Origin of the sequence: Paenibacillus sp. FSL R7-0652, assembly GCF_038595045.1 — a bacterium.
Taxonomy (GTDB): domain Bacteria; phylum Bacillota; class Bacilli; order Paenibacillales; family Paenibacillaceae; genus Paenibacillus.
Genome location: NZ_CP152001.1, coordinates 806,372 through 921,714, shown reverse-complemented (window position 1 = coordinate 921,714; position 115,343 = coordinate 806,372). Strand labels below are relative to the sequence as shown.

Below are 115,343 nucleotides of genomic sequence, written 5' to 3'. Positions count from 1 at the left end.
AACAGGCTTTTGCTCCGGGTTTTGATTGAGCATCGGATCGTCCGTTATATCCAATCGTCCCAAAATATCATTCCGCCGTACAGGAGGATCAGACATGTGATTGCGATCACCTGCAGTTACGACGAAGTCATGTCCAAGGCTGATGATGCGATGAGCGAGAAAACCATTCATCTGGTCACGAACCAGCACAACATCGCCCACTTTGATTTCATCCAGTAAAGGATTCACAGCAATGCGCTGCCCCTGAACAAGAAGAGGATGCATGCAGTGGCCCTCAATCACGATGGGGATGGACTTGCCTTGCTGCAATGCACGAATCAGGAAATCCTGTCTGCGGGTACTTTGCATTCGTTCAGAACTCCTATTTTGGATAGTGCCGTTACAAAATCCCGAATATCGTCCTCAACATGGTCTCCATCCCCAATATTGAATTTCAGCTTGATCTGCTGAGACATCTCATCAAGAGATTGTGCAGAATCTGCGAGCATATTCCACACTGCTTTACTTACATCATCCTCTAATACGAATACCTCACCAGCATCCGAAAGAATGAATATCCCCTCTACATTTTCATCAAAAAATACATCATCGGCTATTTGAAACCACTGGCTCATTCGGTTTACCTCCTGCCATTTTGAAATAAGCAACCATTTTTCTACGAATACCACGCCGGATCCCCGAACAATCATGGGGGGTGGTTCCGTCAATGTCACCTGTAGCTCCCCAATGGAATGCACGGCACCCCCCACCGCAGGATTCCCTGAACGTACATTTCATGCACTCTGGCAGCGTGTGCACCGTCCTGTTCCGCGAGCGTTCAAATACCTCCGACGTCTCCCATATTTCCCGAAGTGACTTCTCTCGAATTGATCCAGCGTGAAACATCGGAGAATGCATCAGCTTGCAGGGGAAAACGTTGCCCTTCGCATCAATTGAAAACTCACTCGTACCATGGCCGCAATGCCGTCTGCGCTCATACTGCCTCACGTTCAGAGCCTGGCAGTCTTCATGGGCATCTCCCATCTCGATATCCAGCATCCGATCCGCAATGCGGCGGCGTTCGCCAAAGCTCAGTCCCTGCATGCGGTCATCCCCGCGGCCAAGCGTCGCTAGCGGTACAATATTCAAACGTACCGCGCGCTCCGTGGCAAACTGCAGCATCGGCTCAACCGAATCCCGATTATGCTTGGTCACCGTTTGGTTGATTTTCAATTTAATTCCGGCTTCCAGAAGAAGATCTATCGATTTACGTGCCCGTTCCCACGTATTTTTACCACGGTTGGCTTCATGCTCTTCTTTATCGAGTGAGTCAAAGCTGATCGTAAACAAATCCACCAGCTTGGCAATTTCATTAACCTTTTCACGGCTGTTAATCAACGTACCATTGCTGATTACGTTAACTTTTAATCCAATTTCTTTACTATAGGCCATGAGCTCCATGATATCCTTACGGATAAATGCTTCACCACCCGTAAACACGATGGTACTACTGCCAAGTTCCTTGATCTGTCTGATCATGTCTTTGGCTTCTTCTGTGTTCATATCCCCATTCATCGAGCGCTCCGGGCTGCTGTCCGCGTAACAATAAATACAGCTCAGATTACATTTGTAGGTCGTTACAAAATATACCGCAGCAGGCGGGACCTTACCCATTCCCTGCTTCTGCATGACATCCAGCATGTGGTACTCAGCGGGTCTTTCTCCTTGGTAGGCTACACGATACATCAGCATTTTTCGTGCAACCTGCTTCACCTGCTGCGGGTTTAAGCCTGAATCAATCAATTCAGCTGCCGATTTTCCGTCATATATCAATTCCGATGCAATTTCATACTCGCTTGGTGAGTACACAACCCAACAGTTGAGTTGAACGTTATGTACGACATACTGACCGTCCTCGTAGTACACCGCGACATCCGGAATATGCAATCGTTCCTCTATTTGCATGAACAAGCCTCCCGTAATCAAGATAAGAGGCCGATAAACAGGCCTCTTTGTGTGTTCATGAACAATAAATGATTAGCAAGATCCATAACCGGCGCCCACTGAAAATGCGCAGCCACAGCCGCAGCCTGCTGCAACAGCAATCGCTGCAGATTCCAATTTGCGGAAGGTTGGTTTTTTATAATTCGTCATGTTTTCTCACCTCCTCTCATATAACAACGTATAGTAAGCGCTTGCATTATGAATAATCATAATTCACTGAAAGAGGCAGCAGATATCGAAAACAAAAAGCTGAGAATCGAATCTTTGAAGGAATGAGGTGGAGGCTTGTCCCAGCACCCAAGTTATACATTCAAGTCTGGTTAATAAAGAAAGGAGGGTCTAAAAAGGCTGTTCTATGAAGTGAAGTGAATATGAAGTGTGGTTAAATCCAAAGTTGAAAATTCAGGATGGTTTCGGTCTAATTCGTCGAAGAGATTGCAGATGTACTTTCCACTAGTTATAATGCATTTTATTGCACTAAATTGAATTTTTTTCTAGAATACTTCCATTTATTTGCTGTGTCAACTGTTTTTTTGAATATTCTGTGAACGATTCAATCCTGCTGTACAGATCGAGACACTGCAATGTCCTGAAGCGCCTGTTCAAAACGTACTGCAATGCGTTGAACCGCATAACCTTTAACCGATTCTCTGCAGGTCTCAGGTGCAGGAAGCGTCAGATCACCCTGCATAACGCCGTTCAAAATAGACGTCAATTGCCCCAGATTCCCGGGTTCATACAGCCAACCATTGCTGTCATTCACAATCTCTCTTGGTCCGTAATTGCAGCTGCTGGAGATCACCGGAATGCCCCTTGAAAGAGCTTCAATCAGAACGAGCCCGAACGGTTCTGTATCGGAAGCCAGAATTAATGAAGCAGCGCTGTGCACAGCATCCCATGGATTTTGCTGCCAGCCATGCCATACAATATGATGCTGCAGCCCCAATTGACAGGACAGTTCTTGTAAAGGTTCATATTGTTCACCATCACCGATGATGTGTAATTCAAAATATTTCTGCTGTAAAGGAGACAGGGCCTTTAAGATATGATCCACATTTTTTACTTTGGCCAGCCTTCCCACAACCAAAAATACAGGGTGAGCCGATCTGCTCACATACGGAATATCATCAAACTTCACAGGATTATAGACCAGCTTGTTCTGTTTCTCAGGAAAAACACAGTGCAGGTCTCTCAGGTTACCTTGACTGATTGCCAGATGGCCGTCCGCCGCCCGTAAATCTTCGAAGAATTGATAGTAAAAGTCCAAGTTGAAATGAAGCCAGCTAACGACAGGCACCTGCATATTTAATCGTGCGACCGCCAGCGATGAAGCCTTAACGCCAATGGCCCCTGTGGAGACGATGATATCTGCTCTCGGAAGTTCTTTAATGACGTTCGCCAAGGCAGCAGAATACATATTGAACAGAATATGCTTTGGAATGAAATCGCTAATTTTCCTAGACAAAGCGATCGTGTTCATTCCCTTTTCCCAGGCTTGATCTTCGGATTCCCCTCTCAGAATCACCGTTATATCATGCTTAGGCTTAAGCTCATGATAAATTAATGACAGGGCTGTCTCCATTCCACCTCGGCCGCTGAGCACAATATCTACGACTAATAGGATGTTCAATACGGGATGCCTCCTTAAGTGCAGATCGTTTAGTAGAAATATTCATGTGTTTCCCCTACCATTTTCCACCAAATACTAACACTTCTCCGCTTTAAAGTAAATTCATTCTTTGCCCTCTAAAAATGATTTGTTTTACATGTTCGATTCAACATGAATCACATGGCAGATTATTCAAACCTCTGATAAACTATCCTATATACATATCCATTGGAGGGAAAAAATGAAAGAGATTATGTTTATGATATCATTCCTGATGTACACGTTTACGACTTTGATGTTCTACACTGGAGGGGAGAGTAACACGTCATCTCCTGCTGCTGTCTTGGAAACTTCTGCTTCTGCCTGGGAAGAGCAGATTAATGAAATTGCAAACAACCAGCAATCCCCTAAGGAAAAAGCTGCCGCTGTAGAAAAGCTGGCTGAGGGATATACCCCGACTGCTGAAGAACTTGAGGAATTCAAAGTACATATTCTCAATGAGTTTCTTAATCTGAAATATCTCGACGATTATTCAAATGACCAATAATGTTAAGCAGCATGTTTCAAGCCATGGCTCTGGAGCATCATGATAACAGCCTGCTCAGAGATTTTGCTGAAGCTTTCTACCACAATACCAAAAATGTATACACTGGAGCGGCCAAGCCGGGAAGTGAAAGTGTGCTGAAGTATGAAGAGCAGATGTTTGATTCTATCAATGCGGGGAACTAAACCATCACCGAACGTTTTTTCATAAAATGTCTTCATCCCAAAAAGCGGTACAGAATAATGTCTGTACCGCTTTCCTGTTATGTTATTCAAGAGTCGTCCAGCTGTCCAGCGCCCGCAGCCGAACCGCTTCATGCTTATGCTGCCTGTAATTTCTTAGACGATTACGGCAATCCTCATTCCATAATAAAACCTCTCCCGCAATTTTCAGCAGGGTCAGCTCCATATAGGAGGAAGGCATATCCGGCCGTACCTGCAGCAAATCTACAATGCGAAGAAGCTGTTCCGGTTTCCAGTCTCCTTTGCTGACCATCACAGTTTGCTGTACCTGGCGATCCACCGATTCCAGGACATGCCCATGGGCATTTACGATATCTATGACTCTTTGCAGTCGATCTACCGCCTGTTCCGGCTGGCCCCAGTCAACCGCAGCCAAATGCAGTCGAGTTAACGCCAGTTTCAAGGTTTCAAATGGCTGAAGGGCCTCAATTATCAATGCATATAATGGTACAAGCCTGCTTCTTACAGACGGAGTTAACGAAACAAGTCGATCAATCAACTCCAGCAAACGCTGGCGATGCGGCAAATCTCTCTCACTGCCTGCATTCCATTCGCTCTGAACCTGTGCATCTGCCAAATGGCGGATCACATGCACGACCTGATCATTGACTTTCCCGTCCACACAAACCGTGACAAGAGCATGCAGCGCTGCTTTCCAGTGTGTACCATGCTGCAGATCAATCAGTGCTTTTACGGCACAATCCGCTATAGTCTCTGCACTCACATGTCCCCACCGAGCCATAGCATGGAAAGCTTCCATCGATACCATCGGATCATAATGACTCGCTATTTCAGTAATCCATTGTAAGTATCGCAAACGCGCTTCCACCGGAAGTTCATCTGGATATTGATTCAGCAGGCTTCGGGCGATGTCCCTGTCAGAAGAGGATGCCATGACACTCATCATCGCCCAGCTTCGCTCATCATCCAGACACTGTCTGGCAGCGTGACCGATGGCAATAATGACGTCCTTATGCCTGTTCGGCTTCTCGTACTCCCGGACGAGTAGTGTCATGCTCTCACTGCTCTTATACGCTCCCAGCAGTCGAACCGCTTCCTTCCTTACCGTGATCTTCAGCTTCTCACGATCCAGAAGTTTCGAGAGCAGTGAAGTGAGCAGCGCAGGGCTTACCCTGCGTGCACACTTCGGAATGGAATACATCGCGACTCGTGCACGGTCCCCATCCAGATGATCTAAGAGCACCGGAAGCGCCTCTTCCGGTTCCTCCGCTAATGAAAAAGCATGCAGCGCTGCCTCAACAATATGTATTTCCGGCTCCTGCAGCATCTTTTCCAGCAGCGGATTCGAGCGGTAATCCGGCATGCCCGCCAAACTTCGCATCGCATTTGCACGTTCATGAAAACTTCGTTTGCCGTCCTGCGCAGCACGCTCAAGCAGCAAAGCCAGCGCCTGCTGCTGACGCGGAAGCCAGCGGTAAAATCCGTCATAGGCTGGCACGAGATAGATCGTTTTACCCGATAAATGCCTACCTTTAATCACTTTGCCGGAGATAAACGGGTCCAGCCACTCCTGACGTTTCAGGTGCAGATGTTTAAACACTTCATAGAACGAAATAAAGGTCGGATCAAGGTCCAGAAGTTTCCTCACACGTGCATCCCTTGTCTTGTATGGTGCTAACCAGTACCGGACCGCTTGAGCAGCCGACTTCTTACCTTGCACCAATTCCTCCAGCAGTTCATGGAGTTTAGGCAAACGATCAATCGCTTTGCCAAATGCATCTGCCATCCGCAGGACGACATAGTCACTCTCCCGTTTATTTGCTTCAATACCCAAGGCATAGATCTCATCAAACAGCGTCTCTAATGCGGTCTGAGGCAGGCTGTCCCAATCCCTGGCAAACAGCATAAATTGTCCGTCACGCATAGCCATTCTCTTAAGCGTTTGCAGTGCAAATTGGAACAGCCGACATTCCGGGTCCTGTGCATGCTCTCGCAGGATAGCAAAAGCAAGCTTCTCCGCTGCCGTTCTCGTTCCGTACGAAGTGTCTCTGGCGTCAATGACACTGTCCAACAGTATAGTCAGATGATCTATGTGCTCTTCCTGGAACATCGGAACAGGACAGTTCGACAATTCGGACATGACCGTAAAGCGTACCGGGTCCTGATCGTTCTTCACCCTTGTCAGGAAGTGTAATGTCTCCTCCATCCCGCGCCGGGATAGAGCCGTGCTCTGAATAAGACGGGAATATGCCAAAGCGCGCTCATCCGCATTGGATACCTGAACCGACTGCTCCAGCGTTTTTCTTGCTTCGGCAATTAGACGACGTGCTGTCATTTCCAGTGTTCTGCCCCGGTCTTCCCGAATTTCACGCAGCATTAGCATCCGGGCCGCTTCCTTGTCGCGCAGCTGATGCGGCAGCACATCGAGCAGAGCCGTGGGGAACATGCGCGTCTTACGTTCCTGTTCCGGGTATGCCGCATCAAACAGCGCTTCACGGATGGATGGCGCAAGGGTATCAAGTACCTTAGCCACTTGATAAGGTGCCTCTGCAAGCATCGTTACCAGTGCGGTCCACTGGGCTGAGGTGAAGTATCTTCTTTTTTTCAACACGCCCGCCGGAATTCCATGGTTCAGCAGATATGCCCTTGTCTTCTCCCGTGTCAGAAGTTCGAATACACGCTCAGGACTCGTCTGGATCAGAATGCCCAATTGATCTTTAATAACAGGGTGAATCAGCTCTTCCGGGCCATACTGCAGCGCAAAGTCCAATAGAGCGGATGGCCTGAACACACCCAGCTTCTCTACCGCTGTACTCATCATGTACCATACACTGGACTTTCCACTGTCCGCAGTCTTGTTCAGGGCATCCTTCAGATACGCGGAGACCAGATCCGGGTAACGGGTCGTGATGATTCGCCAGTTACGAATGGCATATCCCAGCTTCGGAAGCTGCGCACGGACCGTTTCTTCACCGCATATGTACAGCAGTAGAACCGCTTCTTTTGCACCCCAGCGTTCCAATACAATCGGCAGCAATCGTTCTGCCCAGTCCTGTCTGTTATATTTCACAATGCTTCGCAGCAGCAGATGACGGCAGTGATACGACATGGACACGATCTCGGATTCAATGGCATAACCCGGATCGGTGACCACATCCGCCAGCATCCCGGCTGCCCGGCCTCTAACGCCGGCTTTGGGATGCTTCAGTGCATGTATAACGACCTGCGCATTCTGTACCGCACCAGCGCCAGTCAACGCCAGATGTGCCTCGTAAGCAGTTCCGCCATCCAGCAGCTCGATCAGCAGCGCAGCATAATTTTCAGGAGCCGGATGATTCCGTCCCAGCCGGGCAATCTCTTTCATTCGGTTCGAATAACCAAGCGAGTCCAATTGCTGTAAAACCAGTTGTTTACTCAGCGGAGTATGATTGTTCTTCATGAAGTCTCTCCCCTCACATTGTGGTTCTTACTTGTACTTCCACTTTATTTTCGTTCTTATTTACACTTCTTACCTCTGCTGCTTCTCTCTTATATAACCCTTCCTAACACCTGGAAGTTTCATCGAACATGCGGGAATGTATTATTTCTGCCTAAATTCCTCGTTTCCCTGGTCCCAATACGACTTCCGATCTTCTTTATTGAAAATAACGGGCAGTTCGATCTGTAAGGTAAAGGTGTCCGCTTGCCGAGATACCTTCAATGTTCCGTTATGCTGGTCTATTATTTTCTGACAGCTGACCAGTCCAATCTCGCTGCTATCCTTCGTTTTATCGACAGGTCTAATCTGGTTCCGAGCTGTCATGATTAAGATTTGCTGTCTGATGCATAACTCGATATCAATTGGATGAGAACGATCCGCATATTTCTTTATATTGGAGAAAATATTATCAAACACCCGGCGAATAGCTACGAGATTCATCTCCAGCAAAAAAGGCTGCTCCGCATGTTTGGGTTGGATGTGAACATCGAACTCTTCCATTACGGCGAGCTGCTCATCCAAGAGTTGATCGATCAACTCCCGCCCATCATAGATCTCAAATTCTACTTCCTCCTCCTCTGACGCAGAGGATACGGTGAAGTACTCGAACAGCTTGTCCGATAAAATTTTGATCTGATAAGCCTTCTCCCGACTATTGTGAATATACTGGTGCAAATCCTCTTGTGTCTTGTATTTGCCCAGTTCAATAATGTCCATGTATCCAAGCAGAATCGTGAGCGGTGTGCGCAAATCATGAGATATTGCCGTAATCAACTCCCGATTCGCAGTTCTCACCCTTTCCTCACTGCCAAGTCGCTCCACAAAAGATTTCCGCATCTCATCAATACTCCATGCCAGCGATGACAACTCATCTTTGCCGGATACCGTGATTCGATAATCCAGATTGCCACCTTCCAGTATTTTAATCTCGCGTTCCAGCTTGCCAATATACGATACTTTCCGATTAACGATCAGCAGGAAAATAATAATAAACGCAATCAAAGCAGCGAACACAGTCAAGACCAGCAGCAGGTTATAGTATTGATATTCGTAGAAACCAACCAAATAAATCTGTACCGTCTTATCCGCAAACTGGACCGCCGTTATTGGTGTTCTGGACGGTAATAACTGAGCTAACAGCTCTTCATTAATGGCAGAATTCACCTCGGTGTTGGAAGCATAAATCAACTTATCCTGTTCAAACATAAACAGCTCCAAATACCGTTCCCCACGAATCCATTCCGTCAGCCTATCTTGATCCTGAGCGGACAAATGCTCGCTGCTTACCATCGTTTGAAATCGTTCGAGCGCATCCCGCTGCCTGTTTTCTATAAAAGTCGACTTGTTTAAATAACTGTCGAGCGCTGTCTCGCCAACCACCTGTAACACGATGAATATACCAACGGCAGCGATCAGGGAGAGAATAATCGCAAGCACCAGCTTGAGCTTCAGTTTCTTTCCGATGAGCAGTTTATTCAATTTTGTACCCCTTCCCCCAAACCGTCTTCACATATTTAGGCTGCTGCGGGTCATCCTCCAGCTTGTTTCTCAGATTACGAATGTGAACCATCACCGTGTTATTGCATGTATAAAAATAAGGCTGCTGCCACACGCTCTCATAGATATTTTCGGCTGAAAACACCTTTCTGCGTTTCGATGCCAGCAGCATCAAAATTTGATATTCAATGTCCGTCAGCGAGATTTCCTTATCGCCGATAAAGACAGATTTGGAATCCTGATGAATCGTCAGATCCTTCACCACAATATGCTCGGACTCTTCGACCTTCTCCTTACCCCGATACACATAATATCTGCGAAGCAGTGCTTTGACTCTTGCTACAAGCTCGGTATACGAGAAGGGTTTGGACAGAAAATCATCGCTCCCGGACGAGAATGCTAATTGTTTATCCGAATCCTGTGTTTTGGCAGTAAGGAACAGGATCGGTGCACTTGTTTTTTCGCGAATCTCCAGACACGCCTTGAGTCCCGACTTGTTAGGCATCATCATATCCAGAATGATAAGATCGGTCTCCTCCGTTACTTTATCAATCGCATCTTGGCCGTCTACAGCTTCAATGACCTCGTAATTCTCACTTTCGAGCAAAATCTTCACGATTTCACGAATTTCACTATTATCATCTGCGATCAAAATCTGCTTGTTGTTATTCATACCAAATCCCTCCGTTCATTTCAGTATAGTCTGCGCGTTTCACCAGAGCCAGCGGACCAGGATCGTCTTAAGAATTCTTCAGAACTTCAGTAGGTATCTCTTCATGATTTCGATTTATAATATTAATAGTCAAAGTCATTACACAAAGGAGTCTTCAGCTATGCCGCAAACTTCAAAACGTATCGTGATGAAAGTACTGCTTGGTCTGATCGCTGTCTTGTCCACGGGTCTACTGATCTATTACGCACCAGCTATTATTAAAATCATGTCGTCAATGGACAATTTCAGAGCCTATATTCATTCAACGGGACACTGGGGCCCGATCATGTTTATTTTATTTCAAATTCTACAGATTGTCGTTGCACCTATTCCCGGAGAGGTCGTACAGATTGCCGGGGGGTATATCTACGGTTCTATAATCGGTTCCTTTTATACAACGGTCGGTCTGATCATAGGATCAGCGATTGCCTTCTATTTCACCCGTTTTATCGGTCGTGATTTTATATCGCGCCTGCTGCAGAAGCAAAATGTGAAATGGATGTCGTTCATGCATGATGAGCGGAAATTTACCGCTTTTCTGTTTATCTTTTTCCTTATCCCTGGTCTGCCCAAAGACATGCTTGTATTTGTCGCTGCGCTAACATCGATCAGTTCGTTACGCTTCTTCACCATCCTGTTGGTTGGTCGTCTGCCCTGGATTATCGCATCAGCCGCGGTAGGTTCCAATTTGCATATGCAGCAGTACACGATCGCCATCGTCATTTCGGTTATCGCTGTAGTTGGATTTATATTCGGATATATCTATAAGGACAAATTAATGAATCTATTTTCCAAAGCAGATAAAACGAATAAGATAGATGAGATTATTGAAATTCATGAGACAATCGGGACAAAGGAAGTCAGCACGCCGATCAAAGCCAAAGCCGCACCGGCTATAGTTAAGCCGAGAGACTTGGCGCCCAAAAAAGGATAATGAATATCACGCGAATCTAATTGGAGGAATCATATATGCAAACGATCGAAACTAATCGATTGATTTTACGTAATTTTACCGCATCGGACGCTGCCGGATTGCTCGAGTATACTGCGAATCCACGAGTGAACTGCTTTATGGATCATCAGATGTCGACACTTGAGGAAGCAGCCGCAGAGGTAGAGAAACGAAGCAAGGATGACTCCCATATCGCCGTCTGCCTGAAAGACAGCAGCGAAATCATTGGAGAGCTGTTCGGTATGACAGAAGGCCATGATCCAGATTCGGATTCCGATTCGGATTCCAATTCGAATCCAGACTCAAAATCAGATTCAGATACGTATAGTATCGGCTGGAATTTTAACGGAAGGTTCGAGGGAAAAGGATATGCCAGTGAGAGTGCTCGTGCTTTCATGGAACACCTCTTTATGGAACAGGGAATTCGGCGAATATACGCTTATGTAGAAGACGATAACTTCCGGTCTCAGAAGCTGTGTGAGAAATTAGGCATGCGCCGGGAAGGACTATTTCTGGAATTTATTTCTTTCGTCAAAAATGAGGACGGCACGCCGAAATACGAGAACACGTATCAATATGCGATATTGAAAAAAGAATGGCTGGCGCAGCAGGCTCATGCGAAATAGCCTGATCAAAATCCATTGATTATGAGAATATAATCCTTGAGCAGATCATCTCGGCGTAAGGAAACTTAGTGCCCTGACAACAAAGAAGCGGCAGCTCTATCCGATGTTTCGGGACAGGCTGCCGCTTCTATATGTTTATCTGTCCAGCAACGCGGCAATCACTTTCTCCGCCATAACCCTGCCTTGTGAAATGCAGTCCGGAACACCGATTCCCCGGTAACCTCCGCCACCAACGTATACTCCCGGCATAACATCTTCCAGCAGCTTCTCAACTTCTCCGATTCGTTCCAGATGTCCGACTTGATACTGGGGCATGGAATGCGGTAAACGATTAATCTCTGTGAAGATGGGCTGTGCCGAAATGCCCATCGTTTCCTGTAATTCACGACGGACTTCAGCAATAATATCGTCATCGGCAAGCTGCTGGCTCATTGAATCACGACCATATTTACCTACATATGCCCGCATAAGAACATGACCTTCGGGGGCTGTATGTGCCCACTTGCTCGACGTCCAAGTGCAGGCAGTGATTTTACGTTCCTCCTTGCGCGGTACGACAAAGCCGGACGCTTGAAGGGAAACACCCACATCCTGTTCACGATAAGCGAGTACAACGTTTATTACAGAAGCATAAGGAATCGAACGCAGGTATTCTGCAATCGAATCATGCTCATGTGACAACATATCCGCTGCTGCATAGGCAGGTGCGGCGATCACAACTGCATCCGCTGCAAGTGAAGAGCCGCTGCTTAAATGGATCTTATATCGGCCTCTATGAGTGTTTGGGGTTGTATCCGTTTTGGTCACTTGAATGACTTCCGTCTTCCTGATCAGCCGCACTGTGGACGTTGAAGCCAGTGCCTGCTCAAGTTGGGTGACCACGCTCTCCAGTCCACCGCTTGCACTTAAAAACATGCTTCTCGAAGCCGTGCCCGCTGGTTGTGATACAGATTTCACAGCTGCGCCGGCTGCAGGCTTGGCTGCTTGCTTCGGTACTCGACTTTTTCTCACCCCAAGCATGCCTACAATCAGGCTGCGATGTTTCTGCTCCGTTTCCTGCAGCATCGGAAAGGTTGCCTGCACACTCAGTCCATCTGCATTACCCGCATAGATGCCTGCCAGAAGCGGCTCGGCAATCTGTTCCAATACTTCATCGCCGAGTCGTCTGCGCAGCAGCTGACCCAGTGATTCATCCTGTGGGCTTGACCGTCGCGGCAAAACAAGATCAGCCGCAGCGCGCACTTTACCCCGCAGTGATAACAGTCGGGTAGTTATAAACGGTTTCCATTTCGTGGGTACTCCGAGCATGAAACCATCCGGGATTGGATGCAGCTTGTTCCGATAGGCGATGTAACTGTGAGATACTCCCGGCCGCGTACCGACGATTTCTTCCCCCATGTCAAGCTCATGCATAAGCTCAATGATAGACGTTTTGCGTGCGAGAAAAGAATCGGGTCCCCGTTCGATCACAAATCCATCCCTTTTACCGGTGTGCACATGCCCGCCGAATCGATCTTTTTTTTCCACTATGACAATATCTGCTGTTACATCGTTTGCCCTGCAAAACTGCTCCACATAATAGGCTGCGCTTAATCCGGTAATACCGCCGCCAGCGATGACGACTTGTTTCCTGTGTTGATTCTCCATGTTACACTTCCCGCCATATAAACTTTATCGCAGCGCTGCCGGAATGTAGGCACATGCCGGATCACCAGCCATATAATCTCCTGTAACTGCATACGCTCTTGCTCTGGAGCCTCCGCACATCGTTTTGTACTCGCACACGCCGCATTTACCCTGCAGCTTCGACTTATCTCTAAGTGTCTGCATCACAGGTGAGTTTCTGTATACATCCATCAGTGATTCATCTTTCACATTACCGCACACCACAGGCAGGAAACCGCTGGGATAGACATCACCCGTATGACTGATAAACACAAATCCGTCCCCATCATTAACCCCTTGCGGTGCGCGTCCCAGCAAATCTTTGTGTTTGGAGAGGGCTGAACCTGCATTTTGATCTGCGTTGTCTTCTGAAAATCGCCCCGTATCTGGCCTTAATTCTACTTCCGAATGACGTCCCAAGTTGAATTCCGAGCTCTGCGCTAACCGCTGCTTTATTTGCTGCTCTGCCGCTGCCCGCTGCTGCATCATTACTCTTCTGTAGTGTGGTGCCTCCGTTGATTTCACGCCGTAAGGCATCTCATGAGCAAGCTGCACCATCCATTTCATAACCTGTTCATGCTCTTCCGGCGTGATCATATCCTTCTCCCGGGCTCTGCCTGTCGGAATGAGGAAAAAAAGACTCCACAGCACAACGCCCATCTCCTTCACCTTGCGGCTGATTGCATCCAGATCTTGAAGGTTATATCTGGATACCGTTGTGTTAATCTGAATTGGAATGTTTGCTTCCTGAAGAAACCGGATTCCCCTCATCGTCAGATCATACGAACCTCTCGTTCCGCGAAAATGATCGTGGATCTCGGCTGTTGACCCGTCCAGGCTGAACGCCCAGCGGGATAAACCCACTTTCTTGGCCTGCATAATTGCCGCTTGAGTGACCTTCGGGGTAGCGCTGGGCGTCATGGACACAGGCAGCCCCTTCTCCCGGATCGCATAGTCCGCCAGTTCAAACAGATCAGGCCGCATTAACGGATCTCCGCCGGTAAAGACAAACAGCGGCTGCTCCTCCAAAGCAGCGATGTCATCAATCAGCCGTTTCCCCTGTTCTGTAGTCAGCTGCCTCGGGTCCGCTCGATACTGGGCTTCGGCACGACAATGCAGACATTTCAGTGCACATGCCCGCGTCACCTCCCAGATCACAATGAAGGGATATCTGCTATAATCACGCGGCTTCATCTGCGGTCTTATCTGCTGCTTTTGGGCTTCGAGCTGCGGCATCATCATCCACTTTCCCCCTATCTACATGCCTAAGTGTAGAGCAGATGTCAGGTCAGGAAAGTGAGAAGAATCACAATGCCGACATAACGATCACAAGTTAACGAATGTGTATCGCTGCGGGAATCTACATCAGTTGAACTCATGATGTCCCCCAGCCCACTCCGATGACAGAATAACCTGGAGAGCAGCAGCATTCCTCCGATTTTTGGATTTCCTTTTTCACATTAAAAAAGCGACCTTTCCCAAATGCTGCTTGGAAAAGATCGCTGTATCAAAGGCTTCACGTATTTATTTAGGGTCTACCCGTTTGAGCGGCATTGTTCAATACCTATGGCAATGATGTTTAAGGTTTATGTCTACGCGTGGATGGGAATCAGCTACCCCAGTACTGCTTCGCAATCTGCTGACCCTGATGAATCTTCGCCCACTGCTGCGCTTCGCTCAGTTCGTTCCCCCCATCGCAAGAGGCAAATCCGCACTGATGAGACAGCAGCAATCTGTCCTTGTCGATGATTTTGGATGCTTCGTCCAGCAGGCGCACTACGCGTTCTTCATCGTCGAGTGTGCTCGTTTTGGAAGACAGCAGTCCCAGTACAATTTCCGTATCCGGTCTGTCCTTGAACACTTCCAGCGCTTCGATGGAACCTGCGCGGTCATCATCCCACTCCAGGAAGAAGCGGTCATACTTCAACTGCTTCAGGAACAGATTCGCAATCTTCGCATACGACCCGCCACCCATGTTGCGGGAATCATAGTTGCCGCGGCAGTTATGTGTCCACATTTTCAGACCCAGGCTGTGACCGAAGTCAATGACCGTATTGTTAATATCAATAAACTCCGTGGCGAGACCCTGGACTTCCTCTTGATTAATATGCTCCCCGGTAAACGGCGAGTTCGGATTGTCATCTGCAAACAGCTCCCACAAACAGTCGTCCATCTGCAAAATTGTCCCGCCTGCAGCGGCAAACTCCTGTACAAACTCCTTGTAGGCATTCACCAGACCCGCCTTCAGTTCCTGTGTATTCTGATACACCGCATCTTTACCTCCGATGTTGTCCGACCATGACAGCTCACCGAAAATATGGGACGGTGACGGGATGCAGAGTTTAGTCTGCTGGTCACCCGCTTGATCCTGCAGCTGTTTGAACAGTTGAATGAAATGATGATTCCTGCCGCTCAGTGTGCCCGTAATGCGCAGCCCGATGTCTTTGCGTGTTTCATATTTGGAAGTGCCGTCCACATCCCGGAAAAAGTACCCATGATCCGCGATATAACGCTCCACTCCGCCAAAGCCCCAGACAAAGTCGAGATGCCACATGGATTTGGAGAACTCACCGTCCGTGATGACGGACAGATCATTTTCGATTTCTTTTTGGATCACTTGTTCAATCGCCTTGGTCTCACACTGCTGGTATCCTTCAAAGTTCTCATAGAATGGGTACTGGATATCATCTCGGTGTTCAATCTGTGTCTTATATGTCAACAGCTCTTCCGGCCGCAATAAACTTCCCACGATCTGAAACTTGTCTGTCATGTAAATAACCCCCTCGTTGTATATGATTATCATATCACGCTGAGCAGGGTTAGAAGAGATACCAAAATAATATGACTGGTTATAGCTTCAGGCTATATCAAATATGACATTCAGGTTTGTTTTCAACCTACCTTTAAGAACAGTCCTTAACTCTCTATCAAAATGGTCTCACAGTGATTAAATATCGAAAACCGTTCGAAACATTCCCTCACTACGGTTACAAGTTCTTCGGTTAGCTTGATGTCTTTTTCGTACCAGACATGTTTAACAACCAGCCTTTCGAATTTACGTTCCACGGTAATCTCAGCTCTTCCGATAAACCGATCTCCATACAATAAAGGCAGCACATAATAACCGAATTTCCGTTTGAGAGCAGGCGTGTATATTTCCCATTTGTATTCGAAATCAAACAATTCATGAATTAACTTTCTATCCCACAATAAGTTATCGAGCGGGGCAATCAATTCGCAGCGCTTTTGTAACTCCGGATTTTGCAGTACGTGCTCGATAAGTGGTAAGTCTGCAGCCAGACAATATAATGGCTCCTTCATCTGTTCTACCTCGACAGCAGCGATACACTTCTCCAGCATCAGCTCATGAAAAGCTTTGCTGCGCTGCTCCGTTTTTAGTCCCCATATGTTAAGCCAGGCATCGGATGCACGGTTCCACAGTAAACCAACAGCACCGATTCGGCGCAATACTCTCCACTTGTGATGATCCAATTCGGTCAGCAGCGGCTCGGGTGCATGCAGCACATCAGCCCGTATGTGTTTCTCAGCTATATCATAATATTTACGTGTGCCTTTTTTATGATGGATCACGAGTTCACCTGTCGAATACATCTGTTCCAGCACCGAGCGTGCAGCATTGCTGCCACTACTCCAGTGAATGGCTGAACGCCAAGTGAAATCTCCTTCTAGCTGCAGTGCATTTAATTCATTTGAACTGACCGGACCAACCTCCTGTATGTGGGCTCTTACTTGTCTTGTCATTGTCTCCATTTGGGGATAGCTTTCCGCATGCTGCCTGGCGGCTTGTCTGTAACGTTCGAAATAAGGCCAGTCCTGAGCCGGAATTATAGCGAGATTCTTGTCGGGATAATCGATCAGCAATCGGTCCTGATACAGCAGCTCGCTCAGCATATTCTTGCTGAAGCCGCTGATGCGTGACTGCAGTACTAACTCGGCGTTCTTCCCACAGATATCGATCGGATCATATTGAATGCAGCCAACCTGTCTTATGAAATCCATAACTCCTGATTTACCAATGTATCGGTAACCACCTATTAGCCCATGCTTCAACAATATAAACTGTCTGGCTTGATGTTTGGTTAATCGTATCATCAACGTGTCCACCCTTCATAAGCTCAACCACTGCAATCCCCGAATATGTAAAAACACCAACGAAACAAAACGTACGTTCCTATTTCATTTTAACTTCGCTGCCGTATAAAAACAACAAATAGTACAGCATAACAACTGTATTTTGTTCCAATTCAATCTGCATTACTTTCTCAACTTTGGAGCTTTTGAGCACTACAACCTCTTAATAAAAAAACTCCAATTTTAGTTGGAGTTCCATCACAATGGTTAACATGCAAAATTCAAATTTCACACCGTTCTGCGGCGCAGTTCATAGAAATACTGTACGGCAGAATGCTTCATTTTAATCGACTCGGACATGTTCAGAATGCGTTTCTTGCCTACTCGTCTGTCGATGAGCGCCAAAATGTTGAGCAGGATGTCCTTGCTCTCTAGATTGTCCTCGATGGAAGTCGCTAAAAACGCAGTTGCTGTCGCAGTGAAATTGGATTTGCTTAACGCCGTCTGAGCCGCTAACAGCTCTTTGGCATGAGATGTGCTTTTTCGGCCGCGCACCATGATCTCAAGACGTTCCTCGGGGACAGCCCCTTTGGCTTCTTTGCGTATCGCTTCAATCTCTTCTACACTTACGGGAATGATGATATTGGCGTCATTCTTAATCTCCTGATCGGTCTGATACCACCGGATGGGTGTCGTCGTATCCGCCATATTGAGGATATTTTTCTGATCTACAGTCAGGTAACAGCTCCCTGATTTATCAGGAGAATAGCGATAGCTGGTCGCCCGAAAAGCCACTGTTCCTGCCAATGCGGGACTAAGGAAACTTTCCAGCTGCTGCTTTAATTTGCTCCAGGACATATATAACGACCTCCTTTTTCAATTAATTGTAAACAAGCCTTATCTTTATAAGAAAAACATAGCCTTAACGGCTATGTCCTCTATCTAAACGTATATCCCATTTAGCGCTCCTGCTCATCTGCCCCAACTGAACTGTTCTTGGCGAACTCATCAAGCAGTTCGCGTACTTTAGCGGTTGTTTTAGCGTTCATCAAGTTACCTCTCAGCTCACTTGCACCGCGGAATCCGCGAACATAGATTTTGAAAAAGCGGGCCAGCGGACTGAACGAACGAGGTTCCTGTTCCGCATATTGATCATGCAGATCCAGATGCAGCCGCAGCAGGTGAAGGAACTCCTCCGTGGTATGCTCCCGCGGCTCCTTCTCAAAGGCAAACGGATTCTGGAAAATGCCTCGCCCAATCATAATGCCATCTACACCGTACTGCGCTGCCAGCTTCAGACCCATCTCGCGGTCAAGGATATCCCCGTTGATGGTAAGCAGCGTATTCGGAGCGATCTCATCCCGCAGTTTTTTGATCTCGGGAATCAGCTCCCAGTGGGCATCCACCTTGCTCATTTCTTCTCTCGTGCGCAGGTGAATGGATAGATTCACAATGTCCTGCTGCAAAATATGGGTTAACCAGTCCCGCCATTCATCGATCTCGGTGAAACCAAGTCTTGTTTTGACGCTGACCGGCAGGCCCCCGGCTTTCGCTGCCTGAATGATCTCCGCCGCAAGAGCTGGACGGCAGATCAAGCCGCTTCCTTTGCCGTTCTCCGCCACATTGGCTACAGGACATCCCATATTAATGTCGATGCCGCTGAACCCTTCTTTCGCCATCCCCATGCTCATCTCGCGAAAGAACTCCGGCTTGTCTCCCCAAATATGTGCCACAATTGGCTGTTCATCTTCTGTAAAGGTCAATCGTCCGCGCACACTCTTGCTGCCCTCCGGGTGACAGTAACTTTCTGTATTCGCAAACTCGGTAAAGAACACATCCGGTCTGCCCGCCTCACTGACGACATGCCGGAATACAACATCCGTCACATCTTCCATCGGCGCGAGTATAAAAAATGGACGCGGTAATTCACGCCAAAAATTGGTTTGTGTCATTTCTAAAACCTCTCTATGCATACTAGGAAAATTCTTTATCCTGAAATAGTTCATGATCTGCAGAACGATTATATCACACCCTCGAGAGAAGCATCATATTCTTATAAAATCAAACTATAAAAAAGCGGAACAAGGAGTCATTATTCCTCGTTCCGCTATTCTAGTTTTCATACGTTACAGCTTATATTATCCACCCTAAATTCCAACGATCTCCACTTAGATTAGATCTGACTTCTGCAGTAATCTCTGCATGATCGCCGCAATCTCGGCGCGTGTAATCTTACCCTTAGGTACAAGTAATGACTGGCTGCGCCCCTGCACAAGACCGGACTTCACGCTATCTGCTGCACTGGTTCGTGCCCAGGAGGATACAGCAGTCTCATCTTGGAACATCTGAAGTGCTTCATCCACAGTGGATGAGTTCAAACTGTCTTTTAGCCCAGTAATCTTCATTGCTTTGGCCAAAATGACCATTGCCTGTTCTCTAGTAATGGTTTCGTTAGGGTGGAAGGTACCATCCTCAAAACCGTTAATTAGTCTGTATGCATATGCTGTACGAACAGCACCATTGTACCAATCCTCATTGTGCATATCCATAAATGGGGATGCCCCATTCTCCGGACGAAGTCCTAGACCACGGACAACTACTGCGGTGAACTCTGCACGGGTCACGGCTCGGTCAGGACTAAAGCTGCCATTCCCGACGCCTTCCACAATCATCCGAGATCCCATATCATTCACAGCGTCTTTACTCCAATGATTGGTTACGTCCTCAAATTGCATCGGATGCCATACCACTGCATAAGTACTGTTGGTGAGGCTGTTAATTTCAGCCTCATATCTTCCGTTATTTTGACGTACTTTGGTCGGAACATGACGAACTGATCCGTCTGGCTCCACCACAACACCAGTTGTAATTTTATTCGGATCTATGTCATCTGGAATGGCTATCGTTCTCTCAACATAGGCATCAAAACTTTTGATTTCAAGTGATTGGTCACCGTATACAGCTTTAACTGTAAAGTCGAGCGGCTGAGCAGCAAGTGTCAGCTCATTCTGGGCAGCAGCACGCAATACATTTTCCGATTGAACAGATGTTGGTGCTGCGATTTCGATCTGCACCTTGATTCCCTGCAGATCGTTTGAACCTCCAACTTGACCTGCAATCTCCCCGATACGGATCTGTCCGGCGGGAACGGTGTATGAAGCCTGTTCTGTTTGGAATTCCAGTACAGCTTGATATTCTTCCATTGTCCTGATCATTTCACCAGTAAGTTCACCAACAAAGACGTCAAACGCTTGGCGAATAGGAATCGTAACAACCGCGCGCTGCCCCTCAGCGGCCAATCTATCGTTCAGCTTCTGCTGATCCACCACAATCGTTAACGCGGTTTGTTGATTACGCCGGGATGTTATCGCTTGTCCGGCATTCTCCACCTTCCCATTAACCAGAATATCGACGCCAGTCGTCGCTACTGCTGGTGTTGTTGGCGTTGGTGTGACAGGCGTTACTGCTGTAGTCGATGGAGCTTGTGTGACAGGCGAACTGGTTGGCGGAGCAGAAGTTCCTGCAGGCGTAACCACATTAGAAATAGCCGACTCTTTGCTTTTGCCCACACTGTTAATGGCTTTCACCGTAAACGTGTAGCTTGTCCCGTTACTCAACCCTGTCACTGTAATCGGACTGGCACTGCCTTTAACGATCACATTGCCTGGCAGCACAGTCACCTCGTATCCCGTAATCGGACTTCCACCGTTATGTGCTGGTGCTGTAAATCTCACGGTAGCTTGTCCGCTGTCCGGAGTCGCAGTCACATCTGTTGGCACTTCCGGAACGCTGGAAGTAGGCAGATTCACCGCTTGGATGACTTTGAAAGTCACAGGTGTCATATGATCTGCTGCTAATGTGACCACAGCTGTATATGTTCCTGCTGGTAATCCATCTTTGGCATGCAGGGTGAAATGGGTCTGCTCTCCGGCAGCCAGCTCCGTATCTGGCTGTGTAATAACAAAGGCTTCCGAACCATTCCCGCTAAGGGAAACGGATAAATTGACCAGCTTCCCAGAACCTGTATGCTGAATGAAAACGGTGTTTGTTTCCTGAGTACCCGATGCATACCCGAGCATCATGGATTTCAGTGTGCGATCTTCAATCGGAGCAATGGTATACGTTGGAGCTGCTGTTACCGTAAGAACCATGGTCCCTTTTTTGCTGTTATCTACTGTGGAAGTTGCGAGAATGGTATATTCCCCTGGCTCAGCATCGGCCTCTACCGTAACATAACCTGTATCGCTGACCTTCACCTTATTTGCTGTATCGTTACTGCTCCACGTCACCGTTATATCGGCTCCGCCTACGGTGTCTACCGCTGCCGTCAGCTGTCTGCTCTCTCCCTGCATCAGGCTGTCCGCAGCCGGATTAACGATGACGCTGTTCACGGCGGGTGCATACGTCACCTTGATCATGGACACTGCAGCCTTAGTTGGATCGTACACTGAAGCTGCTGTAATCACATAGTCCCCCGGCACGGCATCGGAAGCGACGCTAACGTTTCCGGTGCTGCTCACCGTCACCTTGCTGCTGGAGTCGTTACTTACCCACATCACAGATGGATCGGCTCCGCCCACCGCATTGACAACAGCGGTAAGCTGTTCGCTACTTCCCTGCATGACGGTAGTACTTTCCGGATTAACAGTGATGCTGTGAATGGCGGGTGCATACGTGACTGTTATGGCTGCCCTGCCCGTTTTGCTGCCGTCTTGAATGGATGCAGCTGTCACCGTATAGTCACCCGGTACAGCATCTGCTGCAGCCGCTACCAAGCCTGTATTACTTACTGTAACTTTACCGGTTTGGTCGCTGCTGTTCCACGTTACATCAGTCGTAGCTCCTCCAACTGCCTCAACAACTGCCTCTAACTGCAGGCTATCTCCCTGCACGATGCTTGCTGGATCAGGCGTAACGTTGACACCGTTTACTGCTGGCGCATACGTCACCGTAATTACCGCTGTCCCCACTTTGCTGCTGTCTACCGTCGAAGCTGCCGTAATGGTGTAGTTTCCCGGTACAGCGTCCGCTGCAGCCGTTACGAAGCCTGTATCACTTACTGCAACTTTGTTATCCACGTCACTACTAGCCCACGTTACTGTTGATGCCGCCCCACCTACAGCGTTTACGGTTGAGACCAGTTGTCTGCTCTCTCCCTGCATCATCGTGTCGGTACCGGGACTAATACTGACACTATTAACGGCTGGTGCATACGTCACCGTAATAACCGCCGATTCTCTCTTGCCCGTATCATAAGAGGAAGATGCTGTAATGATATAGTCGCCCGGCCTGGCGTCAGGTGCCGCACTAACCTTCCCCGATGCATCTACCGTTACTTTATTACTGAGATCACCACTGTACCATCTTACCGTATCTGGTGCTCCACCTACTGCTGTTACCGCTGCTGTTAGCTGCGTACTTTCCCCCTGCATCAGGCTAGCAGTACCCGGACTAACGGTTATACTTTGAACCGCTGGTGCATAGGTCACCGTAACGGTTGCTGCAGCTGTTTTCGTGCTGTCATAAGTGGAAGCAGCCGTGATGATGTAATCGCCCGGTGTCGCATCCCGTGCCACGTTAACTAAGCCTGCAGCATTTACTGTAACTTTGTTCGTAGTGTCACTACTGCTCCAATGGACTGTTGTTGGCGCTTCTCCCACCGCGTTAACCACAGCAAATAGCTGTCTGCTTCCCCCTTGCATAGTACTTGTCCTAACCGGGCTCATCGTCACACTGGTAACACTTGGTGGAGGCGGCGGTGTGAATTGGGCCGCCCTTATATTTACGACTTTTCTGTCATTCTCGTCCCACACCGCATACAGTGCTCCATTCATTGCTGTGATAGCAGGGTTCATGGCGGTTTTAGTTCCAAACGCATTCAAACCACCATTTCTTCCATTCTCGGCTAGCACCCATCCATTTCCGTTATATTTTTTTACACGAATTTTGAAAACGGGAACCCCATTTACCCATTCTCCTGAATTTTCGGACCAAATGGCATATAACTCGTTTTTCATACCCGCTAACTGAACCTCGAAAGCACGCATACCGATATTTACATTAATACCATACTCACCATCTCCATCAATATTGGTCCAAGTCGTTCCGTCAAATTTTTTAACACGAATTTGATCATCAGTACTATATTGACCACCGCGGGCTTCCACCCATGCTGCGTACAAATGGTCATCGAAAACACTTAAAGCTGGAGTTATTGCATTATTCCAACTTACTTTATTCAAGCCAACTCCACCGTCAGCCACAGTCCAGTTGGTACCATCATACTTCTTCACCCGCACTATACTAAAACCATTGGCCGCTCTTTCAGACCACATTGCATATAAGTCGTCGCCAAACACAATCATAGCTGGCCCACCTGCTCCAGTGTCTGGGGTGATGTTTAACCCTTCCGTTCCGCCTCCGTCAAGGCTTGTCCAAGTAGTACCATTGTATTTCTTGGCGCGGATCTTGGCTGCCTCGCCCCATATGGCGTATAACTCGCCTTTATATGAAGTCAACTTGGAACTAATAGCATTGACTGAGGGATTTACATTAATTCCTTCCGCACCCTCTCCTTCGGCATTTTTCCAGCTCGTACCGTCATACTTTTTGACCCGAATTTGGCCAATAGAAGAGGTTTTCATCTCTGTCCAAGATAAATACAAAGCGTTATTAGACACAGCGAGAACCGGAGAAACTACATCTTTGTTGACATCAAAATTCAAACCATATATTGGGTGACCTCCGTCAACACTTACCCAGTTCGAGCCATTAAATTTTTTGACTCGGATTTGACCAATAGTAGGCGTACTTTGAATTGTTTCTCGCCATGCCGCATAAATTTCACCCTTCCATTCCACTATGGCAGGCTTTTCGCCTCTCATAGCTGGATTCACGTTAATCCCAGTTTCTCCATACCCATCAATGATCGACCAGCCCGATGCTGCCGATGTGATACTGCCCCCAACCATCAAGGATGGTATAAAAAGAATAATGGCCATGAACAGGTGTGCCATTCTTCGAAAATGTCTGTTGAGTCTCTTCATTAAGGTTTTTACAGGGTCCATTACGCATCTATCCCTCCGTCTTCTCGTTTACTATGTATGATTCATACACTTCTGCTCAGCATAACGGACTTCACCTTAAAAAAACCTTAAAATTCAACTAAATTCGACACACTTCGACCCATATAACCTCCATAACTCCTGATTGTGACGTGCGGCCCTTACACCTAATCCATTCCATCTCATGTTCACAACAAGCCATACCAACAAAAAAAAGGTTCCATCGCAAATGCGATGGAACCCTTGATATAAAATTCCCCCTTAAGACTGCATATCCGGAATACGAAAAGCAACACTCGTCCCACGACCCGGTTCGCTCATAAGTTCCAGTGAAGTACCATACTCAAATCTCAAACGTTTATTGATATTCCGCAAGCCTACACCTTGTTCTACATTCGATTCATTCGGATCCATGAACAGATGGATTCGCTCAGGTGAAATTCCAACTCCGTCGTCGGTTATAGTAAATAACCAGAAACCATCTGCTCTTGATGCTGTCAATTGTACTGTTCCGCCTTCGATCTGTGCTCCAATACCGTGACGAATTGCATTTTCAACTAACGGCTGCAGGAGCAGTGGGGGCATTTTCAGACGATAAGCCTCCTCAGGTATGTCATATTTGAAACATATTCGATCACCGAATCTTGTTTGCTCAATCTCCACATATGTTTGTATAAGTTGGAATTCTTCATCAAATTCGATGCGATCATCCGTATTGCTGAATCGAAAGCTCCCACGTAAGTAATCCGCCAGCGCGATAATCATGTTCCTTGCACGCTCCACATCCGTATAACTGGAAGAAACAATACTATTAAGAACATTATATAAAAAGTGCGGCTTGATCTGCGATTGAAGGAACGCCACCTCCATATGTATGGCTCTTCCCAACGATTCCTTCATGGCAAGCAAACTTCCAATTCGAGCCTTCAGTTCTTCCAGATCAAATGGTTTAGGCAAATAATCATTAGCTCCCACCTGGAAGGCCGCCACTTTATCCTGCGGCTGCAGTGCTGCTGTCACCATGAGCACAGGCAGTTCCAGCAGCGAATACCGCTTGCGAATTTCCAGACATACTTCATATCCAGACATGCCGGGCATCATCAGATCCAGAATGACCAGATCTATTCTCCCCGGCTGGTTGATCTGTTCCAGCGCCTCGTATCCGTCTTTGACCGCGATAACTCGATAATCGAGCGATTGCAGCGCATCGAGTAAAACTTTCAGATTCACATACTGATCATCAACAATTAGTACCGTACGATTACCTTCGGCATTCATAATCCAAGGTGTTGAAAAGGAATATTCCTTTTTCAAAGGCAGATTGTAAGGTTCCGTTGAACGCTGCAGGGCTGGAGTACTCTTCCTAGTTGAATCTGCCATCGGTAAAGTAAACGTAAATGTAGTGCCCACCCCAACCGTAGATATAACTTCAAGCTCCCCTCCCTGCAGATCGATTAGCTGCTTCGCAATCGGCAGCCCCAGCCCGAAACCGCGCTTCTGTGTTCCCTCCATGGATTTAAAAGGCTCATAAATATGCGGCAGATCCTTCGGATCAATACCTGCCCCTGTATCCCTGACCTCCAATTGAAGCGAACCTCCGCATACTTTTCCAGTGACCACAACGGTACCATGATCTGTGTGTTTGACCGCGTTATCAAGAAAATTACTAATGACTTGGCTTAATCTGATTTCATCAGCATACGCGAAAGGGAAGTTCGCTGGTACCTGATTGATAAGCTGAATATCCTTCTCGGCACAAAGATAGGTGTAAAAACGAATCTGCAGCTCTACAATCGAACGTACGTCTACTGGCGCAGGTGCAATTCTGAATTCTCCCTGTTTCAATTTGGATAAGTCCAGAATGTCATAGACAAGCTGAGACAGTTTCCTTGTAACTTCAATCACTAACTGCAGCTTTTCCCGCTGCTCGGCTGTAGCTGGGTTTGCCGCATCATCAAGCATGGATCGTGATATGTTCATCACGCCGTGCAGAGGGGTCTTGAATTCATGCGAGGTACGCGCAAGAAAATCATCCTTTTGTTTATCTGCCTCAAGCAGCTGCTCGGAAAGTTCCTCAATCCTCTGAAAAGCATTGGAAAATCGGAAAGACATCAGCAGTCCAAGGATGAGAAGCACAAGAAACGGCTCGACTGGTGGCAGTGAATAGATGGGTACTCCGAAATATACGTTCATGTTCTGGTTCAAAATCAAAGCGTTTAATGCCATCGCTGCCACGGCAAGATACCAGCTGCCAGCTACCTTATGCAGAACAGCATGAACAAACACATATGTTGCGTACAGCAGAGCCAACGTGACATACAGTGACGTCACAACACGCATCAGTCCGGTCGTAATCTGCACAGCGAAAACCAAATGCAGGAGGAGCAGACATGCGCCTGTAATTAAACCTCCTTTAGTAAGCCATTTGTGACTATACGGGCGAAATGCCGTATACACATACAGGAAAAAGCCTACGCCTACCCCAACTGTCACTACCATTTGGATTCGGAAATAGAGCCAGAATGGGAGTGCTCCGATCACATCAAATAATACCCTCTCACCGCTGACACTTGTAAAAGCCGCGATAAACAAACACACGAACCCAAATACGACAAGGGAAAGATCATTCCTCCGCTGAGAGAATAAACCTATAAAGTAGAGTCCCATGATCAGAAAGGCGGTCATTACCACCCAGTCATGTGCAGTCGCCAGATCCCGTATTCTAGAAATCTGATCCGCCTTACCAAGCTGAATGGATTCACCTATTCCGCTAGCAACCTTAAATTCATGATTAGCAACCTCGATAAGAACATCATTCCAACCCTGTTTTAATGTGAAGTAACTGACATATGGCTTATTGAGTGCTCGATAGTCTTCCTTCAGGTTGGGGTCTCCACTGGAGCCTACAACTTGGCCATTGACGATAAGCCTGTTAGAGATCAGAATGGCGGCCGTTTTGATCCCATATACGATATTGTCATCATCAATCCGTATCCTCAATCGGTAAGTGGCTTCACCTAACGTATCCATCTGCTTAGCCCAGTTACCTGGTACCTGGATCATTGAAGGTACATAATCTCCCCTACGATCTGAGGCAAGAGAGCGGCTGAAAAGCAGCTGATGGGGATAAAACTCCCATTGTCCGTCCAACCGAACGACACCCTTCTCCTCAAATGCCCAATTCGTCAAATCCATCGTTCCATTGACTGCAGTGGGCATCTTTTGTTTATTGACCGTAAAATATGTCAGCAGTAATCCATAGGTGGTAAAAAGAATCGCTATTGTAATAAGCAGCGCAATGATTTTACGACTCATTGAGCTGTGAACTCTGTCTTTCCTTCGTTTGATGAAAAAGTAACATCGTTTCCTCCTCTAATTCTGATCCAAGCTGTACGCGTACAGCCTGTTCCAACTGCAAACATACACGGTACGCCTCGTTCCGATTACCGAGCTCCAGATGGAGTTTGATCAATGACCGGCCGTCGGTCTCGGAGTCGGGAAATATCGTGAGCAGTCGCTGCAAGCTATCCACTGCAAATGAGAGATTTTCTCGGTTACGGTAATAAACACTCCATTTGCGCAACACACGGACATACAAGGATTTGATCTCCAACTGTTTGGCGATTGCCCAGTCGAAATTGCATCCTTCCATATAATCTCCATTGTACATCTCGTTCATCTGATGGTAATGCTTCTCGTTCATATTTCCTTCGCCCAATATTTGGTTCAGTAATGTCTCGAACAGTGACACATCCGTCGTGATATTGTTCAGCTCAGCGGAAAACCCCTGATTTCCTTTGTGAATATGGATCGGGATGTCTTGATCCGTCAGGCTTTTCCGCAAATAAGAGAGACAGGTATACAAATACGATTTGGCTTTGTCGAGATCATACTCCGGCCACAATGCCTCAATAATGAAGCCAGCATTCACACGTTTGCCCTCATGATGAATGAGGAACGCACACAGTTCTCGTTCTTTTTTTGTTTTCCATATAACTTCTATATCGGGCTTGGGCGGCGAGAAGATATGAAACCCACCAAGAGATCGAACAGACGGAGCCTTATTGGTCTGCTCTGAATCTTTCTGCTTGGATAGACTTTTTGCTATCCGAGTCACTGTATTCTCTAATCTGGCTAATGTAAAAGGCTTTAGCAAGTAATCGGTAGAATCAATCTCGAATGCTTCCAGCGCATATTCCGCATAGGCAGTCGTGAAAATAATGGGCAGCTCCGGCGAGATGCTTCGGATGCGGCGCGCAGCTTCGGTCCCCTTCATACCAGGCATCTGGATATCTAGGAACACGGCATCGACCACTGTTTCGCTTAGAGCATCGATGGCTTGAAAAGGATTGAGATATGTTCCGGCAATTTCGACATCTCCTACCTGCTTAAGCAATATTTCAAGCAAATTCAAAGCATCTGCTTCATCATCAATTAAAATGACACGTATCATTGGCTGTTGACTCCTTTTCAGTTCAAACTAAAGGCTGGCGGCTTCAAGTCAATGTTACATTCGTTATGATTCATATATTTATCGGGCGGGTGCCTCCGTCTCATTAGATTCTTTTTCATTTTCTACGATTACGATCTAAGCTCTTCATACAAACTAGTCTTTGCTGTTCCTCTGAATTACGCACACTATTGTAGAACTGAAGAAGCTGCTCTACAATGAAGCTCGGCAGGCTCTTAACCTGCAAATTAAAATTGGAGGAGGCCTGAAGAGGATGGAAATTTCATTGGATATGATCAAAGACAAGGTTGAATGTCTGCAGGCGTATGATTTTCAGGAATTGGAACGAGCAATTGAGGAACGAATCAATATAAACAAAGCATTAGTATTACGAGTGAAACAGGTTCAGCACCAAGTCACATTTGACCCTATTCGTAATAAAATGCTGTACAGTGCGGCTGTACATTTTGCGGTCGAGTAAGAATTGAACCAGGTATCGCTTACTGAAGCAAACTCAAACAGCGCGCACCGGTGTATATCGGATGCGCGCTGACTGCACAGCTTATTCTGATTGAAAACCCGTAGTTTTAAAATGCTGTTTACTCTGCTGTTATTGCTGATTCGGTTAATAACGGAGAATACATCATCAAGGCATTGTTCTCAGTGATGAATTCATCATTAATCTGTTCACCTTCCTGATTGTAAACCCGCCGATGAAGCACATTTCTCCTGACGTAACCTCCCCAATGCTGCTGCTCAATACGGTGCTGTTTCTCATATATTTCATAAGAGTACTGTACTTTCTCGTTCGCCCGCCATTCTCCCTGCAGTACATGATTCTTTAATTCCAGATGAAGCTGGTAACAGGTTGTCGTTGGATTCGAGATCATCAGATCCAGATAGTTATAAGCACACGTGGCTCCGCTTCCAAACGGCTGTGTACGGTTCGAATCAGGGAATACATCATAACTGTGCCGATGACGTTCAACTACGGCAAGTGGTGTGTGCAGCGTCATCCAGTAAATTAGATTCGAAAGCTGACAGAGTCCTCCGCCAACCCCAGGTTTAAAGCCGCCATAAAATAATATCATCCCCGGAAGATAACCTTTGCGCGCTGTAGTTTTGCCGATCAGCTTCCAATAAGACATCGTTTCACCAGGCTGAAGGAGCAGTCCATTCAGACATTCAATTGCAATTGACAGATTGATTTCTTTGTTATGCTGAAGCCACATATCCACGTCCTTCAACTTTCGAAGGGTAGGTGTTTCATGATGGAATATAACATGCGGAAACTTTTCCTGCGAGAAGGACTTAGCAAATGATGTACCGTCAATTAACCATTTCGCATACCTTCGCCAAGTATAGTATGTTTTTCCCAACATCAACCGCAGCTTGGATCTCGGAATGGGTTTTCTCATGGCATCATCGACCCTTCCTTCGTGTTTTGTTTTTTTTAAATAAATATCATCTATTGTCTTATAGGACGTTCTTCCCTTCACTCTGGTTACGGTCATCTTCCCGATCGCTCTGCTTAAATAACGAAAAGACCCAAATTCAGCAGAACTGGGTCTATCACAAATGATTACTTTTCCAACTTACAGCCTCCCGTAATTCCGAAGCACCGATAACGTAAAGATCGTATGATACGGCTGCCAATGCTTCAAGCCATGCTCATCGCTCCAGCCGCCATCTTCACGCTGCGAAGACACCAGATCATCCAGAAATTCGTTCAGCATATCCTTAGACATCGCCTGAGCGACCCGGGTATCCGGTGAACTGGCAAATTGGAAAAGGGTAAAGTAGTTTTTCTCCGTCGTGTTCTGAGCACATTTTATAATATTGTCGATTGTCGCTTCTATAAAAGGTCTATTCTCAGGCGTATCTTCGAGATTGAGATAGTAGTCATGGGCATGGTATGCCATAAAGAGCCAATCATTGGCCTGAATGTGCCCCAGCGTCAGGTTAGATTTTGCCCAGATCGATGTCGATGCAGCTAAGGAAGCGGAGCAAATCCCCTGTTTGATCAAATTACCTGTAATTGAATCGGGTGCGGACTGCCCGCCACTACTCCACCACGGAGCATGAGGGTACTTATGTAAGGAGTCAGGATTCTTCAAAGAGCCGTCTTCATTTCGATTGCTTTCAACCCAGTCTACCGTACCGATCAACACCTCTGTCAGCGCCAGATTCATATCCCTGCCCATGGTCAGAAGAAACTCCAGCGCGAGCGGATGTGAATCCGGACATTTAATATCATGCTCCAAACCATGTCCCCACCCGCCGTCTGCATTTTTGTAACAGAGCAGGCACTGATACAGTCGTTCAATCGAGCCACCATCAAAAAGATAACTAAATAACGCTTGCTCCCAGAGTAAACCGTTAGCATATACAAAATCCCTTGCCTTATCTAACGATACTGGCATAGTACAGCCTCCATTCTGTCTCATTCTGCATCTTACTTACACCTTCGGTTTCAACTGTTTAATTACAGCCACGATCAATATGATCATGCCTACGCCAAATCCAGATATGGATAACGGAGCGAATAAAAATCGCATCAATTCACCCTGCAGCACAAAGCTAGCAAGCATGACAACCATACAGATTACCGTGAATACACCCACTGTCAGAGTGCCCGTGAAATCATGCAGTGAATGATTTTCCTCACGAGCAATCGTAATTTTATTGTCCTTCAGAATAGGCAGTTCCAACAACTTCGGAATGTAGTCTGTAATCTGCTCTTTGACCTTTGTTATACGCTCTTTGACCACTTGTCCTTTATCCATATGAGCTGCGTAAGATTGACTGGCTGCAGATAAAGAGTACGTATCATCTACAGATGACAGTGTCCCATCCAACGTAATGATGGCTCTGAATGCTCCGGCAATCGTAGGTTTTAACGAAAGCCCCATCTCCGTGATCATGGACATCATTCGTTTCATCATGACACTTGTCGGATCTGGTGAGAAAGATGCTTCAGACAAAAGTCGGCTCAGACGCTGTTCAATCAACTTTTCATCCAGTAAATGCCCATCCTCACAAACTCGTGTCAAACCATGCGCCATCTCTTTCGTATCTCGATTGCTGTATCCCATCAGGAAGCTTAACATCCCACCTCGTTCTTCATCCGTTAAGTAACCCACCGAACCGAAGTCGATCAGCGCAACCTCTCCATCAGCGGTCAGCATCAGATTTCCGGGGTGCGGGTCTGCATGAAAGATACCTATCACTAGAATCTGATCCAAGAATGCGTGCATGATCCTCTCGGAAACATCACTTGTCACCGCTTTCGTGAAGCTGGTTCCTTTGATGTATTCCATGGTTAAGATCTGTTTTGTCGAACACTCCGAATAGATTTCGGGGACACGGATACGAATGTTGTGTTCTTCAAATGCTTTTCGGATCAGATTCGTATTCAAGGCTTCAATATCAAAATCCGTTTCCTCGATCAAATTCTGTTTGAACCCTTCAGCAAGCTGAATTAATCCCAGTCTTTGGATTTTGACAGAACGCTCGGATAGCCATGATACAAACTGGATTAAAATATCCAAATCAACCGTCATTTTCTGCTTCACATCAGGTCTTAAGATTTTGACAACAACCTTCTCTCCCGTCAACTTCAGCTTCGCCAGATGAACTTGTCCAATCGAAGCCGCTGCGATGGGTTCCATGCCAAAGGATTCATAAGTTTCATCCATATTTCCGATTTTGTTGTCGATAATCGCTTTCAGCTCATGTGGGCTTAGCGGTTTCACCTGATCATGTAAACTGGAGAAGGCCTGGATGTAGTTTGCAGGTAACATGTCCTTTTTGGTCGATAACACTTGGGCAAACTTCACAAATACACCACCCATGTTATCCAGTACTTCAGCAATAACATATGGCAGTTTGGCATGATCCTGCTGGATCAAATGAGCCAACCCTTTGCGTGAAATAATCCAGAACATATGCATCATCCGCCGCCACGCGCGAGCTTTATTCAAGATGTACAGGAACGGATTGGCCGCCTGCAATATTTTAAAATTAAACAGGTTAAGAAGCATATAGGCATAACACGCAATGAATATAACAAGCAGCGGATAATAGATAAACATGACTCTAAGAATCTCGGCATCTGGTGGCGCTGTCTTTTGATTAAAGTAGGTAAAAGAAAGGACGAGCGTTACCACCGATGTACTGAATAATATCGCCAAGCTCAGCTTCAACTGGCTGCTTTTGAACGTGCTGATATTCCCGATGATAAAGTAAACCAGAAACGCTGCCACCAAAATACTGCTCAGATAAAATTGTTCCAACACCTGAAGCAGCATGCTCACCACAAGAGCACTGGCGAACGAGATCAGCACTTTATGTTTCCTGTTGAAGAACGATGTCAGCAGCATGAATAGAACGAAACACACAAGCAATGTAACAACAAAGAACATCTTACATCCCACCTGTTATGTAATGGTATTGTGTGAACGCGTAAGTGATTTGAATACAGTGGAAAAGTACCATACATGAATGCGGGTTCACGTCATTCTTGAAATATTTCTTGAAATATTTCTTGAAATAATTCCTGAACACCTGCACAGCTTGTATACCTCTAACCCGTTCTCCCTCAATATAACACACTAAACTTGGACTTGGGATGATGATCAAAGAAAGGGCAAACGATATCTCACTTAAGGCAGCGTCCAGGAGATATTTCTCTTTTCTCCAGCAATTATACACTTCCCCATAAAGGCTAAATGTTTTATTTTGACAAATGTATTATGTTACAGTAAACTGTACACAATACAGTAAACTGTAACATGAACAGTTTAATGTCATAGGAGGTGTATCATGAATAGTTATACAGCTAAACAAGTTGCTGAAATTCTCCAGCAGGATGATCCTCGCATGAATCTGCGAACCGTGAGGTACTACACCCAAATCGGAATGGTACCTCCGCTTGAATTAGTAGGCAACAAAAGAGTTTACACGGATAACCATCTTCATCATTTTCGTGCAATCATCACTCTATCCAGAACAGGTGAGACTCTGTCTTCCATTCAGGAAACCTTAAAGAAACTTTCGATGGATGACATCGAGAAAATTAGCCAGCAAATTACGTTATATGAACCAAGCCGCATTATTGAAAACGAAACACTCAAGATTACAGATGATGTTATTATCACGATTAGTCCTCGAATATCTGCGGAGGTCAAACAAAGAGTCATCGAATCTGTATCGCAAGCACTAAGGGGTGAACATTTGTAATGGTTGATATTCAGTTAGCAAAGTCCAAGATGGAAAACGAAGAAGGCATGAATCATCTATGGATACAGCTCCATCCGGAAGACTTACTCCAAATATCTGAAATCAAAATCCAGCTGCCAAAAGGGATTTATCGCTCCAAGAATCTGAATGGTCTGATTGAAAATGAGCAAGGACACATTATCACGGATGCCTCAGGTCAAGACATGATCATAGAAATTTTTACGCAAGATGCGATTCCATGTGGTGAAATGACCATCGTAGTAAGCTTGCTGACCTCCGAGGCAGCCGTACATCAAGACATCTCGATTCAAGTCGTCCCTGAAGAAGAAATGGATACAGCCGAGATTAATCAGCACGTTGTTGAACGAGTCAAAGCCTTAAGCAATACCTCTCCTACCCAAGATGATGACGAAGATGACAGTAATTTTGTTTACATTCAGCCAAAGATACTGGAACAAAGGATTTCTCGTCTTGAAAAGAATTATCGAATGGACTATGGATACTAAAGGGGGTATCACTATGAATCTGATTCCATACGTTGTCGAACAATCCTCCCGCGGGGAACGCACCTACGATATATACTCCAGGCTGCTGCAGGACCGGATCTTGTTTGTATCTGGAGAAATCACAGACGCGCTTGCGAACAGCGTTATTGCACAGCTGCTCTATTTGGATGCCATGGATTCGGAAAAGGACATTCATATGTACATCAATTCACCGGGCGGTTCCATTACAGCAGGTATGGGCATCTATGATGCCATGCATTTGGTTAAGGCCGATGTATCTACACTATGTGTTGGCATGGCTGCATCTATGGGTGCTTTTTTACTATCTAATGGTGCAAAAGGTAAACGATTCGCGCTTCCACACAGCGAAATTATGATTCATCAACCGCTTGGCGGAGCACAAGGTCAAGCCTCAGATATTGCTATTAGTGCTAAACGCATTATTCGATTACGGGATAACATCAACAATATCCTATCTGGGCAGACTGGTCAGCCCTTGGAGAACATTGAACGAGATACGGACAGAGACAACTTTATGAATGCGCATGAAGCCAGAGATTATGGTTTGATTGACAGGGTACTCGATGCTGCACAGTAAAGAAAGAATGGACAGATGGTAATTCTCCACCACTTTAATTACAGTCGTTACCGCTCTTACAAACGATCAAGAAATTACATAAATGTACGATACGAATAAAGAACTGACCAGCATTGGCAGTTCTTTTCTTATGTTATTCGTTATTAATTACTCTTGATGTTAAGTGAAGGGTTTTAGAACTTTCCACCGAATAATATATGGTAGAAATGTAAGTTTGATTCGACTTAACAACAAGACAAGGAGAACATATCATGCAGGATTTGAAATTTACGAAAAATTATAAAAATAATGACACACTTCGGAACAGTTTTTTTGAACTCGCTGCGAGTACATTTGATATCCATTTTGAAAATTGGTATCGACATGGTTGCTGGGGCGAAGGATACACCCCTTTCTCGTTTGCAGATGGAGATCAGATTGTTGCTAATGCATCCGTGAATATCCTAGAACTGGTCATCCACGGAGAGAAGAAAAATGCAATCCAAATTGGCACGGTGATGACACATCCCGACTACCGCAAGAAAGGACTATCCACGCATTTAATGAACAAAATTCTGGAGGAATACGAGAACAAGTACGATGTCATGTACCTTTTTGCCAATGAATCCGTGCTTGATTTCTACCCTAAGTTTGGGTTCAAACCCTTAGAAGAACACCTGTTTTCAATGGATTTCCACAGTACAGCTAACCCAGTAGAATCCGCGAATCTGAGGAAACTAGATGTAACTGATGCAGAGGATGTTCGTCTTATACAGCAATTCGCATCGCAAAGACTGCCTGTTTCCAAGCGGTTTGCAACCGATCATACTCCTGGCATATTCATGTTTTATTGTTTGAATGTGTTTAGTGATGATATTTATTATTTGGAAAATGAAAAGGTCATTGTCATTTATCAGAAGGAAGACAGTAATATCGACCTCTTCGATGTTGTCAGCTTAAACGAAATCAATATGAAAGATATTTTGAATACGATCTCTGATGAAACTACGGAGAAAGTAACGTTTCATTTCACCCCGGATGAGAACAAAGATATCGATTTAAAAAGCACAATGACCAATGAAGGTCTTTTTGTAAAAAACCATGGTGATCATATCTATCCTGTACGTGTTAAACATCCAGTTACATCTATCGCGTAAAGGTAGATAGGCTGAGCAGCATGAACTGTTATTACACATAGAGTCAGGACTGGAATGGTGAATCGTTGCTGATTCTTAGGAGCAGCATTTTATACACGAATAGGGAGCAGGGATAGTACAATATAGTACAGTTCCAGCTCCTTTTTGATGTGTCTTGAATACCACTGGAATCAGGCGATGTGCCCTCTAGCTCTTTCTAATGTCCCAAGCTTAGTTTCTGTTCTTTCCTGACTCGGACCGATCTGAGCCATAAGCCGAATCCAACGAATAAAACCATTGTAATAATACCAGTTGTCGGACTAAGCCACAATTCCCCTGTTTTGGTTAGTGTAATGATTCCGGTTACCGATAACAGCAAGGTAGGGACCCCATCTTCCACAGCGTGCATGAATACACACGGCCATACTGATTTCGTAAGACGATAAATTTCGACGTACATGATCGACCATGCGACCATCAACACACAACCTATCAAGAGAAAGCTCGTTCTCGTGGTTGTCTCAAAATAAGTATTAGGAAGGAAAACCATATAATAAGGAGCATGCCATAGAGCCCATACAAGGCCAGACACGAGATAAAGCGACCCATCATTAAACTTCAACTCAATCAGTTTGGGAGTTAAATATCCACGCCAAGCAAACTCTTCAAAAATATTCTTTATAAAGCTGCCCGCAGTGGAAACACCGATAAGGGTTAGAAGCGTATTGATCTCAATATCAGAGACATGGGCGCTGTCCAAAAGAAATGCAAGACCAACAACGATGACTGCCATAACAGGATAGATCGCAATAGCTGCAGCATACCATTTCATATTCCCTTTAAAATTGAACCTCACGCCAATATCCTTCCAATCCCGACTTACTATTCGCAGCACGAGCATCGTGAGCATCGGCAATACCAGCCACAACCCCATGCCTAACGAATTTCCTTCCGGTTGTTCCGGCATCTTCATATCTACCCATACACCAATCCAACCGCTTGCCAACACCACCACGATGAATAAAAGCAGACTGAGCTTTCTTCTTCCTGCTGATATGTTAACCCCGATCCCCTCCCATCTATGATTGTTCGATTCTACGCCTCGCTGTGCTGATGACATCTTCAGCTGCACTATTCATGAGCTGAATCATCCGTTCCTCCGTGTAATCCTCTGGCAGCAAATCGTTCGCAGCCATCACACTTATCCCAACCTGAAACGTCTTCATCTTGAGTAGAATGGTCATCAGTTCATCATCCGATAATCCGCTCAGATCAGGGTCCGTTCTCATCATGTGTATGAAATGTCTTGTTTCTTCCTCATTATGCTTCGCTTGATCATTTTTCTGCATAACAATATCCCGAAACAACATAGGATACTCTCTGGCAAAACGAATGCTGGCCACCCCAATATCCTGAAACGGATGCCCGGATTTTTGCTCCAGCAGAATCTGTCTGCTCACTTCAAAGGTTTTCTCATATACACCTTCAAGCAGCTCACCAATTTCCTTGAAATTTACATAGATTGGGGCGATCGAGCCTCCCAGCTTCTCCGCCACCTTGCGGATTGTAATGGAATTAACCCCCTCTACCCTCGCAATTTCGAACGCTGCATCAATAATTTGATCTTTAGTAAACTTCTTTTTGGGTGCCATGTGTGTTGTCTCCTCCTGGAGTGAAAGGTCCAATACAATACATTTCACTTGATATAGATCATATGATATATATTCTACCACTTATGTGTCAACCTATTTTTGAGAAAAATCCCCAATAAAAAGAAGCTTATCTCTCCAAGTATGAATGACTTGAGAAATAAACTTCTGTTGGTGTTAAACCCATTGGCCGAAACGATCCATTATGGATTGGAATCTGCTGTACGTGAGAGAAAGTCTGTACAATATCTGGATAATGGGCACTCGGTCGAATGAGGTTTTCTGGCAGTACATATTGCTCCGGCAAGATCCAGTACTGCCAAATTAGCTTCCCTTGTTCGTTCCATGCCTTCAAAATGACTCCTGATTTTTTGTGCTAACTCTCTGTCCATCCGAGGCCTGGTTTTGGTTGAAGTATAACCAAAGTACCTTGTAAAGAGGCGAATCACATTGGTATCAATGGGGACGACAGGCTGATCAAAAGCATAACAAAGCACGGCATTCGCAATATAATCTCCGACTCCAGGAAGCTTTCTTAACTCGATGTAATTATTCGGCACTTGACCATGATGCTCACTGCAGATAATTTCAGCTGTTCTGATTAATCTTGCTGCACGATACTTCAGCCCGATCGGAGCAATGATTGCCTCTACGGTTTCCATATTTGCATTGGCAAGTTCTCTTATATCACCATACTCACGCAGCATTCGATCATAAACTTCTTCCACTTTGCGTACATGGGTCTGCTGAAGCAAAAACTCTGCAAGTAATATCCGGTAGGGATCTGTGGTATTCCGCCAAGGAAAATCATGCCGCCCGTTCTCTGAATACCACGCCAGCAGTTCTTTCCAAAAAAACGAGTTTTCTGTCATGTTTATCACCATATCTATTTTTTCTTCTTCTCTTATCTCTTAACTCTTGTCTATTCTCTTATCTATTCTTACCCGTGCATCGCACTTCATCCTCACTAAAAAAACGTATTAAAATAAAAGCAGGGTTAGAGAATCTTTGAAAGATTCTCTAACCCTGCTGATTTTTAGCATCTAACGAATACAGATATATATTTTTCTGCAGTACCTTATTTATGTACTTTGCTATTAACGAACATTACGATACGAGAAGACATAAGTAGAGATGGCTATTAACAATACGGCCCAAGCAAATTGCATGCCCAACCCCGACCATTTTTCTAGAAAAGCAGTAGACTCAGGTAACGAAAAAAGGTTCATTACAGCAAGGGTGGGTAAAAATTTTGCTGATTGAGAAATTGAAAAAAACATGTGGCTCAGTCCCAACATCAGAGGGAGCATTATAGCTAGTGGTACGATAAGCGATTTTGTAATTACAGATAGAGCAGAGGTTATTAAGGCCATTTGGACCCAACTAAGTATACTTAGAGGTAAACTTTCAGCCATCATCATTCCATAGGCTGACGACCATTCCATATCAAATTGAATGAACAGCACAAGAGAACAAATAATACTCGCAGCGATCCCTGCAATTACGGTAATTAGTGCATTATTGATAAATTTCACACCTATTAATTTTAGTCTTGATGGTTGTGTGAGAAGTGTTGTTCTTAACGCAGAGTTCGAGTATTCTTGTCCGAAATAGGCTGCACTGGCGACTATAACACCTGGATGACCTAAATAGAGGGCTTGTAAACAAAGTGAGAAAATTTCCTTTTCACCCACGGACGTTGATGTATCCAATGTTAATAGGTAAATGAGCGGAACAGCTGCTGCCCCGAATATACCCAGAATACACCAGCCAAATGAAAAAAATTTAGTCTTTTCACTAAGCATCGCAGCATACATCAATATCTCCCCCCTACATCATTACGAATAAAGGTGTAACAAGAAACGGACAAAGCTGCAATTGCCCATACGAGAAGTACAACAACGCCTTTTAAAGGATCATGCTCAAAAGGATCTGTTGGTGTTGCAAAGAGAAGATTACCGGCTGCCACCGGAAGGTACATTCCCCAATCCCACTTTTGAGCTAGATATAAGCCTAAATTATAAATTTGTGGAACCAAAAAAGCTAAGGGCACTATTGCATTTTTAAAGACCATGCCTAATCCAAATGAAAGGATCGTAAGTAAAATCCAATCCAGGACCGAGTAACCAATAAACTGCCAAGCTGTAGAACTTAAAGAAATTGGAGGTAGTCCCTGTCCCCCTAATGTGAAATGTGTAATGGAGATGGTTAAATATATAGCTGTACTTGAAATAATTACGCCGCAGACTACAACTGCGAGTGCTTTCGCACAGAATATCTTGATCCGACTGCTCTGAACAAGTAAGGTTGTACGCAGTTGATGATGTAAATATTCACTGCCCCCAATCATTCCTCCAAATATCACCATTGGCAGTACGCCAAAAGGAACTAATTCAAACCCAAAGTAATCCAAAGGGGGCAGGGCATTTAATAGACCAGATTGAGTCTCTGGCGTAGCTTCTAAACCGATCTTAAGGTAACCTCTCGCTGTTATGAATGCAAGTAAGGGTTGAACAACGATAGCAGCAGCACAAATAACCCACCACAATTTCATTGAGGTAATCTTGTTTAGCTCAAATCTTACGCTTCTAAAAAAAGAGTCCATCATCATGCCCCGCTCTCAGTAAGAGAAAAAAATACATCTTCCAGTGATTCCAAGTCCTTCATTACATCTTTGATCTCACCAGTAGTTATGATTTCCCCTTGGTTAATAATAACGACATCGTCCGCCACAGCTTCCACTTCGGAAAGAATATGCGAAGACAGCAGCACGGTCTTTCCCATTTCTGATTGCTGACGAATAAATTTTCTAAACCAGCGAATTCCTGTCGGATCGAGCCCGTTGGTTGGTTCATCCAATACAAGAAATTGTGGATCTCCCAAAAGCGCGGCCGCAAGTCCAAGCCGCTGCCCCTCACCTAATGATAAGGTTCCAAGTCTCGCTTTATGTTTATCTGATAAACCAACGATATCCAGTACCTCTGACACACGATCAATAGAAATGTTATTGCTTTGTGCTATAATTCTCAGATGAGTATGTACCTTTCTGGAAGGCGCTCCCCCTACCCCATCAAAAGCAGCTCCTACCACTTTCAATGGCGTATCATATGCTGTATACTTTCGCCCACCAAAAGTTGCTGTTCCTGTTGAATGATCAAGTCCTAATAAAATACGAAGTGTTGAGCTTTTTCCCGCACCATTTGGCCCAAGAAAAGCTGTAATTCTTCCTTCTTTTGCTTCAAAGGACACGTCGTTCAATATTTGCTTTTGTCCATGTTGTTTAGACAACTTTGATATGAGAATACTTTTTTCTTCACTAACCAAATAAAATACCTCCTTAGAGTAAAATTCTTTGCAAAAATCAACGCGCTCTAACAGTAAAGATCAAACCGCTGATGAATGATGACGCGTTCCCAAGATAGAGTTCTACTAGATTCTGCAATGATGATATATAACTTTTAAGGATATTTATCCAATATAAAACTAATATTTACCTCCTATATAACATTATAACATTTCGCCAATTGTGTTAAAACTACCTGACTGGAGACTAAAGATCCCCATATTTCTAATTTCTATTATTCTACGATCTCCTTCAAAACAATTCTCTAATTGCCTGTATATGAAATAAAAACAGCAGCGTTCAAGAATTTTCATAGAATCTTGAATACTGCTGCTTATTTATAGATGTCGCTTCCATTGGTTAATCTTGAATTTGCCTACAGCTCTAAAAAAGCCAGCTACTTTGTATATCGCGATTTGGTGAATCCGTGCGCAGCATAGTCTGGACCGTGAAACAATCGAACAAACGGAGATATTTTTCTTTCTGTCTCCCCCTTGTAAAGCAGAACTACTTTTTCCTTTGCCCGGGATAAAGCGACATACAATATCTTTTTCTCATCGTTGTATATAGCATCTTCATCAGAGATAAAGTTATTTGACCACTTATCGTTTTCTGAGCGTCGAAGCAAGTCATCGATCTTAGACTTTTGAGGATAATGGGAAGAATCAAAATGCAGTATAAAAACAAAATCAAACTCAAGTCCTTTTACTGCAAAAGCATCTGTGAAAAAGACAGGCTTCCGCTGCTGGGAATAATTAAATTTCTTACCGTAACTCTCAACACCAACAACATCAAATTCTCGCTTCAATAACATATGCGTCTTGCAATTTTTTGTTTTCCACATATCTCCGTCATATCTGTGAATAACAGCGATGGAACAGTCCTCTCTTTGTTGACGGAGAGCATGAATTTCTCTGATTAGGTAGCGATTTAGATTATCCGTTGTTTGGTAATATCGAATCTCTGGTTTTGGACCTTCACGCACAAATAGAAGATCATCCTCACGGTCATTCTCCGTATCCAGAAAAGAGATTGATCTTGCCAATTTCATAGTCTGCTTAGTTGATCGGTAATTAATTTTCAGCCTGTGGGTACGTCTTCCTTCGACCTCAATGCCAAGATCCTTAAAAGCAAAGGGTGTCCGTTTATAAATACGTTGTTTTAAATCACCTGACAGCGCTAAACTTTTTTTCGCAAGAAGCACTAAACTTTTTAACTGCATCGGTTGCAAATCTTGGAACTCATCAATGAATATGTGGTCGTATTTTAGTGCGTCAGGAAGCATTTCAATATGCCTTAATAAGATGAGCGCGTAGTCTTCCGGATCATAATTCTTCCCATACGTCTGTTCTCGATACCGATGATAGGCAGTAAACATTTGAAAGACGGTATAGCGCTGTTCTTTAGTTAAACGGGGATTAATCCCCCTCCCTGCACGCTCACAGTCTAAGTAGAGTTCCTCCGTTACATATCCATTTGCTTTCATCCATAGAAACTCTTCCAGCATAAATCCATCAAAATGTGAAGTATACAAACTTCTATCTCTAGGAAGGCAGCTGTACTCTGGGGTTTTAACATATTTCTCCGTAAAACCCTTGCATCGGCGCTGAGCAAGGTCATCTAATTTATCAAGATTGTGCGTAGACATTTGCAGCTCTCCGACTTCTATGAGCCCAGATTCTTTAAGGAGTCTGCTAACCATGAAATGATAAGTATAGAAATGGACCGTATGTACATCTTTTAACTCCCGGAAAATGGGTGACTGCATGCATCGCTTATTGGCATCCTGCATCAGCGTGGGATTAAAGGAGACGTATAAAATACGTGATGGTGCAGGTTCAGCCAGAACTTTAAACATCCTCCCCAGGAGAGTAATACTTTTCCCACTTCCTGCCGAACCGCTAATTAAAAGGTGTTTCTCCTGTGTTTGTACGACAGCAAGCTGCTCTGGACTCAGTTGTATTCCATCCAACAGAGTACCGTTCTTAATGAATTCGTTCCAGTGGTACTCATTCTGAAGCTGCTCATCCTTTTTGCTATGTCTATCGACCCATGCCTCAGCCAGCTGATTCCAAAAGAAAGGAAGCATTAAACTATTCACCCCCCTTATACTTTCGCATGATTATATAAACTGCTGTCCATTTCATCTATAAAACGTGATGGCTTACCGTAGTATGCCATGTAAAGAATCGATTTGGCCCGTGTCATGGAAACATACAGAAGTCTCCGCTCTACAGCCAATTCCTCCTCATCCGGTTCATCATGTCCCTTATCCAAAAAAGGAACGCTGTTCTCACTAACACGTATAATAAACACCGCATCAAACTCAAGTCCTTTCGCTGAGTGAAAAGACATTAATTTCACACCAGCGTTAAGCACGCTGGCCCCTTCCTTCTTGACCTGAACGCAGTCAACTCCCTTATCATTCAACACCCGCTCATATCGGTTGAAGGGAGCCGTCTGTCTACTCAGAAGACCTATGCTCCATTTCGGATATACCTTCCGAAGATGAGCTATTGTGTTGGTCACAAATACTTCCTCTTCCATATAGCCCAAGCATTGTATAATCTCGGCCTTTGGCCCCTGACGGCTTGGCATTTCTGGCGGGACAAATTCATCATCTTTGTTTTTACACAGCGGATCATGCTGCTGAAGACTTGCAGCCAGCCTCATAATTTGTTCAGTGGAGCGCTGCGAATCAGTTAATATTTTGGTTCGGCCGCCAGTAATGTTAATACCAATTTCACGCCACGAAAAAGAAGTCTTATAAATCTTTTGACCTTTATCTGCAGCTATAATGATCCGTTTTCCTGCACAGTTTTTAAGAAGTTGGAGCTGTACTTGCTGCAGATCTTGTGCCTCATCTATAAGGATATTGTCAAACTTTTGAGATTGCGGCACTCCCTGCTGCTTAAGCAAAAGAGCATAATCGTCATAGTCACACAACATCTCTTGTTTAAGTTTATTTTGATACAGTTCGAACAAGTCAAATATTTTATCACGATCACTGCGGTCCACTTTAACTTTAGTTCCTCTACCATTTCGTTCAACTCTCATATAGCTCTCTCGTGTAAGTATTCCCATGCCTTTGATCCACTTTATTTCATCTTGTAGAAATTCTTCAAACCGGGTTTCTCTAAAAAAGCGATGGGTACTATTCATTTTCAGTTCCTGTCTACAGGTAAGAATTAACTTTGTCAATTGTTTTCCAGAGAGGACACGTGGTACCCTACCGTTTCTAGAAAGTGCACCGTAAGCCCATGAATGGAATGTTTTCACTTTAAGTCGGTCTGATTTTAACAGAGATGCAAGCTCTGCTGCATATCGCGCGAGAGTCTGATTATATGTAATGAGAGCAATACTCTGATCTGGATGCTTCGTTATAATTTTATGAGCCTGCTTTAGCAGCACCGTTGTTTTTCCACTGCCCGCTATTCCCCGGATCAACAGCTGATCACCTTCATAATCGACTGCTTCCTGCTGTTTTTTGGTTAAAATAATATCCTGCATAGCTTTCATCTCCGTATTATATAAAGTCGTCATCATCGTCGTAGTCTTGAGAGATAAGAAATAGCACTTCATCTCTTGCATTACGAATTGTATCTGATGTCCCCTTAATCTCGAGCTCCTGCAATACCAATGTCGCAGACTCTGCGGCAGACTGTTCGATTAATTTCTGCTGTTCTGCAGACATTTGTTGGACCCAACGGAAGGCAACCTGCTGCCATAGGTCGTTGTTTATTTTCATTTAAAGGACCTCATTTTGTCGTCGGCTGGATAATACCCTTCAATGCATACAGGCAGGTGAGGACAGAAGCGGCACAGTTCGGACGGATTGGCTCGAAGCTGCATTAATTTTTCATCCTGAATAGGTTTCGCAAGTGTTTCGTCTATGACGTTGGCTTGAAAAGCCTTGTTCGCTGGCTCCAATAAATTTTTGTCATCCACAGGGTAACTCGGCACCAGAAGCTGAAATAATCGCCGACCCCGAACATAGTTCCTGCTCTCATAACGATCATAGCCCTTCGAAAAGGTATTGCGATATTTCTGTGCTTCTTCGGCCAAGTATCTTTTCCTCACTTCAGGCCAGTGTGGAAATATAGCTGATAACTGAGCATTAATCTCCTGAGTAGAAGCATCTGACAGCGCATATGATGCTTTCAACAGGTTTTGGTATAAAATCTGCTGATGAAATTCATTGCGATACGAAGCGAATGGCTGCACCACAAAACTGTAATAAAAACGTCTTGGACACAATGCAAACTCAGCAGCGGCATCAGCCGGGAATGATTTGAGGTGCTGAAACACAGCTTCCAGATTTCCCTTAGCGCAGCCTGCTGGCTCCAAATCCTGAGTCTGGAACAAAGCGCTTCGCTTCTCAGGCGAGAGACCTAATACCATAATGTATACGGATTCCTCCAGCTTTTTACTCTCTTTATTGCGAATCCAGGATAGGCGTACTGGCTGCTTGGCGAAAGCAAGAACGTTATAAAACAGATATCTGGCCGAAGAAGAAGATACGTCTTCACGGATAAAAAGCATCTCCAGCTCCCTACTTTGCAATCCATGTACTGTCTGACGTGTAAGCGGCCAAGGCATACTATTCACTGCATATGGCAAGCTCTCCTCATCCAAATTACAAAGATGAATCTCTCTGTCCATAAATGCGACGGCATCGACGTCCTCAAACTTACTGATCGGTAACGTCATTTCTTCTAATTCATTATTGAATTCACCACCGAGATACAGCGCTACCGCTTGGGCTACATCATCAATGTAATAAGACTCATCATCAATAAAATCTAGTTTCAGTCTTTTTCGGAGCTGTTCCAGCAGTTCTCGCTCTTCCTCGGCCAATGTTTCTGGGTCCGGTCCTGCAGCTAGCAGCTGTGCTATTTGCTCAAAATGCTCGTGAAGCCGAATTTCCTTTCTTCCAAAGAGAAGTTCTGCTTGGGTAAACAGCTTCTCCATAAACTGAAGCAGAAGCACAATATCTGTATGTTTGACCTTAAAAAACGAAAAGCGAAGCATTGGATTTCCCATCATTCTGTGAAACCGACTGCCGGAATTTTCGAATGCATCCGCTGCATTTAATTTCACTTCTTTTAGTAATTCTGCCTGTCTCCGCCATTCTTTTAACGTGCTGCAGGATGAAAAGTAAGGGAGAACATCTTCAAGCATAATTGTGAAATTCCTTGCATTTTTCTCTTCAATCTGCAACCATCCAGACGAAAAACATTCAAACAGCCCCTTTTCATTCAGGACCAGCTCTCTCTTCTGATCATCCCACATTTGATGGAGATGAAATAAATACTGTCCTATAGGATATGCAAGAAAATGTCGATCTGGATAGCTTTCTGGATAATAATCTTTCAAGCGTTTGTTCAAGTTTTCATGCTCGGGTGAATAGTAGGTTTCTCTCTCAGAATGATCTTCATAATGAGATAAAAATGTCTGAAAATCCTCAAACTGAATAACCCGCGGTCCAAAATGTGCATCCGCTGATTTGCGTGTCTCCTCTTCATAGGCTGAAGCAAAAACATCGCCCCAACTCATCTCTGAAACGACTATCGATTGCTGGATTTGCCACTGTTCAACCGGGACCCATTGGGATAGAAAGCGTTCGACCGATCTGAATGAATTTGGATATCGCGTATCGTAGAGATTAAGAAATACTAGGCGAATGCCCGCATTTTGAAATAAAGACATTACACGATACTGAAGCGGTGTAATGAAATAAAAACCATGAAGCACAATTTCTGTGATTTTTTCAGGAAGTCGGCTCACATCAATCAAACATTCACTCAGCGCCTCTCTTAAACGTTTCTCTATATTATGAGCTGAGCCTAGCCTAGAACGGATGCGCTGAAAGTCGGAGTCACTTGACTCCATAAGACCCCATACACTTTGAAAAAGCTGCTCTTCCCGACTCGTCGGCTTGAGTTCAACTGGTGTAGTTCCTATTTCAGCCAGTGTCCGCATCGTCTGAAGTACATCAATTTGATTGTGTCTGAAAGCTCGGCAAAGTTCTCTACCCCATGTATTCTCCTGACCGCGCATCAACTTCGTCAATTTAGTAAACTGTTTCATCTTAACAGCAGGCGAAGACCATGAACCTAAAAGTTTAGAAAACAGCATCCCCGCCGATACAATCGGCGCATGGATATATTCCGCAGGCTTACCCTGGTAATATTTAGTTACTCCCTTTCGTAAGCTGTTCGTTGCGCATAGATGGAGGCTGTTTACAAAAGGAGTAAACGCTGAGGTTTCTGACAAACGGGCTGGATTGGTATACGTTATGACTACGTTTTTCATTATTTTTTATCTCCCTGCATACCTAACAACTTGCTCCAGTTATCCTGGTTGCTGTATTTTTTATTCTGCACTATCCATAGCCGCTCTTCACTGCGAGTCATAGCTACATATAAAAGCCGTGCTTCTTCCCGCTCCACTTCAACGGTTTCTCCAGAATTAAGTTCAGCATAAAACTCGCTTGAGAAAATCTTTTCATTTTCTTTAATATTCCAACCAGCAGTCCAACTTCCGCTGCGACGGTCCAACAGAAGTTCACTACGTCCATATCGAAAAACTTGTTCAGTAAACGGTAGGATCACAGTATGGAATTCTAGTCCTTTGGATTTATGAACAGTAATGATTCGAACCCTATTGCCTTTTTCCTCCTCATCAAGCTCAGGCTCATCTTCCTCTCGATTAACCGCTATATTCATATGAAGCCAAGTATGTAGAGAATATAGTGACAAAAAATCAGTACTAAACTGCTGATGAAGCAGTTCCAGCAAGTGATTAAGGTTTTTCTGATACTGCATTGCGCGCGTTTCCGACTCTTTTTTATTTTCCGGATTCTCAGGCCTCTGAGCTTCCAACAGATTTAACTGTTCCTGCATAAATCGCATCGCTGGATTTGATACATCCAGAATACGCCTTATAACTGAAAGTACTGGTTGAATACGAAGATTTTCCTGTATATTCTTCCAGCCACTAAAAGGCTCTATATGCTCGAGGAACTCCATGAGCTCAGCTTCATTTCCATCAAAGGGGATTAACGAGCTCCAATGAACGTTCGTCTTAGAATACGGCGAATTCAATAAATTGACTAAAGCCGATGGACTTTTCACAAACAGCAGCGCATCAATCAAATAAGCAAAATCCTGTATAGCGGAACTCGTAAAAAATGTACCACCAATTTCCAAATGGGTATTCAGCCCTGCATCATCACACCATGCTTTCAGTCTTCCTGCCTGTGCATTGGTCCGAACCAACACTGCAATTTTATCTTCACCCGAGAGTTTGACCGTTTCTTGCGCCCTTCGTATTAGATCGATCGTGTACTGTCTCTGGTTCTCATCATAGCGTTTATAATTAACCTGATAAATCTCTACAGCAGCTTCAGTGCTCTCCCGCATGCCTACAAGTCGGTCGCTACTGCGGTAAGTTAAGTACTCAGCCCCACCCCATGCTGAAAACAAACGGTCCATATCGTTAAGAATGCTTACAGCCGACCGATAATTTTTCCGCAGGGAAAAAGCGTGCAGCGCTTCACTCTGCTCTGCCATTAATCTTCTCAAATTATCGAATGCCGTGTAATCTGCCCCTCTGAATCGGTAAATACTTTGCTTGATATCTCCAACCACAAAAAGCTTCAACTTTAAGGCCTTAACCAGCCGTGCCGCCAATCTAATCTGAGCATCATCTGTATCTTGAAACTCATCAATAAATAAATAAGAAATCTGCTTAGCAGTATTTATAAATGCTTCTTCCCGCCGGCTTACCAGTTCAACCTGTCTGGTCAAATCGCTGAGTGAGACTGCATTTGCCTCCGTTTTAAGCTGATGAAATTCATCTTCGCAATTTGCAAATAAGTCGATAAATAGATCGTGCAGATCCGCACTGTCCCCTTTTGCTTCTCCCCAGACAATACGCGCAGTTTCCTCACGGGTAAGCCCCTTTCGTTCCATTTCCATCCAAAAGGCATCTGTAATACTGATCATTCTATGTAGAGGAATTTCCTTGAATTTCTCCTTTATCGTATGTTGGTCCAGCCATTGGCTGGCTTTAGCATCAATCTGTCTTTCAATTATTTGTTTTCGCTCCGTGTTAAAGCTGCGAATCTGCATATTTTGTCCATAACCAAGCTCTGAACCTAGTTCACGGATAAGCTCTCTAGCAAACGAATGAATGGTGCTGATACGCATAAAGCACAGTTCCTCCATTAATTTCAAGTAACGTACAGCCCCTGTTGCCTGAAAACGCTGAAAGAAAGCTCTGCGCAGTTTATGGAACATATTTTGTGCTGCCTCACGTGTAAAAGTAATCATGGTCAATGCACTGACGGGGACGGATGTCATATGTATGAGAAATAAAATGCGGTCAATCATTACTGTCGTTTTCCCAGTCCCCGCTCCTGCTTCCACACACAAGTGTGATTCTGGAGGGGCATGCTCTACCGCATACTGTTCTTCATTAAACTCCGGACATTCTCGAGAAATCTGAGAAAATAACAGCTGCTTCTCGGACTGGATACTTCCATCCGTGATAAACAACCCCGAAAGTCGTTGCGACGTCCTCTCCGACACCTTGTAATGCTGAAACAGTCGTGACGATTGAAAGGTAGTCAGTTCTTTAGGAATGCGTACAACTTCTGTATCCGTAAAAAGAAGGATTTTGATGCCCTTTCTTAGCAATTCTACCAATACAGGTGCTTTTTCTTCAGTTTCCGCCTGAGTGTAAACAGCGAGTAGAGAGTGTTTCGGCTCATCATCAGTTGCAAACATAATATAATCTAACCTTTCAAAGTTATTTACCACTGCAGTGTTAGTTCGACAAGAAGTATCTAAAACCTCCATATATTTATGGTATCCCCAAGTTTCTTGAAATTGTTTCTCAGACGCCGGACCTGGTTTGGCTGTGCCTTTCCCCTCTACAGGGATTACTTCCCGACGCAATATATCCGCAAAATCATTCCATTCCTCGATGCTGCTCCTCAGCCAACTGTGAGGTAGACCGAAATTCATCAGGCAATCCAATTGTGGCCCAATATATTTTTGTTCCTCAGGAGTTCTAGACAAAAGATGACTTAACTTTTTTTGATACTCACTAGCTGAAACTTGAGATATTTCGTCCTTTATTGGGACAAGTATGTTAGGGTTTAACAGGCGGTCTCCCTTTTTAAACTCGAACCAACCGGTTTGGCTGTATACCTCCATTACATCTGATACCCAAGCATAACCTTCAATTCTCGCTTTCCACGGTTTTCCTCTATATATGTATGGATCATTTTCAAAAATTTTTCCGGTTGGAAGGTTCACTAGACGAACGATGACATAAACAAGTGTTTTGAAATTTGTAATTTTATGTTTTTCTACAACCAGCCATTTGGAATGCTTCCGAGTCCCTTTGATATCTACCTTGAATGGGAGATGATGAGGGTTCCCATTCAAATAAAGAACAGATAAGTCATTGCCTTCATCGTGGATCAACGGGTCATTCCAAACATTAAGGTCAACTTCAAACTGTATGTCAAAATAGCTGTTCAAAAAGCTGCATAATGCATATTCTGCAGCTTTCCCGAGCACATGATCAGCAATGAAATCATTTTTCTGCCGTATGATATCCCCTCGGCCGAACTGCTTTTGGCTTGCAGCATTCTTTTCATAGAGTTCTTCAGCAAAGGCAAAAGATGCTTCAATTTCTTTCACTGTAACCTCTTGTTCACTGTATGGATGATCCATGCGCTTCCTTCTCTCGAGCAATCTCTTTATTTTGTTGTATTTGGGTTGATCTCTTATGCTGTTAGATTCATTTCTTTATAACATCATTTAATATATCGGATAGATATGATACATATGTAATAAGTGAATCATATTAGTGATAGATTTCTAATTGGATCCAGCCCATTCGTTGGCTTATCTAAAATAATAAGCTTGGGTTGTGGAAGCAGCGCCAGCGCAATACCAAGCCGTTGTTTCTTTCCTAAAGAAAAGTGACCCGAACGTTTTTTTGCCTGTGTTTGTAAGCTTTAAAATATCTAACAATTCATCAATTCGAGTTTTCGGTAAACCTAACGCGAAGGTACGAACTTTTATATTCTCGTATGCTGTCAAATTTTCATATAAAGGTGGATTTTCAATTAAAGCTCCGATATTCTTCAAGTCACTACGACGCCACAAATGACCGTCAAATTCAATCGTTCCGGAACTGGGGCTCAACATTCCTGTAATCAACTTTAAATTAGTGGATTTACCCGCTCTATTAGGTCCTAAGAGACCATAAACAGAGTTCCTTCTAATATTCAGAGAAACATTGTTAACTGCCTTTTGTCCCTTAAAATTTTTACAAAGGTGATTGGTCCTCAGAATCAAAGTCCTTTCCTACTTTTATACGGATAGATTATCAACAAATGTTGAAGATTTCATAAAGATCTCAAAGTTCCCCTAAAGATAAAATTTGCAGTTGATTTTTTGGCATACAGCAGGTTTGATAGAATAGACGAAATATAATGAATTCAGATGACAGTTCAGCATAATTTTAGAATCATCATAATGAAGGGGGAGGCATCCGTGGCATTTATTGCGTTAAACTGTCCCAATTGCAACGGAAAAATTGAATATAAGGAGGGCGAGGTATTAAAGTGTCCCTATTGTGAAACAGAGCTTTTATTGAAGCAAAATCATGTCTACTATGTGGACCAGACCATTAATCATTACCATGGTACGCCCCCAAAAACAGCGCCGAAGCTGAACGTCTCTGTGAGACTGCTGCTCATATTGACGCTGCTCCTGAGCGGTGCCATTGGCACTTATTTATATTACAGCGTCAGCTCCACTCATCCTCAAGCAGAAGCCAATCTGCCTGTACGGAAGATGCCTGAAAGCGAGGTTCTGCTCTCCTTTTTGCGGGATATCTTTGAAAAAGGCTCTGCCCTGCCTACCGAGGAGGAATTGGCTCGTATTCGCTATCTGACCGTAGATTATTCGGATGATCACCAGTGGCAGTTTACCTACAGCTTCTCAGATCCCTTCAGCGATGAACAGGCCAAAAAGATCACTTATACTACTCAGGACAAAAAGCTGAATACCCAGAAGATCGATCAGCGAGATTTTGAAGCGTTTACGGGACTGACAGCACTCGACTTGACGGGAACCTACGAAATTGCCCAGTCGAACCAAACCACGTTTGCCCATATGTCCGGGTTAAAAAGCTATGGTGGTGCTTTTAACGAATCCTTCAGCTCGTTTTCGGACTACTTTGGCGATAAGTCTAAAGTTACGGAACTTTCCACCCAGCTTCGCAGCAATCAGGAATTGGCTCTGCTCCTGGAATTCCCTAATCTGAACTCGCTATCCATTACCTATGCGGATGAGTCGATAACGGACTTTTCCTTGCTGAACAAACTGCCGCTCAAATCCCTGTCGCTCACGTACATCAATGAGCTGGGATGGTTGTCGTCCATGACGGGGCTTACCTCCCTGTCCATCCATTATAGTGAAACTGCAGACCTGCAGCCGCTGTACGCCTTAACACAGCTTCAGGAGCTTCGGCTTTCCTTTTTAACCAACGTAAAGTCCATTGACTTTGTGCAAAACATGCCTGCTTTACAAACACTGGATATTGAAAATTTAAGTTTCTCCAGTCTGGAGCGTCTGACCGGCAAGACCTCCATCACGAAACTGCGACTGGCTTCTTTAAGCAAGCTCAGCTCGGTCAAACCCATCAACAGCCTCTCCTCTCTGCGGGAATTAACGCTGTCCGGTTATTACGAGAAGCAGGAAGCTCTGACACTGCCTAAAGCAGCACGAGTGGAAATTCCGGGCTCCTTTCTCCCCGGGCTGCAGGCACCTGCCGTTACCAGCCTGACGCTTCGTGGCGGAAGTGGGGAATTAGCATTAGCGGCTCTCCAAAAATTTCCGAAGCTGGAGCAGCTGTCTCTCTGGGAAATCAGTGAAATCACTCAACTTGGTTCGCTCGATGGTTTACCGGGTCTGCAAACCCTGAATATTTACGATTCTTCACTGTACCAGGAGAGCGATGCCTTATTTCGTTTGAAGCAGGTAAAATTGCTGCTGTGCTCCGAATGCAGGTTGAACTTTAAACAAAAGGTGGGCGAAACGAATAATGCGCTTGAGCATCTAACCCTAGAGCAGCCGTATTTTAACGTAAATAATGACACTGTCTCTGAGGTTGACCAGATCATGCCCTATTTCGCCAAAATGCCTGCTTTACGGTCCTTCACGCTGCAGGACAGCAACTTGGCTTCTCTGGACTTTATGAATAACTGGCAGGCTGTCGAAATGCTTCATCTCGAGAACAATGCCATTACCAATATAGAGCCCCTAAGCCAGCTGCCGAAGCTGCAAAAGGTATTTCTATCGGGCAATTCCGTGCAAAACAAGTCTGTGCTTGGAACGGGCGTGCAGGTGTATTGATGACCGTCCGAAATGATGGAAATTGCAAAAAAATCCTATAATGAACGATTGATTTTAGAGGGGCACAAGCCCCTCTTTTTGTTACGGGACAATGAACAACTGTATGATCAGGTTCGTCTGCTGCTTACTTTTTCAATCAGATAAGCATCTGTTTACTCCCTACTTCTTACTTTTAATCACCCAATCCCCTGCGTAAAACCACAATTCCTCCCCTTGACTCATTAACTTGACTTCCTGCCAGTCTTGGGGATCATCACTTTCTAATGTTTCAACGATTTTGTATTCCGAAAATGCTGTCCTGGTATCCGGTAATTGGGCAAACATGTAGTCATCTGAACGATGCAGCTGCAGCGTATCTATTTTCTTGAGCCATTGTATGGCAGTATCGATTTCCCGTTTTTTCTCCACAATCTGACTGTGGACCTCGCCCTGTGCTGCTTTAAGCTCCTGAATGAACTGTTCGCGTTTTATTTCAAGCATTTTGATTACACTGTCCATGTCTACCTCCATATAAGAAACTATGAAACCTTGCAGAAAAGTTTTTTATTGTCGGGTTGTTAATCGAACTGAAGCAATAATGATTATGGCACATCTGCACCGCAGTGAAAAGGCCGCTAGGGTTGTACCAACATGACTACAGGTAAAAAATGAGTATAATCGAATGTTACACTTTTTTAATACCCAGCTGTGTTAATATAACTTTATCTAATTGTGAAAAGGTGGGATTTGGCGATTGGAAAGTACTTTGAGTATTGCAAAAGAAGCATTACATCATTACTCCATACCATGTAAATCGATTGACTTTATTGGACAGAGTGCAAATGTTATTTATAAAATCACGGATGTGGATAACAACGAATATAGTCTTCGCCTACATACATCCAAAAGTGAAACCTTTGAACGTTATTGGACAGAACAGGACGTGCTTCGTTCAGAAATGGTTTGGCTCCACTCCCTGGTCTTAGATACAGATTTGGCCCTGCCCTCACCTGTAAAAAATACTCAAGGAGACTTCATTACAAAGGTAAACAACATAAGCTGCACAATGGTAAGATGGGTGGAAGGTGAGCAGAAGTCATTCATTACCACATTAGAAGATGCTCAGTCTATAGGCGAAATGATAGGCAAATTACATAAACAAGCTTCCCGCTGGAAAACTCCAAGCTCATTTGAGCGTCCTGTATTTGATGCATCTCGCATATCACAAGCTCTTGAGAAACTTACAGAGCAATCTCAAGCAGGCCTGCTTGATGTGGATGATACAGCACTTCTTCAGAATGCAGGTCAGCAAGTAATGAAGATGATGAACTCAATCGAGCGAACATGCAGCAATTGGGGAATGATTCACGCCGATCTGATTCCAAGTAATATTGTGTTTCATGGCAAAGAAGCAAGGCCCATTGATTTTGGTGCTTGCGGTTTTGGTTTTTATTTATTTGATCTGGGCTGGACGTTTTCATACATCCATCCCGCGCTCCGAGACCCTTTACTTCAATCCTATTCTACATATTACGCGCTGCCAGATAACTATATCGAGCTGTTAGAAGGTTGGTTCATTGCAGGCCAGTTGGAAACCATGAATTTCTGGCTGGGTCTACCCGACTCCCGGGAATGGCTGCCCGATCACATTCGTAAATTAGCCAGCAGAGAGATTACCGCTTATCTGCAGAAGGAGTCCTTTTTCTTCAATGGAACACCTTACTGGGAATAACCTTTGAACAGTATTACATTCATGTGGGAGAAAACTTTTAGAGTGGTAAACATTAGGTCCAGTTATGTTAATGTTTATAGTAATAACAGCTATAGAGAGGGAGATTGTTTTGAGACAATCATCAACAGAAATAATCATTCGTCATTTCCAAAATGGAGACATGCCGTTACTTGGGGAGTTATATCAATCCGTAACCCAAAAAGAAAATGCAGTATTTTGGTGGGTCGGGGAGGAAGACAATTGGAGTAACGTTTATTGCGCATTTGAGGATGGGAAGATGATTGCCAAGGGGCAAGTGAGCATCGTTAACGTAGTGCCTCCCGGACGTCCAAAAGAGAACAACCATTCCATATACCTCAATCTGAAAACCATTCCCGAAAGAGAAAATGACATTATGCTGCTCGAAAACGTCTATCAGCATCTTCTCATAAGGGCAAATCAATTAAAGGAAACCCTGTCTAAAGAATACGACACTATACTTTGTGTAGGTAACGATTCAACAGAAACAGCAAACAATACGTTTTTTATCCAAAAAGGATACCTTCATCTGAATAGTTTATATCGCATGAAAAAGGACTTGAATGAACCAATTCCTGAGTTGAAACTTCAAGAAGACTTTCAATTCTCGTATTGGAAAATGGAAACCTCTGATGAAGAAAGAGATTATCTCAATATAGAAGCTGAGATTTGGCCTGATACTCCACTTGGTATCGATCGGTTATGTGAATACAAGAATAACGACCGATGGACATCCATGGTCATACGTCAAACTGACGTTATTGTTGGTGGACTGATGGCATGGCAGGAAGCTGACCATGGTGTAATCGAGGACGTTTTTGTCCGCGAACCCTGGAGAAAGCGCGGCCTTGCCAAGTATTTGCTTACACAAGCTTTGAGATATCTCAAAGCTAATCAGCTGCAGTATGTTACCCTCATGGTACTAACTACAAACAAAACCGCTTTATCTGTGTATGAATCGGTAGGGTTCTGCGAAGACAAAGAGGAAATCAGATATTTTACAGAATTGAATTAAGCAGCAAAAAAGAGGGGGCAGCCCCTCTTTACTATTTCTATTCATACAATTCCGATTTAGTTATTCTTCCGCACCAACATCGCCACCGATTCCACATGTGTCGTTCACAGCAAGGGAATGCAATTCCCCCTTTCATTTACGTACGATTTTTTTGCTTGAACATCTTACTTTCGACGGTATTTGTGAAGCCCGTTTTATAAATGAACTTGAGTCTATGCGGTTCAGGCTGTGTGGTATCAGAAATATTTCATTCCCTCCCTTCAACGTAAAAAAGCCGACTGCGCTGAATCTCAGAGCAATCGGCTTTTAAAGGATATCTATCTATATAATAAAGAGAGCATCCGGCGAAGGATGCTCTCTTTACTGTTCAACTGCTAAATCGCTTTATTCAGTACAACCTGGCAAGTGACTTAATATATAATATCTGAAAGAACATACTGAGTTAACTTGCGAAATGCTGAAGGCCCATCTAAATCGTCATTCTCCACACAAGTATTGAGAATATTTCTTACTATGTGCTTTCTCTCATCCGTTAGAGTAATGGATTTCATTGTCCGTAGCTCATAATTAAAACGCATATTTAGTAATTGAGCAAATTCATATTTGTAAAATGTTACAATTATCAAATGGGCTAGATTTGTCCAATCATTTAATAAAGCCTTCAAAATATCATCATAATCATCACCAAACACAGCCTGTATTTCTTTACGATTAAATTGCTTAGCAAAGCAATTTTTCAATACAATGCTTGGATACAAGCTAGCATATCCTAACCCATCATAATACAAACTTCTGACTCCACACTCCAGTGTATTCCATCTTAATAAAGAGTATTGCATAGGTACCATTACATCAATACTTGCTTTAAACATTGCATAGGTATTACTGAAAACAGAGTAATTATCTAGAGTACTAATAATTTGATCAATTCGAGCTTTATTCAATTTTATTAGCTCGGTTCGTTCATTTTCCCTATATATCTCCAAAATATTAGTCAATATACGTTTTGGAGTGTATTTTTCAAACTGCTCATTAGAGTATTTAATTGATAACTTGCAGGGCTTATCACACAAATAAACTTTACTTCTCTCAAGATTACCTAATGAAATTAATTCTTTATTCAGATATTGCTTCTCTATATAATCTTCAAAACTCGCAAGTTCTGTGTCAGATAAATCCTCTATATCAAGTCCATCCTCATCACAGTGATTCTCTAAAACAATATCTACTCTACCATAGATAACATATATCCTATTTTTGAATCCTTGATCATTCAGATCCTGTATAACATCAATAATATAGTCATCTTTTGAATCTAACCGAGTATTATAAATAATTACATCTGGATTGCACTGCTGGATTGCAGCATGTACTCTATTATAAGCAACCTTCTTTTCCTCCCCCTTTGGAATTTGACCTTGGTTAATACCAAGCCCGTCAACAACAGTTAGTTCCTCCCCATTATTAATTTCATTATTCCGGAAGTATAACTTTGCCTTTGAGATAAGAGCATCTATTGAAAAGAAATTATTGTTCTTGCGCTGCTTTTTATCGCCAAAAACATTACTAATTAAATCCTTTGTATCTACTGCATCGAATCTCTTTTTTATAGAAATAGTTTGACCATAATTAATACTAACATCATACTTAACTGAAAATTTATTAATAGCATCATAAACCTGATCATGTATATGCTTGGTAAGTTTTTTAAAATCCTGTGTTTCGCAAATAATATAAGCTATATCATCAATAGTAATTTTAAATACATTCTCTTTAATATCTCGAACGATATCCAGTTTTAATTGATTATCTGTGAGCTTATCTCTATATGAAATGCTCCTCGTGGAGTATTCCCTAATCCCTTTTAATAGTATTGCTTCGAGAACAATGTTCTCATTATCAAAATCCACTAAATTTGAAATATCAAATGTTTTATCCTTATTAATTGTTAGTCTCTCACATGCAGCAGCCATTGCAATATCCCAAATTACTTCGCTACTATCATTTGATTTAACTTCAGATTTTATAGTATCAAGAATTTCTTGTAAGGCTTCAATAACTAGTGATACTATATCCTCTTCCGCTTTATCAAATGTTTTTAATGTGAACTCAACTTCAAATTCCTCCTTATTCAGGATATCTCGATTATTAGGATTCACACAATTGTCAATCGAAAAGTTCGTGCTCTCTTTAATTGTTGTTAATTGGATGAATTTCTTAATGTAACCTCGAGGAATGATAGCATGTAAGTTACCTAGCGTCTTCCCTGCAGATGTACAACCAATATTTAATATAACTAAAGAGTTTTTTGTTTTTCCACTAATCTTTTCAACAGTATTTGAACCAATATATTCCCTCCACTCTTCCTGATGTAATAGTTTTAAAGTGATATGTAAGGCTTTTTGTGAATATCTAGACAAATATGGTAAGTTCTCTGAGACATCTAATAATTTTATAATTTGAATGAAGCTATACTTGGCATTCATAATATCACTAACTTGCCTAATAATTTCTTTCGCTAGTGTTATACTCATTTCATCAAAGGGAGCAATTGTTATTTTCTGTTGCTTTCCGTCTACCGTAACTGAGCATTTATGCGCACCATTATCCAAGATTAAATTAGGCTTATAACTCACAAGAAAACACCTCATTCCTTCATTTTAGAACGAATTTAAGAATATAATTCAATATAAATTCTTAATACTGTTCACTTCAATCATTTTATATCCCAATGATAAAAAAAGTCAATAAATCATTTTTTATTCTTAAAAATTAGATTGAGAAGAGGTTTTTCTTTTATTTAAATTTGATTTGGATTACTCTATTCATAAAAAAGAGCATCCTAAAAAGAACGCTCTCTTAAAAATATAATCTAACTATCTCAGCCTGCTATTACTATCCCCCGACGTATCTACACACTCGACCTCAAAACCAAGGTCCAGCACGACCAAAACCTCAATTATTTCCTTTAGAACTTTATTTCCGAAATCAGGGCCATCCTTCGTAAAAATCGTAAACGGCGTAAAGAGTTGAAAACAAAGGATTTCTACGTATCTTTGTTCAGTATGAATAACCCCCTGCCAAATAACAGCCCTCAAACCCGCATTCCACCGTTGCCCTCATAAATAAAGTCATGCTAAAAAACCGTGTTTTTCTCCTACTATAATCTGAATAATGTCTTGATAGAAAAACAGGGGAAAGGCTTGATGGATCTGGGTTCTTCCCCTTCTCCATTCTTCCTCTCCCCGCTTTTATCACGTCTTTATTCGATTTTTAGCACAGGTTTATTATGGATAGCAGAGGTTTATTTTGGTGTTACACCATCTCTCACCAACATCGCCACCGATTCCACATGGGATGAGTGCTGACGGTAGAATTTAATGCGAATTGAGATGTACCGTATTCACCTTTTAATATACGGGTTTCAATCTACCAAATAAAAGACAACTATATCAATCATCAGTCGTTGCCGTAATCATAATCATAATCAGGCTCTTCTTCAACAAGTTTTGTGAACTCAGGTTCGTCAATTACAATTGTAACCTCTTCATATCCATTTAATTTTAAATCACAATACCAACAATGAACCTCTGTAATATCATAAAAACATTTAAAAACAGAATACCAAGGGCTATCATCACTATCTTCTATATGTTCTTTATCATTAAGTTCCCCATGAGCTATTGCTTCGTTATTACAAGACGGACATGTAATTAATTCCTCATCCTCATCTAAGACATATTTAATCATCGGAGGGGTAGTTGAATATTTTTTTATGTATTCCTGTCGATAAGATTCTACTCTTGACTCCACTATTGTTTTGAGGATTGCCGAATGATCATCTATTATTTGAATTGCTCGAGTAGCTTCATCTTTTCCTATCCACTCTTCTAACCTCTTATTTTGAAATTCAAGTAATATAACACATACTTCCCATAATTGTGGCAAAATAGCTTCTAATCTTATTCCATCAAAAGGTAATAAACCAGAATGCAACTCAGCATTTCTCTTATTAGCAAGTGACATACAAAACTCTCTTTTCTTTTGATCAAACTTTGTAATAGACAAGCTTGTTTGTAATCGATCAAATACTGTTTTTGCCTGTATAGTCTTAAAATCGTCATGCTTTTTATAGCCACACGCTACTAATAAACCTTTTGGATCATTTGGATCTACCACTAATGATGGATGTACATATGCAAGCGTCGCTTTCCCTAATATTTCCAAAGAAAGACTTGCCCAAAGTAAAAACTCAGACATATCGCTTTCATTTCTATTAGAAATTCCCTTGTGAATAAAAACTTTAGATTTATTGTATAGATCTATATACTCAATCCCCATTACTATCTCTCCCTTATTGATATTCTATATAATAACCTATCAAGATCCTCAGATTTACTACTACCTCTACCATGCAGGAATCTCCAATTATCTATAATTAATAGATCACCTAAACTCCATTTTATTTCTTGTATATCATCTTTTTGAATTAATGTATCTATTTCTTTTAACAACTCTTCTCCCTCATCTGTTATAGATCGCATACAATCTCTATCCAATCTAAAAAAGCTCATATTCGGGTTATGTAAGGTAGTTAAGAAGCTGTTTCGCCCATTTATTACTTTATAAATTGTGTTGGCCAGTTTAAACCTAAACTCTTCATCTATATTAATCAACTGGTATGTGTCATACAAATAGGTTGGTCTATCTCCTGCACCTGGATTTTTGCAATACAACATAATATATTTTACTGGTATTTTATAATAGGCGGTATCTGAGTGAAGAGGAAAGCTATTTAACTCGTGAATATTACTAAGTGAATTTTTATGGGCTGCTTCTTTTTTCTTTGGAGAGAGTCTATCAATAATATAGCCCCCTATTCTCGAATCAACAGGTAAACCTATCATATTTGAGATATGAATTAATTCGTCATCTCTAAGATTGGGTTTATTTATTTTTACGAATCCTTCTTTTTCAAGTTGTCTTCTTATATTTACATCCATTTAATTACCTCATATCGGTTATATATTTATTTTATTTGATGAATCACCTCTTGCTGATCTACTATATAAACTCCTCATGATTTATGTCACTCCTGCTTAGTATAAAGTAATCTTAGTTTATTTGGAAATATAAATAAGAGCCAGGTAGACTGTATTGAAAGACAATACAATCTACCTGGCTCTTATTTCCTATTATACTATCGTTATCATTTTTCTAAATCTTACCTGTTAATATATACTAATAAGCACTCCTGATTTATGGACTATATATTATAAGCAATTAGTTCAAGTTTATTCTGTTTTTCTTGCATAATTACATACTGTTTTTTGGCCTCCCCGACCATCTCGCCATTCAGTGTTAATGTATGCAAGCACTCGGTTTATGCATCCAGTAGAGTTTGTTTTTAATATGGCGGTTTGAGTTAGGAAAACGGCTCGATGCCCCCCCCTGCTACACCAAATAGTTATTTTTGGTATAGCAAGGGTGAGCTGTGATAGAAATATGGCGTATAATCGCCGAGGTATCCGTATCATCAGCCTCGCAAATAGCGACAAACTCAGCGGAGCCAAGGTCTGGTATCAAACGCTCCGTAATCACAACAATTATTGTTTGCCCCCCTATCCCTTTCGGGAACCAGGACAGTCACATCCTTTATATAGAAGAAGGAAATCTTTATAAGTTCGGCTATGGCAGGCGATGCCTTACCGAACTTTCAAGGCAAAAACGCCCACCATCAACGGCACTGCCAGGAAGAGTTAGTTCCTCGGTTATTTTTTAGGCGATCATACCTTCAACGCCGATTCTTTTTATTTTCATGTCCGAAATCTCTTAAACGGACTATTCTGTTAGCGGAAACTGCGTGTTTGAAATACATTAGTTTTTCACATCCTTTGAAAGATCTCATATCATATACAAGACAAGTCCAGTTCATAACTGTAACGAAATTATAAAAGGACAAATCCACCATAGTTTGATGGATCTGCCCTTTTTATATTTTCAATAAATTGAAATGTTTAACGCCATCTAAATACTGATTTGTTATGTCATAATGCGTAAAATGGACATGAATTCGCTCCTGCTCTACGTAACTAACCCGCCAATCTGATAATATTCGTGAGATTTTTGAACCCTTTATTTCTTTCGTATAAAAATCTCTGACTATCGCTTTTGAATCTGATTCCAATACCCTGCAAGCTACTTCATTAACACCGACAATCCCTATTCTCAATGAAAAATCATTGAAATAACGCTCAAACATATGATAAGCACATGCAATTTGTGTAGCTATTCGGTAAACATTTTGTTTATTGTGAATATCGAACATTAACAGGGTAATTTGAGGTCTTCGTTGAATGATTTTCATTTGAGCAACATACACATGAGCATTTAACAAGCTATCAATTGAATAGTAATCCAATTTTCGGGACTTTAATGAAGCATACATTCGGCTATCCATCCACATTTCTATTTCATTTCCATTTACAATCTCCGCTAATGCCCTCTCAGGAGTTGAATATACTTTTCCAACACCTTTACCTTCCGATGCCATAGCCCCCTTTCTTAACCCCATCGAACGCTTATGCTTAATCTCTTTCAATCTGTTAATTTCGTAATTGATCTCACTAATGTTTAAAAAGGGATGCAGTGCTGCTGAACTATCTTGGATTTTATACAGAAGTTCAACACCTTGGTTTCTGGCATTTAACATGTTGCTATTGTCCTGATTAACCAAGGCGATCACTTGCTCAAAAGTAACATTTCCGCCTTCTTTGCAAATTCGAGGAATAATCTTATTTAAAATATAACAATTCTTGAATATTGAAACGAGAATACGCTCATTTGAATTCGCCTTTGGAACAGCCGCAACGCATTGACTACTAACCTTCCCTTCTACAAACCGAATTCCGAATTTTTTTAAGGTCAGCATTTGAAGCTGTGTTTTCCTACCATAAGCAAGAAACGCTTCTTTTCGTATGATTTCAGCATTAATCATTTGCTTAATATGTCCGTAGAAAGCTGAATAACTATTTGCTAAGCCAAATTCTTGAGCATATCGATAGAGCTGTTTAATTAGGATGACCTTGTTACCGAAATGGTAGATGATATATAAATATTCACTATACCGTTCACAAATAAACTGTTTATTTGCATTGGAATTACCCATTATTTCACCTCCTATACTCTGGTCGTTTCGTATCGATAATTCATTATTTCCACGAGTGCTTCTTTTGCCCTCATCTCATCTTGTCCGTAGGTATTCGTAACTACTTCAAAAGCAATCTCTGTACCGTTTATGTCGACATACAAGGCATCTGGCATCGATATTAAGCCTCTGTTAAGCATATCCTCGTAAACCCTTGCAACTTCTTCTTTCCCCTGATTTCTCAGATCATTTAATTGCCCCTGAAACTTGTCACGAATCTGACTTTCCGTAGACCACTGATCACGACATTCTACTGAAATACTAAAATATTTTTCTGCAATCGCTATATCATGCTTTGGATTCTGAGCATGATATGGCTTTTCCAATCCCCAGAGTCTACATCCCATTGCACGTCCTAATTTACTCAGTTTGTAGCATTCCTTAACCTCACCAGCATGCTTATAAACTACCTTTTCGTAATGACCATCCCGTATCAAATTCTTGATTCTGGAATCAGCTAAACCGCAATAACGCAAATGCTCATAACTAACATGCCCTGTACGGAATAGGGCGGTAAAAGCTAAACGATCACGCTCAAAAAATTGCGTGATATAAGGCTTGCTTTTTCTCGGCATAACAGTATCCCTCCTTTGAAGTTTTAAGCGGGATATGGGTTCACATTTGCGTCTCGTAAAGAGACGCTTGCCCAGAATGGGCAACTGGTCTTCCCAAGGGGCGAGCGAGTCGCACTTCGTTTCATAGTGAATCCCGTAGGGTGAACGGTCGCCAAAGGCGAATGCAACGAAGTGATAGAGATTCCTACTGAACCGATACTCCCATAGGGAGAAGGTAAAGTTGGAAGTCTCTCGACGAGCGAAGCCCCTCTTCCCGTTTTCTGTATTATAGATTTCTTCCAATGCGATATAACTCGACTTTTAAAAAAGAACAAAAAAAGGCTCCATGCATTAAGCATAGGAGCCACATCCCGTTTTATTTGTATAACTTGTACTGAGGATAATTAATAATAGCGGATTTCAATGCAAAAGATAATTTTTCTTTTCTCTCTTTTGTATTGGATATATACGAATTAATAGATTCTTTTGTTGGAGACCCATAATGTGACAATGTTAGGAATAAACTTTTCGCCGCATCATCAACACACTCAAAAATAAATGGTTCCGAATATCTCGCTTCCAATTTTAATAGCTTAAAGAAATTTTCATGTTCAGGCCCGCCTTTATTGTTTAACGTTATTTTTCCAGTTAAAAAATCGACAAGAAAATCAGCGGAATCACCTATCATTTCATTATACGGTGTAATAATTGGAGCATCAGATACTTTTTCACCTTTTCCTTCGTGAGCTTTATTACAAGCAGTGCACGAGGAAATTAAGTTGTATGGATTCATTGCTAACAATGGAAACTTGGATTTTGGCAAGAAATGCTCAATACTAATATTTGAAATAGCAACAATAGTATCCATATCACAATAAGGACAAACAGCAAGCCTGCTATTCTCTGTTCTAAAATTCTTGTGAAACGAACCACGATTATATTGTTCTCCTGCAAGGATATTCCAAATATTATCATCCACAAAAAAATTACTGTAATAAAAATTTACAAATAACTCTTTAAAATATTCACTTACTTGAGATTGCGGAATTGAATAATTCCCCTTATATACTTCATGATTCTGCTGGCAATACAATTTATAAATATATTCGACATGTTTAGAATCATAACCAATAATTATATCGTAGAACACATCTTCTAATTTTTTACCTGAAATAGTTTTTTGCATAATATAGGAGAACATTTTCTGTTTATTGATAGATAAAGCAAGGAATACAGCAGTTTGATTCCAAATATCTTTTCTTTGTAACGGTAAAATGATTTTCCCTATTTCTATTCCAATAACAGTTTCCTGAATCATGAAAAAGATTGGTTCAATGACATCTAATTCGAATACTTTAAGATAACGTTCATTAATCGTATTATTAACTTTCCACATCGTTGTTAGATCTCCGTTTTTCGAGAAGGATATTAAAGAGTTTAAATTTGGTGTATGATTCCCCTAAATATCCAAGAATTTCTTCTATTTCACCTTCATTTGAATTCAGAACCTCATGCCAAAGCTTATTCTCAACATAATTTAATTTTCTTGAGTTTTCAAAAAACATATTACTTATTTCAACTTCATTTGCTAAAAAAGTGTTTGTATTAGGGTCTGGATTAATGAACTTCTTTTCATGTGCAAAAAGTATATTTTGCGGAAACACCGTATTTATAAATGAGTGACTGTGTGTTGATATCAAAAAATGAACCTTAAATTGACTAAATAACATTTGTAACATCGTTATAATTTGCTTAGTCCATGAAGGATTCAAATGTAATTCGGGTTCTTCAACGATTATTAAAGAGTTATCTTCGACTGAAGATAATAATGAAAGTATTCGAATAAAAAACATTTTTTCACCAGAGCTCATATTACTCAAAAATACATCATTTCCGTTTTTTTTGAATAACAAATCGTTTATATATATTAGTTTTTCTTTTTCATAGAAGAGAAGTTGATCATAATTATCCTCACTTACTTCAATCCATCCATCATTTTTTGGTGAATATTTTTCCATAAAACTATTCAAATTTAAAAAGTTATTCCTTAGCTTTAAATCTTCTTCTGCATAATCATCATCATCAAGATCCATTACAAGTTCATAGTAAGGGTATGAATTAAATCGTGAATAGATACGAATGTTATTTGAAAATCTGAAGTTTAATAAATTCAAAAATTCAACCATGATCTCAGTATTCTTCCGATACATTTCTAAAAATCGATAAATCCCTTTTGATAGCGATGTGAATTTATAATGATTTAATCCATAAATGTCTGATATATCATAATGCTCAACAATTTTATCTCCAATGAAATTTTTCTGTCGGGAAACCGCATACTCTCCATGCATAGAAAAGACAGAGGTTATCACTTTAGAAGGCAAATACTGTCTTATTGATTCGTACGTTACTTTATTTTCATATTTAACTTGACTTTCCTTAATGATATTTCCACGTCGGGGATGCCACTCAAGTAATACTGATTTTGGTAAATAGTTCTCTACCGTGATAAATAAATTATTCTCTTCTTTTTCAAGTATAACGTTCTTAAACTCGTTACATCCTTCGATCTTATACTTTAAACGAAACTCAGACATAATTCGATCATGATACCTTTGAAGATCATTAAACATCTTAACAATTAAACTCATTAAAGTTGTTTTTCCATTTCCATTCTCACCAACCAATATGGTGAAGTTATTATTACTAAAGTAATGAAAATAATGATCTGGATACCCTTCTTCAGGGACAAAAATTACTTCACAATTTTCAAGTAACTTATAATTTTTTATGTATATATATTGCAGTTGCATATAATCACACTCTCACATTCAGATTCATACTTATCTTTTCTTAAATTTTACAATATCTAAATCAATTGATACAGGTTTATTTACCCTACTCATAACATAATCCATGTGCTTCAGTTTAGGTATAAATTGTTATCCCAATACTTTACCACTTTAAATCATAAAACCTCGAACAGGGGTCAAACCGTTTTTCGCCCCCAAGGACTTATTTTTTTTATATGATTTAATCATCGAAGCGAACACAATATTTTTCTTCGAGCTAACGATAGAAAACGGTTCGTACTCATTTGTGGAAGAAATGCGTACTGAATCCTTCCGACTATCGAAATCATAATAATCGGGGGAATGAACATGCAAATAGAACGAATTTTCGACAACAACCATTACGTGACACTTGAAGAAATTTTTCTTGATCTTATTGACGATAAAATTGACAAATTAATCAGGTCCCACTACGATCATAATCAGGTGAATACGGTCACATCTCATGATGAAAGGAAGAATGCCGCATGAGATGTGCAATATATGTTCGAGTTTCGACTGACAAAGAAGAGCAACAGACTTCATTAGAGAATCAAAGAGCTTTGTTTCTGCAATATGTTTCAGAGAAAGGTTGGAGAATATACGATTTTTATGTTGAAATTCAAAGTGGTACAAAGAGCAAAAGACCCGAGTTACAACGACTGATTGCGGATGCAAAAGCGAAAAAATTTGATATGGTTATGGCAAAAGAACTTTCACGGCTTGCCAGAAATGGACGATTGTCACATGAGATTCGTGATACAGTTCTCCAGAATAATATTCATATCATTACATTGGATAACGCTATTAATTCGTTGGAAGGGAACACTGATAACTTTGGTCTTTATGCTTGGTTATATGAACGAGAATCACAAAATACAAGCAATCGTTTAAAATCAATATTCAAAGTCAATGCACAACGAGGAAAGTTTAAAGGATCTATACCGCCATTAGGTTACAGAGCAGAAAATGGTCAATTGTATGTTAGAAACGATCCCACACCAGACATCGTTAGACGAATTTTTAGAAATTACCTTAACGGCAAGGGCTATGATGCGATTGCGAGAGAATTGAATGATGAGGATATCCCCACCCCGTCTCAAATAGCGAAGAAAAATAATTGTAGTAACACCTGGCAGGGCTCCACCGTTCGATTGATCCTGACAAATCAGAATTATGTTGGTGATCTGGTACAAGGCAAATCGACAACTAAAAGCGTAACGTTGGACAGTAGAAACTATTTAGATCCCAAGGATTTCATAATAGTTCCAAATCAACATGAAGCATTAATTACAAGAAGTGAATTTGAAGCCGTTCAACAGCTTGTAGCAAGCCGTTATCGAAAAAGGCCACAGCCAGAAATTCATTTATTTACAAATACTGCTTTCTGTGCTGATTGTGGGCGTGGAATGCATTATAAGAAGAACAGTAAGGGATATGTTTGCGGTAACTATAACAAGCCAGGTAAAAACGGGAGAATAAAGTGTAGTGACCATCTCGTACGTGAAGCAGATTTAAAATTAGCTATTATTGAGGATATTCGAACGCTCGCATCCAATCTCTCAAATGCCACAATTTATAAAAAACTTGAAAATCAGCTACAGAAAATCAATTGGCAAAATGAAAAAAAAATAAGTTCGGTAGAAAGTGAAATTGACAAGTTGAAAACTCGAAAGAGAAAAGCACGAGACAAAAATCTGGATGGTAACATGACAGATGAGGAATATAACGAATACGTTTCTGAAACTAATGTAAGACTGAATGAGTTAATAGAAAAGAAATGCAACATTGAAGAGTCTTTGAAAAACAACAATAATACTTTGGCGTTCACCGAATTAAAACAGCTCCTCGAAGAATTTTTGTCCTTCAGGGAGTTGACTCCAGAGATCTTGCACCGACTAATTAATCGAATTGAAATTAAAGCAGACGGGAGTCCGAGAATCTTTTACAGATTCTCGAACCCTTCTGCTTATTCTTTACTTCTAACTATCAACGCACAGCACTCCACATGCACCGTATGCGGGAACATATCCACTGGCGTTACCTCCACGGTGCGGTAGCCGCCATCCTCCAGCACACGCAGGTCACGGGCCAGGGTGCTTGGATTACAGCTGACATAGACCACGCGTTCCGGCTTCATCTCCAGGATGGTATCCAGCAAACGCAGGTCGCAGCCTTTGCGCGGTGGATCGACGACGATGACGTCGGCTTCGATGCCTTGTTCTTTCCAGCGTGGAATCACGTCCTCGGAGGCGCCGACTTCGAACTTGACGTTGCGCATCTCGTTCAGCAGCGCATTGCTGCGCGCATCCTCAATCGCTTCAGGCACAATCTCTACCCCATACACTTGATCCGCATGCTGTGCGAGGAAAAGAGAGATCGTTCCGATGCCGCAATAGGCATCGATAACCGTTTCTTTGCCGCTCAGTCCAGCGTATTCTACGGTTTTTCCATACAGTACTTCGGTCTGCACCGGATTGACCTGATAGAACGAACGCGGAGAGATCGCAAATTGTACATCCCCGATAAAATCATAAATGACATCACGTCCCCATAGGACACGAGTTTCATCACCGAAAATGACGTTGGTCTGCTTTTTGTTCACGTTCTGACAGATGCTCGCCACTTGTGGGATGGCTTCACGGATACTGCCAATCCACTCGTCTTTGTGAGGAATGTCCCGACCATTCGTCACCAGGACGAGCATCATCTCGCCTGTACGGAACGCCTTCTTCACGACCACATGACGCAGCAGCCCGCGGCCTGTTTCTTCGTTGTATGCACTTATTCCGAAGTGGCTGCCAATTTCCTTTACCTTAGCTACAACTTCGTCATTGTGCTCATGCTGGATAAGGCAGGTTTCCATGTCGATAATCCGGTGACTCCCTTTGGCATAGAAACCACCCACCAAACCACCTTCGGTTACACCAATCGGCACCTGTGCCTTGTTCCGATAACGCCACGGCTCGTCCATGCCCATCGTTGGCAGCACGTGAATTGCATGCTTCGTGTCTTCTTCGTCCATGACACCTTCAAGCCGCAGACGAATCCGATGACTCTCATTGGTTTGTTCATCTGTTCGCTCGTCGAATTGAGATTGTTCCGATGGGTCTGCCTGAGCCTCGTCATTATCCACCAGCACATTCAGCTTCCCGATCCGCTGCAGATTATCGATCACGAGCTGACGTTTCCAAGCAAGCTGCCCGGCGTAGCTCATATGCTGAATCTGACAGCCGCCACATTGATCATAGATCGGACATGGCGCGGAGACGCGGTCCGGACTGGCCTTGACGATCTCGAGCAGCTTGGCGTAACCATACTGCTTCTTCGTTTTCATTACACGCACGCGTACAGTTTCCCCCGGAAGGGCCCCCTGCACAAAAAGTGTGTATCCATTCGCGCGGCCTACACCCTCGCCGTCATGATTCATACCTATAATGTCGATGACGGTTTCCTCATTTTTGCTTACGGGCAGTCCTTCAATGTGTGCAGATTCACGCGCTCGTCCTTTGGAACGCAAACCAGAAATTGATGCACCTTGCGGCTGCAGCTCTCTTCCGGATTGGCGTGTAGATGGACGAGTTGGCGCTGATTGACTTGGCTGACGGGACGATGAAGACTTCCCTTTCCCTTGTGGAGCAGCCGAATTCCGGCGGTTTTTTCCACGACCGCTGCGGTTCGTATTAGACAACGTACATTCACTTCTTTCTTATATAGTACACTGCCTGTAAGGGCAGTGGTTTGTACAGTTTGTTTTTTTTAGACTGTATTTGTTTCATTAAGATTTTACCAAAATTATTACTAATGCTGTTCTGAACGGAATCGAGGCTGCTCATCGTGAATTCCGAGCAAGGAACCTGATTCACGCCAAAAATAACGTTCCAAAATTCTAATGAATCTCAGAGACGTTATTTTAACGTAAAATTTATCGGTGGAACAGCTGCAGATGATGCTTTAGATTCGTAAACGCCGCCGGCAGCGTACCACCCAGTTCACCGTCCAGATTCAACTGCACATAACCTGGTGAAGTGACTTCCATGTGGTCCGTCTGGAAATGAACCACCTTTTTGTCATTCAGATGCTCTCCGCGCAGCGCCAGCGTAACAAGCCGGATCATATCAGCCAAGTTGCATTTGCGCACACCGATTACATCGAACAATCCATCATCAATGGTTGCCCCTGGAGCCAGCTTCTCGAAGCCGCCGACAGAATTCGTATTGGCAATAAGAAACAGCATGAATTCATCATGAATTTCTTCCTGACCATTCGCACGAATGATTAACTCCTGCGGAGACAGGCTTGCCATTTTCTCAATACCCTTCATATAATAGGCCAGCTGCCCAATCATCGTTTTCAAACGACTCGGTACTTCATAGGTCAGTTCAGTTAACGATCCGCCGCCGGCGATGTTGATAAAATACCTGTCATTCGCCTTGCCCAGGTCAAGCGGCCGCGTCTGCTGCTGAATGACCAGATCCACATAATCTTCCCATTGTCTTGGAATCCCGAGCGCACGTGCAAAATCATTTGTCGTCCCCAGCGGGAATACACCCAGCGGAGGGCGGTTCTCCCGCTCGGCCATACCATTAATGACCTCATACAATGTTCCGTCGCCACCAGCAGCAAGAATCATGTCATATCCGCGTTCAATCGCAATTTCCGCTTCCCGGGTCGCATCGCCTTCTCCCGTTGTTGCGTGACACGAAGCCTCGATGCCGCCTTGATCCAAACGCTGCAAAATATCAGCCAGACGTTTCTTCATTTCTTCCCGGCCTGAAGTCGGATTATATATCAATCGAGCTCTTTTCATCTGATACGCCACCTATTCCACATTATCCATGAGTCTGAACGACCTCATCTTCTTACGCTGCATCAGTCCACAAAGGGGCATCATTTAACATCTCTAACAACTTCCGTTAATCCTGCCCAAACATTTCGTTCTATATATTTCTATGCCGGAGGAATTTCGTCTCATTCCAAGGGCGATTGCTTCTATCATATCATCAAATGTAAAGATGTCCTAGCCTAATCCACCCGCCATTTTTGGCATATATCATAACTGTCGAAAGTCCCTTACCCAATAAACATAACCATGACTTCTTGAAACGAATTCCAGCTTCTCGCTTCTGCAAAAATAACCCGCTGATCTTCCATTCTGCCCGCTGGAACAGGAATTAATCTTCTTTCTCACCAAAGGCGTTCCTATATTATGACATAAATATACTGCAAATTTACAAATCTCAATATAAAAATATAAATAAAACCAATATTTTTCCAGTACCATTGAAGTACAGATGTAATCCATACATACCTCTCGCACACCACTACGTTTGCAAAGGAGAATTACAGTATGCGTAAAACCACAAAATTTGTACTCATGCTTATGGTTACCCTGCTGGCCTGCCTACCGCTGGGCACCACCGCAGAAGCTGCCGTCATTAATCATGATCAGGTGGTCGGTTTCCAGGAGGTCACCCCCGTGACAGCCATGCAGATCACAGCCAAACGTTTTCAACCTTTTCTCAAGGTCTATCATGGATGCGTGCCTTTCCCTGCCGTTGATGCACAGGGCAATACCAGTGCAGGTTTGGCTACGTCCGGATCACACAATGGTGGGTGCAGCTCCAACCTGGGCCAAGTCTACTCCCGCTCCGCTTGGCACAATGGGGTGTGGGCGATCATGTACGCATGGTACTTCCCTAAAGACAATCCTTCCCCAGGACTTGGGCATCGTCATGACTGGGAAGGCATTGTGGTATGGGTCGATAATCCGGCTGTCGCCAATCCGAAAGTACTCTCAATCGCCTATTCAGGTCATGGGCAGTTCACCAAAGTGGCACCAAGCAGCAGTAACATGCAGGGTGATCACCCGAAAATCTCATATAACAGCACCTGGCCGCTCAACCATGAGCTTGGTGTAACCAACGTTGTCGGAGGAACACAACCTCTGATCGGTTGGGACGACCTGACTCCAGCAGCACGTAATGCACTGAACACAACAGACTTCGGCAGTGCCAATGTACCTTTTAACGATAACAACTTTGCGAACAACCTCAATAAAGCCTGGTTTAGATAACGGTTAGACGTTTTTTCACTTATCAGGTTCCTGATCTTACTTTTAAGGATTATATTATTCCCACGTTTAACTATAGGCACTTACACCAAAAAACCACGTCCTTGGACGTGGTTTTTCGTGATGCTAAAATTCGGCGATTAATCTTCACCGCTGCCACACTGCTCCAGCAAAAAGTGGATCTGCCGCTCCAGCCACTGCCCAAGAAGCGGATGAGGCAGCAGCGTTTCCCCGCTGTATGCATACACCAGATCCTTAAGCCGGCCTGGGATAACGCGCTGTGTAAAATAACCGGCACTCAAAAACAGCGGCGCCACAATGACACGGCTTCCACGCTCTTCACTCCAGTATTTTGCCTTCTCATATACACTTTCCGGGTTCAGCAGCGCATAGTCCGTATGAGCGACTCCGCTAACCTGCTGCACTCGTTCGGCAAGAGAGGAAATACCTGCTTCCCAGCGCTGACGGAATCCATCATGGACGCTTCCATGTCCCACGAGTAAGATCGTCTCCTTCTCCGGATGCTGTGATAGCGTTCGGACCTTGTCCCATACCATCACCGCAATATCAGGATCATTATCCACCGGATAACCGAAATGAATTCGAGCTTTAACCTCAAACGGTTCAAGATCGGTTTCACGTTCGGGAGCATCTTTGGCTCCGATCGCATATTCAATCTCATCCACATGAGTGCTGCCGGAGGACACAAACAGAGGCACAACCAAAATATCAGTTACCCCTTGGGCTTCCAATCGGTTAATACCATCCTGTATCAAGCGCCCCTCCACCAATTCCAGAAATCCGGCTTCAACAGGTAACGGTTCAGGCAGACGCAGCCGGGAAATCGCGTCATCGACGGATTCCACCCAGGTCTTCTCCTGAGAACCGTGACTAATGATGAGAACACCCGGCTTCTTCATAAACTAGCGCCCCAGGCGTTCCAGCGTCATTTTATAACCGTCATTACCATAATTCAGGCAGCGTTTCACACGCGAAATTGTAGCCGTGCTTGCGCCCGTCTCTGCTTCAATCTGATTATACGTGTTGCCTTTACCAAGCATACGTGCCACTTCCAGCCGCTGGGACATGGATTGAATCTCGTTCACGGTGCAGAGGTCATCAAAAAAGACGTAACACTCTTCAATATCCTTCAGAGTCAGGATAGCCTCAAATAATTGTTCAATGCTTTTATCATTTAGCTTTTTCAGCTGCATTATATCATCATCCCCTAGCGGTTACTGTGTACCTACATTGTACCTACCCTGAGTTGGTATTTCAAGCGTTAACGATTTCACGCACTACAGAACAAAAACACATGTTACCGCTTACAAATAGTACTATTGTCCTCTACAGGTGGACACTTACTGTGAATATCGTGTATTTTCGCCATATAAGGAACACATTTCCGATTATTCGCGTAGGATTTTACACAATATAATTGTTACAAAATTGTGTCCGATTTTCATTTTTCTTCCTCATTAGAGCTTCTAAACATTAACGCAGGACCTGCGCCCAAATCCGCAAATATCCCGTTTTCCGTGACACCCGCCTACGCCGCGTCTCCGCGAATGACATACAGTATATCAAAAGGGAGTTCCACCCTGCTTACTGCTGCTTTATTTGACCAATATTTCTCAAAAAAGAACGTAATTTCTGAATCCATGGTGGAACGCAATTCCAGAATCCAAATAGAAGGAACGTGATCGTTCATGCCACAGCATTATTACCATCGTCAGCCAGGAACACGGCAGCGTCCGGCTCCTCATGGTCAGCGGCAGGCCCGCACATCTGCCTATGTACCGTATGGCAGCGTCCCGCGCTCTTTGAATGAATCCCAGATTCAGCCTATGTATCCCGGCGTTGATCCGCATTACCCGGGCTTCGCCGAAGTCGAAGCATCCGGTCTTGTACCTTACGGGCAGGGTACATCCGGCGGCAGCTTCTACGGAGGCGGCACTCCGGCTGCTCCAGTTGTTCCAGCTCCGGCACCCGCCTCTTCCGGCAGCTCAGGCTTTTCCCTCGCTAATCTGGGTGAATTAAAAGGCATGATTGACCGCTTCGGAGGTATCGACGGGATCATGAATGGCGTTGCCAAAATGCAAAAAGTCGTAGGCGGCATCCAGCAGATGGCACCGATGATGAAACTCGTGATGGGCATTCTGCCTTTTGGAAAAAATAAGAACAGCAGCAGCGAGGCTGACGCCGATTACGAAGAATACTCGAAGCCCCGTCCACGTAAACGCCGTAAAAAAACAACAGGTACACAGCGGAAACGCACCTCATCTCCGGCCCGCCGCAAAACAGCAGCAGCCAAACCGCGTCCCAAAAGACGCAAAAGCTAGCTCCATTCAGGCACTCCCTCTACGAAGGTGGGTGCCTTAACTTGGTTCTAAGACAGTAACCGTCTCTGCCTTTGCTCCGCAATATAAGCCTATTTCAGATCGCATTACTGAAAATAAAAATCATAAATTTAGGAACTTATGTTCTTATATCTAGAAAATGAGGTATACTAGAGAATATACATAAGGAGGCAGACCATGGAACTGTTCAAAGACAAGTACACACCGGCTCTCATTGATCGGACGGGAGATCTGCTGCGTCAATTTTATCCTCAGCTGCAGAGTGGACAATTTCGGGAGTTGGTTTTCGCTGAAGGCTGGGAGGCACTGGAGTTCAAAGCAAGGATTCGCCGTATTACGGAAGCTTTGACCCAGGTGCTGCCGACCGATTACGAAGAAGCATTACATATTATTGAGCAGGCAGCTCCCCAGCTGCGTGGGGTTGAGTATCTTTTTGTGCCGGACTTCGTCGAATTGAACGGACTCGCACCAGATCAATACGAGCTGTCCATGAAGTATCTTGCGGTATTTACACCTTATTCAAGTTCCGAGTTCGCGGTGCGTCCGTTTATTCAGCGATATCCGCTTGAAACGATGAAACGGTTGATGGCATGGACCGAAAGCAGCAGTGAGCATATTCGCAGGCTTGCCAGCGAAGGCAGCCGCCCCCGTTTGCCATGGGGAGCCAAGCTTGGGGAATTTATCGATGATCCGACACCAGTACTCCCGATTCTGCATGCCCTCAGGCAGGACGAGTCCCTCTATGTACGAAAAAGTGTAGCGAATCACCTGAACGATATTTCCAAAGATCATCCTGACCTTGTACTGGATTTAGCCCAGTCTTGGCACGGCAAGCATCCCCATACCGATTGGATTATCCGCCATGCAAGCCGTTCGCTGCTCAAAAAAGGACACCCCGCTGCCCTGAGTCTGTTCGGCTACCACAAGCAGGAGGCCGTTCATATCGAAAACCTGAAGCTTGAACGGGATCAGATTGCTGCAGGTGAGGATCTTTATTTTTCATTCGATGTGGTCAATACAAGCGGCGCTTCGCAAAGGCTGAGGATTGAATATGAGATTGGTTATATGAAAGCTAACGGCAGACAAGCACCTAAACGATTCAAATGCTCTGACAAAATGTATGGTGAAGGCCGCAGTGTGATTAATACAAAACAATCATTCAAATTCATTACGACACGTAAATATTACGCGGGTCTGCATACACTTACAATCGTTCTCAACGGACAGGAGACAGAAACTGTTTCGTTCATACTTGAGGTAGGCTAAAGCTTTGATTCCTGGATGTCATTTAACTCTGTATTAGCTGTGCACAAGTTTACAAGAGCGAATGACTTATGCACATGTGGATAGAAAAACGAAACAAAGAGATGTCCGTCCGCTCAGAGGGACAGTTCATCATAAGCAGACACCAAAGGCCGCCAGGCAGCATTCCTTCGAGCAGATGGATATCGTTTGCCCGAAAGTTCGCCAAGCGGCCTATTATTTCATCAACCATCCCTATCTACTTAAACCAGCCGCGCTTCACAAACCAAGCCACCATGCAGCCGCCCAGTACAAACATCAACAGCAGCACAGCACCATAGCCATATTTCCATTGAAGCTCCGGCATATGAGCGAAGTTCATTCCGTAGATACCCGCAATTAAAGTCAGCGGCATAAATACCGTCGTTATTACGGTCAGCGTCTTCATAATCTGGTTCATCCGATTCGAATTCAGTGATATATAGCTATCGCGCAGGTCCGCCGTCATCTCCCGATCAGCTTCGATCATATCCGTCAGTTTGAGCAGATGATCATAAATATCCGTAAAATAAGCGGTATGTTCCCCCGTTCGCTGTACATGCTGTGAATTAATCACCCGATAGAGGAGATCACGCATCGGAACGACAGTGCGTCTGAGCTTCAGCAGTCGACTGCGCAGGTCAAACACCTGATTCATCAACTCTTCCACAGACTCCTGTCCTCCTCGGTTCTCCAGTTCAGCCAGCTCGTCTTCAATAGCAAACAGCGATGGAAAATAATGATCGACCAGTTTGTCCATCACGGTATACGCCGCCGCGACCGGACCTCTAGCCCAGATGGTACGTTCATGGGCATGTTTCAGCAGTCGGTCCCAGGCTTCATCGATCTCCTCCAGTCTCCCATGATGAAAGGACACCAGAAAGTTCGGCCCCAGGAAAAGATCTACCTCCTCCGCCTCCAGCGTAGTCGGATTCAGCGCATGTAATACAAGGAACTGTAAATTCTCATAATAATCCAGTTTGGGACGCTGCAGGACATGCAGACAATCTTCAATGGCAAGCGGGTGAAAATGAAAATATGTATCCAGCAGCCGGCTTTCTTCCTCTGTTGGCTGGTTGAAATCTGCCCACACCCAGGCATAATCATTCAAATCCAGCTCCTCAAGCGGCATGTTAACGGTGACTTGATGATCCCGTGTAATTGCAAGTGTACGAATCATGGATTAGACCACGTCCTTGTCTCTTGTCGATGTTCTTCCTTTATTATTATACAACGCCGTACGCAGCACATCTTCCTTCATGCAGCGTTACTCCCGATCCTTTCACTTACAGCATACACGCCAGTTCGTATGTAACAATCAGGACCACCCGTCCAACGGGTGGTTTGCTCTTGGGGTATAACCCCCTGTTGCCAAACTGCGCCTAAAGACGCTAGCCTGACAGCAGGGCTGTTCAGGCTCAGTGTAATTTGTCTCTTTCACTTACCAGTAAACTGGTTTTACTTCTTTTTGCTTCGATTACTGCTGAATGGATCTTCGTATTCTTTTACACTCAGCTTATCTACCGCCTGATCATGTGCTTCTTGCTCACGAATATACTTTCTTACGGTTGCTTCATTTAGACCCACTGTGCTCACATAGTACCCTTCGGCCCAAAATTTTCGATTTCCGTATTTATACTTAAGCTGGGCATGTTTTTCGAAGATCATGAGCGAACTTTTTCCCTTTAGATATCCCATAAACGTGGAGACCGCAATTTTTGGAGGGATGGCTACTAACATATGGACATGATCGGGCATCATGTGACCTTCTATGATTTCGACTCCTTTGTACTTGCACAAACGTTTAAAGATTTCGATTAAATCTCTTCTCACTTGATTATAGATTTCTTTCCGTCTATACTTCGGGGTGAACACAATGTGGTACTTACACATCCACTTTGTGTGAGCTAGGCTGTAGCTCTTGGTTGCCATGAATGACCATTCCTTTCTTTTTGAGCCTGAACATCTCAATTGTATTGGAATGGTCATAATGGTCAAACCCTTCATCCCTCCACCCGCATAGCGGGTGGTTTTTTGTTTCGCGCGTTTCACGCACTCAACTGGCTAAAGCCATAACAAAAAAAGCCAACCCGGTTGGCTTCTCTCATTTCCCCTATCCACAGTTCCCTGTATCCACAGGAAGGTTTCTTTTGGTTTATCATTCCACGGATGGCTATCCACATATCCAGCCTGTCCACACCTTCGTGCACAGGCATTTCCTCAACTCATTGTATAATTATCCACATATCCCGATATTCACATCGTTATAAACAGGTTCGCGCCCCATCTCGTTATCCGATCGACGTGCCGAGCATTTCTGTTGATAACCGTCTAAAAAATAATCCAGTACAGCAGACCAGCAAGTGCTCCCGTAATAGGAATCGTAATAAACCACGTAATAATGATGCGTCCAGCCAGTCCCCATTTTACAGCTGAGAATCGTTTCGCTGAACCTACACCCAGAATCGCGGATGTAATTGCGTGTGTCGTACTTACCGGAAGGTGCAGCAGTGTTGCTGAGAAAATAACGGAAGCAGCAGATAAATCGGCCGCAAAACCGTTAATCGGTTCGATTTTGAAAATTTTAGTCCCCATCGTTTTGATGATTTTCCATCCACCAACCGATGTCCCCAGGGCCATTGCTGTCGCTGCAGAAATTTTAACCCACAGCGGTACTTCCAGATGATCCTGTACCTTGGCTGCCACAAGTGCAAAAGTGATAATCCCCATCGCTTTTTGCGCATCGTTGGTACCATGAGTGAATGCCTGCAGAGCAGCCGTAAAAATCTGTACTGTACGAAAGCCTTTATTCACATTGTGTGGACTTCGTTTAGCAAACACATATTTGAGAATCGTCATCACGATATAACCTATTGCAAAAGCAATCAGAGGTGATAACAGCAAACCTGCGACGATATCGATGAATCCAGTCCATTTCACTTTGTCCGAGCCGGCTCCAACGAGCACAGCACCAGCGAGGGCTCCGATCAATGCATGTGAAGAAGATGAAGGAATTCCAAACCACCAGGTGACCAAATTCCAGATAATCGCGGCAATCAAGGTGACGATGACGACCTCGATCCCGTTATCCAACTTGGTGGGGTCCGTCACACTCCCCCCAATCGTCTTTGCAACACCTGTAAACATCATCGCACCGACAAAGTTCATCACAGCCGCCAAAATAATCGCGCGGCGCGGCGTTAGTGCACGTGTAGATACCGATGTTGCAATGGCATTAGCCGTGTCGTGGAACCCGTTGATGAAGTCAAACGCCAGTGCAAGGAAGACGACTATACCTAATACCCAAATCGTTGTTTCCATTATTCTCTGGCTCCTTAAGAATTACGCATGATGATGGATTCAAGAACGTTCGCTACATGCTCGCAAGCATCCGTTGTTGTTTCAAGGCGTTCGTATATTTCTTTACGCTTGATCAATTCAATCGGATCGGACACAGTAGCGAAGAGATTCTTGATACAGTTACGCAATACTTCGTCGCCTTGGTTTTCCAAATCATTCAAACGAATCGTATATTCACGAATCGCCAGCAATTTTTTCTGGGACAGTAAATGAATCGCCTTCTGAATTTCGTAAGCCGATTCGCGCAAAATCTCTGCAAATTGAACGATATATTCGTCCGGTTCAACCAATTGGTACATATAGAAACGGGAAGCCGTTGCTTCGATTCCGTCCAATACGTCATCAAGAGTCGTTGTCAGTTCCATAATATCATCGCGTTCGATCGGCGTGATAAATGTTTTGTTGAGTTCTGTAATGATCGTGTGCACGTAGTCATCACACTGAGACTCGTACTTCTTCATTTCATTAGCAAAAAGAGTTACATCCTGAAGGTTGGAAACATGCTGGGAGAAATAATCTGCCGCCTGAACAACCGTATCTGCCATGCTCTCCAGTGTTTCAAAAAATATGTCCTTCTTCTTCTTAATCTTCATAGCTCTATCCCCTCTTCGAGAAATTGCGCCGATAACCGATGAAACATGAAATGACAACCTTTGATATCTTATCATATTTGTTTCATGGTTTGTACAAAACCTGCGATCCTTTTTTATATTCTTCTCATATAAACCTGAAATGAATCTTAATTATTTGGAATTATGGCAAAATCAGACTCTGATTTTACACTGCGTTTACAAAACTCCTGGAAAACTGTTCCGGAGACCAGCTTTTATTTTCAAAACAAGCATATCTATTCAGATAGAAGTCTTCATTAAGCGACACCTTTTTCACTGTTTTCTTCATTCCTAGAACTGTATTCTGCTGGTGTGAAATCCAACAAATGATTTGCATGCTTTCTCTTATGACTTAGTCAGTGTCACATGATCAGAAAAATTCGGATGGTTCGGTACGATGTTAATAAAGGTTTTACCCGGTATAAGATTGACTTCCTGCCCATCATGAAGGAAACGAATAATATCCCCTTCTTTTTTAACCCACTGCCCGCGAATCATTTTGCCCTTCTGAAACAGCATCGCGTCACCGCCCTCATCAACGTTCACGGACAATCTGCCCACATCGTCGAGCACCTTATGATCAGCTCCGGCTGCAATGATATTCGATGCTCCAAGCTGAATGCCGTTATTTTTGTCCTCATCTGGCTTCCCGTTCACCATTCTCATATATCGTCCGCTAACTTCATCATATTCATACGTAACTTTATAACTATTTAATAAATAATGGATATCCAATTGCTTTACAGTCTCCCCTGCGGCTGCTGATCCTTCTTCATCATACTTGTACACAGGAGACTGAAATTCGTGGCTGAACCCTTTCTTCTCTGCACCTTCTCTTAGCTTGTCCACAGAGGTATACAAATTGTGCGGTGCTTTTCGGTCTTTGGAACGCCAGAAGTAAGGCCCGCCATTCGAAATTTCATCCATATGCTGTTTCCGCTGTTTTTGCAAAATCGAATAGGCTTCCGGGCTGCCTCCGGCATGAACAAGCACCCCGTCATAACTCTCGCCGAGTTCAATAAGATATGGGCGAATGCTGCGTACGGGACCAACTGTCTCTGCTCCGCCTTCACTCTGGAAAATGGCAATGAAACGGGTGATGCCGCCTTCAGCGAGCACTTCAATGATAATGTCCGCTGCGCTCATTCCCGATTGAGGACGTGCTGCTGGCGCATTGTTAATCATCACCGCCAGCGGTCGCTGTGCAGCAGCTTTCTCAACGGCCAGTCCCGTGAAAGGAGCTCTAAAGCCAGAATCAACAGGTTCCTCCACCGCTTTCTCTTCCTGAATCGGAGCCGGCGCTGGCTCGGGTTGGGGGATTTGCGCAGTCTCCTTACTCTGGCAAGCAGCAAGACTCAAGGCAAGAAGGCAGATGGATAATGCCGATACGGTTTTGTTCCAAGAAAACGACTTCAATATAGAACCTCCTGAATGATTTGGCTGAATCGCTCTTTGCGCAGCATGTGATATTCCTCTCATGCAGACAACCATCTCACGTATTTCCTTCCATTTAATCACAACGCTTCCGTTTTGTCTGCGCCCTGTAAACCTTGTCCCAGCTCAAAAATCGATTTTGAATCACGAAATGAGCAGATAAATGTGTCCTAAATGTGAACTCCTCAAACCTTACTTAAAATTTGAACTAGATTGTGATTTTAATCACAAACAAAAACACTGCAGGACTATACAATAAAGACATCAAAGGTGATCACTTAGAAAAACAAAAACAACACACTAGATTCCATAAGAGGAGTGGTTTATATGTTCAGCTTCAACCAATGGCTTAGAGAAAACAAAGTGGCAATGTGGATTTTAACAGTACTTCGGGTGTATATCGGTTATGACTGGATGACTCACGGATGGAGCAAATTGACCGGCGGATTCCAAGCTGGCGGGTTCCTCGCTGGAGCACTTGAAAAAGCAACAGGCGATCATCCAGCCGTGCAGGCTTGGTGGGCAACTTTCCTTGAAAAATTCGCAATTCCGAATGCCGGACTGTTCGACTTCGTCATTCCGCTCGGTGAATTCCTGGTAGGTTTGGGACTCATTCTCGGATGCTTCACAACACTTGCAGCGCTGATGGCAATGGTCATGAACTTCGCGTTCCTCTTCTCGGGAACAGTGAGCACAAACGCTCAACTGGTAGTGATGGAAATCTTCATCGTCGTAGCTGGTGCAAATGCTGGTAAAATCGGTCTGGATCACTGGGTACTGCCTTACCTTCGCGGACTTTTCAAAAAAGACAGAACGATGCAGCCTACAAACACACCAACCATCACACCAACGAAAAAAACGGCTTAATCGCTAAAACATAAGAAATGCGGCCCTGCTTCCTCCCCTTGAAGCAGGGCTTTTTAACGGCCTGATTTCTATCGCCAGCTGCCTCTCACTTGCTCACCTTTGGAATCCCATATTATGATGGAGTTAAAAGTTTATCATCGTAAAGGAGTATTCCTATGCCCATTCAGCGCCGTCTTGAAACTGACGCCGATTTTCAGGAAGCCATGACCTTAAAACATAAAATCCGCGTATTTAAAGATAACCACCAGATCGACTCTGGAGGTGTTATAATCCGATTCGATGAAAAAACCGTTGTTGTGCAGTCCAGTGTAAGCGAACTGGCCTACCACTCACGTGCAGCTTGTGAGCTTTTTGAAATCCGAAAATAGTCTTATGCTGTACTGGAGGCGAAACTTCATATACAGAAGCGTGTGATACCTCTTGGACGCGATATTTCCGAACACAAAAAAGGTTCCTGCAGTCAGCCAGCTGACAGCAGGAACCTTTTGCTTGTTTATATTCAACGATATTGATCTATTCTGTTCTCATCTTCTCCAAGTTATATGCTGTCACCAAACTGCCAGCAATTCAAACTTAATGTGCCGCAGGCATACGATTGAAATAATCGCTTCGCGGTGCGAGACATATCCGCTGTGCCCATGGCATAGAACAACGGGGCAAGATGTTCCATGCCGTATGACGGAACTGCCGTCCGAGCATGAGGGGCTTTTTTTTCATACAGAAACAATTCTCTGGTATTCCACTGCTGCAGACGCTCAGCGAGCCAGTCATCAAATTCTACGGCCCAATCCTGCGGCTCATCATCTTGTGCAAGCATTCTGAGGTTATGCACCGTCCCGCCACTACCGATCATGAGTACATTATCATGCCTGAGCTGTTCCAGCATACGCCCAATATCATACTGCTCTTGCGGGGAACGCAGCGAGTCTACCGATACGGCAATAACCGGAATGTTCGCTTCAGGATACATATGCAGCAGCGGCACCCATACGGCATGATCCAGCCCGCGTCCTCGAACAGGTCGATGTGACAAGTTGCTGCGCGAGAATAACGCACAGATCTCATCCGCAATCTCGGTCTGCCCAGCCGCAGGGTACTGTATGTTATACATCGCCGGAGGGTATCCATAAAAATCATGCAGGGTCTGATGGGATTCATCCATCGTCACCGAAGGCTCGGGAGAATCCCAGTGTGCGGTGAATACAACGATGGCCTTTGGAGCCGGCAGCCTGTCTCCAAGCTTGTTCAAAAATTGAGTGTAGTCACTGCTCTCCAACGCCAGAGTGGGAGAACCATGCGCAATGAATAGTGCAGGTAATGTCATTGCTGCCAACCTCCAGACACGGATAGGATGCTTACCCCTCTATTTTACCCCGAAGAAGCCGCTTTTCCAAGTTAATACCCGTGACTTTTGAATTATGACGTTCGGCTTATCCCTTAGATCATCCAGTGCTGCCAGTTCTCTTCAATCTTCTGACGCTCTCCGAGCCATTCTCTCGTACGTGTAATCAGTTGTTCACGCTCTTTACCGGATGAGAAGGTATGGTTGCCCTGGAAAATGATTTCCTTGTCGCAGCGCCCTTCCTGACGCATCCAGAACACTTTCTGATAGAGAAAGGCATAGTCTACAGGGATGACCTCATCTGAAGTACCGTGTACAACCAGCACATCCCCGTTAAACTTCACCGCTTCCTGAAACGGTTGATGCTCTGCAAGTGACTCGAAAAATTTAGGTGTGAATTTATACCCCAGATAATCGGCAGTCCCTGTTCTTACCCCCTCGTCATACACGTCCCGCCCTGTAATCTTCACAATATCATTGAACGGGTAACCAACAGCCGACCACATGACCAGATTTTTAACCCGTTTGTCTCGTACAGCGGTTAACAGCGCAACCGCTCCGCCCAAGCTGTGTCCAATCAAAGTCACACGTGTAGGGTCGACATCGCTGCAGTTCACAGCATAATCGAGCACAGAACGCGTCTGCTGTACCATAGACTCCAGCCCTTCCGCTCCGTATTCACCGCTGCTCTCTCCGCAGCCGATGTAATCGAAACGCAGCACCAGATAACCGTCTTCCGCTAGTTCACGAGCTGTCTTCACAAATAATCGATCCACGCCAATCCGGCTTCCCACAAAGCCATGGCAGATGACAGCCAAGGGGACGCGCTGCTGGCGTGTCTCCTCTTTGATATCATGTACAACCGGATAGTGAATCGTTGCGGTTAACTCCTCTTCTCCGTGTCGGATGCTGATCTGACGTTCCATACCGATTTCCCCTTTCCATGGTGACCTTGCGATTGGTTTCCTTGTTATATATTCAAATATTGCGCATTAATTGTATTTAATCCGATAAGTTTAGTAAGTATTAAGAAGATATTAGTATATTATCATCCCCACACCTGCAAGTCAACGCGTGAAATGACATCACTATTTCGGGTACCGGTTTTCTTTTTCACTCATTATCCTACAAAAAAAAGAGCCTGGCTGTATTCAGCCCGGCCCCGCATATTTCTGTCCTATTGCCATTCAGTTCCTACATCCATTCTATGTGCATTTTTCATTCGTGAAAACATTTAAAAAGCCTAACGCTGAAACAAGCATCGCTTTTGCTAACCTATCGTAATCATCGTCTTATGGTATGCTGCTTACGATCACGTTCTCACTCGTAGCTCCTGCGAAACATCGAATGGGTCTCGATTCGTCCGCTCCACTCATGCTGCTGACCTTCCCCGTCGTTGTTCCAAAAGCTTCGTCCCTGCAGATTATGATCGTCCAGCTCGTCGCTGAATTCCGCATCCTCCACTGCCTCGTTCATCGGCACCACTTCATCAACGACACCACGTGAGTTGCTGTTGAGCAGCATCTTTCGTGTCAGATCTGATTGCTTATCCATTTTGAACACCCTCCTATCCATCATTTCGGTTTGGAAATGCTACTATTGTGATGGATTAGGCAGCTCTTTATGCATGGTTCACAGAATCGTTGCTTCTTCCGATCGAGCAGTGTATATTCACGCATTCACGGGGGAAAATAAAACCAAAATTACAGGCACTCCTGTCCCGGAAGCCTGTTAACGGAAAGGAAGAAACTCATGGCACATCTACTTGGATGGATTCAGCATCATGGAAAACTGGTGCTCTTATGTACCTGTGTTGTGCTTGCCTGCATCGGGCTTTGGGTGAACCATAAGCAGTTATTTTATAAGGAATGACTTTGCGAAACGAGAGGCCTTCCCGTATACTAAAATACCGTCAGGGTCTTCGTGGAATGGAAGATCAGAACGTGTGAAGACAGGGGGAGCAATCATTGGGGATTTCCTATAAAAAGCTGAAAGAATTACAAAATCGGCAGATTACAGAGATGGGCCGGATGACACCGGATAACGTACAATTGTATGACCGGATCAGCACCATTGCACGGCAGGCACCAGTAGACGAGAGAACACAGGAAGAATGGATTCTCGCTGCGGGAAAAGCCATCGTACAAGCGCAGCAGGATAACAAATCTGCACGTGAACTGTACGGACCTGATCTTGAAAAAGATATTTATGTACAGCTTGGAGTACATGATGCAGATGATTCACATACAGAACCGCAGACGAATGCTGCCAAGCCCAAAGATGCAGGAAGACCAAGCAAGAAATCCAACGCCGTCTCAGAGCAGACAGTCGATCATGCGGATACGACAGAACCTGTGAAACGAACACCTAAATGGTATGTCATGATTGCTTGGACAGCTGTATCCGTTGTGCTGCTCATCCAGGGCTGTGCAGGGCTGTTCTTCGGTTGGACAGATGGAGACACCGAAGCATTTGAACATATCAGTCTGTTCTCTCTCATTATTGCCGCTGTAGGCGGGATTGCGCTCGTAGAGATGCTGCGCCGATTAGCAGAGCGCCCTGATGACCAAGGAGAAGACAAACACGTGATGCCTAAGGTGAACGTTCGTGGCATTGCCATTTACATTGTCATTGTTGTACTGGTACTCTTTGTCGGTTATCCACTTCGGGATAAACTTCCCGTGTTTTACATGGCTCCATGGGTAAGTACAGTTATTGGCGTTGTTGGGCTTGTCTTGATCCGTCCTGTTTTTGGGCAAAAGAAGCAGGCGTAAACCCGATGAATACGGCTTTCCATATTCACTTCTAACCACTACATTTATACCCACCAGGTTGATTTCAATTCAAAAAGATGATCCACGATTATACACGGATCAGCATGATTTTTATTGAGAGAAACATCATATAAAGCCTCTTATTTGCTTAGTGTATTTTTTAAGGGACCGCTCGGTCCCTTTTCTGTTATATGTTTTATTTGTTATTAGGGTTTCTTCCCCTTCGCCAGCAGCTGTTTAGGGCTGATCTTGATTATTGTGAAAAGACACGCTCTGCCTCAGTTGGAGCTGATTGCGGTGCTTCACACCTCTGCCCGGTGTTTCCCCGAATTCACGTTTATACATGCGAATGAAATAATTCACTTCCATGCCTACGTTCTCCGCCGCTTCCTTCACACTAGCCTGAGGATGCTTGTTCAACCACTCCAGTCCTTTTTGCAGACGCCAGCGCTGCATGTATTGATGGCCCGTCACACCGTAATGCTGGTGAAACAAACGATTCAGATGCTGCACAGAGTAGCCTACGGCTTCGGCCACATGTTTCAATAACAGATCATCCTGATAATGTGCCTGCATCAAGGCCACTGCCCGGTTAAGCCCATCCATACCTGCATCCGAATTAACATGTACGCGTGAATCGCCCGTCCTGTACTCCTGAACAGCACCCCCAGGTTCTAATGAGGACTGTCCGGACCTTTTCTCCCTTAAAGGAGAGGAACATACTGTCGATGTCGATGTAATGGCTTGGGTTATATCAAGAACCAGCCTGTATACCAAAGCAGATGTATTCCACATGGATACCCTACCCTGATCCAGTGCTTCCCAGAGTTCCATCATTCGTGACCATATCAGATCGAACTGGGTTATTGTGGAAGGCGTTCTCTGAATTAAACCGGCCGTTTGAAGCACCAACGCTGCCGCATCACCGCCGATGCCGATGTACCCCAACTCTCCGCCATTTTTGGGGTGAGGAATGTATTCATGAGCTGTTTCTGATTCAAGTACAAACAGCTGCCCAGCCTGGATGACTACAGTCCCTTTTCCCGAAATGTTGAAATGTCCCCCACCGCCCCGTGCCAAAAATAACTGATGCACCGGAAAACCCTGGGGTCTATGCAGTCCTTTCTCTTCCTGCGTACCCACGCCGTACAGATACAAAGGCAATCGCGAATCCGGTTCCCCCGCCAAACGAAACGCTAACATTCCATCCTCCCTTTCGGCTCATGAACTGTCTCCTCTATGACTTCTATTATCCATCGTTTGTTACATCCCCAGCAATGACCTAAGGAACCCTTTTAGAAGCTTAATTACTGGAAAAATAAGGACATTGGTCACGTTAGATCATGGGAGTGATGGTTATGGTTAAAACAAAAACTACCTTCCCCGCAGGAAAGGTAGTTGATGAATCATTATACTTTTTTAGAAACTCGGAATCTGACTTAGAACTTCGGAACCTGACAAACAACTATTCGGACAGCACTTTGCTTATGAAGCAGGTGTGTCAGAAGATGGCACATTCGCCGCCGGTGGGTTCGCTGATGATTGAGCAGGCACCTCCACTGTGACTTTAGAAGCATTGGATAAGGCGTTACGAACGGATTGCTGCTGTGCAACAGAGAGAACATAAATTTGATACGTTCCAGAAGTTATTGTCTGTCCACTTGTATCTTTGGAAAGAGTTAATAACGTATCACCTTTCGTTAATTCCTGATATCTATCGGCACTGATACTGTTAGCCTCATCCAGTCCAAAACGGGAACCGTCCTTCACAATGAAAGCTCTGTATTGTGAAATACCCTGCTCATTGTCTGACTGAAGATTAACCTTTATGATTTGCCCTTCACTACTTGCAGTTACTACAGCTGCTTTTACATCGATCGGCTGTGCCTGCTGCTTCGCATTGATTTTGAATACATTAGAGCCACGAGACAGACTGGATTCTCTTGAATTGTTTTCTGACAAAGATAAGACAAAAACTTGGTACGATTTACTAGAATCAATCTTATTCCCGCTAACATCCTTTGTGAATGCAAATGGTTGAACATTCGCACTAGACCCGTTTTTAGGTACAGTCAGATAACTATTAGTAGAAGAGAGAACGGATTTGGCTGCAGCCAAGTTAAAAACTTCCGACTGACTTGAAGGCACGATCATTAAGGCATAGCTGGCGATCCCTGCATCATTTTGAGGTTTCGTGAAATTGATTGAAATGTCGGTTGCCTCTCCGGTTGCTTGTGCTGCTTCAGCAAATGTTACTGCGACATTACTTGCTTCCTGAACAGCAGAAGTCAAATTTAGCTTAACAACACCTGATGGTGACGATAAAGCATTTGACAGAGAACTGTTGTTATTCACAGCCATTACATAAACTCGATATTCCCCGCCGTTAACGATCGTGCTGCCATCTGTTGTTAAGGTTCCAACAGGCAGCCTGAACGAGGTGCTATTCGATTTATTTACAGCAGTATAAAATCTGCTGTCTAAAGAACTTGCGGTAGATAAACTCAATGAACTGTTCGCTTTTACAACAAATACACGGTACTGACTCACGTTCGCTTCATTCGCTGATCGGTTAAATGTCACTTGGATATCATTCGCATTACCGTTATCCGCCACATCAGCTGCAGTTACATTAGTCGGTGCACTTAAAGCTGCATTTTGTGTTAACGTGATTTGGGCCGAGGATGAAGATAGGGCATTCTGGCTCCAATTTCCGTTATTGTTTACCGACAGGACAAACACACGGTAAGGAAGGCCATTGGAGATCAGGTTCCCGAATGTGTCCCGTGTATTAGACTGCAGGTTTACTGTAAGATTGCTTCCCGTTTTATTTACCTGCGTGTAATAGCTTGACGAGTTGGCAGAATTCAGATTGAAGCTTCCTGCATAGCTTGCGGGCACTACAAACACGCGATAGTGAGAAATACTGGATTCATCTGACGCTTTGGTAAACGAGACACGCAGGTCAGATCCGTTCCCATTGTCCGCGATATCGGTAACAGACAGATTGCTCGCCACACCTGCAGTGCTGTTAGAAGTCAGTCTCAACACACTCGAAGAAGCTGACAGCGCATTGGTGTAGTTGTTCTGCTGCGTACCTGCTGCCATGACAAAAATCCGATAATCCTGCAAATTCGTTACGTTGTAACCGCTGGTGTCTCTCATATTCGAAGGCAGGTTAACCGTAATGTTATTACCTGTTTTATTCACCGTGTAATACAAGCTGGACGACAGATTGCTTGCTGTAGTCAGATTAAAGCTGCTTGCCACCGTATTGCGTACAACAAACACACGATAGTTCGCCACCTTCGACTCATCCGATGAACGGTTAAAGCTTACCTGAATGTCGCGTCCATCTCCATAATCCGAAATATCTCTCACTTGTGTAATGACTGGAGCTGATGCTGTGTTTACAGACAGCGTCAGGGAAGATGAAGCCGAGGACAGTTTGCTGTCTGTTGATGTATTCGTGCTTACAGACATGATGTAAACAACATAAGACGTTCCACTTTTGATCAGTTCGCCTGAAGTATCCCGCGATGAAGAGGTAAGCTGACTTTTAACTGTATTGGAGCTGCCTTTATAAATGATCGTGGAGTTGGCGTTAGATACTTTGTTCGCAGTATCCAGGTTAAACGATGATGCATCCTTCGCTTTCACAACAAAAGCGCGGTAGTACGTAATATTCGAAGTTGTGCTCGGCTGCGTGAAGTTGATCTCCATATCTCTACCATCACCATAATCGCTGACATCTGCGGCGCGCAGGTTCGTTACAGCCTGTACGGAAGAACGAACATTATTCAACTTCAAGCTCTGAGAAGACCAGCCTAACGTATTTTTGTAGTTATTGCTGCTGTTGCCTACAGTTAATACATATAAACGGTAGGTTTCATTGCTGTTTAACAGATCGCCATTAACATCACGTGTCTGGGCGTTGAGGGTAAGCTTCGGATTGCTGCCATTAGGTGTAATGGAGGTATAGTTCCCCGAAGGTACAGCTGCCGCTGCCGTTTCGTTAAAGGTGTTCACATTGCGCGTTTTCACCAGCATCACGCGGTAAGCAGATACCGTCTTCTCCGACATTGCACGTGTGAAGCTTACCGTCAGATCACGGCCATCTCCATTGCTGCCGGATACTGATCCATAGATATTCCATGCGGAATACTGTGTGTCGTCAATCGGCGGTTCAGATGCAGTTGTTGTTTTGATATCCACACGCTGATTACGTGAGTTCCAGAACACTTTTTCCCCAAAAGCTTCACTCACAAAACGAATCGGCACCATGGTATTGCCCTTGATTGTACTCGCAGGCACATCGAGTTTGGTCAGCTGTCCGTTGATATACGCAGCTTTGGAACCTAGGGTTAACGAAACCTCTTGGTCACCACGGGTTGCCGTAATCTTTTTGGTTTTGTTACTGTACTGCACATCCGCATCAAGTCCTTCAAAAATGGACCGCAGCGGAACGAGCACACGTCCAGCCTTCATTACTGGAGCCTGCATCGATGGCAGCTCGGTATCGTTAATATAAATGCTGATTCTTGCTGCTGCATCCATCACAGATAGTGGCAGCGCAGACATAAGCATGGCCGATACGGCCAGTGCTGACATCACCTTTTTCACTTGATTGCCTCCCGCTTTCCTCATAACCCTATCCCCAATCTCCCCATATTTAGTTCATCCCTATAGATTAGCTGCGCTGGTCGTTAATTCCTGTATTTTCCTATGCACATCTAAGACGTTCGGATTCATTAAAAAGTTTCCGGTTATCCCAAAAATATTTTCGCAGAAAAATTCACCCTGCATCTACCCTGCAAAGGTTAAAAATAACAGAAAAATTTGTCACTATTCCGCAACCACTTCTTGTACCATTTGCTTTAATCTGTGGTTAATGTATAACCAAACCTGATATACTTTTGTTTTAGCGTTCCTATATGCCAATTTCATACATTCAGGAGGTTCATAACTATGACATTATCTTTGCCATCTTTCAAAAATAAAACGGTACGCACGCTGCTTACAGCGACGGCTATCGCTATGCTTCTTCAAACGGCTGCTGTACCCGCTGCCGGCATTGCTTCCGCCGCGCCTGCTGCAGATACCAAAGTTACCTCAGCTAGTTCAACAGCAATATACAAGTCGTTTCAGACTAAGCTTTACAAAAAGAATGGCCTGCCCGAAGCAGATCGTTATCTGGAGTCCAAGATCAAACAGGTCACCCCATATCATGCCACACTAATGGTAATGCAGCTGGAAAATGCCCGCTACAAAGCGCTTACTGCTATAGAGGACCGTATGCTTGTACCGAATGTTCAGGATCAGATGTTGAAAATCTACAAGTGGAATGACAGCTTCACCCAAATGATGTCCCGCACCAAAGACAGCGCTCTTCGCTCACTGCTGCAGCAGGCCAGAGACAGCGGCTATCGCCTGATTCCAATCGAGGGTTCTCTCTATCCGATCATGAATTATGCTGCGTTTGAAAAATATACCTCTTACGTAAATAAGGATATCAAACAGTACATTCGAATCATGGCCGTGGAAACAAACCATATTTCTACTGAAGATGGAGGGTTGATGATTGGGTATCAGGACATGCTGAATCGTGCCCTGAACCAGGAACAATTCCTGAATGATTATCCCAACTCCAACCGGAAACAGAAGATACAGATGCTGCTGAATGAATATACCTTGTACACTTTTTACGGGCTGGATAATACACCTCTGTTCGATTACGACACCAATATCATGGATGCCAATGCCCAAAAAGGTTACAAAGCTGTCTTACAGCGCAGCTCTTCCAAGGACAGTGCTTTTCTGAAAAAACTGGATGCGTTCATGGATGTTGTGTCCGAATCCAAGTTTGAGAAGACAGAAGCCGTCGAAAAATGGCTGGAAGAGAACGTACCTGTTAATGAGTATTCCAATTATGAGTAGAGAATGATTTTAAAGCTCATTTCATGAACTCGTGCAGCTCCCCGCAGCTGCACAAAACAAAAAAGACGAAGCAGCGTCCACTAGCGAAGCTGCTCTCGTCTTTTTTGCGTACAACCGTATTTGGTAAACTCCTGAGAGCCGTTCCCCAGACAGCAGCCCTCCGTCTATTAATACCTACAGGTCTGAAATTGTTTTGACCATATGATCGTACTCGTGTCCTCCAATGAGAATGACGTCATCTTGAACGTAGCCCTGGCGTTCATACAGCTGCATCGCACGACCGTTGTCCTGTTCCACGATCAGCGCAGCACGTGTGTGACCTAGTTCTTTACCCTGCTGCTCGAAAGCAGCCATCAGTGCACGGCCGATGCCCTGCCCCTGAAAACTCTCGCTTACCGAAAGAGTATCCAGATAATACTCCCCGGGACGGGTTTCTTTTACCAAAGCATATTTCTCATCCTGATTCCGTCCGGGCCGATCTAATATGGGTTGATCCAGACGATCTGCATCATCACCCGCGTACGCCACCAGCATCCCGGCAACCTGTCCATCCTGCTCCATCACCGTGATGTTCTGATAACTGATCCGATTATTTTCCTGTGTCACGTAGTCCCGCAAAATATCCATTGCCCGCTCATGATCCGCTTCACCCGCCAGCGCATATGCAATATCACCAATGGCCTGCACGAGCAGCGGAACAATTTGATCCACATCCTGCTTCGACGCAGGTCTGATCTGTGGTGCTGCTTTCTGATGATTTGGCAGAGTATTTGCTCTCACTATGAAACGCACTCCCCTTCCCTACTTCTCTTTCTTTTTTTCTGCTCTTCTTTTGCCTTTTATTGTGTACGATGCGTCAGATTAACATATTGAACAGATTCAAGTTTTTGTTCAGTTCCGTATATGTGATACCTTTGCGGTTCATCCGTTCGATGAGCGGCTGGTAGTCTTCTTTGTACATCAACTCGATGCCAACCAGGGCAGGGCCGTTTTCCTTATCATGTTTCTTCGTATATTCAAATCTGGCGATATCATCGTTAGGACCAAGCACTTCCTCCAGGAACTCACGCAAAGCTCCTGCACGCTGCGGGAAATTCACCATGAAATAATATTTCAATCCCTCGTAGATCAAGGAACGCTCCTTAATCTCCTGCATCCGGTCAATATCATTGTTACCGCCGCTGATCACACAGACCACTGTCTTGCCTGCGATCTGTTCCCGGTACTGCTCCAGTGCAGCTACAGCCAGCGAACCTGCAGGCTCGACAACGATGGCATTTTCGTTATATAACTCCAGAATCGTTGTGCAGGCTTTGCCTTCAGGAACCTTCACGATATCGTCCAGAATGCTGCTGCAGATGTCATAGGTCAGATCACCAACCCGTTTTACCGCTGCACCATCCACAAATTTATCGATATCGTCCAGCGTAACCACCTGTTTGCGGAACACTGCCTCACTCATAGATGCTGCCCCAAGCGGCTCCACACCGATAATACGTGTCTCTGGGCTGACCGTTTTCATGTACGTTCCTACCCCGGCTGCCAAGCCGCCGCCGCCGATGGTCACAAACATATAGTCTGCATTCTCATCAAGACTTTCCATAATCTCCATCGCAACCGTTCCGTTTCCTGCAATAATCTTCGGCTGATCAAACGGATGGATAAAGGTCATGCCTTTCTCGTCGCATGCACGCATCGCTTCAGCATATGCATCATCATAGGTGTCACCGATCAAAACAACCTCCACATTATCGCCACCAAAACGACGTACCTGCTTCACCTTCTGGTTCGGTGTTGTGCTTGGCATGAAAATTTTACCGTGAATGCCCAGCGCATTACAGCTGAATGCAACCCCCTGTGCATGGTTGCCCGCGCTTGCGCAGACAATGCCCTTCTCCATTTCGGCAGGAGTCAGATTACGTATCATGTTGTAGGCTCCACGAATTTTGAATGAACGCACCACCTGCAGGTCTTCCCGCTTCAGATACACGTTACAGTTATATTTAGCCGACAGTACAGCGTCACGCTGCAGCGGTGTTCTTACAATCACTTCACGCAGCACATGATGTGCGCGCACAATATCTTCCATGCCAACACTGGCATGTCTGGAACCTTCGTTTCCGTTTCCGGCTCCTGTTGTCTCTTGATCGACTGGTTTCATCTGTCTCCACACTCCGCTTATATGGTCTAGCAATGTTATACACTGCTTTTTCTTTTTATTGTATCACTTTTACTCTGTCCCTGCGCCAACCGTGTCTCCATCACTACTCTTCTCTCTAATTTCGTTACTCCGTACCTCTTATCATTCGCAGAATCTCATTAATAATGATCTCAGGATCTGTAAACATCACCAAATGACCCGACCGTGCGGCTTCCACCCATCTTGCATTGGACAGCCTGCTCACGGTCTGTCGATGAGCTTGAACGATTGCTGGTCTGATTTTGCGCTCTCCCCTGCCCGGCAAGGTACCCGAAATGATGCTGACTTCCAGATCTCCCAGCTGCGGAGGCTGTTCCCGCAGCAGCTTCATATCCTGCAGGAAATGCTTCCCCTCGGCAGCCACCGTCTGAGCGGCTTGTACCGTATAATCCTCCCGGAGGTGATCTGCCGCAACATCAGCCGGCTGGGACCGGAATTCCTTAATGCCTAGGAACCGGTACAATCCCAGACGAGCCAGAATGGGTATAAGTGTACCGTTCATCGCAAATCCTACTTTGGCTGTCTTCGAAAAATACAATTCACAGTGTTCATCTGATGGATCTACAAGAAGGATGCCCTTCAGGCGAGACAGGTCGGCAGCCGCCGCTGCGCGAACAATAGGGCCTCCCCAGCTGTGCCCCACCAGAATAAACGGACCCGGTCCCAGCGCCGTCAGCAGGTCATTCAGGTCTTCCGCAATCCTGGCCAAAGTACGGGGAGCAGGATCAACATCACTTCGTCCCGATCCCGCTCTGTCGTATACAACGGTGCGTGCATACTCCGCAGCAGCCGGTACAATCAGACCCCATGATGACCTGGACACTCCCATACCCGACTCAAAAACGACGGTCACTCCCCCTGTCCCTCTACTCATATAATGCAGCTTGCGGCCATCCCGGGTCTGAATATATGAACTTGAACCTAACGTATGTAAGTCATCATTACGACTCATTCCTTCACCATCCCTCTTAACAGATCACACATCCTGAAGCTAACTTCACCATTCCCTAAATGAAAATGATTATCAATAGACAATTATACCTTGTTCCTTCGAAAAAAAGAACACCCGATCCGGCATCGGATCGGGTATCTCTCCCAGCTCTGCAGAGGCTGGACGGACCATATTAAACGTTCTGAGTTCTCGCCAATTTCTCGCGGATCACTCCATTCAACCAGCAGCAAACATCCTTTCGAATTAGGGAGACGGCTTCTTATCCTCGTATGCCATGATCCTTGCTGTTCAGCTGCTCCAACAGCTGATTCATCGCTTCCTTCGGTCATCGCACCGCCGCTAAAGGCCACAAGTGCCCGAAGCGGCATATATTATAAAAACGAAAAACAGCCCGATCTTACCGATCAGGCTGCTTTTGAAATTCTTATATATCGATGTGTCCTCAATCTTATAGACAAGGTCGTGTGAATCGAAGCGTCAACGATAACGCAGCACTTCACGAACATCTCGCATGTCACATCCACAGCACAGTTTAATTTATGGGAAGTACATACAAGTGTCGTACCTATACTACATCTGTGACTTATACCATGCCGCCGCAGCTTCTGCCTCGGACCGTGTCAGCTGATGTCCCTGACGTTCCCAATGCATATGCACATCAGCACCTGCCCCGCTCAGCAGCGAAGCCAATTCCTCCGTTTCACGTTTCGGCACGATTGGATCATTCTCCCCTGCACCGATAAATACCGGCATTCCCTTCAGATCAGGCAGCGTCAGTCCGCGCAGCGGTACCATTGGATGATGCAGGATTGCTCCCTTGAATACATCCGCCTGATGGAACACCAGACTTGCTGCAATGTTGGCCCCATTGGAGTATCCCAGTGCATACACGTTCGTACGGTTAAATCCATACTCCTCCGCGGCAGCATCGATAAAAGAACCCAGCTCTGCCGTCCGAGCAATCAGATCCTCCTCGTCAAATACCCCTTCTGCAAGACGACGGAAGAAACGCGGCATACCATTCTCGGAGACGTTCCCCCGTACTCCAAGGATCGCTGCTCCTGGAGCAATCATCTCTGCCAGTCCAACCAGGTCGTTTTCCGTCCCTCCGGTACCGTGCAGCAGCAGCATAGTCGGTGCATCTGGCTGTGTACCTGCTTTATAGATATGTTTCATTGTGGACGTACTCATTATTTCGTCTCCCCTTTCCATTCACGCACTTGAATTGGCGGCAGCAGTTGTTCGATCTGCGCACGCTGTGGTTCATACCATTCGGGCAGCATCAATTTCTCTCCCATCGTCTCTTGCGGCTCATCCCTTGCAAATCCCGGAGGGTCTGTCGCGATCTCGAACAGAATGCCGCCTGGCTCTCGGAAATATACCGCATTAAAGTACTGACGGTCGATCACCGGTGTTGGGTGATACCCGGTTTGATCCAGATCCTGTTGAATCTGCTCATGCTCCGTATAATCTTTGGCACGCCATGCGATATGATGCACCGTTCCTGCACCGCCGATCCCCCGCTGGATGCCTGTCGATTGAATATCGATGATCTGCCCCAGATCACCCGCTGCACGCAGACGGATCAGGCCATTTTCTTCACCAACCTGCTCCAGGCCAAGCTTGCTGACAAGTACGTCCATCGTTTTCTCAGGGACGTGGCTGTATAACACTGCACCCCCAAATCCTTTGACTGCATGCTCCGGTGTTACCCCGTTAAATGCCCACTGGCTTGGCTGACCACCCTCGCGCTCAACGAGTTCAAGGAGCAGTCCCCCTTTATCGAAGAACCGAATATATTGTTCACCGAATCTGGTTTTATTTTCATATGGAATATCGAAGGAAGCAAGACGTTCTTTCCAGAAGGACAGACTGCCCATCGGTACGGCATACACAGTAACTCCCGTCTGACCCGAACCGATCACACCTCTTCTGGCATGCTGCTGCGGGAAAAAGGTAATGATCGTACCCGGAGCTCCCTGCTCATTGCCGTAATACAAATGATACACATCCGGTGCATCAAAGTTGATCGTTTTTTTCACCAATCTGAGTCCCAGTACACCTGCATAAAAATCTACATTTTTCTGTGCGTCGTCTACAAATGCCGTAATATGATGAATGCCTGACGTTCTGAACATAATCTCCACTCCCTTGGATTTGGTTTATCAATTATAGCTTGGTTGTTGTAGGCTTCTTTTATTTACTTTTATATAAGTTGAACTAGAGATGTTTACACATACACATTGATGAAAGAATCGTTTGTATTTATCTTTAAATTAAGATTCTTTAAATACATACTAATCCATTCTTCAGCATTATGCAAGCATTTATTTTAAAATTAAGATATTATAGCGATGGGTCTTGATTTATCTTGATATTCTCGGGGATAATCGGCAAAATTGGCTTCCTTCAGCCTTTTCAGACACGCCTTAATCAAGATAATAAACAGGTTTCCGCATCGAACACGGAAACCTGTCTTCTAACAAATAATATAGTTCGGGCTGGACACATCGAGCTGCGGCCATTTCCAAGACTATAACGATGTCACAGCAGCTCTTGCGTCTCTCTTACCTAGGTAAGGCAAGCTTTGGCTCCGATTGTTACACCAATTTTAATTTCTTCGGTGGATTTACCAGATCCTTATGCTCGTATTCATCCTTGATATCCCCGACAATCTCCTCGAGGATGTCCTCCATCGTCACCATGCCGATTGTTGCGCCAGCTTCGTTTTTGACTGAAGCGATATGCACACGGCTCTGCTGCATCTGAATGAGCACATCCTTGATCGGAGAACGCTCCGAGAAGCTGGGCATCGGATGCATGAACGTATTCATGCTGAACGTTCTGCCCGCCGCCACACTCGTTAACGTTTGCTTGGTATTGATAAACCCGACAAAATGGTCTGCATCCCCACTTGCAATGACAGGATATCTCGTATACTCATGCTGGTTCAACACCTCAATAATCTGATCCAAAGGCATTTCTTTATTCAGCGTAACAATTTTATTTCGAGGAATCATGATCTCCTGGAGCAAACGCTCGTCAAAGGCAAAAATGTTTTTGAGATAGTCCAGCTCCGTCTGGTTAATCTCGCCGCTCTCAAAACTTTGTGCCATAATCAGCTTTAATTCTTCTTCGGAATGCACCGTATCATGCCCGGCAGGTTTGATGCGAAAAATGCCAAGTAATAAACGTGCTGCACCATTCAGCGCATAAATGAACGGATTCATGATTTTACCGAACCAGTAGAGCGGCGGTGCAAGCAGCAGCGTCATCTTTTCAGCAAATTGGATTGCAAGTGTTTTGGGTGCCAGCTCCCCAATGACGACATGCAGGAACGTGATTACTGCCAGCGCAATACCGTAAGAAAGGACAGTAGACAGCGCAGCAGGCACTTCCAGACTCTCGAATAACGGATGAAGCATCTTCTCAACGGTCGGCTCACCCAATGCTCCCAGTACGAGCGCCGTAATGGTAATTCCAAGTTGACATGCAGACAGATAATAATCCAGATGTTGCGCCACTTTTTTGGCGACCACTGCTTTTTTATTGCCTTCCGAGATCAATTGATCAATACGGGACATCCGCACCTTCAAAATAGCGAATTCGGCTCCTACGAAAAACGCGGTCAAACCGATAAATACAGCTACTAAAAATAAATTCAAGGCTATTATTCCGTCCAATGATTTCCCTCAAGATGAGGGATTCACCTCCATTAAGTTTTGAAATATACATCAGAGCAGCGTTCCAGAGAAACAAACATCTCAAATGGCCCTTCACTTTAAATCAACAATTAAGCCAGATCGCTTGCAGGTTCTTCCGCCTCAGCGCCGCTGACACGCTCAAGCAGCACCTGCTTGATGTGATAGTTCTCGGCATCGACAACGGTCCAAACGTAGTCACCGTGCTCAACCGTATCTCCTTTTTCCACGCCGACACCCTTCTGGTACTGAATCCATCCGGCAACGGTATCCATCTCTTCATTGCCCTCGAATACAATTCCGAACTGACGCTCCAGTTCATCCAGAAGCACCCGGCCGTTGATCAGATACTGGTTTTCTCCGGTTTCCTGAATGTCCGCCACTTCATCTGCATCGAACTCATCCCGAATCTCGCCAACTAATTCCTCGAGAATGTCCTCCATCGTAATGATTCCCGAAGTGCCGCCATACTCATCCACGACGACAGCCATATGAACCCGTTCCTGCTGCATCTTGATCATCGCATCCTGAATGGGAGTTACTTCCGACACAAATGGAATTTCGCGCACGAATTCACTCAATTGATGGGCCCGGGTTGCTACCATGTCCGGCAAAATCTTCTTGACGTTCACCACGCCGATGATGCGGTCTTTATCTCCATCCTCAATGACGGGATATCGGGAATAGTTATGTTCATCCAATATAGGAATAATATCGTCATACGTCATATCCTGATTCAGGGTAACCAGTTCTGTACGCGGAACCATAATGTCTTTGGCATCACGTTCGTCGAATACGAAAACATTTTCCAGATACGAAAGCTTGGTCTTGTTGCTCTCATCACCTTCATAGCTCTGGTTCATAATGATCTTGATCTCGTCCTCGGAATAGGCTTGATCATGTCCGGCAGGCTTCACACCGAATCCACGCAGGATTACACGCGATGCGCCATTGAGCGCCCAGATAAACGGATACATGACTTTACCAAACCAGTAAAGCGGCGGCGAGAGTAACAAGGTCAATTTTTCGGAAAATTGAATCGCCAGCGTTTTGGGTGCCATCTCACCAACAACGACATGCAAAAACGTAACGAGAATAAAAGCTATCGCATAAGAAGCAACTGCCGAGGCAGAGGCAGGCACGTCCAGATAACTGAACACCGGATACAGCAATCTCTCCACCGTTGGTTTACCCAATGCCCCGAGGCCCAGAGCCGTAACCGTAATCCCCAGCTGACAGGCGGACAGATAATAATCCAGATCCGAGACGACTTTCTTAGCAAGCACTGCCTTTTTATTGCCTTCGGCAACCAGTTGATCCACTCTTGATGTACGAATCTTCACAACAGCAAACTCCGACGCAACGAAAAATGCGGTCAGTACAATCAAGATGATAAGTAATGCGATATTTAATATGGTAATTATGTCCAAAGACTTCCCCGATTCTCAGGGATTCACCTCCAAAGATAGTTGCAGCGTGATGCGGTAACATTTATGCCGTTAACCTTTCATACGCTGATTGTTTTTTCTCAAACAAGAGCAAATTTAATATATCAATTTAACGTATCAATCTTATATAAAAATCATTTCATGATCACTTCTGTATAAGTCGCATAATGACCTTGTAAATCTAAAAAAGGAATCCAAGATGAAGTCAATAACGCCCGTGACGTGTAGAAACGACTTCAATCAAAACGGGTTGCCCCTCATGCTGTCCATTGTTCCTTGATCAACTCCACCTAGATTCTCCATTTGGACAATTTACAATATCGCCTACCCAATAGATATCCACCTCCCAACGTATCGATTCCTGTTTCCGAAAAGTATATCATGTTTTGATCCAAACCATCCAGCTGCACGTTATGGTTTGGCACAAGCTTACAGTCTATTGTTCACGGAATAGTCTATATGTATGTTATCTGCTGTCATTTTAACCAGCATGATCCTGCCCGTAGGAGACACACCTCTTATCATCGGTGACCCTCAGCTTTTCTATTTTTCCCGTTTTGGTGTAAACGGTTCTTTCTACTTGCTTCAGTCCATTTGTTATAGAATAGTGCAGTTTACTGAAATACTACCCGTTTCATCTAGGCACCAAACAGCTCTAGATACCCGTTCAGACAGGTCCCTGAAGGGTTTTTAACTGTCGTTTTCGCACATGATATATGTAATACGCAGCAAAAAGCCCGCAGGATGCAAATACCTAAACGGTATCCGATCCTGCGGGCTGTATCCCGTTAAACCAACCGTGGTCCAAACTGTCGTTTCCGACCACCAGCTAACTGAGCTTGCTCTAGCTGTGCTCTAGCTGTGCTTGACCTGACTCAACATACTTTATGTTTGAATATGATGCCATCGCATTACAACTTTACTTTACACTAAAGCTTTGGCCGCAATGTCGGTGCGCTGATGTTTACCCTCGAATTGGATAAGCTCAGCCTGAGCATATGCTTTGGTTCTTGCTTCTGCAATGTCAGCCCCGAGGCCAACAACTCCGAGAATACGTCCGCCGTTCGTCACCCAGTCTCCAGCTTCATTGCGGGCAGTTCCTGCGTGGAACACAACAGCATCTTCGATTTGATCCAGCCCTTCGATCACAACACCTTTGGCATAAGGCCCGGGATATCCGCCTGAAGCAAGTACAACGCATACAGCCGCCTCATCGCTCCATTCAATCTCTATATCAGCCAATTTCCCGTGCACGGCTGCCCAGAAAATGTCGAGCAGATCCGTTTTCAGACGCGGCAGCACGACTTGGGTCTCCGGATCTCCAAAACGTGCGTTGAACTCAATCGTTTTGGGCTTGCCATCCGGGGAGATCATCAAACCAGCGAACAATACCCCACGGAATGGACGTCCCTCCGATACCATTGCTTTCGCTGTTGGTTTGATGATGGTTTCCACCGCTTCTTCAATGATGGAAGCCGGAATATGTGGAAGCGGAGAGTATGTACCCATGCCGCCTGTATTTGGACCCTGATCATTGTCGAAAACAGGTTTGTGATCCTGCGCTGCAGCCATCGGGCGAACCGTCTCGCCATCGACAAAGGCCAGAATCGACATTTCCTGTCCAGCGAGGAATTCCTCAATGATCACTTTAGCTCCAGCTTCACCAAATACTTTATCGACCATAATACTGCGAAGAGCCTGATTAGCCTCCTCACGGGAATATGCCACCGTAACCCCTTTGCCTGCGGCGAGCCCATCCGCTTTAATGACCACCGGGATTGCCTGCTCGTCCAGATACGTCTGAGCCTGCTCGTAGTTATCAAACTTCTCATACGCAGCCGTAGGGATATTGTATTTGTGCAGCAGGTCTTTCATAAATGTTTTGCTGCCTTCGATTTCCGCTGCATTGCGACGTGGACCGAAGACCGGAATGCCTGTCGAGTCAAATGCGTCCACAATGCCGTCAGCGAGCGGATCATCCGGTCCAATAACGACGAGGTCTACTTTTAGTTCAACTGCCAGAGCTTTAAGTTTATCAAATTCATGTACCGCAATCGGGTGACACGCTGCCAGCTGTGCAATTCCCGCATTTCCGGGCGCACAATGAATTTTACCTGCCTTTGGACTCTTCGCGAGTGCCCAGATGATTGCATGTTCGCGGCCGCCGCCGCCGACTACCAAAATATCCATTCGTCTGTTCCCCTCCACACTTTACTGGATTGTGATGTTCCTATACTTCAAACACTTCAGGCGCTCTCTTTCCTGAAAAAAGGAGTGTCCCATACGTCATCAGCATGACAGGTGACACCCCTTTATAAACACTTGCCGCTTTTTGATGAAGAGTATTTTAATGCTTCCGTTCGGACTTTAACTCTTCAATCTGCTTATTACTTGTCCTAGTGTTTAAAATGACGTACGCCTGTAAATACCATGGCGATGCCATATTCATTGGCAACTTTGATAGACTCTTCGTCTTTGATCGAACCGCCTGGCTGAATAACTGCTGTAATGCCAGCTTTGGCTGCCAGTTCCAGTGTATCGCCCATCGGGAAGAAGGCATCCGAAGCGAGAACAGCACCTTTAGCCTGCTCACCAGCCTGCTCAATTGCAATTTTGGCAGCACCCACACGGTTCATCTGCCCTGCACCTACACCTACTGTCATGTCGTTCGCAGCAAGTACGATCGCGTTGGACTTCACGTGTTTAACCACTTTCCAACCGAACAACAGCTGTTTCATCTCTTCTTCGGAAGGTGCACGATCCGTCACCACGTTAAGCTCGCTCGCTTCAATGGAGTGTACGTCCGATTGCTGCACGATCATACCGCCGTCAATCGACGTTACCACGAATTGGCTTTCACGGTTGCGAGCTGCGCTCAGCTCACCTGTTTTGAGCAAACGGATGTTTTTCTTTTTCGTCAGAATATCCAGTGCTTCTTGGGTAAAATCAGGTGCGAGTACGATTTCCAGGAAAATCTCGCTCAGCTTGTTCGCCGTATCGCTGTCGATAATGCGGTTTGCTGCCACAATTCCGCCGAAAATTGATGTTGGGTCAGCAGCATATGCTTTGCTGTAGGCTTCATAGATGCTTTCGCCAATACCTACACCGCAAGGGTTCATATGTTTCACGGCAACCACTGCTGGCTCTTCAAATTCTTTGACAATCTGCAGTGCTGCGTTGGCATCATTGATGTTGTTGTAAGACAGTTCTTTACCGTGCAGCTGCTCGGCTGTCGTCAATGTCCCCTGCGCAGCCAGTGGTTTGCGGTAGAATGCCGCCTGTTGGTGTGGATTTTCGCCGTAACGCAGATCCTGGAGTTTTTCGTAAGTAACCGTCAGACGCTCTGGCAGTGGATCGCCATTAACGTTGGACAGGTAATCGGAGATGAGCGCATCGTAAGCCGCTGTATGGCGGAACACTTTTGCCGCAAGCCGTTTGCGTGTTTCCAGCGTTGTATCCCCGCCGCTGCGAACTTCCTCCAGCACTTGGCTGTAGTCGGCCGCATCAACAACAACGCTAACAAATGCATGGTTTTTAGCCGCAGAACGAAGCATCGTTGGGCCACCGATATCGATGTTCTCAATGGCATCTTCATAGGCTACATCTGGCTTGGCGATGGTTTCCTGGAAAGGATACAGGTTTACGACAACCAGATCGATATAACCGAGACCAAGCTCCTGCATTTGGCGTGTATGCTCTTCGTTATCACGAACAGCGAGCAAACCGCTGTGAACTGCCGGATGCAGTGTTTTGACACGTCCGTCCATAATTTCCGGGAATCCGGTTACGTCCGAAATTCCGATAACAGGTACGCCTTCCTTCGACAGCAGGCTGCTTGTACCTCCTGTCGAAATAATCTCTACACCCATTTGCGACAGCTCGCGGCAAAAGTCCACGATGCCTGTTTTATCCGATACGCTGACCAGCGCTCTTTTGATACTCACAATATGCTCCTCCTTTATTATCCCATAAGCTTCACGTTTCCTGACGAAACACAGCCGATTTATTTCCCGAGAAATATCACAAAATGCGTATCAATATTCGACTTCTGTTATATAAGTTGAACCATGGTGTTTACACGGAACACTCCGATGACAGAACAACCTTGAGAGTAGCGGTTATCACTCAATTTTTTGATCCCTTTTTTCAAGGGAAAAATCCGGTGATAAAGGCACAGCCTATGCTTTCGGAGCAGCTTTCTTACTGAAAGCTTTTAGCTTCACTTTTCCAGGTTTTTTCTGTCCTCTCCGTTAATGTGTAAAAAGAGGCAGCTTATATCAAACCGGTTTGTTCACGGTGACGTGGCGCCCGTTTAACTGGACCAGACCTCGCGCGAACCAGGACACTACTTCAGGGTACAGCTGCTGCTCGGCTGCATGAATGGCTTTGCTGATCGTTTCCGCTGTATCTCCCGGCTGCACTGGAACTGGGTGCTGGGCAATAATCGGCCCCGTATCCATTCCCCCGTCAACAAAATGCACGGTTACACCGGTCACTTTCACACCATACTCCAGCGCTTGTCCAATCGCATCTTTGCCCGCAAAGGCTGGTAGAAGCGATGGGTGAATATTAATCAGTCGACCCGCATAACGATCCACCATCACTGAGGTCAGCAGTCTCATATAACCTGCCAGCACAACCAGATCGATCTGTTTGGATTCCAGCACTTCGATAATCTCTGCTTCGTATGCTTCACGCGAAGCATAATTTTTAGGCGTAAACAGATGGCATTCTACCCCTGCGTCCTGTGCTCGCTGTACAACGCGTGCAGCAGGTTTATCACAGACGAGTAATTCCACCGATGCACCCAAATCGCCATTCCGTGCCGCATCAACCAGAGACTGAAAGTTGCTTCCTGTCCCTGAGGCAAATACAGCAATACGGTAGTTCGTCATTAAACATCCGCTCCCGTGAAGGTTACTCGCGCATCTCCTTCAGTTACACGGCCAATGATGTATGCTTCTTCGCCGGAAGCTTTTAACTGCTCCAGCGCTTTCGCTGCATCCGCTTCGTTCACAACCAAGACAAGTCCGATCCCCATGTTAAACGTCGTAAACATATCACGGTTAGATACATCGCCTTTTTGCTGTAAAAGGTTAAAGATTGGCAGGATCGGCCATGAGCCATAATCGATATCTACATTCACGCTGCTTGGCAGCATACGCGGGATATTTTCAATAAATCCACCGCCCGTGATGTGTGCCATCCCTTTTACGTTGACACTTTCCAGCAAGGACAACAGTGGTTTTACATAAATTTTCGTCGGCTCCAGCAAGGAATCACCCAGTTTGCCACCTAGTTCCGTCACTTCGGAGTGCAGATCCAGGCCGGCTTCTTCAAGCAGCAATCTGCGAACCAGAGAGAAACCGTTGCTATGCACGCCGCTGGAAGCGAGACCGATGACGGTATCTCCAGGTGCGATGGTTGTACCGTTGATGATTTTTGCTTTGTCCACAATTCCTACCGTGAATCCTGCGATATCATACTCGCCTTCACTGTACATGCCCGGCATCTCGGCCGTTTCACCACCGATTAATGCACAGCCGGACTGGTGACACCCTTCTGCGATACCCGCAACGATCGCTTCAATCTTCTCCGGGATGACCTTATCGCAAGCGAGATAGTCCAGGAAGAAAAGCGGCTCTGCTCCTTGTACAACGATGTCATTCACACACATCGCCACTGCATCGATACCGATCGTGTCATGGCGATCCATGGCAAAAGCGATTTTCAGCTTGGTTCCCACGCCATCTGTACCGGAAACCAGTACCGGCTCATCATATTTGTCCTTGTTTAATCCGAACAAAGCGCCGAATCCACCCAGGTCCGTCATCACTTCCGGACGGAAGGTACGCTTCACGTGTTTCTTCATCCGCTCAACCGCTTCGTTCCCTGCCGCGATATCCACGCCAGCCTTTTTATATGCTTCGGACACAACCCTCACACCCTTCGTATCTTGTATAAATTGAGTTATATAAACTTTTGTGTAAATGAAAAGCCCAGCTCATTTATTGCTGCTCATCTCTAACAGATGAATTTGCACCAATTCAAATCCAGCGACACCCATTGTAATGTACTGACTGTACTCTTCTGGTGGAACCATTCGAATGTATTCGTCACCGTTGTACACCGCACCGGCACACTGGAATACTTGCAGTTCTTTTTTCGCCGGAGTCAGCGGGATGTTACCGACAATGCTCCATGTGCCATCTTTCAGCAGCTTGGGTGACGTGAAGATCACGCTGCTCTTACGTTTACCATAAGAATAGACAAGGAATTCGCCGTCTTCCAGACTTACAGTTTCGTCACGCTGAATGCTCATCACGCCGAACGAAAATGCCTTTTTGAAGCGGTCTCTCAGTGCACATATCACCTGACACACGGCAAAACGCCCATCATGCATTGGAATCAGAAAAACATCGCCCTCGTTATAGCTTTTTCTTCCCATAAGCCCTGCCTCCTAACAGCTGCAGCCGAACTTCTCTTCACCGTCGAAGTCAAGCCGAGTCGGATAATCATTATCGAAGCATGCCAGGCATAGTCCGCCCTTATAGTCGTCCTGATTATCTCCCTGAATCGATGCAATCAGTCCCTCCGGGCTGAGGAACGCCAGAGAGTCCGCATTAATCTCGCGGCAGATCTCTTCTACGGACAAGGCAGATGCGATCAGTTCACGGCTGTCCGGCGTATCAATACCGTAAAAGCACGGGTTCTTGAATGGCGGCGAAGTAATCCGCACATGGACTTCCGCCGCTCCTGCATCACGCAGCATATTCACGATCCGGCGGGATGTCGTACCACGAACGATGGAGTCATCGATCATGACCACACGCTTTCCTTCAACGACGCGGCGCACGGCGCTGAGCTTCATCTTCACGCCCTGCTCACGCAGTTCCTGACTTGGCTGGATGAACGTACGTCCGGTGTATTTATTTTTGATCATGCCCATCTCATAAGGAATACCTGTTTGTTCAGCGTATCCAATCGCTGCCGAGATGCTGGAATCTGGTACCCCCGTAACCAAGTCCGCATCGACAAACGATTCAATCGCCATCTGGCTTCCCATCCGTTTGCGAGCGGCATGCTGGTTCGCTCCGTTCATATCACTATCCGGACGCGCAAAATAAATATATTCCATCGCACACAGTGCCTTACGGTGCTTCTGGTTATCGAATCGATCCTCATGGAGCCCATCCGCATCCAGCACAAGCAGTTCCCCCGGCTCAATATCACGGATCAGCTCTGCACCGATCGTTTCGAGTGCACAGGTTTCAGACGCAAATAGATAAGCATCCCCCAGCTTCCCCATTGTCAGTGGACGAAGTCCATGCGGGTCGGAAGCGACCAGCAGCTTGTCATTCGTCATAATCAGAAAGGCATATCCGCCGACGATACGCTGGAATGCGTCTTTTGCCGCCTCTACTAGCCCTTTTGAAGAACGCGCGATCAAGTGAGCAATAACTTCTGTATCACTGGTTGTCTGAAAAATAGAACCACTCTGCTCCAGCTCACGCCGGATGGTTGGTGCATTCACGATGTTGCCGTTCGTGGCAACGGCCAAGTCGCCATCGCGGTATTTAAAAACCAGCGGCTGTGCATTCGTCAGTTTGCTATCTCCACTTGTCGAGTAGCGTACATGACCGATCGAAATATCACCGGTAAGTGTCTGCATCAGGTCTTTGGTGAAGACCTCTTTCACGAGTCCCATACCGCGATGATAGTTAAATTGTGTGCCGTCGCTTACACACATGCCAGCACTTTCTTCCCCGCGATGCTGCAGTGCATGCAGACCGTAGTATGAAAGGGAAGCCGCATCAGGGTGACGATACACCCCGAATACGCCGCATTCTTCCTTTAATTTGTCGAGTCCTTCCTTGCCGGACCCTTCGTTATAATAATCGCCTGTCCACAACGGTTCCGTCATCAGTTCATGAGACATGGAATCGCATCCTCCCAGACCTTAGCCAAACCTCCTACAGGTTCGTTCACGGCTGATGTTCCGTTCAATTCAATGGTCAGGTTACTTCCTTCAACACGTCCGATTACAGCTGTCGGCACTCCGCGTTCACGTACAAAATCCTCCAGTTTGCCTGCTTGCTCCGGCGAAGCCGACAGCAAAATACGAGATTGGCTCTCACTGAACAAAGCGTGATCTGCACGCAGCACAGTCTCTACATTCACCTGTGCGCCCACATTACCACTGATGCAGGACTCTGCCAGTGCAACCGCCAGACCGCCTTCAGACAAGTCATGCGCGGAGCGAACAAGTCCGGATTGGATGGCTTCCAGCACGGTGCTGAGCAATGCCTTCTCCGTGTTCAGGTCAAGCTCAGGCGGACGGCCTTCAGTCACGCCGTGCACGGCGTACTGCAGCTCGCTGCCGCCGAGTTCCGCTTTGGTTTCACCGAGGAGGATGATGACATCACCTTCGGATTTGAAAGCTTGTGTCGTGATATGATCCGTATCATGAACGAGACCTACCATACCGACCACTGGCGTTGGATAGATGGAGCCTTTGGCGTTTTCATTGTACAGACTCACGTTACCGCCGATAACCGGCGTATCCAGCACACGGCAAGCCTCTGCCATACCGTCGACTGCCTTTTCCATCTGCCAGAAAATATCCGGTTTCTCCGGGTTACCGAAGTTCAGGTTGTCCGTAATCGCCAGCGGTTCCGCACCGGAACATACGATATTCCGCGCTGCTTCACTCACCGCAATCCGTCCGCCCACCTCAGGATCAAGGTACACGTAACGGCCGTTACAGTCCGTCGTCATCGCAAGACCTTTGCGCGTGCCACGGATCGTTACCACCGCTGCATCCGAGCCTGGACGCACGGCTGTGCTTGTACGCACCATGTAATCGTATTGATCGTAAACCCATTTTTTGCTCGCAACTGTTGGGGAAGCCAGCACTTGTTTCAATGCACCGCCGAGATCCGACACCTCGTCATAACGAAGCGTGTCGATGGAAGCACTTTGCTCATAATACGCAGGCACCGTGGATGGTTTGTCATATACCGGGCACTCGTCAACGAGCGCTTTTACTGGCATATCGCCAACAACTTCACCGTGGTGAATCAGCTTCAGACGACCATCATCTGTTACTTTACCGACTTTGGCGCAGATGACGCCCCACCGTTCAAAGATTTCCATCGCTTGCGCCTCATCCTTCGGTTCAACAACAAACAGCATCCGCTCCTGAGACTCGGAAAGCATCATCTCGTACGGTGTCATGCCTTCTTCACGCTGCGGCACCTGATCCAGATACAGCTCCAGACCGTTACCTGCTTTACTTGCCATCTCCGCACTGGAACATGTCAGACCCGCTGCACCCATATCCTGAATACCAAGCACGATGCCCGTATCAATCAATTCCAGACAGGACTCCATCACAAGTTTCTCCATGAACGGGTCACCGACCTGAACCGCCGTACGCTGGGACTCGGATTCCTCCGTCAGTTCTACCGATGCAAACGTTGCACCGTGAATACCGTCACGACCTGTTGGTGGGCCAACGTAATACACCGGGTTACCTACACCTTTGGCTACACCGCGCTGGATTTTATCATGATCGATCAGACCGACACACATCGCGTTAACGAGCGGGTTACCCTCATAGCTCTCATCAAACATCACTTCACCTGCAACGGTTGGAATCCCGATACAGTTACCGTATCCCGCAATACCTGCAACCACATGCTCGAACAAATATTTCACGCGCTCGCTCTCCAGCTTACCGAAACGAAGAGAGTTCAGCAGCGCTACCGGTCTTGCACCCATGGAGAAAATATCACGGATAATGCCGCCCACGCCTGTTGCCGCACCTTGATAAGGCTCTACCGCGGAAGGGTGGTTATGGCTTTCAATTTTGAAAACAACGGCCTGGTTGTCGCCGATATCCACGATTCCGGCACCTTCACCTGGTCCCATCAGGACACGAGGACCGCTTGTCGGGAAGCGACGCAGGAGCGGTTTGGAGTTTTTGTATGCGCAGTGCTCAGACCACATCACGCTGAATACACCAATTTCCGTGTAGTTTGGCTTGCGGCCCATGAACTCACAGATCAGCTCATACTCGCTGTCGGACACGCCCATCTGTGCGTAAAGTTTGTGTTCTGCGACTTGTTCTGCTGTTGGCTCCTTAGCGGATAGCTGCTGCGTCATGCCGATCCCTCCATGCTTTCAAAATTGATGTGAACATCCGTTTGCCGTCTTCCGAACCGAACAGTGAATCCACTGCACGCTCTGGATGCGGCATCATGCCGACGACGTTGCCCGCCTCGTTGCAAACCCCTGCGATATCACCCAGGGAACCATTCGGGTTGCTGCCATATGTGAATACAATCTGATTGTTCGCTTGCAAACTTGCCAGTGTTTCTTCGTCACAGTAATAGTTCCCTTCACCGTGAGCAATCGGAATGACAATCTCTTCGCCTGGTGCGTAGTCACGTGTGAAAGGTGTGTCGGCGTTAGCCACTTTCAGCACGGTGTCATGACAGCGGAATTTCAGGGACGTGTTGCGGATCAATGCTCCAGGAAGCAGACCTGCTTCCGTCAGGATCTGGAATCCGTTGCAGATACCCAGTACATATTTGCCCTGCTCTGCAGCCTTAGCCACTTCGTTCATTACGGGTGCGAAACGGGAAATCGCTCCGCAGCGCAGGTAGTCTCCGTACGAGAAACCACCAGGAACCAGAATACAATCATACGCGGACAAGTCCGTCGCCGTATGCCATACATAATCAACCTCTTGTCCAATCGCATCTTCTACCGCTTTGTAACAGTCGATGTCGCAGTTGGAGCCAGGGAACACAAGAACTGCAAATTTCATGAGATTAACCCTCCAATTCGTAGCGGTAATCTTCAACAACGGTGTTGGCGAGCAGCTTCTCACACATCACTTTCAATCGTTTCTCCGCTTCCACACGATCTGTTGTATCCAGATTCAGTTCCATGACTTTACCGATCCGTACACTTTCCACTTCGTTGAATCCCATGGAATGCAGGGCTCCTTGTACAGCTACGCCTTGCGGGTCGAGTACGCTTTGTTTAATAGTGACATATACGGTTGCTTTGATCATGATTCGAAGTTCCTCCTCAGTAATGAACGGGATAAATGCTTTATGCTGTTAAAAAGTAATGCGTTGCCTTGGGACGGTCGCTTCGGTGTGGATGGTTCCTCCGGCCGCTGGTTGTTCCCCGGTTTTTCTGATTCGTTTTGGCCCGCGCTGCGGTCAAAACCCGGGAACAAAGGCGGACGCTTCGCTCCTTCGTGAACCATTCCACCCCTACGCCCCATCCTGCGGCGATATTTTTTAAAGGCCTAAACCCTTTACGCTGCACGACGGGTAGTAAAAGCGGTAGCCTTGGGGTGATCGCTTCGGTGTGGATGGTTCCTCCGGCCGCTGGTTGTTCCCCGGTTTTCTGATTCGTTTTGGCCTGTGCTGCGGTCAAAACCCGGGAACAAAGGCGGACGCTTCGCTCCTTCGTGAACCATTCCACCCCTACGCCCCATCCTGCGGCGATATTTTTTAAAGGCCTAAACCCTTTGCGTTTCAAGGTGGGCAACGGTAAAAACCAGTCATCACGAAAACGTAGCAAGTTTTCGATTTATATGAGTAACATTGATTTTCAGTCTTTCAGTTGCATCTCTTCAGGCTTCATACTTGGTGAAGCCTGCGCCTTAATTGCCTCATCCACCAGTTTGAACACTGGCGGAGGGAAAGATTTGAGCTGGAGAAACGAAGTGCTCGCCTTTGCAACCGGAATTTGTCCTTTTGAAAAAAGGATACGAATCCAAACATTCCGGGGGCAACAGCGATCGAAAGCCAAACTTTCCCGTAGCCCGCACTCAAACGTCTCTTATTCAAACTTTCCCGGAGCTTGCGCTCAAACGCCCTTCACTCAAACTTTCCCGGAGCACACGCTCAAACGTCTTCCACTTATTATTTCGTTAAACGGTTATAAATATCGACATATCGGGAAGTGGTCGCTTCAACAACTTCCTGCGGAAGCGGGTCGGGCTTGCTGTTCTTGTCCCAGTCGGTACCTGCCAGATAGGTACGGACAGGTTCTTTATCCATGCTGTCGATTTCGATGTCGAGAGCATAGTTTTCTTTTGCCCAGAAGCGGGAAGCATCCGGGGTGAAAATCTCATCAATCAGGATCACCTTGCCGTCCACGATGCCAAACTCGAATTTGCAGTCTGCCAGAATGATACCGCGCTGATCGCAGTAATCACGAGCAAACTCATAGAGGCGTAAGCTTTTCTCTTGAAGCTCGATAGCAAGGGCGTCTCCGACAAGCTCTTTCATTCGTTCCATCGAAATGTCCTCGTCATGACCGACGTCATTTTTGGCAGCCGGTGTGAAGATCGGTACTTCGAGCTTGGCGTTTTTGCGCAGGCCTTCCGGCAGTTTGATGCCGTTCACTTCTCCGGTTGTCTCGTACTGTCTCCAGCCGCCTCCAGTAATGTATCCTCGCACTACACATTCGATATCGATACGTTCGGCTTTGCGTGTAACCATGATGCGATTCTTGAGCAATTCTGGTTCTGTGACCAGATCACCCAGCTGCGTCACATCGGTATGCACCACATGGTTATCCATCATGCTTCCTGTCAGTTCAAACCAGAAGCTGCTGAGCTGATTAAGCACATTGCCTTTCTCCGGAACCGCCGGGTCCAGCACATAATCAAACGCCGAGATTCGATCCGTTACCACAATTAGAAAATGCTCACCCAGATCGTACAGCTCGCGTACTTTTCCTTTGTATAACAAAGGTGCTTTAACAAGATCTGCCGCCGTGGACAGTGCCATGGGGTCACCTTCTTTCAGGAGATGTAAGGCTAAGAACGAATCCTGATGCTGCAGACTCCACTCCGATGACAGAACAATCTTCCGATCGCTGTTATCCCCAGATTTTTCCGATCCACTTTTCGAAAGTGAAAATCCGGGGATAAAGGCGAACACTCCACTTCTTCAGCTTATTTCTGTCCTCTGCGTTCCCTGCCAGCCATCATTCGTTTCTCTAGCCTAATAAGGGATATATATTAATCGTTCAAGCCGAGTTTTTTGAAAATCGTGTCCACGTGTTTCAGGTGCCAGGATGGGTTAAATGCATCTGCAATTTCCTCTTCGCTCAGCACGGCTGTAATTTCCGGTGTGGACTTCACGATGTCCTGGAATTGACGCTGTTCTTCCCACGCTTGCATGGCACGCGGTTGAACGGTGTCGTACGCCTGCTCACGGCTGAAGCCTTTGTCAATCAACTTCGTCATAACACGGCCGGAGAATGGTACGCCGAAGGTACGTTCCATGTTGCGTTTCATGTTTTCCGGGAACACGGTCAGGTTTTTCACGATGTTACCGAAACGGTTCAACATGTAGTTCAGCAGCATCGTTGCATCTGGCAGAATGACACGTTCTACGGAAGAATGCGAGATGTCGCGCTCATGCCACAGTGTTACGTTCTCGTATGCAGATACCATGTGTCCACGGATAACACGGGACAGACCGGAGATGTTTTCACTGCCAATCGGGTTGCGCTTATGCGGCATCGCGGAAGACCCTTTTTGACCTTTGGCAAACGCTTCTTCCACTTCACGGAACTCGCTCTTCTGCAGTGCACGTACTTCTGTAGCGAACTTGTCCAGAGAAGTTGCGATCAATGCCAGTGTTGCCATGTACTCGGCGTGGCGGTCACGCTGCAGTGTTTGTGTGGAGATTGGTGCAGGCTTCGTGCCCAGCTTTTTGCAGACAAACTCTTCTACAAATGGATCGATGTTTGCATATGTTCCAACAGCACCGGAGATTTTACCGAACTGTACGCCATCCGCCGCATGGCGGAAACGCTCCAGGTTACGTTTCATCTCTTCATGCCACAACGCCATTTT

General features: G+C 44.9%; 92 protein-coding genes and 1 pseudogene (2 of these 93 running past the window's edge). 21 read left to right on the top strand and 72 right to left on the bottom strand.

Features of this window, described 5'->3' with window-relative positions; all coding sequences use genetic code 11:
* From MKY97_RS04200 to MKY97_RS04185, 4 genes are all read right to left on the bottom strand, one after another.
* Positions 1 to 348: the 5' end (the start) of a S24/S26 family peptidase gene (locus MKY97_RS04200; RefSeq protein ID WP_342554260.1), read on the bottom strand. The gene continues 429 nt to the left of window position 1, outside the view; only the first 348 of its 777 coding nucleotides appear in the window; it begins with the start codon at positions 346 to 348; its stop codon lies beyond the left edge, outside the window.
* On the bottom strand, positions 318 to 614 hold the full coding sequence (locus tag MKY97_RS04195) for a PqqD family peptide modification chaperone (RefSeq protein ID WP_342554259.1): 297 nt from the start codon (positions 612 to 614) through the stop codon (positions 318 to 320). The genes MKY97_RS04200 and MKY97_RS04195 overlap by 31 nt, the downstream gene beginning before the upstream one ends.
* A complete protein-coding gene (locus MKY97_RS04190; RefSeq protein WP_342554258.1) occupies positions 586 to 1,944 on the bottom strand; it encodes a radical SAM protein in 1,359 nt (452 codons plus the stop codon). Before MKY97_RS04190 ends, MKY97_RS04195 begins: the two co-directional genes overlap by 29 nt.
* Before the next feature lie 592 nt (positions 1,945 to 2,536).
* The gene (locus MKY97_RS04185; RefSeq protein WP_342554257.1) at positions 2,537 to 3,613 is read right to left on the bottom strand and encodes a glycosyltransferase; all 1,077 of its coding nucleotides are present in this window, start codon (positions 3,611 to 3,613) and stop codon (positions 2,537 to 2,539) included.
* A gap of 220 nt (positions 3,614 to 3,833) precedes the next feature.
* Here MKY97_RS04185 and MKY97_RS04180 point away from each other — a divergent pair, with 220 nt between their 5' ends.
* The gene (locus MKY97_RS04180; RefSeq protein ID WP_342554256.1) at positions 3,834 to 4,139 is read left to right on the top strand and encodes a hypothetical protein; all 306 of its coding nucleotides are present in this window, start codon (positions 3,834 to 3,836) and stop codon (positions 4,137 to 4,139) included.
* A gap of 23 nt (positions 4,140 to 4,162) precedes the next feature.
* Entirely contained in the window at positions 4,163 to 4,321 is a 159-nt protein-coding gene (locus MKY97_RS04175) for a hypothetical protein (protein WP_342554255.1), read from the top strand.
* Positions 4,322 to 4,403: 82 nt separating this feature from the next.
* On the opposite strand, the gene MKY97_RS04170 is transcribed toward MKY97_RS04175, so the two are convergent.
* The 3 genes from MKY97_RS04170 to MKY97_RS04160 all read right to left on the bottom strand — a co-directional run bounded on the left by MKY97_RS04170 (position 4,404) and on the right by MKY97_RS04160 (position 9,987).
* Entirely contained in the window at positions 4,404 to 7,778 is a 3,375-nt protein-coding gene (locus MKY97_RS04170) for a HEAT repeat domain-containing protein (protein ID WP_342554254.1), read from the bottom strand.
* 141 nt (positions 7,779 to 7,919) lie between these two features.
* Entirely contained in the window at positions 7,920 to 9,296 is a 1,377-nt protein-coding gene (locus MKY97_RS04165) for a HAMP domain-containing sensor histidine kinase (RefSeq protein WP_342554253.1), read from the bottom strand.
* Positions 9,289 to 9,987 (bottom strand): response regulator transcription factor, encoded by a 699-nt coding sequence (locus MKY97_RS04160; RefSeq protein ID WP_342554252.1) that lies wholly within the window; start codon positions 9,985 to 9,987, stop codon positions 9,289 to 9,291. The genes MKY97_RS04165 and MKY97_RS04160 overlap by 8 nt, the downstream gene beginning before the upstream one ends.
* Positions 9,988 to 10,147: 160 nt before the next feature.
* Here MKY97_RS04160 and MKY97_RS04155 point away from each other — a divergent pair, with 160 nt between their 5' ends.
* Both MKY97_RS04155 and MKY97_RS04150 read left to right on the top strand, forming a co-directional pair.
* Entirely contained in the window at positions 10,148 to 10,960 is an 813-nt protein-coding gene (locus tag MKY97_RS04155; protein WP_342554251.1) for a TVP38/TMEM64 family protein, read from the top strand.
* A 35-nt stretch (positions 10,961 to 10,995) separates the two neighbouring features.
* Positions 10,996 to 11,604: a GNAT family N-acetyltransferase gene (locus tag MKY97_RS04150; protein ID WP_342554250.1), complete on the top strand. Its 609-nt coding sequence runs from the start codon at positions 10,996 to 10,998 to the stop codon at positions 11,602 to 11,604.
* Positions 11,605 to 11,739: 135 nt separating this feature from the next.
* Here MKY97_RS04150 and hemG read toward each other — a convergent pair whose 3' ends face one another.
* From hemG to MKY97_RS04105, 9 genes are all read right to left on the bottom strand, one after another.
* Entirely contained in the window at positions 11,740 to 13,251 is a 1,512-nt protein-coding gene (hemG, locus tag MKY97_RS04145) for a protoporphyrinogen oxidase (protein WP_342554249.1), read from the bottom strand.
* 24 nt (positions 13,252 to 13,275) lie between these two features.
* Positions 13,276 to 14,463: a TIGR04053 family radical SAM/SPASM domain-containing protein gene (locus MKY97_RS04140; protein WP_342556226.1), complete on the bottom strand. Its 1,188-nt coding sequence runs from the start codon at positions 14,461 to 14,463 to the stop codon at positions 13,276 to 13,278.
* 415 nt (positions 14,464 to 14,878) lie between these two features.
* On the bottom strand, positions 14,879 to 16,039 hold the full coding sequence (locus tag MKY97_RS04135; protein WP_342554248.1) for a cobalamin-independent methionine synthase II family protein: 1,161 nt from the start codon (positions 16,037 to 16,039) through the stop codon (positions 14,879 to 14,881).
* 146 nt (positions 16,040 to 16,185) lie between these two features.
* The gene (locus MKY97_RS04130; protein WP_342554247.1) at positions 16,186 to 17,382 is read right to left on the bottom strand and encodes a crosslink repair DNA glycosylase YcaQ family protein; all 1,197 of its coding nucleotides are present in this window, start codon (positions 17,380 to 17,382) and stop codon (positions 16,186 to 16,188) included.
* Positions 17,383 to 17,649: 267 nt separating this feature from the next.
* Positions 17,650 to 18,219, bottom strand: coding sequence for a hypothetical protein (locus MKY97_RS04125; protein WP_342554246.1), 570 nt, complete (start codon positions 18,217 to 18,219; stop codon positions 17,650 to 17,652).
* A gap of 101 nt (positions 18,220 to 18,320) precedes the next feature.
* Positions 18,321 to 19,313, bottom strand: a complete 993-nt coding sequence (locus tag MKY97_RS04120) for a tRNA-dihydrouridine synthase (RefSeq protein ID WP_342554245.1) — start codon at positions 19,311 to 19,313, stop codon at positions 18,321 to 18,323.
* A 216-nt stretch (positions 19,314 to 19,529) separates the two neighbouring features.
* Entirely contained in the window at positions 19,530 to 24,428 is a 4,899-nt protein-coding gene (locus MKY97_RS04115) for an Ig-like domain-containing protein (RefSeq protein WP_342554244.1), read from the bottom strand.
* Between the two features lie 258 nt (positions 24,429 to 24,686).
* Positions 24,687 to 27,740: an ATP-binding protein gene (locus tag MKY97_RS04110; RefSeq protein WP_342554243.1), complete on the bottom strand. Its 3,054-nt coding sequence runs from the start codon at positions 27,738 to 27,740 to the stop codon at positions 24,687 to 24,689.
* Complete coding sequence (locus MKY97_RS04105) at positions 27,730 to 28,878, bottom strand: response regulator (protein WP_342554242.1); 1,149 nt, start codon at positions 28,876 to 28,878, stop codon at positions 27,730 to 27,732. The genes MKY97_RS04110 and MKY97_RS04105 overlap by 11 nt, the downstream gene beginning before the upstream one ends.
* A gap of 271 nt (positions 28,879 to 29,149) precedes the next feature.
* On the opposite strand from MKY97_RS04105, the gene MKY97_RS04100 reads away from it, so the two are divergent.
* Positions 29,150 to 29,356, top strand: coding sequence for a DUF2536 family protein (locus MKY97_RS04100; protein ID WP_342554241.1), 207 nt, complete (start codon positions 29,150 to 29,152; stop codon positions 29,354 to 29,356).
* Positions 29,357 to 29,474: 118 nt separating this feature from the next.
* On the opposite strand, the gene MKY97_RS04095 is transcribed toward MKY97_RS04100, so the two are convergent.
* The 3 genes from MKY97_RS04095 to MKY97_RS04085 all read right to left on the bottom strand — a co-directional run bounded on the left by MKY97_RS04095 (position 29,475) and on the right by MKY97_RS04085 (position 33,299).
* A complete protein-coding gene (locus MKY97_RS04095; protein WP_342554240.1) occupies positions 29,475 to 30,293 on the bottom strand; it encodes a VanW family protein in 819 nt (272 codons plus the stop codon).
* A 177-nt stretch (positions 30,294 to 30,470) separates the two neighbouring features.
* The gene (locus MKY97_RS04090) at positions 30,471 to 31,298 is read right to left on the bottom strand and encodes a hypothetical protein (protein WP_342554239.1); all 828 of its coding nucleotides are present in this window, start codon (positions 31,296 to 31,298) and stop codon (positions 30,471 to 30,473) included.
* A gap of 36 nt (positions 31,299 to 31,334) precedes the next feature.
* Positions 31,335 to 33,299 carry an AarF/ABC1/UbiB kinase family protein gene (locus MKY97_RS04085; RefSeq protein ID WP_342554238.1) on the bottom strand — a complete coding sequence of 655 codons (1,965 nt, stop codon included), beginning with the start codon at positions 33,297 to 33,299 and terminating at the stop codon, positions 31,335 to 31,337.
* Between the two features lie 400 nt (positions 33,300 to 33,699).
* On the opposite strand from MKY97_RS04085, the gene MKY97_RS04080 reads away from it, so the two are divergent.
* From MKY97_RS04080 to MKY97_RS04065, 4 genes are all read left to right on the top strand, one after another.
* Positions 33,700 to 34,116: a MerR family transcriptional regulator gene (locus MKY97_RS04080; protein ID WP_342554237.1), complete on the top strand. Its 417-nt coding sequence runs from the start codon at positions 33,700 to 33,702 to the stop codon at positions 34,114 to 34,116.
* The gene (locus MKY97_RS04075; protein ID WP_342554236.1) at positions 34,116 to 34,622 is read left to right on the top strand and encodes a hypothetical protein; all 507 of its coding nucleotides are present in this window, start codon (positions 34,116 to 34,118) and stop codon (positions 34,620 to 34,622) included. Before MKY97_RS04080 ends, MKY97_RS04075 begins: the two co-directional genes overlap by 1 nt.
* A gap of 13 nt (positions 34,623 to 34,635) precedes the next feature.
* A complete protein-coding gene (gene clpP, locus MKY97_RS04070) occupies positions 34,636 to 35,220 on the top strand; it encodes an ATP-dependent Clp endopeptidase proteolytic subunit ClpP (RefSeq protein WP_342554235.1) in 585 nt (194 codons plus the stop codon).
* A gap of 251 nt (positions 35,221 to 35,471) precedes the next feature.
* On the top strand, positions 35,472 to 36,356 hold the full coding sequence (locus MKY97_RS04065) for a GNAT family N-acetyltransferase (protein WP_342554234.1): 885 nt from the start codon (positions 35,472 to 35,474) through the stop codon (positions 36,354 to 36,356).
* A gap of 196 nt (positions 36,357 to 36,552) precedes the next feature.
* On the opposite strand, the gene MKY97_RS04060 is transcribed toward MKY97_RS04065, so the two are convergent.
* From MKY97_RS04060 to MKY97_RS04005, 12 genes and pseudogenes are all read right to left on the bottom strand, one after another.
* The gene (locus MKY97_RS04060) at positions 36,553 to 37,392 is read right to left on the bottom strand and encodes a CPBP family glutamic-type intramembrane protease (protein ID WP_342556225.1); all 840 of its coding nucleotides are present in this window, start codon (positions 37,390 to 37,392) and stop codon (positions 36,553 to 36,555) included.
* 22 nt (positions 37,393 to 37,414) lie between these two features.
* A complete protein-coding gene (locus tag MKY97_RS04055) occupies positions 37,415 to 37,987 on the bottom strand; it encodes a TetR/AcrR family transcriptional regulator (RefSeq protein ID WP_342554233.1) in 573 nt (190 codons plus the stop codon).
* A 200-nt stretch (positions 37,988 to 38,187) separates the two neighbouring features.
* Complete coding sequence (locus MKY97_RS04050) at positions 38,188 to 38,856, bottom strand: hypothetical protein (RefSeq protein ID WP_342554232.1); 669 nt, start codon at positions 38,854 to 38,856, stop codon at positions 38,188 to 38,190.
* A 225-nt stretch (positions 38,857 to 39,081) separates the two neighbouring features.
* Positions 39,082 to 39,801: an ABC transporter permease gene (locus MKY97_RS04045; protein ID WP_342554231.1), complete on the bottom strand. Its 720-nt coding sequence runs from the start codon at positions 39,799 to 39,801 to the stop codon at positions 39,082 to 39,084.
* The gene (locus tag MKY97_RS04040) at positions 39,801 to 40,538 is read right to left on the bottom strand and encodes an ABC transporter permease (RefSeq protein ID WP_342554230.1); all 738 of its coding nucleotides are present in this window, start codon (positions 40,536 to 40,538) and stop codon (positions 39,801 to 39,803) included. The genes MKY97_RS04045 and MKY97_RS04040 overlap by 1 nt, the downstream gene beginning before the upstream one ends.
* A gap of 53 nt (positions 40,539 to 40,591) precedes the next feature.
* A complete protein-coding gene (locus MKY97_RS04035; RefSeq protein WP_342554229.1) occupies positions 40,592 to 41,308 on the bottom strand; it encodes an ATP-binding cassette domain-containing protein in 717 nt (238 codons plus the stop codon).
* 416 nt (positions 41,309 to 41,724) lie between these two features.
* A complete protein-coding gene (locus MKY97_RS04030) occupies positions 41,725 to 43,428 on the bottom strand; it encodes a UvrD-helicase domain-containing protein (protein ID WP_342554228.1) in 1,704 nt (567 codons plus the stop codon).
* A 5-nt stretch (positions 43,429 to 43,433) separates the two neighbouring features.
* Positions 43,434 to 44,837: a UvrD-helicase domain-containing protein gene (locus MKY97_RS04025; RefSeq protein ID WP_342554227.1), complete on the bottom strand. Its 1,404-nt coding sequence runs from the start codon at positions 44,835 to 44,837 to the stop codon at positions 43,434 to 43,436.
* Between the two features lie 16 nt (positions 44,838 to 44,853).
* Complete coding sequence (locus tag MKY97_RS04020) at positions 44,854 to 45,075, bottom strand: hypothetical protein (RefSeq protein ID WP_342554226.1); 222 nt, start codon at positions 45,073 to 45,075, stop codon at positions 44,854 to 44,856.
* On the bottom strand, positions 45,072 to 47,642 hold the full coding sequence (locus tag MKY97_RS04015; protein ID WP_342554225.1) for a hypothetical protein: 2,571 nt from the start codon (positions 47,640 to 47,642) through the stop codon (positions 45,072 to 45,074). Before MKY97_RS04015 ends, MKY97_RS04020 begins: the two co-directional genes overlap by 4 nt.
* Positions 47,642 to 51,076: an ATP-dependent helicase gene (locus MKY97_RS04010; RefSeq protein WP_342554224.1), complete on the bottom strand. Its 3,435-nt coding sequence runs from the start codon at positions 51,074 to 51,076 to the stop codon at positions 47,642 to 47,644. Before MKY97_RS04010 ends, MKY97_RS04015 begins: the two co-directional genes overlap by 1 nt.
* 149 nt (positions 51,077 to 51,225) lie before the next feature.
* Positions 51,226 to 51,706, bottom strand: a pseudogene (locus MKY97_RS04005) (ATP-binding cassette domain-containing protein); the annotation flags it as partial.
* 198 nt (positions 51,707 to 51,904) lie between these two features.
* Between MKY97_RS04005 and MKY97_RS04000 the strand changes: the two are divergent.
* Positions 51,905 to 53,770 (top strand): leucine-rich repeat domain-containing protein, encoded by a 1,866-nt coding sequence (locus MKY97_RS04000; RefSeq protein WP_342554223.1) that lies wholly within the window; start codon positions 51,905 to 51,907, stop codon positions 53,768 to 53,770.
* 159 nt (positions 53,771 to 53,929) lie between these two features.
* Here the strand turns inward: MKY97_RS04000 and MKY97_RS03995 are convergent, their stop codons facing one another.
* The gene (locus tag MKY97_RS03995; protein WP_342554222.1) at positions 53,930 to 54,268 is read right to left on the bottom strand and encodes a hypothetical protein; all 339 of its coding nucleotides are present in this window, start codon (positions 54,266 to 54,268) and stop codon (positions 53,930 to 53,932) included.
* A gap of 235 nt (positions 54,269 to 54,503) precedes the next feature.
* On the opposite strand from MKY97_RS03995, the gene MKY97_RS03990 reads away from it, so the two are divergent.
* A complete protein-coding gene (locus MKY97_RS03990) occupies positions 54,504 to 55,481 on the top strand; it encodes a phosphotransferase (RefSeq protein WP_342554221.1) in 978 nt (325 codons plus the stop codon).
* 109 nt (positions 55,482 to 55,590) lie between these two features.
* Positions 55,591 to 56,514: a GNAT family N-acetyltransferase gene (locus MKY97_RS03985; protein ID WP_342554220.1), complete on the top strand. Its 924-nt coding sequence runs from the start codon at positions 55,591 to 55,593 to the stop codon at positions 56,512 to 56,514.
* A gap of 410 nt (positions 56,515 to 56,924) precedes the next feature.
* Here the strand turns inward: MKY97_RS03985 and MKY97_RS03980 are convergent, their stop codons facing one another.
* The 7 genes from MKY97_RS03980 to MKY97_RS03950 form a co-directional block, all read right to left on the bottom strand.
* Positions 56,925 to 59,150: a hypothetical protein gene (locus MKY97_RS03980; protein WP_342554219.1), complete on the bottom strand. Its 2,226-nt coding sequence runs from the start codon at positions 59,148 to 59,150 to the stop codon at positions 56,925 to 56,927.
* An 823-nt stretch (positions 59,151 to 59,973) separates the two neighbouring features.
* A complete protein-coding gene (locus MKY97_RS03975; protein WP_342554218.1) occupies positions 59,974 to 60,855 on the bottom strand; it encodes a hypothetical protein in 882 nt (293 codons plus the stop codon).
* Positions 60,856 to 60,857: 2 nt separating this feature from the next.
* Positions 60,858 to 61,517 carry a TauD/TfdA family dioxygenase gene (locus MKY97_RS03970; protein WP_342554217.1) on the bottom strand — a complete coding sequence of 220 codons (660 nt, stop codon included), beginning with the start codon at positions 61,515 to 61,517 and terminating at the stop codon, positions 60,858 to 60,860.
* Between the two features lie 989 nt (positions 61,518 to 62,506).
* Positions 62,507 to 63,682 (bottom strand): hypothetical protein, encoded by a 1,176-nt coding sequence (locus MKY97_RS03965; RefSeq protein WP_342554216.1) that lies wholly within the window; start codon positions 63,680 to 63,682, stop codon positions 62,507 to 62,509.
* Positions 63,683 to 63,693: 11 nt separating this feature from the next.
* The gene (locus MKY97_RS03960) at positions 63,694 to 64,296 is read right to left on the bottom strand and encodes a hypothetical protein (RefSeq protein WP_342554215.1); all 603 of its coding nucleotides are present in this window, start codon (positions 64,294 to 64,296) and stop codon (positions 63,694 to 63,696) included.
* A 355-nt stretch (positions 64,297 to 64,651) separates the two neighbouring features.
* Entirely contained in the window at positions 64,652 to 65,671 is a 1,020-nt protein-coding gene (locus MKY97_RS03955; RefSeq protein WP_342554214.1) for a hypothetical protein, read from the bottom strand.
* Entirely contained in the window at positions 65,658 to 67,088 is a 1,431-nt protein-coding gene (locus MKY97_RS03950; RefSeq protein ID WP_342554213.1) for an AAA family ATPase, read from the bottom strand. Before MKY97_RS03950 ends, MKY97_RS03955 begins: the two co-directional genes overlap by 14 nt.
* Positions 67,089 to 67,436: 348 nt before the next feature.
* Here MKY97_RS03950 and MKY97_RS03945 point away from each other — a divergent pair, with 348 nt between their 5' ends.
* On the top strand, positions 67,437 to 67,598 hold the full coding sequence (locus MKY97_RS03945) for a hypothetical protein (RefSeq protein ID WP_342554212.1): 162 nt from the start codon (positions 67,437 to 67,439) through the stop codon (positions 67,596 to 67,598).
* Positions 67,595 to 69,166, top strand: a complete 1,572-nt coding sequence (locus MKY97_RS03940) for a recombinase family protein (RefSeq protein WP_342554211.1) — start codon at positions 67,595 to 67,597, stop codon at positions 69,164 to 69,166. The genes MKY97_RS03945 and MKY97_RS03940 overlap by 4 nt, the downstream gene beginning before the upstream one ends.
* On the opposite strand, the gene rlmD is transcribed toward MKY97_RS03940, so the two are convergent.
* Both rlmD and MKY97_RS03930 read right to left on the bottom strand, forming a co-directional pair.
* Complete coding sequence (gene rlmD, locus MKY97_RS03935) at positions 69,076 to 70,797, bottom strand: 23S rRNA (uracil(1939)-C(5))-methyltransferase RlmD (protein WP_342554210.1); 1,722 nt, start codon at positions 70,795 to 70,797, stop codon at positions 69,076 to 69,078. The two genes, MKY97_RS03940 and rlmD, sit on opposite strands and share 91 nt — an antisense overlap.
* Positions 70,798 to 71,031: 234 nt before the next feature.
* Entirely contained in the window at positions 71,032 to 71,916 is an 885-nt protein-coding gene (locus MKY97_RS03930) for a diacylglycerol kinase (RefSeq protein WP_342554209.1), read from the bottom strand.
* A 567-nt stretch (positions 71,917 to 72,483) separates the two neighbouring features.
* On the opposite strand from MKY97_RS03930, the gene MKY97_RS03925 reads away from it, so the two are divergent.
* Positions 72,484 to 73,182 carry an NPP1 family protein gene (locus tag MKY97_RS03925; RefSeq protein ID WP_342556224.1) on the top strand — a complete coding sequence of 233 codons (699 nt, stop codon included), beginning with the start codon at positions 72,484 to 72,486 and terminating at the stop codon, positions 73,180 to 73,182.
* A 137-nt stretch (positions 73,183 to 73,319) separates the two neighbouring features.
* On the opposite strand, the gene MKY97_RS03920 is transcribed toward MKY97_RS03925, so the two are convergent.
* Both MKY97_RS03920 and MKY97_RS03915 read right to left on the bottom strand, forming a co-directional pair.
* Positions 73,320 to 74,099, bottom strand: coding sequence for a CbiX/SirB N-terminal domain-containing protein (locus MKY97_RS03920; protein ID WP_342554208.1), 780 nt, complete (start codon positions 74,097 to 74,099; stop codon positions 73,320 to 73,322).
* Between the two features lie 3 nt (positions 74,100 to 74,102).
* Positions 74,103 to 74,393, bottom strand: coding sequence for a YerC/YecD family TrpR-related protein (locus tag MKY97_RS03915; RefSeq protein ID WP_017690665.1), 291 nt, complete (start codon positions 74,391 to 74,393; stop codon positions 74,103 to 74,105).
* A gap of 495 nt (positions 74,394 to 74,888) precedes the next feature.
* Between MKY97_RS03915 and MKY97_RS03910 the strand changes: the two genes are divergently transcribed.
* Both MKY97_RS03910 and MKY97_RS03905 read left to right on the top strand, forming a co-directional pair.
* The gene (locus MKY97_RS03910) at positions 74,889 to 75,521 is read left to right on the top strand and encodes a tyrosine protein kinase (RefSeq protein ID WP_342554207.1); all 633 of its coding nucleotides are present in this window, start codon (positions 74,889 to 74,891) and stop codon (positions 75,519 to 75,521) included.
* Positions 75,522 to 75,716: 195 nt separating this feature from the next.
* Positions 75,717 to 76,805: a DNA alkylation repair protein gene (locus MKY97_RS03905; protein WP_342554206.1), complete on the top strand. Its 1,089-nt coding sequence runs from the start codon at positions 75,717 to 75,719 to the stop codon at positions 76,803 to 76,805.
* Positions 76,806 to 77,040: 235 nt separating this feature from the next.
* On the opposite strand, the gene corA is transcribed toward MKY97_RS03905, so the two are convergent.
* The 5 genes from corA to MKY97_RS03880 form a co-directional block, all read right to left on the bottom strand.
* Positions 77,041 to 78,000 carry a magnesium/cobalt transporter CorA gene (gene corA / locus MKY97_RS03900; RefSeq protein WP_342554205.1) on the bottom strand — a complete coding sequence of 320 codons (960 nt, stop codon included), beginning with the start codon at positions 77,998 to 78,000 and terminating at the stop codon, positions 77,041 to 77,043.
* A 278-nt stretch (positions 78,001 to 78,278) separates the two neighbouring features.
* A complete protein-coding gene (tnpA, locus tag MKY97_RS03895) occupies positions 78,279 to 78,752 on the bottom strand; it encodes an IS200/IS605 family transposase (protein WP_138227108.1) in 474 nt (157 codons plus the stop codon).
* A gap of 399 nt (positions 78,753 to 79,151) precedes the next feature.
* A complete protein-coding gene (locus MKY97_RS03890) occupies positions 79,152 to 80,141 on the bottom strand; it encodes an inorganic phosphate transporter (protein ID WP_342554204.1) in 990 nt (329 codons plus the stop codon).
* Between the two features lie 14 nt (positions 80,142 to 80,155).
* On the bottom strand, positions 80,156 to 80,773 hold the full coding sequence (locus tag MKY97_RS03885) for a DUF47 family protein (protein ID WP_342554203.1): 618 nt from the start codon (positions 80,771 to 80,773) through the stop codon (positions 80,156 to 80,158).
* A gap of 363 nt (positions 80,774 to 81,136) precedes the next feature.
* Positions 81,137 to 82,207 carry a DUF3048 domain-containing protein gene (locus MKY97_RS03880; RefSeq protein ID WP_342554202.1) on the bottom strand — a complete coding sequence of 357 codons (1,071 nt, stop codon included), beginning with the start codon at positions 82,205 to 82,207 and terminating at the stop codon, positions 81,137 to 81,139.
* A 345-nt stretch (positions 82,208 to 82,552) separates the two neighbouring features.
* Between MKY97_RS03880 and MKY97_RS03875 the strand changes: the two genes are divergently transcribed.
* Positions 82,553 to 83,092 (top strand): DoxX family protein, encoded by a 540-nt coding sequence (locus MKY97_RS03875; protein WP_342554201.1) that lies wholly within the window; start codon positions 82,553 to 82,555, stop codon positions 83,090 to 83,092.
* Positions 83,093 to 83,247: 155 nt separating this feature from the next.
* Positions 83,248 to 83,460 (top strand): hypothetical protein, encoded by a 213-nt coding sequence (locus MKY97_RS03870; RefSeq protein WP_342554200.1) that lies wholly within the window; start codon positions 83,248 to 83,250, stop codon positions 83,458 to 83,460.
* A gap of 170 nt (positions 83,461 to 83,630) precedes the next feature.
* Here the strand turns inward: MKY97_RS03870 and MKY97_RS03865 are convergent, their stop codons facing one another.
* The 3 genes from MKY97_RS03865 to MKY97_RS03855 form a co-directional block, all read right to left on the bottom strand.
* On the bottom strand, positions 83,631 to 84,416 hold the full coding sequence (locus MKY97_RS03865; protein ID WP_342554199.1) for a class III extradiol ring-cleavage dioxygenase: 786 nt from the start codon (positions 84,414 to 84,416) through the stop codon (positions 83,631 to 83,633).
* Positions 84,417 to 84,529: 113 nt separating this feature from the next.
* Positions 84,530 to 85,360 (bottom strand): alpha/beta fold hydrolase, encoded by an 831-nt coding sequence (locus MKY97_RS03860; RefSeq protein ID WP_342554198.1) that lies wholly within the window; start codon positions 85,358 to 85,360, stop codon positions 84,530 to 84,532.
* A gap of 394 nt (positions 85,361 to 85,754) precedes the next feature.
* A complete protein-coding gene (locus MKY97_RS03855; RefSeq protein ID WP_342554197.1) occupies positions 85,755 to 85,988 on the bottom strand; it encodes a hypothetical protein in 234 nt (77 codons plus the stop codon).
* Positions 85,989 to 86,401: 413 nt separating this feature from the next.
* Between MKY97_RS03855 and MKY97_RS03850 the strand changes: the two genes are divergently transcribed.
* A complete protein-coding gene (locus MKY97_RS03850; protein ID WP_342554196.1) occupies positions 86,402 to 87,208 on the top strand; it encodes a hypothetical protein in 807 nt (268 codons plus the stop codon).
* Between the two features lie 237 nt (positions 87,209 to 87,445).
* Here the strand turns inward: MKY97_RS03850 and MKY97_RS03845 are convergent, their stop codons facing one another.
* Positions 87,446 to 88,411 (bottom strand): AraC family transcriptional regulator, encoded by a 966-nt coding sequence (locus MKY97_RS03845; protein WP_342554195.1) that lies wholly within the window; start codon positions 88,409 to 88,411, stop codon positions 87,446 to 87,448.
* Between the two features lie 282 nt (positions 88,412 to 88,693).
* Positions 88,694 to 91,855 (bottom strand): copper amine oxidase N-terminal domain-containing protein, encoded by a 3,162-nt coding sequence (locus MKY97_RS03840; protein WP_342554194.1) that lies wholly within the window; start codon positions 91,853 to 91,855, stop codon positions 88,694 to 88,696.
* A gap of 321 nt (positions 91,856 to 92,176) precedes the next feature.
* Here MKY97_RS03840 and MKY97_RS03835 point away from each other — a divergent pair, with 321 nt between their 5' ends.
* Positions 92,177 to 93,145 (top strand): hypothetical protein, encoded by a 969-nt coding sequence (locus MKY97_RS03835; protein ID WP_342554193.1) that lies wholly within the window; start codon positions 92,177 to 92,179, stop codon positions 93,143 to 93,145.
* Between the two features lie 174 nt (positions 93,146 to 93,319).
* Here MKY97_RS03835 and MKY97_RS03830 read toward each other — a convergent pair whose 3' ends face one another.
* The 19 genes from MKY97_RS03830 to purB all read right to left on the bottom strand — a co-directional run.
* Positions 93,320 to 93,925, bottom strand: a complete 606-nt coding sequence (locus tag MKY97_RS03830; protein ID WP_342554192.1) for a GNAT family N-acetyltransferase — start codon at positions 93,923 to 93,925, stop codon at positions 93,320 to 93,322.
* A gap of 76 nt (positions 93,926 to 94,001) precedes the next feature.
* On the bottom strand, positions 94,002 to 95,234 hold the full coding sequence (gene ilvA / locus MKY97_RS03825) for a threonine ammonia-lyase IlvA (protein WP_342556223.1): 1,233 nt from the start codon (positions 95,232 to 95,234) through the stop codon (positions 94,002 to 94,004).
* Positions 95,235 to 95,430: 196 nt separating this feature from the next.
* Positions 95,431 to 96,297: an alpha/beta hydrolase gene (locus MKY97_RS03820; protein WP_342554191.1), complete on the bottom strand. Its 867-nt coding sequence runs from the start codon at positions 96,295 to 96,297 to the stop codon at positions 95,431 to 95,433.
* A 570-nt stretch (positions 96,298 to 96,867) separates the two neighbouring features.
* Positions 96,868 to 97,473: an alpha/beta hydrolase gene (locus tag MKY97_RS03815; RefSeq protein ID WP_342556222.1), complete on the bottom strand. Its 606-nt coding sequence runs from the start codon at positions 97,471 to 97,473 to the stop codon at positions 96,868 to 96,870.
* Between the two features lie 14 nt (positions 97,474 to 97,487).
* On the bottom strand, positions 97,488 to 98,438 hold the full coding sequence (locus tag MKY97_RS03810; RefSeq protein ID WP_342556221.1) for a ring-cleaving dioxygenase: 951 nt from the start codon (positions 98,436 to 98,438) through the stop codon (positions 97,488 to 97,490).
* A 459-nt stretch (positions 98,439 to 98,897) separates the two neighbouring features.
* A complete protein-coding gene (locus MKY97_RS03805) occupies positions 98,898 to 99,980 on the bottom strand; it encodes a hemolysin family protein (protein WP_342554190.1) in 1,083 nt (360 codons plus the stop codon).
* 110 nt (positions 99,981 to 100,090) lie between these two features.
* Positions 100,091 to 101,428: a hemolysin family protein gene (locus MKY97_RS03800; RefSeq protein WP_342554189.1), complete on the bottom strand. Its 1,338-nt coding sequence runs from the start codon at positions 101,426 to 101,428 to the stop codon at positions 100,091 to 100,093.
* Between the two features lie 942 nt (positions 101,429 to 102,370).
* Positions 102,371 to 103,636: a phosphoribosylamine--glycine ligase gene (gene purD / locus MKY97_RS03795; protein ID WP_342554188.1), complete on the bottom strand. Its 1,266-nt coding sequence runs from the start codon at positions 103,634 to 103,636 to the stop codon at positions 102,371 to 102,373.
* A gap of 206 nt (positions 103,637 to 103,842) precedes the next feature.
* Complete coding sequence (gene purH / locus MKY97_RS03790; RefSeq protein WP_342554187.1) at positions 103,843 to 105,390, bottom strand: bifunctional phosphoribosylaminoimidazolecarboxamide formyltransferase/IMP cyclohydrolase; 1,548 nt, start codon at positions 105,388 to 105,390, stop codon at positions 103,843 to 103,845.
* Between the two features lie 333 nt (positions 105,391 to 105,723).
* On the bottom strand, positions 105,724 to 106,341 hold the full coding sequence (gene purN, locus MKY97_RS03785) for a phosphoribosylglycinamide formyltransferase (RefSeq protein ID WP_342554186.1): 618 nt from the start codon (positions 106,339 to 106,341) through the stop codon (positions 105,724 to 105,726).
* The gene (gene purM / locus MKY97_RS03780; RefSeq protein ID WP_342554185.1) at positions 106,341 to 107,381 is read right to left on the bottom strand and encodes a phosphoribosylformylglycinamidine cyclo-ligase; all 1,041 of its coding nucleotides are present in this window, start codon (positions 107,379 to 107,381) and stop codon (positions 106,341 to 106,343) included. Before purM ends, purN begins: the two co-directional genes overlap by 1 nt.
* 69 nt (positions 107,382 to 107,450) lie before the next feature.
* A complete protein-coding gene (locus MKY97_RS03775; protein ID WP_342554184.1) occupies positions 107,451 to 107,894 on the bottom strand; it encodes an immunity 26/phosphotriesterase HocA family protein in 444 nt (147 codons plus the stop codon).
* A 12-nt stretch (positions 107,895 to 107,906) separates the two neighbouring features.
* Positions 107,907 to 109,385, bottom strand: a complete 1,479-nt coding sequence (purF, locus tag MKY97_RS03770) for an amidophosphoribosyltransferase (RefSeq protein ID WP_342554183.1) — start codon at positions 109,383 to 109,385, stop codon at positions 107,907 to 107,909.
* The gene (gene purL, locus MKY97_RS03765) at positions 109,370 to 111,613 is read right to left on the bottom strand and encodes a phosphoribosylformylglycinamidine synthase subunit PurL (protein WP_342554182.1); all 2,244 of its coding nucleotides are present in this window, start codon (positions 111,611 to 111,613) and stop codon (positions 109,370 to 109,372) included. The genes purF and purL overlap by 16 nt, the downstream gene beginning before the upstream one ends.
* Positions 111,591 to 112,280 (bottom strand): phosphoribosylformylglycinamidine synthase subunit PurQ, encoded by a 690-nt coding sequence (gene purQ / locus MKY97_RS03760; RefSeq protein WP_342554181.1) that lies wholly within the window; start codon positions 112,278 to 112,280, stop codon positions 111,591 to 111,593. Before purQ ends, purL begins: the two co-directional genes overlap by 23 nt.
* A gap of 4 nt (positions 112,281 to 112,284) precedes the next feature.
* Positions 112,285 to 112,530 carry a phosphoribosylformylglycinamidine synthase subunit PurS gene (gene purS / locus MKY97_RS03755; RefSeq protein ID WP_090923368.1) on the bottom strand — a complete coding sequence of 82 codons (246 nt, stop codon included), beginning with the start codon at positions 112,528 to 112,530 and terminating at the stop codon, positions 112,285 to 112,287.
* A gap of 251 nt (positions 112,531 to 112,781) precedes the next feature.
* Positions 112,782 to 112,946, bottom strand: a complete 165-nt coding sequence (locus MKY97_RS03750; protein WP_342554180.1) for a hypothetical protein — start codon at positions 112,944 to 112,946, stop codon at positions 112,782 to 112,784.
* Between the two features lie 448 nt (positions 112,947 to 113,394).
* Positions 113,395 to 114,267, bottom strand: a complete 873-nt coding sequence (locus MKY97_RS03745) for a phosphoribosylaminoimidazolesuccinocarboxamide synthase (RefSeq protein WP_342554179.1) — start codon at positions 114,265 to 114,267, stop codon at positions 113,395 to 113,397.
* Between the two features lie 233 nt (positions 114,268 to 114,500).
* Positions 114,501 to 115,343, bottom strand: the 3' portion of a protein-coding gene (gene purB, locus MKY97_RS03740) for an adenylosuccinate lyase (protein ID WP_342554178.1). 456 nt of this gene lie beyond the right edge of the window; the window shows 843 of its 1,299 coding nt (coding positions 457-1,299); its start codon lies off the right edge, out of view — the gene reads right to left on this strand; it ends in the stop codon at positions 114,501 to 114,503.

Excerpts from the sequence above, each read along its gene's own strand:
- MKY97_RS03870 (WP_342554200.1), top strand. The coding sequence starts at position 83,248 with ATGCCCATTCAGCGCCGTCTTGAAACTGACGCCGATTTTCAGGAAGCC.
- MKY97_RS04045 (WP_342554231.1), bottom strand. The coding sequence starts at position 39,801 with ATGTATGCTGCGATGCTTAGTGAAAAGACTAAATTTTTTTCATTTGGC.
- MKY97_RS03970 (WP_342554217.1), bottom strand. The coding sequence starts at position 61,517 with ATGGATGTAAATATAAGAAGACAACTTGAAAAAGAAGGATTCGTAAAA.
- MKY97_RS04140 (WP_342556226.1), bottom strand. The coding sequence starts at position 14,463 with ATGAAGCCGCGTGATTATAGCAGATATCCCTTCATTGTGATCTGGGAG.
- MKY97_RS04120 (WP_342554245.1), bottom strand. The coding sequence starts at position 19,313 with ATGACACAAACCAATTTTTGGCGTGAATTACCGCGTCCATTTTTTATA.
- MKY97_RS04175 (WP_342554255.1), top strand. The coding sequence starts at position 4,163 with ATGGCTCTGGAGCATCATGATAACAGCCTGCTCAGAGATTTTGCTGAA.
- MKY97_RS04025 (WP_342554227.1), bottom strand. The coding sequence starts at position 44,837 with ATGCAGGATATTATTTTAACCAAAAAACAGCAGGAAGCAGTCGATTAT.
- MKY97_RS04115 (WP_342554244.1), bottom strand. The coding sequence starts at position 24,428 with ATGGACCCTGTAAAAACCTTAATGAAGAGACTCAACAGACATTTTCGA.
- purD (WP_342554188.1), bottom strand. The coding sequence starts at position 103,636 with ATGGATATTTTGGTAGTCGGCGGCGGCGGCCGCGAACATGCAATCATC.
- MKY97_RS04150 (WP_342554250.1), top strand. The coding sequence starts at position 10,996 with ATGCAAACGATCGAAACTAATCGATTGATTTTACGTAATTTTACCGCA.
- MKY97_RS03905 (WP_342554206.1), top strand. The coding sequence starts at position 75,717 with ATGGAACTGTTCAAAGACAAGTACACACCGGCTCTCATTGATCGGACG.
- MKY97_RS03865 (WP_342554199.1), bottom strand. The coding sequence starts at position 84,416 with ATGACATTACCTGCACTATTCATTGCGCATGGTTCTCCCACTCTGGCG.
- MKY97_RS03930 (WP_342554209.1), bottom strand. The coding sequence starts at position 71,916 with ATGAAAAGAGCTCGATTGATATATAATCCGACTTCAGGCCGGGAAGAA.
- MKY97_RS04110 (WP_342554243.1), bottom strand. The coding sequence starts at position 27,740 with ATGAGTCGTAAAATCATTGCGCTGCTTATTACAATAGCGATTCTTTTT.
- MKY97_RS03820 (WP_342554191.1), bottom strand. The coding sequence starts at position 96,297 with ATGAGTCGTAATGATGACTTACATACGTTAGGTTCAAGTTCATATATT.
- MKY97_RS04105 (WP_342554242.1), bottom strand. The coding sequence starts at position 28,878 with ATGATACGTGTCATTTTAATTGATGATGAAGCAGATGCTTTGAATTTG.
- MKY97_RS03955 (WP_342554214.1), bottom strand. The coding sequence starts at position 65,671 with ATGTGGAAAGTTAATAATACGATTAATGAACGTTATCTTAAAGTATTC.
- MKY97_RS04050 (WP_342554232.1), bottom strand. The coding sequence starts at position 38,856 with ATGACAGAAAACTCGTTTTTTTGGAAAGAACTGCTGGCGTGGTATTCA.
- MKY97_RS03835 (WP_342554193.1), top strand. The coding sequence starts at position 92,177 with ATGACATTATCTTTGCCATCTTTCAAAAATAAAACGGTACGCACGCTG.
- MKY97_RS03975 (WP_342554218.1), bottom strand. The coding sequence starts at position 60,855 with ATGGGGATTGAGTATATAGATCTATACAATAAATCTAAAGTTTTTATT.
- MKY97_RS04075 (WP_342554236.1), top strand. The coding sequence starts at position 34,116 with ATGGTTGATATTCAGTTAGCAAAGTCCAAGATGGAAAACGAAGAAGGC.
- purQ (WP_342554181.1), bottom strand. The coding sequence starts at position 112,280 with ATGAAATTTGCAGTTCTTGTGTTCCCTGGCTCCAACTGCGACATCGAC.
- MKY97_RS03775 (WP_342554184.1), bottom strand. The coding sequence starts at position 107,894 with ATGGGAAGAAAAAGCTATAACGAGGGCGATGTTTTTCTGATTCCAATG.
- tnpA (WP_138227108.1), bottom strand. The coding sequence starts at position 78,752 with ATGGCAACCAAGAGCTACAGCCTAGCTCACACAAAGTGGATGTGTAAG.
- MKY97_RS03875 (WP_342554201.1), top strand. The coding sequence starts at position 82,553 with ATGTTCAGCTTCAACCAATGGCTTAGAGAAAACAAAGTGGCAATGTGG.
- MKY97_RS04020 (WP_342554226.1), bottom strand. The coding sequence starts at position 45,075 with ATGAAAATAAACAACGACCTATGGCAGCAGGTTGCCTTCCGTTGGGTC.
- MKY97_RS04155 (WP_342554251.1), top strand. The coding sequence starts at position 10,148 with ATGCCGCAAACTTCAAAACGTATCGTGATGAAAGTACTGCTTGGTCTG.
- MKY97_RS04065 (WP_342554234.1), top strand. The coding sequence starts at position 35,472 with ATGCAGGATTTGAAATTTACGAAAAATTATAAAAATAATGACACACTT.
- MKY97_RS04090 (WP_342554239.1), bottom strand. The coding sequence starts at position 31,298 with ATGCCAGTATCGTTAGATAAGGCAAGGGATTTTGTATATGCTAACGGT.
- MKY97_RS03920 (WP_342554208.1), bottom strand. The coding sequence starts at position 74,099 with ATGAAGAAGCCGGGTGTTCTCATCATTAGTCACGGTTCTCAGGAGAAG.
- MKY97_RS03925 (WP_342556224.1), top strand. The coding sequence starts at position 72,484 with ATGCTTATGGTTACCCTGCTGGCCTGCCTACCGCTGGGCACCACCGCA.
- MKY97_RS04195 (WP_342554259.1), bottom strand. The coding sequence starts at position 614 with ATGAGCCAGTGGTTTCAAATAGCCGATGATGTATTTTTTGATGAAAAT.
- MKY97_RS03745 (WP_342554179.1), bottom strand. The coding sequence starts at position 114,267 with ATGGCACTGTCCACGGCGGCAGATCTTGTTAAAGCACCTTTGTTATAC.
- MKY97_RS04055 (WP_342554233.1), bottom strand. The coding sequence starts at position 37,987 with ATGGCACCCAAAAAGAAGTTTACTAAAGATCAAATTATTGATGCAGCG.
- MKY97_RS04095 (WP_342554240.1), bottom strand. The coding sequence starts at position 30,293 with ATGAGAAAACCCATTCCGAGATCCAAGCTGCGGTTGATGTTGGGAAAA.
- MKY97_RS03840 (WP_342554194.1), bottom strand. The coding sequence starts at position 91,855 with ATGAGGAAAGCGGGAGGCAATCAAGTGAAAAAGGTGATGTCAGCACTG.
- MKY97_RS03890 (WP_342554204.1), bottom strand. The coding sequence starts at position 80,141 with ATGGAAACAACGATTTGGGTATTAGGTATAGTCGTCTTCCTTGCACTG.
- MKY97_RS04080 (WP_342554237.1), top strand. The coding sequence starts at position 33,700 with ATGAATAGTTATACAGCTAAACAAGTTGCTGAAATTCTCCAGCAGGAT.
- MKY97_RS04130 (WP_342554247.1), bottom strand. The coding sequence starts at position 17,382 with ATGATACGATTAACCAAACATCAAGCCAGACAGTTTATATTGTTGAAG.
- MKY97_RS03910 (WP_342554207.1), top strand. The coding sequence starts at position 74,889 with ATGCCACAGCATTATTACCATCGTCAGCCAGGAACACGGCAGCGTCCG.
- MKY97_RS03940 (WP_342554211.1), top strand. The coding sequence starts at position 67,595 with ATGAGATGTGCAATATATGTTCGAGTTTCGACTGACAAAGAAGAGCAA.
- hemG (WP_342554249.1), bottom strand. The coding sequence starts at position 13,251 with ATGGAGAATCAACACAGGAAACAAGTCGTCATCGCTGGCGGCGGTATT.
- MKY97_RS04085 (WP_342554238.1), bottom strand. The coding sequence starts at position 33,299 with ATGTTCTTTGTTGTTACATTGCTTGTGTGTTTCGTTCTATTCATGCTG.
- MKY97_RS03965 (WP_342554216.1), bottom strand. The coding sequence starts at position 63,682 with ATGGGTAATTCCAATGCAAATAAACAGTTTATTTGTGAACGGTATAGT.
- MKY97_RS04135 (WP_342554248.1), bottom strand. The coding sequence starts at position 16,039 with ATGACAGACAAGTTTCAGATCGTGGGAAGTTTATTGCGGCCGGAAGAG.
- MKY97_RS04160 (WP_342554252.1), bottom strand. The coding sequence starts at position 9,987 with ATGAATAACAACAAGCAGATTTTGATCGCAGATGATAATAGTGAAATT.
- MKY97_RS03860 (WP_342554198.1), bottom strand. The coding sequence starts at position 85,360 with ATGGAACGTCAGATCAGCATCCGACACGGAGAAGAGGAGTTAACCGCA.
- MKY97_RS03945 (WP_342554212.1), top strand. The coding sequence starts at position 67,437 with ATGCAAATAGAACGAATTTTCGACAACAACCATTACGTGACACTTGAA.
- MKY97_RS03815 (WP_342556222.1), bottom strand. The coding sequence starts at position 97,473 with ATGAAACATATCTATAAAGCAGGTACACAGCCAGATGCACCGACTATG.
- MKY97_RS03995 (WP_342554222.1), bottom strand. The coding sequence starts at position 54,268 with ATGGACAGTGTAATCAAAATGCTTGAAATAAAACGCGAACAGTTCATT.
- MKY97_RS04010 (WP_342554224.1), bottom strand. The coding sequence starts at position 51,076 with ATGGATCATCCATACAGTGAACAAGAGGTTACAGTGAAAGAAATTGAA.
- corA (WP_342554205.1), bottom strand. The coding sequence starts at position 78,000 with ATGATTCGTACACTTGCAATTACACGGGATCATCAAGTCACCGTTAAC.
- MKY97_RS03855 (WP_342554197.1), bottom strand. The coding sequence starts at position 85,988 with ATGGATAAGCAATCAGATCTGACACGAAAGATGCTGCTCAACAGCAAC.
- clpP (WP_342554235.1), top strand. The coding sequence starts at position 34,636 with ATGAATCTGATTCCATACGTTGTCGAACAATCCTCCCGCGGGGAACGC.
- MKY97_RS03960 (WP_342554215.1), bottom strand. The coding sequence starts at position 64,296 with ATGCCGAGAAAAAGCAAGCCTTATATCACGCAATTTTTTGAGCGTGAT.
- MKY97_RS03845 (WP_342554195.1), bottom strand. The coding sequence starts at position 88,411 with ATGTTAGCGTTTCGTTTGGCGGGGGAACCGGATTCGCGATTGCCTTTG.
- MKY97_RS03950 (WP_342554213.1), bottom strand. The coding sequence starts at position 67,088 with ATGCAACTGCAATATATATACATAAAAAATTATAAGTTACTTGAAAAT.
- MKY97_RS03885 (WP_342554203.1), bottom strand. The coding sequence starts at position 80,773 with ATGAAGATTAAGAAGAAGAAGGACATATTTTTTGAAACACTGGAGAGC.
- MKY97_RS03915 (WP_017690665.1), bottom strand. The coding sequence starts at position 74,393 with ATGCAGCTGAAAAAGCTAAATGATAAAAGCATTGAACAATTATTTGAG.
- MKY97_RS04125 (WP_342554246.1), bottom strand. The coding sequence starts at position 18,219 with ATGTCCTGGAGCAAATTAAAGCAGCAGCTGGAAAGTTTCCTTAGTCCC.
- MKY97_RS03750 (WP_342554180.1), bottom strand. The coding sequence starts at position 112,946 with ATGGTTCACGAAGGAGCGAAGCGTCCGCCTTTGTTCCCGGGTTTTGAC.
- ilvA (WP_342556223.1), bottom strand. The coding sequence starts at position 95,234 with ATGGAAGATATTGTGCGCGCACATCATGTGCTGCGTGAAGTGATTGTA.
- purS (WP_090923368.1), bottom strand. The coding sequence starts at position 112,530 with ATGATCAAAGCAACCGTATATGTCACTATTAAACAAAGCGTACTCGAC.
- MKY97_RS04040 (WP_342554230.1), bottom strand. The coding sequence starts at position 40,538 with ATGAAATTGTGGTGGGTTATTTGTGCTGCTGCTATCGTTGTTCAACCC.
- MKY97_RS04180 (WP_342554256.1), top strand. The coding sequence starts at position 3,834 with ATGAAAGAGATTATGTTTATGATATCATTCCTGATGTACACGTTTACG.
- purL (WP_342554182.1), bottom strand. The coding sequence starts at position 111,613 with ATGACGCAGCAGCTATCCGCTAAGGAGCCAACAGCAGAACAAGTCGCA.
- MKY97_RS04170 (WP_342554254.1), bottom strand. The coding sequence starts at position 7,778 with ATGAAGAACAATCATACTCCGCTGAGTAAACAACTGGTTTTACAGCAA.
- purN (WP_342554186.1), bottom strand. The coding sequence starts at position 106,341 with ATGACGAACTACCGTATTGCTGTATTTGCCTCAGGGACAGGAAGCAAC.
- MKY97_RS04100 (WP_342554241.1), top strand. The coding sequence starts at position 29,150 with ATGGAAATTTCATTGGATATGATCAAAGACAAGGTTGAATGTCTGCAG.
- MKY97_RS04190 (WP_342554258.1), bottom strand. The coding sequence starts at position 1,944 with ATGCAAATAGAGGAACGATTGCATATTCCGGATGTCGCGGTGTACTAC.
- MKY97_RS04015 (WP_342554225.1), bottom strand. The coding sequence starts at position 47,642 with ATGAAAAACGTAGTCATAACGTATACCAATCCAGCCCGTTTGTCAGAA.
- purF (WP_342554183.1), bottom strand. The coding sequence starts at position 109,385 with ATGTCTCATGAACTGATGACGGAACCGTTGTGGACAGGCGATTATTAT.